Origin of the sequence: Achromobacter sp. NFACC18-2, assembly GCF_900108985.1 — a bacterium.
Classification (GTDB): domain Bacteria; phylum Pseudomonadota; class Gammaproteobacteria; order Burkholderiales; family Burkholderiaceae_B; genus Achromobacter.
The window spans coordinates 113010-228352 of sequence record NZ_FNYM01000002.1 but is presented as its reverse complement, the minus strand read 5'-3'; the positions used below and the strand labels follow the sequence as shown (position 1 = coordinate 228352).

Genomic DNA, 115343 nt, shown 5'->3' with positions numbered 1-115343 from the left:
GTGTTGGACATTTCGTGGCGCGGCACTGTATCGGCGGCGCGTACTAGCGGCAACAGAACGTCGCTTTTTCCCTTTTTATCCTGGAGATAAAACATGGATCGTAGGAATTTCTTGCTGGCTTCTTCCGCCTCGGCGGCCGCCTGGACCTTGCCGGGCCTGTCGTGGGCCGCGCCGGCGAAAACGTCGTTTCGCTGGGTTCCCCAGGCGGACCTGACCTTGCTGGATCCCATGTTCACCACCGTAGCCATGACGCAGGTGCACGCTCAACTGGTGTTCGACACGCTATATGGGCTGGATGAGCAATACCTGCCCAGCCCGCAGATGGCCGCCGGCCAAGTCAGTGAGAATGGCGGGCTGCTATGGAAGATCACGCTGCGCGACGGCCTGAAGTTTCATGACGGCGCGCCAGTGCGCGCGCAGGACGTGGTGGCCAGCATCCAGCGCTGGGCCAAGAAGGACCTGATGGGTCGGTCCCTGATGCAGGCGACCGAATCGTTGACCGCGCTGGACGACAAGACAATCCAGTTCCAGCTCAAGAAGCCTTTTCCCCTGATTCTGAACGCGCTGGGCCGCCAGTCCGGCAACATGGCCTGCATCATGCCGGAACGCCTGGCCAAGCTGCCGGAGACCGAACAGGTCAAGGAAATGGTTGGCAGCGGACCGTTCACCTTTGCCGCCGGCAAGTGGGTATCCGGCTCGCGCGTGGTGTATGAAAAGTCCGCCGGCTACGTGCCGCGCAAGGACGACAGGAAGCCGGTGTTCACGGCCGGCCCCAAGGTGGCGCACGTGGACGAAGTGCACTGGCACATCATTCCGGACCGCGCTACGGCCATCGCGGCCCTGCAGGCCAACGAGGTCGACGGCGTCGAGATGGTGGACAGCGACTTTCTGCCCATCCTGAGCCAGGATTCCAACATCCAACTGGTCAAGCGCAGCCTGCCGACAATCGGCGTAATGCGCTTTAACCATCTGCACGCGCCGTTCGACAATCCTGTGATCCGCCGCGCCGTGCTCAGCGTGGTGAACCAGACCGAATACATGACGGCGATGAATGGCGCCGATTTCCCGGAATACTGGAGCGACCGCTGCGGCGTGTTTGTGCCGGGTTCGCCCATGGACAGCGACGCGGGCATGGAGAAGCTGACCGGCAAGCGCGATATCGACGCGGCGCGCGCGGCGATCAAGGCGGCCGGCTACAAGGGCGAGACCGTGGTGTTGCTGGACCCGGTGGACTTCCCGACCTGGCATGCCGCCGCCTTGGTGACGGCGGACCTGTTCAAGCGCCTGGGCTTCAAGGTGGACTTGCAGACCATGGACTGGGGCACCGCCGTGCAGCGCCGCAACAACCAGGAAGCGCCCACGGCAGGCGGCTGGAGCGTGGCGTTCACGGGCAACACCGGCCCCAACAATCTGGACCCGGCGGGCCACCTGCCGATGCGCGGCAACGGCAAGCAGGCCTGGTTCGGCTGGCCCACGAGCGAACGCCTGGAACAGCTGCGCCTGGACTGGTTCAACGCACCCGACCTGGAAGCTCAGAAGAAGATCTGCCGCGAGATCCAATTGCAGGTGTTCGAGGATGTGCCATACATCCCGCTGGGCGCGAGCTATCCGGTCAGCGCGCTGCGCCGCGAATGGAAGGATTTCCAGCCCCAGATGTCGCTTTTCTACACATTGCACAAGGCCTGAGGGAGTTTCGTATGAGCAGCAAGGCTCCCAAGGTCGCCATTCTTGGTTTTCACCTGGAATCCAACGCATTCTGCCCGCTGTCGGTCAAGGCCGATTTCCAAGCGCAATGCTGGGAGGAGGGCGAGGCCATCTCCGAGCTCGCGCGCGGCCCCAGTCGCCTGCCCAGCGAAGTGTCCGGGTTTTATGACCGCATGAACCAGACGGGAAGCTGGACGCCGGCGCCGTTGATCGTAATCGGCGCGCCGCCGGGCGGGCCGGCCAGCGCCAGTGTCTGGGCCGCCTTCCTGGCCGAAACGGAGCAGCGCCTACGCGCCGCCATGCCGGTGGACGCGGTGTATGTGGCGAACCATGGGGCCTCGTCCGCGGAAGGCGAGGACGACACCGAGGCGGCGCTGATGCGCCTGTTGCGCGCCGTCGTCGGGCCGGACGTTCCCGTCGTGGTCACGCACGACCTGCACTGCAACGTCTCGGCGCAAACTGTGGACGCACTGGACGGCCTGATCGCCTACCGCACCAACCCCCACGTGGACCAGCGCGAGCGGGCGGCGGAAGCGGCCGACATGATCCGAGAGATCCTGGACGGCACGCGCATGGTCACGGCCTATGTGCGCCTGCCTCTGACTCCGCCTTCCGTCACGCTGTCGACCGCCAGCGGGCCTTATGCGGATCTGGTGGCGCTGGGCGCATCGCTGACGCAGAAGCGGGGCGATGGGCCCATCGCCAACGTGGCGGTGTGTTCGGGATTCGTGTTTTCGGACCTGCCCAAGTGCGGCGTGACCATCACTGTCACCGCGCGCAGCGACCTGCAGGCGGCTCGCCGCGCGGCCATGAAGGTGGCGCGCGCAGGCTGGGCCGACCGGAGCCGCTATGTCGTCAATACGGTGGACGTGGCGCGCGCCGTGGAACTGGCCCGCGGCGCCGCGCAGCCCCTCTTGTTCGCGGACGTGGCCGACAATCCCGGCGGTGGCGGGCGGGGCAATACCACCTGGCTGCTGCGGGCGTTCGACCAGGCGCGCATCCCCGGCGTGGTGCTGGGGGTGTTCGTCGATCCCGCCTTGGCCGCGCAAGCTGGGGAGCTAGGAGTTGGGGCGGAATTCGACGCGGTGTTCAACCAGGTCGAGACCGAGTACTCGCGCCGATACGCGGCACGTGCCCGTGTGCTGAAGTTGACCGACGGCGAAGGCATGGGCCGGCGCGGCATCCTGCGCGGGCGCAAGTTCTCGATGGGCGCGACCTGCGTGCTGGAGTTGGCGGATTCGGGCATGAAGGTGGTGGTGGGCAGCCTGCGCCGCCAATTGGCCGAACCCGCCATGCTGGAGATGCATGGCATCGACATCGCGAAGGCCCGGCACGTGATCGTCAAGAGCCGCGGCCACTATCGGGCGGGCTTCGACGAGTTCTTCCCCGACGAGCGCATCCACGACGTGGACAGCCCCGGGCTGACCACGCCGAACCTGAAGCAGATCGACTTCAAGCGGCTGCCCCGGCCAGTTTGGCCGCTGGACGACGTTGCCGCTTGGCGCGAGCCGGAATGGGCGGCGGATCTGGCGGACTAGGAATGGGTGCGGGCCCTCCCAGGCGGCACGCCTAGAGGGCGGTGTCCAGCCGGGCAGCCATCCAGGCAGCATCGGCGTAGGCGGCGTCAATGTGCGCACTCAGCGATTCCACGAAGCGGGTGACGCTGGACGGCAGATGCCGGCCCGCCATCGTCTGGATATGCATATTGCGCTGATGCAGCTCGGGGTTGGACATCGGGATCTTTATCAATTCCCCGCGTTCGGTTGAGGTCATGACCGTGAGGTCACCAGAAAAGCTGATTGCGCCCCAGCGCAGGCAACTGTTCTCGATTGCGCCCTGGTTGTTGCAGGTCATGGCCACGTTGAGTTCGATCTTCTCGTGCATGCAGCACAGGTCGATGATGAAGCGGATAGTGCTGCCCGGGCCCATCAGCACGACAGGGTGGTTGCCGATATCGCGCATCGACAGGGTCTTGCGGCCGGCCAGCGGATGGTCCGGCGCCATGACCGCAATGACCGGCATGCGGCGCGCGTACTGCACGTGCACGCCCTGGGGCGGCGACAGGTTGTAGCTCATGCCGATGTCGTCCTCGCCTTCGCGCACGCGCCGGTTGATCTCCGAGGACTGCAGGATATTCAGATCGAACCGCAGCGATGGTTCGATCGCGCGAAATTCTCCGATGACCCGCGGCAGCAACTCGCGGCCGAAGGCCTGGTTGGCCGAAATGCGGATCAGCTTCTGTCCGACCTGGTTCAGGTCGCGGATCTCCGCGCGGGCGCGTTCTGCCTCCAGCGAGGCCCGTCGCGCATAGGCCTTCAACAGTTGCCCCGCCTCGGTCAGGACCATGCCGCGTGCGTGACGTTCGAAGAGCAGTGTCTGGTGCTCTTCTTCCAGCTTGCGCACCATCCGGCTGACCGCCGACGGCGCCACGTGCAGATTCTGCGCGGCCGAGGTAAGCGAGCCCGAGTCCACGACTTCAAGAAAATAGCGCAGGGCAGTGTTGAGCATGTTAGCGGGCAGGGTTGCGGTGCGCTCCATACTAACGGAAAGCATGCGCCCGGATGTCTCCTAAAGAACTCTTGGCACGCCAATGATGCGTCTAACACCGACTGCGCCGGGCGCCATCAAACGCCTTAGCAAGCAAAGGCCAAGCCCACACAGGCTTGACCTTTCGCATCCCCATTCTTGCGATCTTTCAGAGCCCAAGTTCCGACAAGCCCGGATGATCGTCGGGCCGGCGGCCCAGCGGCCAATGAAATTTGCGCTCTGATTCCTTGATCGGCATGTCATTGATGCACGCGTAGCGGCGATGCATCAGTCCATCGGGCAGGAATTCCCAGTTCTCGTTGCCATAAGAGCGGAACCAGTTGCCCGCGTCGTCGTGCCACTCGTAGGCGTAACGCACGGCGATCCGGTTGCCGTCGTGCGCCCAGAGTTCCTTGATGAGCCGGTAGTCCAGTTCCTTCTTCCACTTCCGATCCAGGAAGGCCTGGGCTTCCGCACGGTTGTTGGCGAACTCGGCGCGATTGCGCCACTTGGTATCCAGCGTATAGGCCAGCGCGACTTTCGCGGCGTCGCGCGTGTTCCAACCATCTTCGGCGAGCCGTACCTTCTGGACGGCGGTTTCCTTGGTGAACGGCGGCAGCGGGGGGCGAGTTTCCATGATTGCTCCTGGGCAAAAGAGAGTAGAACGATCTGTCTACCTGCGCAGAGTAATGCAAGTGGAACGACCTGTCTACTTCAAATTGCGGGCAGTGGACCGATCTGTCTACAATGCGCCATGACACGCAACACTCCCCCCGTCGACACGCTCTCGCCCCGTGAACGCATCCTGCATGCGGCCCATGCCTTGTTTTACGGTCAGGGCATCCGCGCCACCGGGGTCGACAAGATCATCGAAGCCGCCGCTGTCACCAAGGTGACGTTCTATCGGCACTATCCCAGCAAGGAAGTGCTGGTGATGGCGTATCTCGAGTTCCGCCACGAACGATGGATGCGGTGGTTTCGAGAGAGTCTTGCGTCCAAGCTGGCCGCTGGCGCGTCGCAGATCGACTCGCTGGCGCTCACGCTGCGCGACTGGTTCGACAGCGAGGAATTCCGCGGGTGCGCGTTCTTGAATGCCGCGGCCGAGTTCGGCTCCACGCATCCCGAGATATTGAAGATCGTGCGCGACCACAAGAATGACGTCGCGCGATGCCTGGACGAGATTTTCGAGAGCACTGGCCATACCTTGGGCGGCCCTCTTACGGTCGCCATTGACGGCGCCATCGTGCACGCCCAGATGGGCGAATCCACCGATCACGCCATCGATGCGATGCGCAGTCTCTCGCGCTGTGTTCTTGAGGCGTGATGGCGGCGCCAGCGGTATGTGTTTCCCGCTATTGATCATCTTTGTGTCGTCGACACCCATCGTGAAAAGGACCGCTATGCGCGGTCTTTTTTAGTCAGCCGGATTCGCAGTCTTGGGCGAAAGGAGACTTCTTTGCTCCACGAGCCCCAATCATGAGGACTGGGTGCTGGCTTCCGCACGTCTTAACGGAGCCGTTGAGGAAGATGCGCCATGAGCCAGTCGATGAATACGCGCAGCCGATGCGTGACATGGCGGTTGTGCGGGTACACCACATGGAAGGGATAGGGCTGTGGCCGCCACGGTTTCAGGATTTCTACCAGTGCGCCGCTTCGCAGCGCGGCGCCAGCCGCATAGGTGAAGGTCTGGACGATCCCCAATCCCGCCAGGGCAGCGGCGAGGTGCGCGTTGCTTTCATTCACGCCGACGCGGTGGTCAACCTTGATCTCCACTTTCTCCCCATCGCGTTCGAATCGGAATGGAAATGCGCGCCCATTCTGCGGCGAAAGGTAGCTCACCAGCTTGTGGCCGTTCTTGAGCTCGTCCGGATAGGCCGGCGTGCCGAACTGTCTAAGGTACCCCGGAGTCGCGCACGTAATGAGGTCCGCGGTACCGATGTGCCGCGCCACCAGCGATGAATCGTCAAGCGGACCACCACGAATCACGCAGTCGACGTTGTCGCTGATCAGATTGACTGGGCGGTCAGACACGCCCAGGTCGATCCGGATGTCGGGATAGCTCGTCAGAAAGTGGGGGATGGCGGGAATCAACACGTCGCGTGCGGTAGATCCCCCGACATCGATGCGCAGATGGCCGTTGGGTTTTCCTTGTACGGCGTTGAATGAGCCGTCGATGTCATCCAGGTCGCGCACGATGCGCAGCGTCTTCTCGTAGTACTCGCGGCCCTCGGGCGTGACCGTCACGCGCCGAGTCGTTCGCTGCAACAAGCGCACGCCAAGGTGCGCCTCCAGGTCCTGGACCATCTTGCTGAGCGTGGCGTTGGGCATGTCCAGGGAATCCGCCGCCCGCGTGAAACTGCCTGCTTCCACCACGCGTGCAAAGCCGCGAATGGCCGTCAATTGGTCCATGCCTGAAATCCCTCAATTTGCGCCAATTATCCATAAGCATGGATAGTTATTTCAATTTTACAGGGTTTATTCATTATCACGGCGCGCCTACAGTACCTCCATGCCCAGTCAACACGGCGCTTTAAAGGACTTTCCCTACATAGCCGGCTGACTGACAACTTCCTAATCAAGTAAACGGAGCTCATCATGAATCAGCAACTCAACGGCAAGATCGCACTCGTCACGGGCGGCACCACCGGTATCGGTTTGGCGACCGCTCAGGAATTGGCCGCGCAGGGTGCGCGCGTCTTCATCACCGGACGCCGCCAGGCCGAACTTGACGCCGCTGTAGCCAGCATCGGCGGCACGGCGACCGGCATCCGGGCCGACGCTTCGGTGCTGAGCGATCTGGACGCCGTTTACGCCCAAATCGCCAAGACCGCCGGCAAGCTCGACATCCTGTTCGCCAACGCGGGCGGCGGCGACATGATGCCGCTGGGCGCGATTACCGAGGAGCACTTCGACCGCATCTTCGGCACCAACGTGCGTGGCGTTCTGTTTACCGTCCAAAAGGCCTTGCCGCTGCTGGTCGATGGCGCCTCGGTGATCCTGACCGCGTCGACCGTATCGATCCAGGGGACGGAAAACTTCAGCGTGTATAGCGCCAGCAAGGCGGCGGTTCGCAACTTCGCGCGCTCATGGGCACTGGATCTGAAGCCGCGCGGCATCCGCGTGAATGTCGTGAGCCCCGGCCCGATCCGCACGCCTGGCCTGGGCGGCCTGGTCCCGGATGACGCGCGCCAGGGGCTGTTTGATTATCTGGCCGCGCAGGTGCCGCTGGGTCGCCTGGGCGAGCCGCAAGAGGTGGGCAAGGCGGTGGCGTTTCTTGCTTCCGATGCCGCGAGCTTCGTCAACGGCATCGAACTGTTTGTCGACGGCGGCATGGCGCAGGTCTGAGCGATTGTCTGGATGCGTTGCGCTTCCGATACCTCGACGTCCGGCATGAAATCCTTGATTCATTGCGTACTGGCGCTGCTTGCGATGTGCAGCGCGCCTGGGACGCACGCACAGGAAACTCCACGAATGAAACACGATACCCACGACGCCGTCGATCTGGCTCAACGCCTGATCGACATGCATTTTTCGATATGGAATGACGCCAATTCCCGATCCCGAGAATTGAAGTTCGAGCAGGTGTACACGGCTGATTTCTTCGTGGCCGATCAGAGTGGCGTCTCTGCGGGTTATGCGGATGTAAACCGCCTGATCGAGCAGGTGCAGGCAGGCCATGCGGGATTTCTGTTTGCGCCCGCTCCGGTCACTTGGAATCATGGTGTCGGCCGCGTGGTCTGGAGCTATGGTCCGCGGAGTAACCCGGCTCAGGTGCATGGGGAGGATATCTTCACCATCAGGGACGGAAAGCTTGCAAGCGCCCATGTCTTTCTCGATCGCCCATAAGTGAGATACGCATCATGAAACGACTGGCTTCTTGCCTCATGGCAATTGGCGTTCTGGCAGGTGGCGCTTCGCAGGCGTCTGGCATCCGTGTCGCGGGTGTGGATCATGTGGGCATCAACGTGCCCGATCTGAAGCAAGCGGAAGCCTTCTTCGACAGTGCTTTCGGATGCGAACCCGTGACGCGGATCGGACCATTTCAGTTGGATCCGGCGGCATCGGCCGATGCCGCGGGTTTCGCGCCCCGCGCCGATAGCGTGACGATTGCCATGCTGCGTTGTGCAGAGGGTTCGAACATCGAGTTGTTCGAGTACAGGAATCCGCATGGCAACAAGGATATGCCGCGCGCCGAGGATATCGGTGCCTCGCATATCGCGTTCTACACCGACGATATCGAGGGCGCGGTGTCTTACCTCAAGGCCAACGGCATCACGGTCCTGGGGGAACCCGTCAAGATGACTTCCGGCGATACCGAAGGTGAGACATGGGTGCATTTCCGCTCACCCTGGGGTTCAGACATGGAACTGGTCAGCTACCCGAATGGAAAGGGTTATGAGCGCCGCAGCAGCCTCAGGCTGTGGAATCCCAAGCATCCCGGGCAGTGAGCAGACACACCAAGCCAGACCAAACGAAAGGAATGATATGAACCTTCCCCATCGACCCGGCGCCTATGGCGCGCAATTCCCCGACCACGGCGCGTCTCCCGCCGACCATGACAAAGACCTCCCGACAGCGTTGGTGGTGGCAGCCTATTACCGCGTGCATCCTCAGGACCGGCAGTCATTTGTCGATGCTGTCATCCCCGACGTATTGGCCGCCAGAAAGATGCCTGGCTGCATTTACTACGCCTTTGCCGCGGATTTGACGGACTCCAATCTGTTTCATCTGGTGGAGGGCTGGGCGGATGAGGATGCTTACGAGCGTCACGAACAAGCTCCTTCGTTCCTTGCCGCGCTGGCGCACGTCGTCAAGCATGTTCGAATCCTGGACCGGCAAGGCGTCCGGTACGAAATCGAGCGGCAGATCATCGACGACCCCAGGAGCAAGGTGGCTACAAGCTAAGGCGCGCAGCGGGGCATGCGGCGCGTGGGAAGCTCCGCGCGATCCGCATGCCTATGATTGCTGGCAAAACTTCTCATGAATGATCCGGATGCCTTGGTCCAGCTTTGGTCCACCGATACTGTTCCAACGACGCGAAAAAGGAATTACTGGATAGACGCGGTCGGCCAGTCGATCGCCAAGGTCGAGATCACCATCCCCGACGATGAGCGCTTTCGGGCAGAGCTTCGGTCGCGTCAGATGGGGGTTTTGCGCATCAGCAAGACCGAGGCCAGTATCGGCGTGACGGTCCGGCGTACCGAGGCCCACATCGCCGAAGATAGTCGAGAATGCTATTTCCTTATTGGCTCATACCGCTCGGTGTGGTCGTTGGGTACCCGTGGACGTGCTGAAAGCCTGCAACCCGAAGACCTTGTTTTGTTGAGTTCGCTTCGGGAGTTCACGCTGCGCCTACCGGATGAATCAGAGGTCTTTTCGCTCAGTCTTCCAAGTCGTTGGACAAACGTATGGATAGCGAATCCTGACGATCACGTAGGAATGCGGTTGGACGCCTCAATGGGTTGGTCGCGTGTGTTGTGTGCGTTTGTTCGGCAGCTATGTTCGGAGTTTACGAACGCAGCGGCGGAGCGGCAGGGCACGCTCGTCGATCAACTCGGCGCCCTCGTCGGCCTTGCCGTGGAGGATGCTCCCAAGACGACGCGAACTGCCGCCAGAAGCATGGTTGAACAAATCAGGAAGGTTCTGCTCGACCGCCATTCTGAGTTCAACCTTACGGCTGCAGATGTGGCGGTAGAGCTAGGCATCTCCGTGCGTACCCTGTACCGGCATACTGCCGGATTGAGGATGTCGATTCCGCGGGCGATCGCCGAGATGCGGCTTGAGACGGCGAAGCGAATGCTCGCAAATCGCATGTTTCGCTCCTTGAGCGTTTCGGAGATCGGTCGCAGGTGCGGCTACAGCGATGCATCACATTTTGTCAGGCAGTTTCGTCTTTTCTGCGGGCTCACGCCCGGAGAATTTCGTAGGCAGGCCTAGATTCGCCAGCGGCATGGCTTAGAGAGCGGCGCCTCTTTTTATTGTCCGTCCTGCTGGGGCCGGATATGGCGCAACCAGGCAATCGCAGTGGCGCGGAACGGCCATCGGAGCCGTAGGTCACCTACTAGAATTTTGGCGTGTTGCAGGAGGCATTCGACTTGACTGCGGCGCGGAGGAGCGCGGGAGCTTTCGCCAGGACAACCGTGTCCGCGCCAGGTCGGTGGCCGCCGATTCCGAGGCGACAACAGCATTCCAAGCCACTTCTTTAGAGACATCACAGTGACGTTAGAGATCAGCAGTGTCGGTTTGACGCCAGCCGTTTCGAGGTACGAAGCACCCTCTACCCCTTCCAATCCCCCAATAAATGAAGCCGGCGTCCCGGAATCGGAGCCGGGAACAAGTGCTGATTCGTCGGCGACCGACACGTCGGCTGCGAAGCAGAGCCAGGATTCTGAGCCCGCCAAGAATGGTGGTGAATCGCTCGAGTCCCTCAGGGAGCAAATAGCGCAACTGGAGAAGCAGCTTGCGCAAGCGTTGGAGGAGCTGCGCGATGTTCAGACCGCCACGATGGATGAAGAGCAAAAGGCAGCAATGACGGGCGCGCTTCAAGTGAAAGTGGCGGTGCTGAACGCTTCTTTGATGTCTATGATGATGAAGCTGGCAGAGGCCATTGCCAACGAAAACGGGAAGAATTTCGAGAGCGCCGTTGCCCTGGCGGCGTCTCAGGCCAGTAGCAGCCAATCTCCCTGATCTGGGAATTGCGACTGCGGGCCGTCATCACGTCGCCCTTCTGAAGAAACCGTGGCGGCACCAGGCCCGAGCCAACGCCAGAAGGCGTTCCTGTTGCGATTACGTCTTCCGACGCCCTGTCGGCAGCGCTGGAGGCGGGGACACGCCAACGCGTGCGTGGCGAGTCGGCCCAAGCCTGCGCATGAGGACTGCCGATATGCCGGCCGTGTAGCTGTTGCACAGCCGGCCACGCATTGCCTGCATCTGGCGCATCGAGATGTCTCTTACGGTCCTTCTATTTCCTTCTTTTTCTCCTTCTCTTTCTTTGCCCCATCGTAGTGGGACTTGATGGCGAGAAACATGAACGTGCCCAGGACGAGGACCTTGAACGTACCGAGGACTACAGGGATCCAAAAATTCATCATTTCCTCAAAACGCTGCTTCGGCAGCTTCGTGTACGACGCATGGGCCAGGCAAAGACAATCGAACGGTAGCCGGGAGGGCTGGAGCGGCCAGGGCGAGCGTTATACTCCATACAAGATTTCCGAATTTTACCGATAAAATCCATACAAGAAGTTGAATGGTTAGCCTTGTATGGATTTTTATCCCTCCAGAAGCGGCCCAACCCCCATACCTCTCGCTAAGACATGTCTCTCTCCCCTCGCCTGAAAAAAGCAAACATGTCTTGGGTGCGACCCCTTACCGCAGGCGCAGGCGCGCGGTACCAGCAGATCGCCACGCAGATCGTTACCGCGGTCGAGGACGGTGTGCTTCGGCCGGGCGACCGCCTGCCCCCGCAGCGTGAACTGGCTCAGACATTGGGCGTTGATCTGACGACGGTCACGCGTGCGTACACGGAAGTGCGCCAGAAAGGGATTCTGGAAGCGCAGGGGGCGGGGGGGACCTATGTTGCCTATTCGGGGTTGGAAACCGGCGGGACGATCGATCTGGGAATGAACATCCCGCCCTTGCTCGGCAGTGCGGCGTTTGCGCACATGCTTGCGCAAGGCAGCAGCGCAACGCAGGCAGCGGCTAGCTCGATGGATCTGATGAGCTATCACGTGGGCGCAGGGGCCCATCGGCATCGCGCAGCCGCGGCGAAATGGCTGCAGCCGATGACGGGCAGCCTGGACACTGAGCGGATCGTGGTGTGCCCTGGCGCGCAAACCGCTATTGCGGCACTGCTTCTGGCCAAAAGCCAGTCCGGCGATGCCATTGCTTGCGATGCGTTGACTTACCCAGGTTTTTTGGCCGCGGCCCGCTTGCTCCAGCGCTCGGCGGTGGGGGTGAAGTCGGATGCATTCGGCATGGATCCTGTCGACCTTGACCGCGTGTGCGAACAACATCGTCCCGCGCTGCTGTATTTGAATCCGACGATTCAGAACCCGACTGCGCTGACGCTCTCCACCGAGCGACGAATGGAGTTGTTGCGTGTGGCGGAGAAGTACGCGCTGCCCGTCATTGAAGACGATCCTTACTGGCTGTTGGCCGAGCGTGCGCCAAGCACGATGTTCTCTTTGGCTGCCCATACGTCGTCGACGCCGGTCTATTACGTGTCGACGCTATCCAAATGCATCGCGCCAGGCCTTCGAACCGCCTACCTGGTCGTGCCTGCCGGTGAGCCCTTAAGTCCCGTGCTCGATGCCCTGCGTTCGCTGGCGCAGATGCCCACGCCCTGGATGACCGAAATGGCGACGACGTGGATAGCGTCGGGCGCTGCCGTTCAATGGCTGGCACAGGTCAGGAGTGAGCTGCGGCATCGACAAGCCATTGCGGCGTCGATCCTCCCGGGCGATATTCAGGCCGACCCAAATGGGCTGCACCTCTGGCTGCAGTTGCCGCGTCATATCGACTTCTACCGGCTTACCCAGACGGCGCTGCAACAAGGGTTGAGCGTCACGGACTCGGCGTCATTTTCCACGGGGTCGTTCAGCCCCTTGGCGCTGCGAGTGTCATTGGGGGGCGCCATAGATCGAGATCGGCTGACGCAGGGTCTGACCCGGTTGGCGGAGTTGCTCAAGGGCGATCTTGCCAGGCGGGTTTCACACGTGGTCTGAGTTGCCCGGACGCCCTGTGTCACGATCAGTCGTCACGACGAGTCCCAGGATTGCGCGTCAGAACGCTTCCCCCTGCCGCACCGCCAGCGCCGCCGCCGCCGCGCGGGTTTCCACGCCCAGTTTGACGTAGATGTGTTCCAGGTGCTTGTTCACCGTGCGTGGCGCCATGCCCAGGATCTCGGCGATGTCCCGATTGGTTTTTCCCTTCGCCAACCAGCGCAGCACATCGGCCTCGCGCGGCGTCAGGCCGTAGGCCGGCGCCAGCGGCGCGGTCTCCTGCAACAGCAGCAAGGTCTCGCCGCTACGCCGTGATGCCGACAGGCTCAGGGTCAGGCGTCCGCGCGCGCTGACGATCGCCAAGGGGTCGGCCGCGGGGCCGGCCGCCAGATTGCGCGCGACCCAATCCGCCAAGGGCGCCGGCAGATCCGCCGCGTCCTCGGCGCAGCCAAAATACGCCGCCAGCCAGATACGGGCCTTGCCCGTCTTCCAGATCGGCAGCCCGCGCGCATCCAGCGCCACCACGGCGCGCGCCGCCGCATCGATCGCATCGAAGGCTGCCGACAGGCTGCGCGCATTGCGCAAATGCGTGCGCAGCCTGGCCACCACCACATCCGGGTCCAGCGGCTTGGTCACGTAATCCACGCCGCCCACTTGAAACCCTTTCAGCACGTGCTCGGGATCGGTCAGGCCCGTCATGAAGACCACCGGCACATCGGCCGCCGCCGGATGCGCTTTGAGGCGCGCGCAGGTCTCGAACCCGTCCATCCCCGGCATGACCGCATCGAGCAGCACGATGTCCGGCACCACGAAGTCCACCCGTTCTATCGCCGACTGGCCATCGATTGCCACCAGCACCTGATAGCCCGCCGCATCCAATGCAGTGGAGAGCATTTTCAGATTGTCTGGCGCATCATCGACCAGCATGACGAGGTTCTTATCGGGCGTGGGCATGGTGACGCTGTACATGATGTTTAAGCAGCTGATTGAATTCGCTCAGTTGAAACTCGCCAGCCAGCGCCCGCAGATGCGTCGTCAGTTCGCGCGCTTCGGCCCGGCGGCCCTGTATTTCTTCCAGCTTGGCCTGGATGCCCTTGATGTAGCCCATGGCCCCCAGTTCCAGCAGCGCCTCGGCATCTTCGCGCTCCAGCGCCACACGATGCAGGTCGCCCGCCGGCAGCGCCGGTTCCACCTGCGCCACCTGCCAGTCCAGCTTGAGCAGACGGCCGAGATGACTTAGCAAATCCTCATACAGCACCGGCTTGGCAATGAATGCGTCATGCCCGCGCTGCGCCGGGTCTTTCGGATCGAGCCCCAGGATGTTGGCCGACAGCATCACGATGGGCACGGCCACGCCTGTATCGCGCAGGCGCCGCAAGACTTCCCATCCGGTCATGTCCGGCATCGAGACGTCCATCAGTATCATGGCCGGCCGCAGCGTATGCACGCAGGCCAGGCACGCGGCGCCATGCGGCGCCTCGTGCACCTCAAAGCCCAGCGGCTCCAACAGGTCGCGGACCAGGCGCCGCTGCGAAGGCTGGTCATCCACCGTCAGGATCCGCAGCCGCTCGCCGCGATAGCCCACCACCAGCCCCGATGGCCGGGCATCGCTGCGCGGCGAGCGTACCTCCGGCAGGAACAGCTTGAGCGTGAACACGCTGCCGCGGCCGACGGCGCTGCGCACCGTCAATTCGCCGCCCATGATGCCGGTCAGCATGCGGCAGATGGTCAGGCCCAGGCCCGTGCCGGAATCGGCCTGCTCGACCGCCGCCCAGCTGCGCTCAAAGGGCAGGAAGATGCGTTCCAGGTCCTCGGCCGGTATGCCCCGGCCGCTATCCTCCACTTCGAACAACACCATGTCCGCCGCGGACTTCACGCGCATCGACACCTGACCTTCCGTGGTGAATTTCAGCGCATTGCTCAACAGGTTGATCAGAATCTGCCGCAGCCGCTTTTCGTCGATATGCACGATGGACGGCAGTTCCGCCGCTTCATAGCAAAACGTCAGCCCTTTGAGCGTGCTCTGCGGCCGGAACATCTGCACGATCTGTTCCAGGAACTCCGGCAGGCGCAGTTCGCTGTTCTCCAGCCTGAGCCTGCCCGCCTCGATGCGCGCGATGTCCAGCAAGCCATCGATCAGGCCGATCAGGTGCTTGCCGCTGCGATGAATCACGTCGATGGCCTCGCGCCGCGCCGGCGGCAGGCCCGGGTCGCGCAGCAGGATCTGCGCATAGCCCAGAATGCTGTTCAAGGGCGCGCGCAATTCGTGGCTCATGCCGCCCATGAAGCGGCTCTTGGCCAGATTGGCGCTTTCGGCGGCTTCCTTGGCCTGCTGCAGTTGCGCGTCGGTCTGTTTGTGCGCCTCGATTTCGCGCAGCAGCAAATGGGTCTGGCGATCCGATTCCTCTTGCGCCACGCGCCGGCTTTCATGGGCCAGGACCAGCCACCACGCCGCCACGCCGCCGATCAGCAACAGGGCGGCGTACAGCTTCAGGAAGGTCGGCCGCAGACCCGAGGGGTCCAGGCCGGCCCGCATGTGGCTGGCGACCTCCTGGTAGTAGATCAGGCCCAGAATGCTGGCCAGCAGCGCGCCCATGCCCGCCACGATCAGGAGGTAGTGGCCCAGGCGGCTATGCAAGAGCGGAGTGACGCGCGCCGGCAGCAGCCTGCTCAACACAGCCTGCACCTGATCCTTCAGGCGTCCCTGCTGTTTGCAGCGATCCTGGCAGCGGGCATCCAGCGTGCAGCACAAGGAACAGATGGCGCCGTTATAGGCCGGGCAATGCGCCATGTCGGGCTGTTCGAAGCGGTTGGCACAGATCACGCAGACGTGATCCGAACCCGCGACATCGACGGGCGTGCGCGCCAGGTTGTAGCGGCCCCGCGTGCGCCAAGCGATGACCGGCGCGCAGACAAAGGCCGCCAGCAAGGCCACGAAGGGCGACAAGGCCTGCGCCAGCGCGCCCGCCGTGCCCGGAAACACGCCGGCAAAAGCCAGCAGGCCCAGCGTCATGGCGATCAGCATGCTGCCCACGCCGACCGGGTTGATGTCATACAGATAGGCGCGGCGAAACTCGATGCGTTTCGGCGACAGGCCCAGCGGCTTGTTGATCACCAGATCCGCCACCAGCGCGCCGATCCAGGCCAGGGCCACGTGCGAGAACACCGCCAGCACATGCTCCAGCGCGCCAAACACGCCCATCTCCATCAGGACCACGGCGATCAGCACGTTGAACACCAGCCACACCACCCGGCCCGGATGGCTGTGCGTGATGCGGGCAAAGAAGTTGGACCAGGCCAGCGAGCCGGCATACGCATTGGTCACGTTGATTTTGACCTGCGAGACCACCACAAAGGCTGTCACCAGCACCAGTGCCAGGCCGGGATCGCTGACGACATAGGTATACGCCGCCAGATACATGTGGGTGGGGTCCCCCGCCTTGTCGGCGGGCGCGCCCAGGGACAGGGCCAGCCAGGCCAGAAAGGCGCCGCCCAGAATCTTGGCCGCGCCGGGCAGGATCCAGCCCGGACCCGCGCAGATCAGCGCGAGCCACCAGCGTCGGCGGTTGGCCGCCGTGCGTTCGGGCAGAAAGCGCAGGAAGTCGACCTGTTCGCCGATCTGCGTCACCAGCGAGGCGGCCACCGCCACCGCTGAACCGAACATCAGCAGATTGAAACTGCCGCCCCGGCCGTCATAGCCCGGAAACTGCAGGAACTCCTGCAACGCCCCGGGATCGCGAAAGGCGATGAAGGCATAGGGCAAGAGCAGCAGCACCAGCCATATCGGCTGCGTCCATGACTGCAGCCGGCTGATGAAGGTGATGCCATACGCCACCATGGGCAGGATGACCACGGCGCACAGGAGATAGCCGATGGACAGCGGCAAGCCGGTGGCCAGTTCGATGGCCAGCGCCATGATGGCCGCTTCCAGCGCAAAAAAGATGAAGGTGAAGGAGGCGTAGATCAGCGAGGTGATGGTCGAGCCGATATAGCCAAAGCCGGCGCCTCGCGTCAGCAGATCCATGTCCAGGCCATGGCGCGCCGCGTAATAGGCGATCGGCAAGCCGGTCAGGAAGGTGACCAGGGCCACGGCAACGATGGCCCAGAACGCATTGATAAAGCCATAGTTCAGCGCCAGCGCGCCGCCGATGGCTTCCAGCGCCAGGAAGGAAACGGCGCCCAGGGCGGTATTGGCGACGCGGAACTCCGACCATTTGCGAAACGACACGGGCGTGAAACGCAGCGCATAGTCTTCCAGCGTCTCATTGGCGACCCAGGTGTTGTAGTCGCGGCGGATCTTGACGATGCGTTGGGGCGCGCTGGCAGACAAGTCGGGCTCCGAGGGAGTGGGGGATACGTCATTGAACGTAGTTGCCGTTGTAACGCCCGGGAGGCAGGGCTGCCTGTACGTCAATCAACGTATGTTGCACTGCGGCATAGGCTCCTAGTATGCCCTCACCGTCCGGGCTGCGGCATGTGCCGCGCATGCTCGGTTTCCCTGGTCGTGATCCATTGAGGAGTCATCGATGTCTGGCAAAACCCCTTTTGATAATGCTCCGGAACTGCCCTCGCGCCGGCGCCTGGCCCTGGCTTTTGCCTCTCTGCCGCTGTTGGGCATCCCGGCGCTGTCGCGTGCGGCGGCCCCGGCCACCTCGGCCATCAACACCACCGGCCTGGCCATTACCGACACGGAAGTCACGGTAGGCCAGTTGCACTCGGCGACCGGCACCATGGCCATCAGCGAAACGGGGTCGATCCAATCGGAGCGCCTGGCCATCGAGCAGATCAATGCCATGGGCGGCATTCTGGGCCGCAAGATCAAGATCGTCCAGGAAGACGGCGCCTCGGACTGGCCGACCTTCGCCGAAAAGGCCCGCAAGCTGCTGGTCAGCGACAAGGTCGCCACCGTGTTCGGCTGCTGGACGTCGGCCTCGCGCAAGGCGGTCCTGCCGGTGTTCGAGAAAGAAAACGGCCTGCTGTACTACCCGACCTTCTATGAAGGCCTGGAGCAATCCAAGAACGTCTTCTATACCGGCCAGGAGGCCACGCAGCAGATCCTGTCCAGCCTGGACTGGCTGTCGCGCGAGCAGAAGGCGCGCTCGTTCTACCTGATCGGCTCCGACTACATCTGGCCGCGCACGTCGAACAAGATCGCCAGGAAGCATATCGAGAACGTGCTCAAGGGCGAAGTGGTCGGCGAGGAATACTACCCGCTGGGCCACACGCAATTCGGCTCGCTGATCAACAAGATCAAACTGAAAAAGCCCGATGTCGTGTTCGCCGTGGTGGTGGGCGGCAGCAATGTGTCCTTCTACAAGCAGCTCAAGGCGGCTGGCGTCACCAGCGGCAAGCAGAAGCTCCTGACCATCTCGGTGACCGAAGACGAATTGCTGGGCATCGGCGGTGAAAACGCCGAGGGCTTCTGGTCGTGCATGAAGTACTTCCAGAGCCTGGACAACGCCAACAACAAGAAATTCGTCGAAGCCTTCAAGGCCAAGTACGGCGCCAATGCGGTGGTCGGCGACGTGACGCAGGCGGCCTATCTGGGCCCCTGGCTGTGGAAGATGGCGGTGGAAAAGGCCGGCAGCTTCGATGTCGACAAAGTGGTCGCCGCCTCGGCCGGCCTGGAATTCAAGGAAGCGCCCGAAGGCTACGTCAAGATCGACCCCAACCACCACCTGTGGAGCAAGACGCGCATCGCGCAGATCCGCAAGGACGGCCAGTTCGACGTGATCTTCGAAACCCCGGAGCTGATCAAGCCCGATCCCTTCCCCAAGGGCTATCAGTAATCACCTCGATCCGGGCGCCGCGCGCGGCGCCCTTTCCACTGCCGGGAGCCATCCATGGAATCCTTTTCCGATCTCGGGGCCATCCTGCTGATGCAGGGCTTCAACGGTCTATCGGTCTTCAGCGTGCTTTTGCTGATGGCCCTGGGCCTGGCGATCATCTTTGGCCAGATGGGCGTCATCAACATGGCCCATGGCGAGTTCCTGGCGGTGGGCGCCTATTGCACCTATCTCTGTTCCGAACTGGTCCAGCAGTACGCGCCCGGCCTGATGCCGGCCTACTTCTTCGTCGCCATCGCGTTTGCCTTTGTCGTGACCTTCAGCCTGGGGTGGCTGGTCGAGTGGCTGATGATCCGTCATCTCTATCGCCGGCCGCTGGACACGCTGCTGGCGACCTGGGGCTTGTCGCTGGTGCTGCAGCAAACGCTGCGTACGCTGTTCGGCCCGCGTGAAGTCAGCCCCACGCTGCCCGACTGGCTGATGGGTTCCTGGCAACCGCTGGACGGCGTGGACATCCCGATCAACGGCCTGTTCGTCATGTCCATCAGCATCCTGCTGACTGGCGGGCTGCTGCTGGCGTTGTACCGGTCGACCTGGGGCCTGCACGTGCGCGCCACGGTGCAGAACCGCGCCATGAGCGGCGCGGTCGGCATCGATACGAAGCGCGTGGACCGCGTGACGTTCTCGCTGGGTTGCGGCATTGCCGGCATTGCCGGCGCGGCCTTCACGACCATCGGCTCCACCGGCCCGACCAGCGGCTCGCTCTACATCGTCGACACCTTCCTGACCGTGGTGTTTGGCGGCGCGGCCAGCCTGTTCGGCACCATCGCGTCGGCCTTCGTCATCGCGCAGACGCAATCGATCTCGGAGTTCTTCATGACGGGGTCGATGGCAAAGGTGTTGACCCTGTCGGCCATCGTGATCATTCTGATGCTGCGCCCGCAAGGCCTGTTCAGCATCAAGGTACGCAAGTAGGGGGCGCATCATGCAGAAATTCTTTCGCAATGTCGTGGGGGGGCGCGAAGGGCTGGCCGGGCTGGCGATTCTGGCGCTGCTGCTCTTTGTGGTGTTTCCGCTCAGCCTGGACGTCTTCCGGCTCAACCTCATCGGCAAGTATCTTTCCTATGCGTTTGTGGCGCTGGGCCTGGTGCTGTGCTGGGGCTATGGCGGCATTCTGAGCCTGGGCCAGGGGGTGTTCTTCGGCTTGGGCGGCTATTGCATGGCCATGTTCCTGAAGCTGGAAGCCTCGACGCCAGAGGCCACCAAGATCCAGTCCACGCCCGGCATCCCGGACTTCATGGACTGGAACCAGCTGACCTCGCTTCCCTGGTTCTGGGTGCCCTTCAAAAGCTTCTGGTTCACGTTGATGGCGGTGCCGGTGCTGCCCTGCCTGCTGGCGCTGATCCTGGGCGTGGCCATGTTCAAGCGCCGCGTGGGCGACACTTATTTCGCCATCGTGACGCAGGCCGTGGCCCTGATTCTGTCGGTGCTCATCATCGGCCAGCAAGGCTGGACCGGCGGGGTCAATGGCATCACCGACCTGAAGACGCTGCTGGGCTGGGATATCCGCACGGACAGTGCCCGGCTCACGCTGTATTTCATCTGCGGCGTGCTGCTGTTTGCCTGCATCCTGTTCGGCCGCTACCTGCTCTCGTCCAAACTGGGCAAGCTCTTGATGGCCATGCGCGACAAAGAAGAACGCGTGCGCTTCTCGGGCTATGACGTCGCCAGCTTCAAGGTGTTTGTCTTCTGCGTGGCCGCCGTGTTCTCCGCGATAGGGGGCGCCATGTTCACCTTGCAGGTCGGCTTCATGTCGCCCTCCTTCGTGGGCATCGTGCCGTCCATTGAAATGGTCATCTTCGCCGCGGTGGGCGGGCGCCTGTCGCTGCTGGGCGCGGTCTACGGCACGCTGCTGGTCAACTTCGGCAAAAGCTATTTCTCCGAGAGTTTCCCGCAGCTCTGGCTGTTCCTGATGGGCGGCCTGTTCATTGCCGTCGTCATGGCGTTCCCCAACGGGCTGGCCGGTCTGTACCACCAATACACCCACAAGCGCCTGGCGCGCAAAGCGTCGCGCCGGCAGGCGGATGGCGCCACGGAGGCAGCATGAACCCATCAGAGTTCGCGTTGTACATCGAAGGCCTGACCGTCTCGTTCAACGGCTTTGTCGCCGTCAATGACCTGAACCTGTATGTCGACCAGGGAGAGCTGCGCGTGGTCATCGGCCCCAATGGCGCCGGCAAGACCACGCTGCTGGATCTGATCTGCGGCCGCACCAAGGCCACCGCCGGCTCCATCCGCTTCAAGGACACGGAGCTGACGGGCCTGGCCGAGTACGAAATCGTGCGCGCCGGCGTGGGTCGAAAGTTCCAGACCCCTTCCATCTATGAAACCCTGTCCGTTCGCGAAAACCTGGAAGTGTCGTTCCCGGCCGGGCGCAGCGTGCTGGGCGCGCTGACTTTCCGGCGCAGTGCGGCCGTAATCGAACGGGTCGAACAGGTGGCCGAAGAGATCTTCCTTGCCGATCACCTCGACCGCTCGGCGGAGTTGCTTTCGCACGGCCAGAAGCAGTGGCTGGAGATCGGCATGCTGCTGATGCAGGAGCCCGAGCTGATGATGCTGGACGAACCGGTGGCCGGCATGAGCGTGTCCGAGCGCGAGCGCACCGCCGAACTGCTCAATCGCATCAGCCGCAATCGATCGCTCATCGTGATCGAGCATGACATGGAGTTCGTCAAGAACATCGCGCACAAGGTCACGGTGCTGCACCAGGGCCGTGTGCTGGCCGAGGGCAGCATGGACAAGGTGCAGTCCGATCCGCGCGTGGTTGAAGTCTATCTCGGCCACTGAGGCCAGGAGGCAATATGTTCAATATCGCTGGCCTGGTGTCAGGCTATGGCCAAAGCAAAGTCATCCACGGTGTCGACATGGCCGTGGCTGCCGGTGAGATCGTCGCCGTGATGGGCCGAAACGGCATGGGCAAGACCACGCTGTTCAAGACCATGATGGGCATGCTGCCCACCATGCAGGGCTCGATCTCGCTGGACGGCAAGGCGCTCGAACGCCTGGAGAGCCATCAGCGCGTGCGCAGCGGAGTGGCTTACGTGCCGCAGGGCCGCATGATCTTCCCGACGCTGACCGTCGAAGAGAACATCCGCACCGGCATGCGCGGGCGGGCACTGCGCAACACCATTCCGGAAGACATCTACGCGCTGTTTCCGGTGTTGCACGAGATGCGCGGCCGGCGCGGCGGTGATCTTTCGGGCGGGCAGCAACAGCAGCTTGCCATCGCCCGCGCTTTGGTCACCAACCCGCGCGTGCTGCTGCTGGACGAGCCCACCGAGGGCATACAGCCGTCCATCATCAAGGACATCGCCCGCAGCCTGCTGGAAATCCGCAAGCTGCGCAATCTGGCCATCGTGGTGTCCGAGCAAGTCCTGAGTTTCACCATGCAGATCGCCGACCGGCTCATCGTGATCGACAAGGGCCGCTTCGTGCACGAAGACCCGCGCGAGCGCGTTGACGAGAAGACGATCAGCAAATACCTGTCTGTCTGAAGCCGTTGTCCATCTCAAAGGAGCATGACATGCCTGAAACCCTGATCAAGGTCGACCTGGCCCAATCCCCCTACGAAAACGAAGGCGTGCACAATCGCTGGCATCCCGATATCCCCATGGCGACGTGGGTCAAGCCGGGCGATGACTTCGTGCTTGAAACCTACGACTGGACCGGCGGCGCGATCAAGAACGATGACGATGCCTCCGACGTGCGCGACGTGGACCTGTCCACGGTGCACTTCCTGTCCGGCCCGGTCGGCGTCGAAGGCGCGGAGCCCGGCGACTTGCTGGTGGTGGACTTGCTGGACATCGGCGCCAAAGACGAAAGCCTGTGGGGCTTCAATGGCTTTTTCAGCAAGAACAATGGCGGCGGCTTCCTGACCGAACACTTCCCTTCCGCGCAGAAATCGATCTGGGATTTCGAAGGCATGTTCACGACCTCGCGCCATATCCCTGGCGTGCGCTTCGCGGGCCTGATCCATCCGGGCCTGATCGGCTGCCTGCCGGACCAGGCGCTGCTGGACAAGTGGAATGAGCGTGAACAGAAGCTGATCGACAGCGATCCGGAGCGCGTTCCGCCCCTGGCCAATCCGCCGGCGCCCAAGACGGCGCATATGGGCAAGCTCAAAGGCGCCGAGCGCGATCGCGCCGCCGCCACCGGCGCACGTACCGTGCCGCCGCGCGAGCACGGCGGCAACTGCGACATCAAGGATCTGTCGCGCGGTTCGCGGGTGTTCTTTCCGGTGTACGTCCAAGGCGGCGGCCTGTCGGTCGGCGACCTGCACTTCTCGCAGGGCGATGGCGAGATCACCTTCTGCGGCGCCATCGAAATGGCGGGTTGGGTGCACATGCGGGTGTCGCTCATCAAGGGCGGCATGGCCAAGTACGGCATTCGCAATCCCATCTTCAAACCCAGCCCCATCACGCCCAACTACAAGGACTATCTGATCTTCGAAGGCATTTCGGTCGATGAAGGCGGCAAGCAGCACTATCTGGACGTGCACATCGCCTATCGCCAGGCCTGCCTGAACGCCATCGAGTACCTGAAGAAGTTTGGCTATTCGGGCGCACAGGCGTATTCGATATTGGGCACGGCGCCGGTGCAGGGCCACATCAGCGGCGTGGTGGACATTCCCAATGCCTGCGCGACGTTGTGGCTGCCGACCGAGATCTTTGAAATCGACATCCAACCCAATGCGCTGGGCGACGTGCCGCAGATAGTGCGCGGCATGGATATGCCCATCGCCAAAGACCTTTGACATTGAGGAGCCGCCATGCCGCTCTATGACTATCGTTGCCAGGACTGCGGCGAGTTCTCCGTGATGAGGCCTCTGTCGCAATGGCGCGACCCCGCGCCTTGCCCCGATTGCGGCTGCGCCTGCGAGCGCTTCGTCAGCGGCGCGCCCGCGGTCTCGGCGCTGTCCTCGGCCATGAACCGGGCGCGCGCCGTCAATGAGCGCGCCGCCCATGAACCCCGCAGCACGCGCAGCGGGCACGGCATGGGGTGCGGGTGTTGCTCGGGGGGGAAGACGACCGGAAAGACACGGCAGACTGCGGATGGGGGGAAGACCTTTGCGGGCGCGCGGCCGTGGATGATCAGTCACTGACGGCGGGAGGGTGACGGTCCGTCAAGCGTCCCGACGCTGCCTTCCACGGGCGGCGTCGACCTCCCCGCAATCGCGTGGCTTGCCCACGTTGCGCGTTCCGCTCTGAACTTCCGTAGCGCAGGAAACGACATCTGACCTGGGATAAACCCGCGTGCCCGCCCCATTTCTGGCGGGCTTTCGCTGTATCAAAGGTTTTTCCTATAGGCCCATCGCAATCCCATATTTGAGCCGACGACGCGCGCCGCCTACCATTTCTCCATATGCCCAGAACGGGCAGCAGGGCGCGTTCAGTCGCCGAATCAGGGGAAACTATGCAGTGGCAACGTCGTATTCTTGGCGCCTTATGCGGCGCCGCAATGCTCTGGGCGGCGCAAGCCGGTGCGACAGAGGGCTTTCCGAACCATCCGGTCAGATTGATCGTGCCGCAATCCGCAGGGTCGGGCGGCGATGTGGTCGCACGACTGCTGGGTGAGAAGATCGGAGCGGTGCTTGGGCAATCCGTCGTGGTCGAAAACCGTCCCGGCGCCAACGGCATCATTGCCGCGAGCTTTGTCGCGAAGGCGCCCGCCGACGGCTACACGCTGATGCTCGCCGGGGTTTCGCAGATGAGCTTTAACCCGCGCCTGTACAAGTCACTGGCGTATCAGGCAGATAAGGACTTCACGTACATCTCGCCCGTGGTGGACACGCCTTTTCTCTTGGTTGCCAGCAAGTCCAGCGGCATCAAGTCGCTGAAGGAACTGCAGACGGCCGCCAAGGCCAAACCCGGCGCGTTGAGTTTCGCCAGCGCAGGCGCGGGCAACTCCACTCATTTGTCGACGGAGATGATTGCCGAGGCTGCGGGCATCAAGCTGATGCATGTGCCGTTCAAAGGCTCGGGGCCGGCGCTGAACGCCGTGTTGGGCGGGCAGGTTGACCTGATGACCAGTGTGCTGGGCGCAGCGTTGCCTCAGGTGAAGGCGGGCAATCTGGTTCCCTTGGCGGTGTTGGCCGAAAGCCGCGCGCCCGACTTGCCCGATGTGCCGACCCTGCGCGAAGCGGGACTCCAGGCGCCGGTGATGCCGGGTTGGTTCGCGGTGGTGGGGCCGGCCGCGATGGACAAGGACGTGGTGTCGCGGCTGAATGCCGCAGTGCAGGCGTCCTTGGCTGACAACGCGATTCAGGAACGCTTGCGGGCGCTGTACCTGGTGCCCATTCCGGGCACGGCGCAGGACATCGCGCGGCGTGCAGCCACGGACGCCGAGGTCTGGGGCGCGTTCATCCAGCGCGCCGGCGTCCTGGCCGAATAGCGCGATCCGTTCAGTCTCTTGTTCAAGGAATGGCATGAAAACGTCTCTCTTCTCAGTCGTGCTGAGCGGGGTCGTGGCGGCTGGCGGACTGTCGGCCGCGCACGCGGAGCCGGCCTGGCCGAGCAAACCCATACGCCTCATCGTTCCCTTCGCGGCCGGCGGGTCAACCGACATCGTCGCACGCAAGGTGGGTCAGAAGCTGAGCGAAAAGGTGGGCCAGCCCGTCGTCGTGGAAAACAAGCCCGGCGCGGGCGGCACGATCGGCGCGGCCTATGCGCGCAGCCAGCCGGGCGATGGCTACACCTTGTTCCTGGGTACGGTCAGCACGCAGTCCGTTGCGCCGTTCCTGTACAAATCGCTGACGTACGACCCGGTGAAGGACTTCACCGCGCTGGCGATGATCGCTACCGTGCCCAACGTGGTCGTCGTCAACAAGTCGCTCGGCATCTCGACGCTGGCAGACCTTGTCGAGCAGGGCCGGTCCAGGCAGGGCGGAATCAGCTATGGCTCCAGTGGCCAGGGGTCTTCCAATCATCTGGCTACCGAAGGGTTGCGCGCGAGTCTGAACGTGCCGTTCATTCATGTGCCATACCGCGGTTCGGGCCCCGCGCTGACCGACACCATGGCCGGCCACGTCGACTTCATGCTGGACGTGGTGATGACGTCATTGCCCTATATCCAGCGCGGCGACCTGAAAGCCGTGGCGGTGACGTCGAAGGAGCGGGTGGGCGTCCTGCCTGACGTGCCCACGGTGGCCGAGCAGGGATATCCGGAATTCGAAGCCATCGGCTGGTTCGGCCTGTTTGCGCCGAAGGGCATGCCCGCGCCGCTGGTCGACCAGATCACTGATTCCATCAAGGACGTCCTGAATGAGGACGATATGAAGCAGTACTTTCTGGCGCAAGGCGCCGTGCCCGGCGGCGTGACGGGCAAGGCGTTCGAGGCGGTGGTGGCCAAGGACCGCGAGCACTGGGGCAAGGTGGCGAACGCCGCCGGCATCAATCCGGAGTAGCGGGCCTGGCGCTATTCGCCAAGCCACGTCACTCCCTGCCAGCGCTTGCTGGCCACCAGGTCGCGCGCCGTCTCGATGACCAGATCGTGTATTGCCATGCAGCCCAGGCTGGTCTGAGCCTGGGCCGACAGGCACAGCGAGGCGCGCCGATGGAAGTTCGGGTCGTTGATGGGAATGGCCGTCACGGATGCGCCGGGCGCTTCACTGCCGGCCAGCGCCGAGGTCGGCAGAATTGTCCAGCCCCGCTTCGCGCGCACGGCGGCCAGCAGGATCGATACCGCGCTGGTTTCCGCCACGAGCGTGTACTGAAGCCCGGCTTCGGCGAATGCCCGCTCGATCAGCACCCGAATGGAATTCGGAAAGCTGGGCAGCAACAGAGGCAGTCCGGCGACCTCCCGCAGCGAGATGGATTTGACGCCGCCGGGCAGGCGCGACCCGACCAGCATCAGCTCTTCGTCCAGCAAGGGCGTGACCTGCATGCGGGGCTGCTGCTGCACATCCATGGCGATCGCCACGTCCATGCGCTGGCGGGCCACGGCTTCGCCCAAGTCGGCGCTGCTGCCTTCGATAAGCTCCAGCGTCACGTCGGGCATGCGCACCGACACGGCTTCGATCAGCCGGTCTGCCAGGACGCGCGATGTGCTGGTGGGCAACCCCAGCGTGACGTGGCCCGCCGGCGTGTCGCGTCCGCGCTCCACGGCAACGCGTGCCTCTTCCACCTGCCTCAGCACCATCTTTGCGTGGCGGTACAGCACACGGCCAATGTCGGTCGTGCTGACGCCCAAGGGGCTGCGCACCAACAGCCGCGTATTGAACTCCGCTTCCAGATTGGCCACATGCTGGCTGAGCGAGGGCTGTGCGATGTGCAGCGCTTCCGCTGCGGCGGTGATGCTTTCGAGTTCGACGATGCGGGTGAAGTACCGCAATTGCCTCAGGTCCATAAGCGATACCTATTGCTTGATTGTGGCTGCTATAAGAACATGGGTTTCAGGATGGTGATTCCTGGTGGATACCCTAGGTTTTCCGGGGGATACAGAGGCATGTGCCCACACATAGGTTTTCCCTATGCTTGCATAGATAAGCCGTATTGGATTCCGGGTGCCGCGCTTTCTAAGATGCCAGCATTGCCGATGATCAGGACCGCCATGCATTCCACCAACAGCCAATCCGCCGCTTGGAAAGTCACGCCCGCCACCTATGCGCAGTCGCGTCCCGAGACGCACGCGATTCCCGAGCCCGTCTCGCGCTATCTTGCGATGCGCGACGGATGCCGCCTTGCCATCGATGTGTATGTGCCGCAGCGTATTGGCGAAGCCGGCGATGCCGGCCACCGCTATCCCACGATCACCTTGTTCACGCCGTACTACCGGCGTTTCAGGATGGATCCGCACGCCGAGGGCGAGCGCGCGCCCAACATCGCGAAGTTCCGCGACTACCTGGTCCCGCGCGGTTATGCGCTGGTGGTGATCGACGTGCGGGGCACAGGCGCAAGCTTCGGCACCCGCGACAGCTTCCGATCGCCGCGCGAGCGCGACGACAGCGTCGAGGTCGTGGACTGGATCGTCGCGCAGCCGTGGTCCGACGGTGTGGTGGGCGCGACGGGCATTTCGTATCTGGGGGCCGCGTCGGACTTCCTGGCCAGCACGGGCCATCCCGCCGTACGTGCGATCGCGCCGCTTTTCTCGGTGTGGGACACCTATGCCGACAATTACTTTCCCGGCGGCATCGCCTTGAAGGCCTTGACGCAAAGCTACGACGATCTGATGGTGGCGATGGATCACGATCAGCGCCATATGTTGTCGGGCGTGGTGTATTACTCCAACCCCGCCTATCAGGGACCACAGCCGGTGGACGAGGATCCTGCCGGGGAGCTGCTGGCGCAGGCCATCCAGGAGCATCTGGGGAATTTCCGGCAGACGGAGTTCATGCCCGAGTTCCGCTATCGCGAAGACCCCTTGCCCTACGACTCGGCGTTCAGTTCCGCATCCTTCAGTCCATACAGCGTTTCGTCGGGCGTCGGCAAGGAGGTCGCGGTGCTGTCGGTCTCGGGCTGGATGGACGGCGCAGGCTACATGAACGGCGCCATCTCGCGATTCCTTACCCTGGCGGACAACCCGCGGCATTTGCTGCTGGGGCCGTGGGACCACGGCGCCCGCATCGATGTGTCGCCGTGGCGCGGCACGCAGATGGCGGATTTTCCGTGGCTGGCGGAAGTGTTGAGGTTCTTCGACCATTACCTGCTGGGCCTGCCGACGGGCCTGGATGCGGAAGACCCGGTGCATTACTGCGCGTTGCATGCCGAGCAATGGCGCAGCGCGTCGCAATGGCCGCCGTTGCCGGCGTCGGAAGAGACCGTGCTGTTTCTGCAGGCGGGCGCGAAACTGGCGAACCGTCCGGACGCCGAGGCAAGTGCCAGCCGCTACCAGGTCGATTTCTCCATCGGCACCGGGCGGGGAACGCGCTATGAGCGCATCGCCGCCATCAACAGCACGGAATACTATCCGGATTGGCAGGGCCGCAGCGATCGCATGGCAAGCTTTACGTCCGAGCCTCTGGTGCGTGAAGCCGAGCTGGCGGGCCATGCGGTGGCGGATATCTGGCTGTCCAGCAATGAGCCCGACGGCGCCCTGTTTGTGTACCTGACCGAAGTCGAGGCGGACGGGACCGAACGCTACGTCACGGAAGGGCTGTTGCGGTTGCTGCATCGGAAGGAAGCCCCTTGCCCGGAAGCGTATCGCACGACTTGGCCGTTCCGCACGTTCAGCAAGGCCGATGCCGCGCCCATGACGCCCGGACGCCAGGAACGCATTCGGCTTGCGTTGTTGCCGACCGCATGGCGGTTTTCAAAGGGCAGCCGGATACGCGTATCGCTTGCTGGCGCCGACCGGGATCATTGCGGCCAAGTTCCCCACGGCAGGCCGCCCTTGTGGGAGATCGGCCTGGGCGCGGCGCAGGCATCGTGCATCAGCTTGCCGCTGGCATTCGACAAGGACGCCCCATGACGGTGGACGGCGCGGCACATGGGAAGGGAAGGCCGGCGGGCCTGTCGTGGGCGGAGCTTGAGGCCTTTGCAAATGCCGTGGCTGCGCCGGAGCCGCACGCCGTGCTGGCCTGCATGGACCGCTTGCTGGGCCGGCACGTCGGGCACAAGCTGTTCACGGCCTTGCAGTATCGCCACGCCGAGGGTCTGGCCGTCCGGCTGTACAGCAGCCGGCCCGATGTCTATCCCGCTTCAGGCGCCAAGCGGATCGGCGGCGCTCCGGCGTTGACGCGCATGTTCGAAACGGGCCGGGCGCAGTTGGCGCCCGATGCCGCGGCCGTGCGAGCCGACTTTCTGGATGCGTCCAGCATCTTTGCGCTGGGGTGTGAAAGCGTCCTCAATGTGCCGGTCATTCACCGCGATCAACTGCTGGGTCAGATCAATCTTTTGCATGATGCTCGCCACTTCCAGCCACACCACATCGACGTCGCCTCCGCGTTAGCGCAGATGGCCGTCGTCGCGTTTCGCTGAAATCGCGTTTTTCCTCGGCATTTGCAGCGCTCGTCGGCGCGCTTCAGTCCAGATCCGCGCTCGCTTCGCGTCTCGTGAAGCGGGCCGCTTTGAACTGCCGCCAGAACGCCGGACGCGATTCCGCGTTCGGGCGGCTATCGCTTTCGCCCCGCCCCGCTTGCCGCGAAAAGCCCCCATGCAGCACAGCATAGGCCGCCAATCCGATCAGCAAACCCCAGAACGCGCCGCCGATGCCCAATAGCTTCACGTTGGCCGCGGCGGCCAGGAACGTGATCAGGGAGGCCTCGCGCGTTTTCGCGTCCGTCATGGCCAGGGCCAGGCTGCCGCCTATCGTGCCCAGCAGGGCCAGACCCGCCAAGGTGGTGATGAAGGTCGCGGGAAAGGCCATGAACACGGCGGCCAGCGTGACGCCGAATGCGCCCACCAGGATGTAGAAAATGCCTGCGGCGATGCCGGCGATCCAGCGCTTGGATGGATCTTCGTGGGCTTCGCGGCCGGTGCAGATGGCGGCGGTGATTGCCGCCACGTTGAAGGCGTGCGATCCGAAGGGCGCCATGAGGAGCGAACCCAGGCCCGTGACGGTGATGATGGGATTGGCGCTGGTCTTGAAGCCGTCATTGCGCAGCACGAGCATGCCGGGCATGTACTGGCCGGTGAGCGTGATGAGAAAAAGCGGCAGCGCGACGCTCAGCAGTGCGTTCAACGAGAAGGCGGGCATCGTGAAGACGGGTTTGGCGAGCTGCAGTTGCAGGCCCGCGAGATCCACGCGTTCCTGAAGCAGCAGGAAGGACAGCCCCAGCAACAGGATGCCGACCACGGCATAGCGCGCCGTGAATCGCTTGAGCATCACATAGGCGATGATCAGCAGCCCGGCCAGCACCGGATCGACGCTCAGACCGCCAAAGGCGCCGATGCCGAACTGAAGCAGGATGCCCGCCAGCAGCCCGGCCGCCACGCCGGGCGGGACCAGCCGGATGACGCGCTCGAAGCAGCCGGAAAGACCCAGCACCACGAAGGCGGCAGCGGAAACCAGATACGCCCCTACCGCCTCGGCGTAGGGTGTGCTCGCCAGGGCCGTGACGAGGAAGGCCGCCGCCGGCGTGGACCAGGCCGTGATGATGGGCTCCCGGCTGGCCCAGCTGAGCACGATGCCGGTGATGCCCACGCCGATGGAGATCGACCAGACCCACGACGCCGTGAGCGCCGGACTCAAGCCCGCCACTTTCGCGGCCTGGAAGACCAGGATGAACGTGCCGCCGTAGTTGACGATGACGGAGATCAGTCCGGCGACAGCGGGGTGGGCGATGTCGCGCAATCGTATCGAACGGGAAGGGATGTTGGACGGCATGGTTTGACGGGACCTCCGGGAAGGGTTCTGGCACGGTGCTGCAGGCCCTGTTTATAGAACTAGAATGGCCTGATGCGCCCCGCCACTTTGGCGGATATAGGCAGACCAATCCCTGAAGGCGGGTCGCGGGGGCGCGGCGCGCCGGAGACGACTTTCCATGTTCAAACACGCGCAGCTCGAATCCGTGAAGGCCTGGATGGGCGACCCGGCGCATCGGGCCTTGCCCTTGCGTTCCCGCATTCAGCGCGCGGTCCGTGAGCTGATCCTCAATGGCGCGCTCGACGCCGGCAAGCCGCTGCCCGCGTCTCGGGCTTTGGCAAAGTCGCTCGAGGTCTCGCGCGACACCGTCGAAGCCGCCTATGCGCAACTGCATGCGGAAGGCTTCATCGAACGCCGCGTGGGCAGCGGTAGTTTCGTGTCCGAAAGCGCGACCTCGTCGGCACGGCGGCGTCCCGCCGTTGCGGCAGGCGACCGCCATGCCACGCCGCTGAGCCGGCGCGGAACCCTGATCTTTCAAAGTGGCGGGCTGCGGGAGTTTTCCGTGCCCCGTCCCTTTGCGCCCGGCGTGCCCGAGACGCGCCGGTTTCCCCTGCAGACCTGGGAACGCCTGCAACGGCAAGTGCTGAAGGAGTACGACAGCCAGGCTTTGGCCCACAGCGCGCCGAACGGAATGGAGCGGCTGCGCCGCGCCATCGCGGACTACGTGAATCTGGAGCGCGGCGCGCAGGCGACGGCCGAGCGCGTGCTGGTCCTGACAAGCTCGCAACAGGCGCTAACGCTCTGCGCGAATGTCCTGATGGATGCCGGTGACGCCATCTGCATCGAGGACCCGGTCTACCACGGCGCGCGCAAAGCCTTCGATGCGGCGGGGCTGTGCTGCGTGCCCGTGCCGCTGGACGATCAAGGCATGGTCGTTGAACGCCTCGACACGCTGGGGCGCGGGGCGAAGGCCGTGTTCATGACCCCGTCGCACCAATTCCCGACCGGCGCCACGCTGTCCCTGGACAGACGGCTGGCGGCGATAGAGTGGGCGCAGCGCAAGCAGGCCTGGATTCTCGAGGACGACTATGACAGCGAGTTCCACTACGCCGGCAAGCCCACCGCCTGCGTGCAGGGCCTGGATCGCCATGGCCGCACCCTCTACATAGGCACCTTCACGAAATCGCTCTTTCCCGGCCTGCGCATCGCCTACATGGTGTTGCCTGCGCAACTCGTGGAGCCCATGACAGTGGCCCGCACGCTGCTGGACGGCCAGACGGCGACGATCTCGCAGTTGACCCTGGCGCGCTTCATGGAAGGCGGGCACTTTGGCGCCCATGTCCGCGCCATGCGGGAAGTCTATGCCGACCGTCGAGACGCGCTGGTGCGCCTGGTGCGCAGGCACCTTGGCGAATACGTCGAGCCCAGGGTGCCGGCTGGCGGCATGCAGTTGCCCTGTCTCTTCGTACGGGATCTGCCGGAGAGCCAGACGGTCGAGATGGCGCGCCGCGCGGGCGTGGATCTGCTGGGGCTGTCGGCGCTACACGCGTCGAACGCGCACAGGGCCGGGTTCCTGATGGGCTTCGCGGCATACTCGCCGCGGGAGATGGAGATCGGTGTCAGGAAGCTCGCCGGCGTGCTGCGCGCCGTGTCGCGCGGAGGCCCTTCCCGCCGCGGGGATTAACGATTCATTAATCCTTGCCCTTTTATAGTCGCGCTCGTCAGCCGGCGTGTGCCTTTACGTCACGTTTCCGCGACCGCACGTGGACGGCGCCGCCGCCGGGAAGCGGGAATAGTCGGGCGCGTTTCAGACGCACGCCTTTCACGGCTGCGCTTTTCAATGGGCGGCATATTGAAACCCCTTTAAATAAACCAGGAGCACGCCGCGGCCTAAGCGTGTCTTTTTGTGTCTGTTATGCCCGCATTTGGCGTGACACTAAATAACGCCGAGTTACGCCGGGATGGTATCTGAGCCGCATATATCGGGAGTGCGGATGGTATCTGTTCCAGCACGCTGTCTAGTACTTGCGGTGGTATTTCCGGCGTAGGTACATATATGGGATGTATGCCGTAGACCTAATTGAATAATTAATGAGATATATCCCCTTTTATTATTGGGGACGCAAAAAAAATCGTTATATATTGCCTCCTTTTTTCGAGAGCTGACCCTAAATTCACGCCGGCTGCATTATTACTTGCCGATACTTTTTAAACATATCGGTAATGTGTGAAAGGAAGCTCGATTAATCCGGAGGAATGAAGTTTTGGCAAACGGCACAAAGAAGTGGCTGACGGCGACGCTCGCCTTGAGCGCGTCCTATGGGGGTAGCGTCATCGCGGCGGACCTGACGATCGGGTCGGGCACTACGCAGGTGTTTGACGGGTCAGCCAACTTTCCGGGCGGAATCGACGTCAACGGCGGCACGGTGGTGATCGGCGGGAATGGCGGCGGGTCGGGTGTGGCGATCGGCGGCAACGTCAACGCCATGTCCAATGGCACGGTCGCGGGTTTCGGTTCGATCAATGGCGATCTGAATGTGACGGGCAATGCCCGCGTCGCGCCCGGTTATTGGGTGGATACGCCGACCGGCGTGTCCAACGGCAATCTGGTCGTGAACGGCAATCTGTCGATGAATAACGCCGTGTTCGATTTCGAGACCGGTTATGCGGGCCTGCCGATCACGCAGCCGGGCACGGGCGACAACATCACCGTGGGCGGCAACGTCGCGCTGAACAACACGACGTTGAATGTGAAGGTCAGCACGCACGGCGTCAACGCCGGGTTCTACCGCATCCTGTCGTACGGCGGCACCTTGAGCGGCTCGGGCCTGACGCTGGGCACGGTGTCCGGCGATTCGGCGCCAGCGGCGACGATCCAGACGCTGACGGGCGACAAGCACATCAACCTGGTCCTGGGCCCCAGCACGACCAACCTGTGGAACGGCAATGGCGTCGCGTCCGCGGCCAATGCGGGCGGCGGCGACGGCACCTGGAGCGCGGCGAGCGGCAACTGGAGCAGCCCGACCAACGCCACCGGCGCGCTGCCCGATGGCGGCTATGCGATCTTCACGGGCGCGGCGGGAACGGTGACGGTCGATGGCGGCGCCGGTCCCGTGCGCGTGTCGGGCCTGCAGTTCGCCACGGACCGGTATCGCCTGCAAGGCGCGCCCATCACGCTGGTAGGCACCGGCGGCAACCCGCCCGTGATCGTCGTGGGCGATGGCACGTATGCGGCGGGCAAGTTCGTCGACATCATCGACAACCCGCTGCAGGGCACGGAAGGCTTTGTGAAGACCGGCGTCGGCTCCGTCATCCTGAATGGCGACAGCAGCAACCTGACCGGTCCCATCTTCATTGCCGACGGCGCGCTGGAGATCAACGGCAAGCTGAATGGGCCGATGGACATCGGCCGCGAGGTAGTGCTGGCAGGGGTGGGGCAAGTGGGCAGCACGACGCTGTATCCCACGGCCGTCATTTCGCCGGGTAACGATGGCTCGCCGATGGGGACGCTGACGGTCAACGGCAATCTCAACTTCGGCCAGGACACGATCTATCGCGTGCATGCCGATCCCACCAGCAGCACCAGCGACCGCATCCATGTGACGGGCGTTGCGTATCTCGATGGCACGGTGGCGCACGTCGGTCCGAACGGCAACTATGCGCCGCGCACGACGTACAACATCCTGACGGCGGACGGCGGCATCCAGGGCCAGTTCACCGGCGTGTCCAGCGCGTATGCGTTCCTGACGCCGACGCTCAGCTATGACGCGAAGAATGCGTTCATGACGCTGTCGCGCAATGACGTGCCGATCGGCAGCGTGGGCGACACGGACAACCAGACCAGTGTCGGCGATGCGCTGGACCAGGAAGCGCCGCCGTCGAGCGGCAATGGCTCGGCATCCACGGGCAACGGGTCGGCCCCGAGCGGCAATGGCTCGACGACCACGGGCAATGGTTCGGCCTCGAGCGGTAATGGCTCGGCGTCCACGGGCAACGGCACGACGGCCCCGAGCGGCAGCGGTTCGGCCGCCACCGGTACGGAATCCACGCCCGCGGGCACGAATCCCGTCGCGCCGGGCGCCGGCTCGTCGCTGGTCGCCAGCGGCAATGGCGCAGGCCAGGCCACGGGCGCCAGCCAGGTGACGCAGGCCGTGCTTGCCATGACGCCCGACCAGGCGCGTGCGGCCCTGAAGCAGCTTTCCGGCGAGGCGTACGCCAGCACCGGCAGCGTGCTGCAAGGCCAGGGCGACGCGGTGCAGACGCTGCCGCTGGCGCACCTGCGCGGCAACCTCGATGCCCCCATGGTCGCGGGACGTCCGACGGCCCAATTGGGCATGGCGTCGTCCGATGCCCTGCCGCAAAGCGGCGCATCGCCCATCTGGGCGCAGGCCTTCGGCAACTGGAGCACCTTCGGGGGCGACGGCAACGCGTCGAGCGTGCACCAGTCGGCGGGCGGGCTCTTTGTCGGCGGCGACGGCGCGGTGGGAGGCGGCTGGCGCCTGGGCGGCGCGGTGGGCTACACCGGCAGCCACAACTCGGTCGCCGATGTGTCGTCGCGCATGAGCGTCGACAGCTACACGGCAACGGTCTTCGGCGGCAAGAACATCGAGGCCGGACCGGGACATTTCCGGTTCATGGCGGGCGCGGCCTACACGTGGCACGAGATCGACGCCAAGCGCAATGTGGCGGTCGGCGGCCTGAACCAGCGGCTCGAATCGTCGTATGACGCCTCGTCGACGCAAGTGTTCACGGAGCTTGGCTACAAGCTGCCGCTGGGCGACGCCTACGCGATCGAGCCCTTTGCCGGCGTGGCCTGGAACCAGGTCCGCACGCGCGGTTTCCAGGAATCGGGCGGCACCGCCGCGCTGCGCGGCGAGGGCAGCACGGACGATGTGACGAGCACCACGCTGGGCCTGCGCGGCGCCATGCTGATCGGCTCCGACAGCGCGCCGGGCCGCCTGACGGCCACGGTGGGCTGGCGCCATGCGATGGGCGATGTGAAGCCGACGCAGAAGCTGGCCTTCGAGGGCGGCAGCACCTTCACGGTGTCGGGCGTGCCCATCGCGCGCGACGCCGCGGTGCTGGGGCTGGGCGCCGAAGTGGCGCTCACGCGCAACACGACGGCCGGCGTGGCATACGACGCGCAGTTCGGCGGCGGCAACCGCCAGCAGGCGGGCATGTTCAAGCTGATGACGCGCTTCTAAGCCGGCATGGGACGTGACCGGAGGAATGCCCGGGCCAGGGCACGAATCCGGGCACGATGCCGATCATGAATCCGCATCGTCGCGACGCGCTGCGGGCTGGGTCCAGGGACCTGGCCTTCAGCGCGTTTTTTTGCCCGCGTCCTCTTTGGCGATTCCTGCCGGCAAGGGCAGCCCTTCGGTCCTTGCCAGTCTTTCCATCGCGACTTCGAGGATTGCGCGCGCCTGGCCTGCGGCGCGGCCCAGTTCGTTGTGCAACTGCGCGTCTTCGTCGTTGCGCGAGGCGCACTGGGCGCTGTAGCGCTCGAAGCTTCCCACCATCAGCAGCAGGTCCGCCAGATGCCTCGGGCACTCGCATTTGAGCCCGCTGCCGGATGCCATGATGGTGAAGAGCGCATGCTCGTCGAATCGCAATTCCGGCGGCGCGCTCGGCGCCTGGACCGGGGGCAGCCGCTCGCCCGCCAGCGCCGAGCGGCACAGCAACAGCAGTTCGCCGATGTCCGCCGGCACGCGCGCGGCCAGGCAGCCGTGCGCGCGCAAGGCGCGGATCGTCGCGCTGGCGCAGAAGCGGTACAGCACGACCACGGCGGCCCCGCCGCAGGCTTGCGCGGCGGCGACGATCAGCGGCATTGCGCTGTCGTGCAGTTCGGACAGTTCGATCACCAGCACTTCGATGTCGCCATCCGGCGGCGCGAGCGCGACCTGATCCAGCGCCGGCCAGTGTTGTTGCACCACCAGATCCAATCCGTCGCGGCCGCTGCCGGCAATGCGCCGGGCCAGGTTGGCGCCGATGACGCCCAGCCTGAGCGGTCCCTGCGGCTTGGGTTGCCGGGCGGCCGCGCCGGCGAGTTCCTGCAACTGGTCCATGGACATGGGCGCCAGCACGCCGATGGCATGCCCCTGATCGACCAGCTGCTTGAGCAGACTGAGCCGGCGGACCTGTTCGGCCGAGTACAGCCGTTGTCCGCGCGCCGAGCGCTCGACCTGCGTGAGGTTGTAGCGGCGTTCCCAGACGCGCAGGGTTTCCGGTGACAACCCCGCCAGGCGGGCCGCCACGCCGCTGCGATAGGTGATGTGGCTGTCCTCTGAAGCCGGCTGCGCGGGTTCCATGGCGTTCCCCATTGCTTTCCCCTGTTTTGACCCGTTATTGAACCGATAATGTTGAATTGTAGCGGTTCAAATCATGGACGAACAGCATTTCGCCGCGTAAATTCATTTCCTAAGCGGTTCAGATTCCCGCTTTCGCCGCTTGTAAACCCCCCGCCGCTGCGGTGCGGATCAATTGGACAAAGGAGTCAACCATGAAACGTCTTCTGGCAGGTATTTCGCTCTCCCTGGCGCTGGGCAGCGCCTATGCCGCCGACATCGTCGACACCGCCAAGTCGGCGGGGTCTTTCAATACCCTGGTCACGGCCGTGCAGGCGGCCGGGCTGGTCGATACCTTGAAGGGGCCGGGCCCGTTCACCGTGTTCGCGCCGACCGACGAGGCCTTCGCCAAGGTGCCCAAGGACAAGCTCGACGCGCTGCTCAAGGACAAGGCGGCCCTGACCAAGGTCCTGACGTATCACGTCGTGCCCGGCAAGGTCATGGCCAAGGACGTGAAGGCCGGCCCCGTGAAAACGGTGGAGGGCAGCTCGCTGACGGTGACCGTCAAGGGCGGGACGGTCATGGTGGATAACGCGAAAGTGGTGAAGACGGATGTCGTGGCCGACAACGGCGTCATTCACGTCATCGATACCGTGCTCATGCCGAAGTAAACAGGCGGGAAAGATGTCCGGCCTTGATAGGCCACGGCAGGAGCGTGGCCTATCCTTTTTGCCCTGCGCCGCGCGTTGCTGCGACGCGTCGGGCGCGTCCACGGCGGCGCTGTCGCCCTGGACGTCGTGAGGTTCCCTAGGTTCGATGCACGTGCCGGCCCGCCGGCAGCGGCGCCGTCGAACGGTCGGGCGCTCCCGCAGGTTCCGGGCGCAGCCAGATCCACACCAGCACCGCCGCCATCGTCAGGCACAGCGGCCAGACGACCCAGGGATGGGGAATGGTGCGCGTCATCACGATCATGCAAAGCGTCATCGACACCGTGGCCATGTACTTGGCGCGGCGCGTGACCATGCGGCCGTTGTGCCAGTTGTGCAGCATGGGTCCGAACCAGCGATGTTCGTGCAGCCAGCGGTGCAGCCGGGGCGAACTGCGCGCCGCGGCCCAGGAGGCCAGCAGCACGAATTCGGTGCTGGGCAGGCCGGGCAGGAATACGCCGGCGACGGCGAGCGCGATGCTGATGAAGGCCAGCGCGAGGTACAGCGCGCGGACCCACGGCTTGCGTGGCGTCATGCGCCGAGTTCGAAGTGCCGTTCCAGCAATTCGCCGAAGCGGTCATAGGCCGCGTTGGCGCCGGCGATCACGGCGTCGTGCGTGGCCGGGTCGAGCGTGTCGCTGTCCAGCGAGGCGACGAAGCGGCGCCAGACGAGGGCGCGGCCTTCCGGGTAGGCGGCCAGGTTGCGCGCGCCGAAGTCGGCCGACAGGCCCAGGTCGGCCTGCGCCTGCTTGAAGAGGAAGGCGGCGCCCAGCGTCGAGCCTTCCGACACGTACAGCCAACCCAGGGCTTCGGGCATGGTCACCCCCACGCTGGCGATGCCATCCTCGGGCACCGCGGCGTCCAGGTCGCGCAGGTCGGCCAGCGAGGCGTCTTCGCGGCCGCGCGCCTGCAGGTCCGGCACGGCGCGTTTGACGGCGTCGTCCTGGAACAGATATTCCACGTCGCGCTGGAAGAGGTATTGCGCGGCGACGAAGCGGGCGTAGGCGATGCGGCTCGAAAAGGGCGCGCCGCGTTCCATGAGGCGATGCATGCGCTCGTGCTGGTCCGCGGTTTCATGCTTGAGGCGGTGCGACAGCGAGGGACGTTCGAGGGTGTCGGTGGTCATCGTCAATGAGGGATGAGGGTCATGGGAAAGACGATCCATCGGGGAGATGGATGATGATGAGTCTTATTATTTCGCAGCGTCTGCCCGATGACACGTTAAAGATGCTTAACAATGCAATGCCCCGGTTTCAGAAGCCGGCTTCGCGCACCAGCACCGCCGCGCCGCGCCGCCACGCGCGCCGCAGCAGGCTTTCAGCCTGTCCGTCGATGACCACGGTGCCGCGCAGGGCCTGCAGGCGCGGCATGGCGGCAGCGGACGCGTCGGCGGGGCGCAGCATCACGCGATAGACGGCGCTCTCGGGCACGAGCCCTTGCGATTCGGGGTCGGGACGCCCCGCGCCCTGCGGCGCCTGCACGGCGGCGACCGCGCCGCCATGGGTGGAGCTCAGTTCGGGCGCGGCGTTCAGGCGCCGGGTGGCGGTGGCGCCGATGTCGGCCACGACCAGGGCGATGGCGTCCTGTCCGGGGTCCTCGGGCAAGAACCGCGCGCGGGCCCCGACGCGCAGGCGATGCAGGTCGCCTTCGGACGCGTAGGCTTCGACGATCATGTGCGCCGGATCGGCCAGCGAGGCCAGCCATTCGCCTTCGCCGACCCATTCGCCCGGCGCGAGCGGATCGGCCAGCTCCGCGGCGACGCCGTCGAAGGGCGCGCGGATGGTGAGCTGCTGGCGTTGGCGCGACAGCACATCGAGGCGCTCGCGCGCCGCCTGCAGTTCGCCGGCGGCGACCGGCACCGAGGCCGCGGTGTCGCGGGTCATGGCCTGAAAGGATTGCTGCCATTGCAGCAGCCGGATGCGGCGCGCCAGCGAATCGATCTCGTGCGCGATGTCGGGCGCGTCCAGCACGAACAGCGTCTCGCCGGCGCGGACCGGCTGGCCCGCGCCGATGGCGATCTGCTGGATCTGCGCGCCCGCGGGCGCGACGATGCGGGCCTGCTGCGCCGCGCGCATCAGGGCGGGCGCCTCGACGCGCGTGCGCCACGGCACGATGACGGCCAGCACCGCGATCAGCGCGACGCAGGCCGTGATCCGGCTGCGGCGGTTCCAGCCGCCGCCGCGATGGCGGGTCAGGCGTTCGCGCCAGGCGCGCAGTTCGTTGTAGATGGGGCGCAGGACGAACGCCACGATCTCGATGGCGAACAGGACGATGCCCAGCAGTTTGAATGCCATGTGATAGACCAGCAGGGCAATGCCCAGGAACAGGAAGAATCGGTAGATCCACACGCAGAACGCGTAGGCGATCAGCGTGCGCTCGCGCCACGGCGCGAACACCTCGGGCCGGTCCTCGCCCAGTCCGAACAGCCATTCGCGCAGCCGCCACCGCGCCAGCGCGAACGACCGGTTCTGCAGGTTGGGGACATTGAGCGCATCGGTCAGCAGGAAGTAGCCGTCAAAGCGCATCAGCGGATTGAGATTGACGGCCAGGGTCAGCAGCCAGGTCGTCGTGGCCAGGGTGAACGCGGCGCTGCGCAGCATGCCGTCGGGCAGGAAGCTCCACGCGAGCGTGGCCCAGGCGGCCAGCGCGGTCTCGGCCAGCATGCCGGCGGCGCCGATGGACATGCGCTGGCGCCGGCTGGCCAGGCGCCAGGCCCCCGACGTGTCGGTGTACAGCACCGGCCACATGACCATGAACGCCACGCCCATGGTGGCGACGCGGCAGCCATGGTGCTTGGCCGCGTACGCGTGGCCCAGCTCGTGCAGCACCTTGGCCGCGCCCAGCGTGGCGGCGGCGGCCAGGGCGCCTTCCAGCGTGAAAAAGTGCAGGAAGGTGTGCAGGAACTGGTCCCACTGGCGCGCGGCCAGAAACAGCCCCAGTACGCCGGCCGCCAGCGTCAGGCGGAAGAAGACGCCCGACAGCAGCGCGCGCCGCACCGCGGGCAGCGTGCGTTCGAGAAACGCGTCGGGCCGCACCAGCGGGATGCGGAAGAACAGGTACTGGTGGACCAGGCTCTTGAGCCAATGGCTGCTGCGCCGCGCCTGCGCTTCCTTGGCGTAGCGCGCGATGGCGTCGGGGCCGCGCAGTTGCGCCAGGCTGTTGGCCTGCAGGAACTGGGCAAAATCCTGCACGTCTTCCTCGCTGACCGCCAGCGTGGTGTCGCGGGCCGCCGCGCTGGCCACCGCATCGGCGCTGCCCAGGCCCCAGCGCGCCAGCATTTCCGCTTCCGCCCAGCCGATCTGGAAGAACAGGCCCCGGCCCGGGTCTTCCAGCGTCCAGGCCGGCGAGCCGTCGTGGTTGGGCGGCGCGCGATGCAGCAGCAGCTCTTCGCGCAGCGCGGGCAGCGCGCCGCTCACATGCCCAGCCATACGCGCAGCGTTGCCAGCGGTTTGCGCAGCAGGTAGCCGGCCAGCGGTGTGCGCTCGCCGTACAGCTTTGCGGTGCCCTTGAGACCCACGCGCGGCTGCGCGGCCAGCGCGTCGTCGTCCAGGCGCGCACGGACGCGATAGGCCATGGTGCCGTCGGCGGTGGGGGCGGCGCGATAGCCTACGCGCAGCAGCGTGGCGGGCAAGGGATCGGCCGGCGCGGTGTTCAGAAAGAGGCGGACCGGGGCCTGGTCCGGCAGCGCGATGGCGTCGCCGACCGGCAAGTGGATGTCCAGTTCGACGTCGGCCGGGTCGGCGACCATCATGATGCGCTCGCCCAGCGCGACGGGCTTGCCGATCCAGTCGGCCGGGTCGTCGAACAGCACGATGCCGGCGCGTTCGGCGCGCAACTGGGCGCGCGCCACGGCCCGGTCGTAGAAGTCCATGTCGCTCGCGGCCTGTGCGCGCTTGCCCTGCGCCAGCGCCAGCGTGGCCTTGCTACGGTCGTCGACCAGCGCCTGCTGCTGGTTCTGCCGCAGTTCGGCGTCGGCGACGGCAAGCGCCTGGCGGGCGCTTTCCAGCCGCCCTTCGAGGTCGCGCACGTCCAGCGCGGCCAGCAACTGGCCTTTCTCCACGGCCTGGTTGGGCGTGACGGCGATCTGGTCGACCACGCCCTGCAGCGGCGCGCGCACGGCCATCGGCGCGCGCGCCACGATTTCGGCGGGCGCCAGCACCGATTGGCGGACCGGCACGAACAGGAGCGCGACGGCGGCCAGGCCCAGCGCCAGCCAGATGCGCGTGCGGCGTCTGCCATGGCGCAGGCGGGACCACCAGGCGGCCGCGCCGCGCGGCGTCCGCGCGGGCGCGAGGGCGCGCCAGGCGTGGGCATAGGCGTCGGCCAGCAGGCCCAGCATCGCGGTCTCCGCGCCCGTCCACGGGGCGTCGCGCCACAAGGCCAGCAGGGCGTCGCGGGGGCGCGCGCCGTCCGCCGCATCCAGCGGCAAGCGCAGCAGCAGGCCATGGCCCGGCAGATGCTCTGCCCACATCGCCTGTTCATCGGGACTGGCGGAAAAGGCCCCGCTGGCGTTGTCGGCCGCGCGGCGCGACAGCAGGCCGGCCAGCCACGCCGTGTAGGGCGCGTTCGCGTCCGGCACGGCCAGGCCCGACAGCGCGGCGATCCGGCCGTCCGCGCCGGCGCCCGGCAGCCACAGCGCCGCCTGCCGGTACGGCGCCAGCGCATGCGTGTCGTTGACCATCAGGAAGCCCAGCCCCTCCGTGTCCGCGCACGCACGCGCGCGCTTTTCCAGCTGGAGCAGCGCGGCCAGCCGCTGTTCTCGCGAGATGGCGTCTGTCACGGCGCGCCCGTGGCGGGAAGGTCCACGCGGACGCTGCCGCTCATGCCCGGCAGCAGTTGCGCGGCGGTGTCCTGCGCATCCGCGAGGCGTCCGATGATCTTGACCGACTGGCTGACCGGGTCCACCGCGCCGGCGATGTGCGACACAGCGGCCTCGTAGGTGCGTCCCGTCTCGTCGACCGTGATGCGCAGCGCCGAGCCGGGCTTGAGCCAGGCGAGCCAGCGCGACGGCACGATCGCTTCCAGTTCGAAGGCCGAGTCGTCGTAGATGCTGAGGAGCTTCTCGCCTTCGGCCACGCTTTCGGCGGCGCGCGCGTAGGTTTCGCCGACCCGGCCCGCGAACGGCGCGTTGACGGCGCAGCGGTCCACGAGGACGCGTTCGGCGCTGCTTTCCGCGCGAGCGACGGCCACGGCCGCGCGCGCCTGTTCGACGTCGGAACGGCTGATGGAGCGCAGCGCTTCGAGCTGTTCGGCGACGGCCTGCTTTTTGCGCGCGGCCGATTCGGCCAGCACGGCGCGTTCCAGGCGGGCGCGGTTCAAGGCGCAGTCGTAGGCGACCAGCACATCGCCCTGCTTGAAGCGGTCGCCCTCGCGAAACGGCAGCGCGTCGATCTTGCCGGACAGGCTGCTTGAGATGACGGCGCGGCGCGCGGCCACCAGTTGCGCGCGGGCGCTGTCGGGGGCGGGAGTGGCGGCCGCGGCGGGCATGGCAGGCGTTCCCGCCGCCGGCAGCGGCGCGGCCAGCGGGGTCGGTCCCGGCGCCTGGGCGAGGGCCGCGGGCGGCAGGGCTAGGCAGACGCTCAGCAGCAGGCCCGCGCGCGTGGCGGATCGGATCACGTTCCGCATATCAGCGCGCGCCCGCCGGCAGGGCCGAGGCGTCCGCCGGGCCGGCGGCGGCCACCGAGCCCAGGCTGCTCCACAGATTGCCGGTGACCGTGCGCAGCGCGGCCGGGATGGCCGGTTCGATGACGGGCGCGGCCGCGTCGGCCACGGGGGCGGCGACGGCCAGCCCTTCCGGCGCGCCAGCCTGCGGCGGCGGCGCCAGGCGCGGGATGTCGACGTGGCCGCTCTCGATCTGCCGGTTGGTGTCCGCGATGTCGCGCGCCAGGCTGGCCAGGCTCTCGTCGGCGATGCGATCGGGCAAGGGGTCGATGCCGGCCGCCTGGTAGATCGTGTTCTGCGCATTGACCAGCTCGGCATAGCTCAGGTCGCGCGCCCGCGTGGCAAGCAGCGTTTCGACCTTGGCGCGCACGACTTCCAGGTGGGTTTCCGCGCTGCTGCGCGCGGCGTTTTCGGTCTGCACCTGGATCGCATCCTGCAGGCGGCTCAGCTCGCTGGCGCGGCGAAAGGCAGTCTCGGCACGCTGGCGTTCAAGCCATGCGATGTGGACCTGGCTGAGCACCGTCATGCGCAGCGCCTGGCGCCGCAGTTCGGCCACCTTCTCGCGCGACTCGCCAGCGCGGCTGATGGACGACCACGACAGCACGTTCAGGAGGTTCCAGCTGACCTGCATGCCGGCGTCGGCCCAGTTGTTGTTGACGAGGTATTTGTTGCTGTCGTAGTTCAGCCCGCCGAAAAGCGAGGCGTTGGGCAACAGGCGCAGCAGCGACATGCGCGTTTCCAGCACGGCGTTGCGCGCGAGGTAGCTTTCTTCGCGCAGTTCCGGACGGCGGACCATGGCCAGGGCCTCCAGGTCCTGCAGTTCGTAGGCCAGGGCGGGCGGCGCGAGCGTGGCCGCGTCGGGCGCGGCCAGCTGGAAGTCGGCCGAGGGCGGCAGATTCATCAGCGTGGCGAGCCGGGCCTTGGCCTGCGCCAGTTCGTTGTCCAGCGCTTCGGTCTGGCGCACCATGTTCAGCAGGTCGCGCTGATAGCGCAGCGCCAGGATGGGCGCCACCAGCCGCTTCTGCTCGGTCTGGCGCGCGTATTCCAGCGTCTGGCGGGCTTCGGCCAGGGTCGAGGCCACGCGGTCCTTCAGGCGTTCGGCGGTGACGGCGTTCCAGTAGGCCGTGCGCGTCTGGCGGATGATGTCGGCCACCACGCGGCGGCGCCGCTCTTCCGCGGCCAGCGCCTTGTTGCCTTGCGCCTTGGCGCCGAAGTAGCTCAGGCCAAAATCCAGCACGTTCCACGTCAGTTGCAGGTCGGCCGTGTGCGTGTCGCGCTCCTGGCTGGTCGAGGGCACGAGCGACTGCTGGCCGGTGGCCAGCGATTCGCTGGACGAACCGTAATCGTTGTTGCGCGCGCGCATGCCCGCGCGGGCGGTCAGCTTGGGCAGCATGCCCTGCTTCTGCACGTCCACCAGGTCGTCTTCCAGCGCGCGCTCCATCAGGGCCAGCCGCTGCTCCAGGTTGTACTTGACGGCGCGGGCGATGGCTTCGTCCAGCGTGATGGGACCCGTCACCGGCTCCTGGCGGGCGAACATGGCGCCGCGGTCGGACTGGTCGAGCTGGAGCAGGTCCTGCGTGCTCAGTGTTTCGGGCGGCGTCACGGCGCAGCCGGCGAGAACGGCGGTGGCGAGCACCGTCAGGGCGAAGCGGCGGGCGCGGTGTGTCATGGGCGTTTCGGAATCAAAGAAAGGAGTCATGTCTGAATCAGCTTGCTGCATGGATAGGGGCGGCCTGCCGGGCGGCGGCGGCCGGATCGGAGGCGGCGGGCGCGGCGTCATCGTCCAGGGACGCGAGGAACTGCCGCGCCTGCGCCAGCACGTCCTGCGCGGCGCTGTGGCGCAGTTGCTGGGTCAGCGCGGGCTTATCGGCGGCGGGGGCGTCGTCGCGCGTGGCGAGCGCGGCGCTGTCGTCGCGTCCCAGGCCCAGGCGGTCGCCGGAGACGGTGATGGCGATGGCGCGGGACTCGCCGCTGGCGGCGCGCACCACCAGTTGCAGCGACAGCGTCTGAGCCTGCGTCAGGCCCGGCGCGACGATGAGGCCGCGCGCGGCGTCCAGCCGCACGCCCGGCGGCAGCGCGGCGCCATCGGCCATGCGCAGGGTCATCGAGGCGATGGGCGTGCTGCTGCGCACGAGGCCGGCGGGCAGCGCGTAGACGTGGCGGTTGCCCGCCGCGTCGGCGCGCCAGTGGCCGGTGAGCGCCGCGGCCGCGACGGACAGGCCGGGCGCGTCGGGGCTGGCCAGCACCACCAGCGGGGATTTGATGCCGGCAGGCGCATCCAGCGTGAACGGGCGCGCCGCGTCGGCGTCGCGCCGGTCCAGCGAGTCCGCGAGCAGCGCGTCGAGCAGCGCCGACGACGTCCATGGCGCCGGCTTGGACAAGCCGTCGTGGCCGGGAACGTCGAATGGCTCGGAGGGCGCGGGCGCCGGTTGCCCGAGACGCTGGCGCAATAGCTGCAACGCGTCTTCGCCGTCGTTCAACGGATCGCGCGCAAACACGGCAAAGCGTTGCGTGCTGAGGTCGGGCGGCGGCGGATCGGCCGGCGTGCCGGGGTTGGGATTGGCGTTGGGGTCCGGGTTGGTTCCAGGGCTTGTTCCAGGATCCGTGCCGGGGCTGGTGCCAGGATTTGTGCCAGGGGTCGTTCCAGGATCGGTGCCCGGATTCGGCGCCGTTTCGGCCGCCGTCACCGTCAGCGTGACGATGCGCGACACGCGGGCGCCCGAGGCGTCGGTTGCGCTGACCACCACGGCGACGCTGCCGGCCGACGTGGCCGTGCCGCGTATCGTCAGGGTCGCCGGGTCAAAGACCAGCCCGTCCGGTAGGCCCGTGACCTGCCAGGTGAGCGCATCGCCGTCAGCGTCGGTGAAGAGGCCGGCGGGCAAGGTGTACGCGTATGGTTCGCCGATGCGCGCGGCGTCGGGCGCCAGCGGGATGCCGCTGTCCACCGGCGCGGTGTTGGGCGGCTCGACGGCTTCCAGGACCAGCTCGCGCGACGCCGTGGCGCCCTGCGGATCCGTCACGGTGATCACGATGGTGAACCGTCCGGTGTCCGCGATCGTGCCGGAGATCGTGCGGGTGGCGGGATCGAACACCAGTCCGGCCGGCAAGCCGCTGACGCGCCACTGCAGCGCGTCGCCGTCGGGATCGTTGAACAGGGTTTCCGGCAACGTCACCGAATAGTCTCGGCCAGTCATCGCCGGGTCGGGCGTGTAGGCGCCGGTGCCCGCCTCGGGCGCCTGATTGGGCAGCGCGAGCGTCACGTCCACCGCGTAGGCGGCGCTGGCGGCCTCGCCGTCGTTCAGGACCAGCGTGATGGTGCGCGTGCCCGGCGCGCCGTCCGCGCCGGCGTAGGTCACGCGGTGCAGCAGCGCGTTGGCGTCTGCGCGGCTGATCTGCGCCGTAAAGCGCAGCGTGGCGACGCCGTCGGCCTGCGTCAGCGTGGCGATGGGCTGGCCGTTGAACAGGATGACATCGCCGTCGCGGGTGTAGCCCTCGCCCGCCAGGATGCCGTAAACGTCGCCCGGCTGGCCGGTGAAGGTGACGCTGGCGTCCTGGTAGTTGTCCGCCGCGTCCATTTCGGCATCGCTCAGCGCCAACGTGGGCGCCAGCGGGACCGGCTCGCCATCGGTCACATAGACGGGCGGGGGCGCCGGCGGCGCGTTCAGGACGTCCAGTCCGTTGCCGACCACGATCACCGCGCCATCCGCCGACAGGGCGATCCCGGTCGGGCCGTCCAGGCTGTGCGACGCGATCAGCCCGAGGCTGGCGGTGGCGTAGTAGTTGAGCGTGCCATCGGCCAGCGTCACGAAGAGCGCCTTGCCGTCGTCGGACAGCGCAATGCCTTCCACCGTCTGGTCGCCGCTCAGAGTGCCCAGGTGGGTGAGCGCGCCGGTGGCCGCGTTCAGGCGGAAGGCGTCGATGGCTTGCGGGTTTTCCTGCACGACGGTCTGCCCCGTCCAGCCGTCGTAGGAACTGGTGCGGCTGTTGGACACGAAGAGGGTGCTGCCATCGGCGCTGACGGCGATGTGCTGCAGGTTGGAGAACGACACCGTCTGGCCGGCGGCGTCCGTGCCGCCGCCCTGGATATGCGTCAGGACGGACAGGGCGCCGCTGTCGTCGCGGCGGTAGACGATCAGCGTCGATCCTGCGCTGGTGTTGGTCACGACGAACAGCAGGTCGCCGCGCACCGCCATGTCGGTGGGCTGCCACAGGAACGGCTCCGCGTACATGTCGCCGCTGACGGCGCCCACGTAGGCAAGCGCGCCGGTCTGCGCGTCGCGGTTGAAATAGACGATCCCGTAGTTGTTGAGCAGGTACAGGTTCTGGCCGTCCTCGGACAGCGCAATGCTCTTCAAGTCGTAAAGGCTGCCGCCATCCAGCTCGTAGTTGCTGGTGATGGTGGCCTGGTGCGTCAGGGTGCCGTCGGCGGCCACGCCAAAGACGCCGATGGCATTGCCGTCGGCGCGCAGGGCGTACAGGCTCTTGCCGTCGGCGGAGGTCACCAGTTCCTTGACGCCCGCAAGATTGTCCGCGGCGGCGAACGTGCGCAGATAGGTCAGCGAGCCGGTGTCGCCGTCCCGGTCGAACACGGCAATGGCGCCCTTGCCGTCGGCCACGTAGACGCGGGTGCCATCGGCGGACACGACGCTGGCGGTGGGCGTCTCCAGCCCGGGGATCGTCGTCAGATCCTGCACATGCGTCAGGTCGCCCAGCGACAGCACCGGATCGGCGTCCACCACCGGCGCATCGTTGATGGCCGTGATGTCGATGGAGAAGTCCATCGTCGTCGATGGCAGTCCGCGCTGGTCCGCCAGCGTCACGCTGATGGCCAAGCTGGCCGCGGGCGCGTGACTGCCGTTGGCGTAGGTGATCTGGCGCAGCGTGTTCTGCACGTCGGCCGTCGTGGGGATGGACCCGGCCGCGCTGCTGAAACGGATCGTCAGCACGCCGTCGGCCTGCGACACGGCGCCGATCGCCACGCCGTCCTTTTTCAGGACGCCGTTTTCCAGCGTCAGGCCGTTGTCCGGCTGAAAGCCCAATGTGTCGGCCGCGCTCTTGCCCGCGCCCAGCGTAATGGTCAGGACGCTGCCGTCGTAGTTGCCCGCGCCGCCGTTAAAGGCGTCCATCTGCGCGTCCGCCACCACGCCGCCCGGCGCGATCAGGACGGCGTCGGCGCGTTCGGTGTAGGGCACGTCTTCCCCGCCCGTGAGCGTGGGCGGGGTGTTGGGGCTGGCCGGTCCGGTCAGCGTGACGGTGGCGACCTTGTCCGCATCCGTCGAGCCATTGTCGATGTTCCCCTCTTGCACGGTCAGGCTGATCGTGCGCGTGCCGTCCAGCGGGCTGCCGGTGTTGGCGTAGGTCAGGCTGTCGATGACCTGCGCGGCGCGGTCCGAAGAGGCGTTCAGGTAGAGGGTGACCGTGGTGACGCCATCAGCGATGGTCACCATGTACTGCTGGCCCGTGGGCAGGGTCTGCGGGCCGTTGGAATCCGCGTTCAGCGGTATTCTTCCGCCGCCCACGCCCAGGACGTCCTGGGCATTGGCGGGACTGATCGTTACGATCACGCGCGCCACGTTATCGCCGGACTCGATCGTGTCGACGGTGGTGCCGTCGAACAACTTGACCGGCTCGCCCTCGGCCTGGAACGTGGGATCCAGCGGCGTGGTGTCGATCTCCGGCGGATTGTTGACGCCCTCCAGGTCGATGCGGGTCAGCAGTTCGTCGCGGTGGCCGTCGCCGTCGTGCAGCTCGGTGCGCAGCACGATGCTGGCGCCGTCGCGGGTGGGGTCGTTGCTGGCATTGCGGTAGGCGATGCGGCGCAGCACGTCCTGCGCGTCGGCCTTGCTCAGGGACGCGGTGAACGTCAGCGTCAGCACCCCGTCCGCTTGCGTGAACGTGGCCACGGCCGCGCCATTCAGCAGGATCAGGCCATTCGCGGCGTCCAGCCGCAGGTTGCCGCCGTCGATGAAGCCATAGCGGTCGTCGGCGTGCGCGCCGTCCGCGCGCGCCACCGTGATGCTGGCGCCCTGGTAGTCGCCCTGGCCGTTGTCCAGCGCGTCGAGCTGGGGGTCGGCCAGCGTGGCCGATGGCAGGATCGCCACCGGCTCGGATCCCTCCGTGTAGGGCACGGAAGCGGGCTCCAGGTCCAGCACCAGCAGGCCGTCCCAGAACGGGAACTGGCCGGCCAGATAGAGCTTGGTGCCGTCCTCGCTGAGCGTGGCGCTGCGGATGTCGCCGAACGAGATGCCGTCACCGAACGGATCGCCATAGCCCGTGACCTCGCCGACCCGCACCGGCACGCCGTCCGCGCCGCGGCGGTACACGCCGATCGCATCCGCGCCGATGACGAAGACGGCCGATCCATCCGGCGAGACCACGACCTGCCGGACGTCGCCCTGCGGCAACGTCGTGGCGAGCGCGGTGAGCTGGCCGTCCGCGGCCACGGACAGGGTGTGCAGGCGGGTGTCGTTGCCGTCAAAGTCGACGACATAGAGCGTCTTGCCGTCGGGCGACACCGTCAGGGACTGTGTGTAGTAGTACTGTTCGGCGGCGGTCGGGTCCTTGCCCGGCGCGGCCATGATGAAAGTCGGGACGCCTGTCTGCTCCACCGCGAACACGCTGGCCAGCGTGCCGCCGCCCGAGGTGCCGACGAAGAGGAAGCGGCCGTCTGCCGACAGCGCCAGCGCGTTTGCGCCGTCCAGCTGCAGGCCGGTATCGCCCGCGTCGGTGAGAGTGCTGACCAGCGTGAGGCTGCTGCCGTCCTGCCGGAAGACCAGCAGATTCTCGCCCGCGGTCGCGTACACCATGCCGTTGGCGGACAGCACATCGCGGATCATGCCGTAGTCGTTGACGAGGTCGGCGCCGAAGCTGCCTTGCGCGGTCAGTGCGCCGGTGCCCGCATCGCGCGAGAACAGCGCGACGCCCTGGCTGCCGATCACGTACAAGGACTTGCCGTCGGCCGACACCCGCAGCGTTGCCGCGCCCGCCAGGGCGCCCACGTCGCCGTTCTCGATGGTCTGGAGCACGCGCAGCGAGCCGTCCGCGTTACGCTCAAGCACGTACAGCGTGTTCAGTTCGACTTCCTGGAACGTGTTCCAGTCGGTTTGGGTGGTGGTGCGCAGCACGTAGAGCGTTCCCTCCACCTCCGACACGGCCAGTACGCCGTCCAGGGCGCCGAATGCGCCGTCCTCGCCCAACTGCGTGATCAGTTCGTCCAACCCCAGCGAGTCGGTGGGCGTGACCAGGACGGGCGCTTCGTTGCGCAGGACCAGCCGGGCGACGAGGTCCGGCTCGGCGGTGTCCTGGCCGCCATTGTCCGTGCCGCCGCTGTCGCGCACCGCGGTCAGCGCGATGCTGCGCTCGCCCATCGTCGGGGACGAGGCGCGGTTGGCGTAGGCGATGCCGTCGATCAGCGCGGCGGCCTGCGCGCCCGTCATGCCGGCCGCCGGCGTGATCGTCACGGTGGCCGTGCCGTTGTCGAGGGTGACGGTGTAGGCATGGCCCGACGCCGTGACGCCCTGCCCGGCGGCCAGCGGAATGGCGACGCCGTCGATGGTCAGCGTTTCGCTGGCGCCGTCGGCGACCGGCGACACGACCAGGGTCAGGCCGTCGATGGTCTGGCCGGCTTCCACGGTGGAGATCGTGGTGCCGTCGAAAAGGCCGATGGCCGCTTCGGCGGGGTCATAGGTGGCGTTCACCGGCGTGGCATCGACGACCGGCGCATCGTTCACCTGCGCCACGGCCAGATCGAGCACGATGCTGTCCACGCCGCTGGCGTACTGGTCGCGCACCTGCACTTGCAGGCGGATGGCCGCGCCGGGGTCCTTGCTGGCGTGCGTGTAGGTGACCTGTTGCAGCACGGCGTTCGCGGTGGCGGTGCTGACCTGGCCGGTGAAGGCGATGGTGAGCAGGCCGCCGGCGCTGGTGAAGTCGGCGATCTTGGCGCCGTTCAGGCGAATCTCGGCCCCGACGAGCGTGAGGCCATTGCCGTCGGCAAAGCCATAGACGTCGCCGGGGTTCGCGCCGCCTTCGCGCACCAGGGTGATCGACGCGCCGTTGTAGTCGCCCGCGCCCGCGGCCAGCGCGTCGTAGTCGGCATCCGAGAAGTTCAGGCCCGCGGCCGGCTGCAGGGTCTGGCCTTCGGCGTAGTTGCCCTGGATGGCGTTTTCGACGTCGATGTGTCCGAGGCCGCCGGCGTTGTAGAAGCCGCCCACGTACATCGACGTGCCGTCCGGCGAGAGGCCGAAGCGGAAAGCGCGGTAGCTGCCGGCCGAGGCGTCCTGCGCAATGGTCTTGACCAGCGTGGGCGCGCCGTCCGCCCCGATGCTGTACACGTTGATCGTGCCGACCAGGCCGCCGGCGTAGAGCGTCTTGCCGTCGGCCGACAGGGCCAGGCCCCAGAGCTGGGACCCGGTGGCGGAGACCTTGGTCACCGTGTTCGTCGCCGGATCCAGGCGCAGCGTCAGGACGCCCGTGGTGCCGGTCGACACATAGATCGTGTCGCCCGATACCGCGATGCTGCGCGCGAAGTTGCCGATGTCGCCGGTGCGCGCCACCAGTTGGGTCAGGCTGCCGTCCGGGTTGGCGGCGTAAATGGTCAGGGTGTTGGCGCCGGCCACGAAGACGCGGCCTTGCGCGTCCACCGCGAGGGTCGATGCCGTGCTGAAGGGCTGGCTCTCATACACGCCCGCCGACGCAAGCTGCCCGTCCGAGCCGATGCCGTAGGCGTACAGCGTATTGCCGGCGACGGCGTACAGGCGGCCGTCCTGCGAGACGGCGATCTGCTTGACCTGCACCTCGCCGAGCGCGACGCTCTGGCCGGTCGGGGCGAGGGTGCCGTCGGCGCCGACGTTGAACCCGGTCAGGAAGTAGCTGCCGCCGCCCTCCTTCTGGCCCACCAGATAGACGTGCTTGTCGTCGGCCGAATACACCGCCGAAGCCGCGCTGCCCAGGCCGTCGATCTCGATGCCATTGGCCTCGATGCCGTCGTTCGCGGCGCCCTGCACGAAGCGCTGCACCAGCGTCAGTTCGCCGGTGTTCGGATTGCGGGTGTAGACGCTGAGCGTGCTGTTGCCCGTCGGCGACACGGTATGGCCGCCGGTGGCGTTGCCCAGCACGATGACGGTATGGCCGTCGTCGGAGACCTCGACGCTGTAGACATAGTCGCCATAGCCGTTGATGCGGCCGTCGGCGGTGTAGGTAAGGTCGCTGCCGTCCACGTCGAATGCGGGGGGCTGGTTGGCCGCTTCCGCGGCGGTGACCACGCGCAGCGTCATCGTGTGATCGGCGGTCAGGCCGCCCGCGTCGGTGACGCGCACGGTCAGGACGTAGTCGCCCACGACGCCGGGCGTTCCGCTCAGCGTGCGCGTGGCGGCGTCGAACACCAGGCCCGCGGGCAGCGTGTCGACGATGCTCCAGGTGAGGGTGTCGCCGTAGCGGCTGTCCAGGTCCGAGAACATGTCCGCGCGCAACGACGCGCTGAAGTCGCTGGCGCCGATGGTGACCTGCCCGAAGGATGCCGGCGCGCTGGCGCTGACGACGGGCGCGCGGTTGTCCGTCTGCGCCACGACGAGGTCCAGGTTCAGCGTGACGCTGGCGCCGTAGGCGTCCGTGACGGTGATGCTGATGGGGTGCCGGCCGGCGGCGACCGTGTTGCCGGAAATGGTGCGGGTGTCGGGATCGAAGGCCAGCCCCGCGGGCAGGCCGGTGACCCGCCAGGTCAGCGCGTCGCCGTCCGCATCGCGGAACAGATCCTCGGGCAGGATGGCGCTGTACGCCGACTCGGTGGTGACGGGCGCGGGCGCATAGTCCGTCGCGACGCCGGGATCGATCTGAGGCCCCGTGTTGCTCCGGAACGTGATCGCCAGGGCGTCGCTGTCCAGCGCGCCGTCGTTGGCCTGCACGGTGAGCGTGATGAAGGTGCCTGCCGCCACGCCGGAATTGCCGTAGCTGATCTGTTGCAGCACCTGATTGGCGACGGCCGTGGCGGTGTCGCCGACGAAGCGCACCGTCAAGGTGTCGCCGTTGACGGCGTAGGTTGCGATCTGCACGCCGCCGCGGGATATGACGCCATTGGACATCGACAGCCCGTTGCCGTCCTCGAACCCGAATTCGCCGCCCGGCACGGAGGCGGTGATCGACACGCTGGCGCCGCGGTAGTTGCCGGCGCCGTTGTCCAGCAGGTCGTAGTTGGGGTCGGACAGGTTCACGCGATCGCCCAGCACGGTGTCCTGGCCCAGCGTCAGGGACTGGATCGTCGTGTAGCGGCTCAGGCCGTTGCCGGCCACGACCAGCGACGTGCCGTCGCCCGACAGCGCGAGGTCCGCGCCGCTGGTCTGGCCCTGCGCGCTGCCGATCAGCGTCAGGCCGCCATTGGCCGCGACGGCGTAGACGCTGACCGTGCCGTCCGTGGTGGCGGCATACAGCAGCGTGTCGTCGGCGTTCAGCGCCAGGCTGCCGATGTTGTCGCTGGCGACCGTGCCGGCGCGCGTCAGCAGGTTGTCGGCGCCGAGCGTGAAGACGGAAATGTTCTGCGCGCCGGGCTGGCCGACGAACAGCAGCTTGCCGTCCGCGGACATGCTGATGGCGTAGTCGACGGCGGCCTGGCCGGTCTGGTCCAGCAGCACGCTGTCGACCAGGCTCAGGGTGCCGTCGGCGCCGCGCGCATAGAGCTTCAGCGTGTGGCTTTCGCCCGACAGCGCGGCGCTGTGGATGACTGTGACATAGCCGCCCGCGGTGGCGATGCTGGCATTGCGCACGGCGTCCAGCCGCTGGATCTGCGTCAGCGCACCCGTCGCGGCGTCGCGGCTGAAGGCCAGTGCCTCGCGGCCGAAGTTGTTCGACGCGTCCACGTACACCTGGGCGCCGTCGTCCGAGATCGCCAGTCCGCCGGTGGAACCCTGGCCCACGGACAGCGTGGCCGCGTGGCGCAGCGCGCCGTCCGCCTCGACGTTCCACTGCATCAGGTTGCCATTGCTGGAAATCGTGTAGAGCGATTTTCCGTCCGCGCTTACCACCAGGTGATTGACCGTGCCCAGGTCGGCTGCGGTGATCTCCTGCGATTTGCTGAGCAGGCCCGAGGCCGCGTCCACGGAAAAGACCGACAGCGTGCTGTCGTTGCCCGCCGCGTAGACGAACTTGCCGTCTGCGGAATACGCGACCTCGGTCGCGCCCGCCAGGCTGCCCGTGCCGAAGTATTCGGCTTCCTGCATCAGGTCGCCCGTCAGCACGGGCGCCACGTTGATCCGGCTGTCGATGTCGATCGTCGCCGTGATGGCGCTCAGGTCCGCCGACTGGCCGCCGGCGTCGGTCAGGCTCTTGAGCGTCACCGACACCTTGCCGCCGTCCACCGACTTGTCCAGGATCTGGTACGACATGCCGTCGATCAGCGCCTGGACGCTGGCGGGCTCGGGCTGGAAGGCGTCGAGCTGGATCGTGACCGTGGTGGTGTCGCCGCTCACGGACACGGTGTAGAAATAGCCGTCCGCATTTCCATCCGCATCCGTGCGCGTCGTGCCGCTGCCGCCTTCCAGCGCAATGGTCTTGCCGTCGATCACCAGCGCCTGGTCGCTGCCGCTGCGATCCACCGTGACGACGAGCTGGGACAGCTCATCGGCGGCGCCCGTGTCGGTCTGCACGGTCACGCCGCTGAACAGGTCCACCGGCGCAAAGCTGTCCGAACTGTCGGTGACGACGACCGTCGCCTCCGTGGGCGTGGCCTCCACGCCCGGCGCCGCGTCGGTGGGCGGCGCGGCTTGCGCGGCCACGTCGACGGCGGTCGTGACGGCGGCGGCATCGAGCAGGAAGCGGGGTTCCAGGGCCAGGGCCTGGCGGCGGAGCGTGGGGATTCGGCGGGAAGTCATGGCAGTCCTGGGCGAATGGGGGTGCGTGGATAGGCTTATTCGACGAGCGTGGTCAGCGCGGCGAGCTGGCGCAATTCGTCGACGATGTCGTCAAGGCGGTTCTGGATGGGGCCCTCGGAGACCACGAAGTCCCTGCCGGACAGGTAGATCTGGTCCGATCCCTTCTCGGCGCAGACCGCCAGGCCCGGACCGGCGATGCGCCGGAACGCCGATGCGCTGAGGATCTGGCCGTCTTCGTCCGTGGCCTCGTCGCTGCCGGTGACGATCAGGTAGAACTTCACGTTGCGGGCGCGCAGACTGCTGCACAGGCGCGAAAAGCGTTCGGTCACGACGCTGGCTTCGCCGCCGCCTTCGTCCGAATCGCCGTCGATCTTCTGGCCGACGTAGGCGTTGTAGGAATCCGTGTCGAACCAGCGCTGTCCGGTGGAATTGGTCAGGAAGACGATGGCCTTGACGCGATCGCCCGTGCCGTCGTCGAAGTCCTTGGGCAGCTCGTCCTCCAGCGCCCAGCCGGAGCCGCCGCGAAAGGCCGGGGCCAGGGCCATGGCGGCCCAGCCCATCGCGATCGCATGGTTGGTGTTAAAGCGCGTGCTCATCTGGTCGAGCCGGTCGCCGATCTTGCCGAGGTCGTTGGTCAGGGGCAGCAGGGCCGCATGGGGGCAGCCGCGGTCCGCCACCATCCAGCGCGTGTCGTTCACGCCGGTGGCCTGGCCGAAGAAGGGGTTGGGGCCGATCCAGCGGATGGGCGGGGCGCCCGGGCTGCCGTTTTCGGGCAGGTCGTGGCGGTAGTACACGCCGAATTGCCCGGCGGGCGGGTCGGTCCAGAAATAGTTGTCGCCGCGGTTCAGGCCGCGGTACATGCACAGCAGGTTGGCGCGGCGGTCGGGGATGCGGCGGTCGGCCAGGCCGGCGTAGCCGGTGCGGAACAGGGAGGTCAGTTCCACCGGGTTGAGCGCGCCGGGCGCGCTCCAGAGGCGGATGCGGTTGGACTGCTCCGGATCGTAGACATTGACCGCCTGGCTGTAGGGCACCAGCGCGAGCCAGGCGCTTTCCGCGTCTTCCAGCAGCCGCGAGGCGAAGGACTTGCCCAGCCGGCGCAGCGCGGCGAGGTTGGCGGCGTCCTCGCCCAGCGTATTGGGCAGCGCCAGCGCCACTTCCAGCGAGCGCTGGCGCGAGACGGCGGCCGAGGCCACCGTGACGGATTCGGCCGGCGTATCGGCCAGCATGCTGGCCGCCTCGAACGTGGCGGTGACGCGCGTGCCGGGCATGTCGTCTTTAGTGATGGTCTCTGCCCTGACCGACAGCGCGCGCCGCATCTGGGCGCGGTCCATGCCGAGATTGACCGCCACGTAGCGCTCGGCGATGTCCTGGATGTCGGCATCGCGGCTCTTGGCATAGGCGGCGGCGGATGCCAGCGCCGCCGCGTCGGTCGCGCGCTTCATCTGCGCGGCGTCGGCCGTCATGCGCGTGCCGTCCGAGGCGTAGGCGGCGAGCACGGCCACCGCGGTCACGAGCAGCAGCAAAAGCACGGCGGACGCGCCACGTTGGCGAGCCAGGGAGAAGACCTTGTCGTTACGGTTGTTCATGGTTCGGCGTAGGCCAATCCGCTTGCGACGCTTTCCGCGCGCAGCGTGTCGTCCAGCGTGATGGTTCGGGCGGTGGCGCGGAAGATGGCGCCGGTTTCCAGGACCTCGGGCAGCGGCAGGCCGGCCCACAGGGAGATGTCGCCGGTGCCGCGGCAGGCCTTCACCACGATCATCGACAGGGTGCTGTTGTCCGCCGCGCCTTGGGCCGCCTCGGGCGGATCCTGGGGCAAGGCGCCGGTGTAGCGGCCGCCCGAGGCCGGCGCCTGGCAGAGATCGTCCGCGCCGCCGCGCCGCAGCGCCCATTCGATGCGGCCGGACTGCAGGACGTGCAGGATGATGAGCTGCTGCATGTCCTCGTGGCCCTGCATGGCGATGCGGGCGAGCGCGTCGACGCCGCCGGCCGTGAGCGTCCGTTGCGCGGCCAGGTTCAAGGCCATGGCGCCGGCCGCGTTCTCGACGCGGATGCGCTCGCTGTGGATGCGCTGCATGTCGGCGCCGATCATGCCGACGCCCAAGAGGATGGGCAGGACGAGGGCGGCCTCCACGGCCAGCGCGCCCCGCTGGCGGCGGCGCGCGGCGGGGGGGCGGCGCGGCGGGCGCGGGGCGGCGGTCACGGCTGCGATCCTTCCGAGCGCTGCGGCAGATAGGCCAGCACCTGTTGATAGCGGTAGCGGAAGGCGCCGCTGTCCACGCCAAGCAGGCGGGGCAAGGGCGTGATGAAGTCCTTGCGCACGTCGACCTCGATGCGCCAGGCCGGCACCTTGGTCAAGGCGGCGTTTTCGGCCTCATCCTCGGTGGCGCCGCCGCCCATCGCGTCCAGCGAGGCGAAGCGTTCGACTTCGACGGTGGCGATGTTCTCGTCGTCCAGGTAGTTGTGCGAGGCGGCCACCATGCGCGCGCGCACCAGCGATTCGATGGCGCCGCCGTCCTGCATCCCCGCCGCGCCGTCCTGGCGGAACTGCTGCACGGCGCGTTCCAGCGCGCTGGCGCCCATGTTGATGGTCAGTCCGATGTTGGCCAGTTCCATGAACATCATCGCGGCGGCGATGACGACGGGCAGCACATAGGCCGCTTCGACCGACAGGGAGCCGCGCTGGCGGCGTGGGACGCGGCGCACGCCGGGCGTCTGGTCAGCCATGGCCGTTGGCCTCCTTCTCGCGCAGCTGCAGCACGTGGCGGCTGGCGGCCATCAGCTCGCTGCCGACCGGCGCGCCGTCGCGGATGCGCTGGCGGCGCTGCGCGAAGTCGGCCAGCGCCTGTGGAACGAGCGCCGGCGCCATGATGCCTTCCAGCGTCTTGCGGGCCGCGCCCTCGTCGCCCTGCAGGACCTGGGCAAAGGCGAGGTTCAGCTTGAGCGTCGGAAGCTGGACCGCGTCGGCCTGCGACAGCAGGCGGATGGCCTCCTGCGCGTCGCCGCCGGCCAGGTGCGACAGCGCCAGATTGTTCAGCACGCGAAAGTCCGACGGATCCAGTTCCCAGGCGTGGGCGAGCAGTTTGCGCGCCTGCTCGTGGTCGCCGCTGGCGTCGAGCAGCACGCCCTTGGCATTGAGCGCCGCGACGTTGTTGGCGTCCGCGGCCAGGGTGCAGTCGAAATCCTGCATCGCCGCGTCGCGCTGTCCCAGCGCCATGCGCGCGCGGCCCAGGCCATTGCACAGGGTGACTGTGGCGGCGGGAGTGAGGGTCACGCCGGATTCGTTCAAGGCGCGGCGCGCCCGGCCGAAGAGCGCCAGGTTGTCGCGCGGCGATTGGGTGGGCGCGGCCACGCTGGCGTATTCCAGCAGTTCCAGCGGCTTCAGGCTGCCGCGCTGTTCCAGCTGGGCGTAGACGCCGGCCGCGCCTTCGTAGCGGCCCTGGTCGCGCAGCAGCCGCGCGAGTTTCAGGCCCTCGGCCGCCGGGTCGTCGCTGCTGGCAAGCGGACGGGGCGAGGCGCCGCCTGCGTTGGACTGGGTCAGCAGATTGCGGCTGCTGGGCGCGGATGCCGAGTCGGTCTTGGTGAAGGTGCTGCATGCGCTCAACATGAGGGCCAGCAGCAACACGGCGCCGGCGCGGCCAAGGCGCGCGGCGGGCAGCGGAAACAGGGGAAGGGTTGCGTTCATTGCATCAGGGTCCGGATAACGCGCATGAGCGCGGGCGTGGCGACGATGGCGACCACCGGCGGCAGGATCAGGGTCATGAGGGGCACGCTGAGCTGCGCGGGCAGCTTGCCGGCCTTCTCTTCCAGTTCCAGGATGAGACGGCTGCGGCTTTCCTCGGCGATGGTGCGCAGCGCCTGCGCCAGCGGCGTGCCGTAGCGTTCGGCCTGCACCAGCGAGCCGACCATGCTTTCGATCGTGGGCACGCGGGTGCGGTCGGCCAGGTGGCGCAGCGCGGCCGAGCGGTCGGGCAGCAGCTGAAGCTCGGCGCTGGTGAAGGCGAGTTCATCGGCCATGGCGGGCGCGCTGAAGGCCAGTTCGCGCGAGACCACCTTCAGGATGCGCGGGAATGGCAGGCCGGCCTCGGCGCAGATCACCATCAGGTCCAGCGCGTCGGGCATGCTGCGCGCCAGGGCTTCGTGGCGCCGGCCGGCCCGCAGCTTGACCAGGAGTTCCGGCAGCGTGGTGCCGACGAACAGCGAAATCAGGCCGACCGCCAGGCCGGTCAGGCCGAAGCGCGTCTGCGGGCTGGTCAGCAGCCACAGCGCCAGCGCGCACAGCACGACGCCGCTGCCGTATTTGGCCGCCATGAAGAGGCCGCAGGCCTCGGCCCGGCGCCATCCGGCCTGAGCCAGGAGGCGCTCGGTGGCGAGCCGGTCCTGTTCGGTGCCGGCGAGCTTCATGCCGAAGGCCGCGACGCCTTGCGCCAGCGGCGGCAGCGGCGAACTGGCGTCCAACGCGATGGAGGCGGTGGCCTGGGCGGCGCCGCGGCCGCGGCGGCCCAATCGGTCGTGCAGGGGGTTGCGGCGCGCTTCGGCGCGCAGCAGCCAGGCGGCCAGCGCGATGCCGGCAATGAAGGCCAGCAGCAGCAGGGGCGCCAGGGGATCGGAAAGCAGGGGCATGGCAGCTAGGTCGCGGGCGGGTCAGCGGATGCGCTTGACCATCAGGTGGGTGATGAACAGGCCCAGCCCAACGCTGGCGGCGGCGTAGATCATCACTTTGACGCCCGCCGCGTCGTTGAACATGAAGCGGAAATCTTCCGGGGAATTCAGGTACATGTAGAGCAGCACGCCCGGCACCAGCAGGGCGACGATCTTGGCCGAGGCGCGCGCCTCGGAGGTCTTGGCCTGCACCTTCATGCCCAGTTCGGCGCGCGCGCGCAGCGTGGCGGACAGGCGCTCCAGCGTGTCGCCCAGGCGGCCGCCCGATTCCTGGCTGATGATGAGGATGACGGCGAAGAAGCGGTACTCGGGCAGCGGCACGCGCTGCGCGGACGACTGCATGGCCTGCTTGAGCGGCACGCCGAGCTTGAGCCAGTTTTCGATCTCGCGCAGTTCGGGCGCGAGCGGGCCGTGCAGGTGGTCCGCGGCGATCCCGAACGCGCTGTGCAGCGGCACGCCGGACCGGCAGATGCGCGTGATGCCGTCGATGGCTTCGGGCAGGCTGCGCGCCAGCGCCGCCAGGTGCTTGGTCATGGCCTGCTGATACAGCACGCCGCACAGCGCGGTCCACAGCACGGGCGCGGCCAGCAAGGCCAGGAAGATCGGCGTCCCTGTCATGCGCACCAGCGCCAGGCCGCCGATCAGCGCGGCGGCGGCCGAGACCAGGACGCGCTGGCGCAGCGTGGGCAGCCAGCCCAGGGCGCGCAGGCCGTCGCGCAGGCGCGCCAGGCGCAGTCCCAGCCACGGCCAGCGCGGCATCAGGTCGTCCTGGCCCGGCAGCGCGATGGAGTCGGGCGATTGCAGCACGGCCGCGGCCAGGCCGCTTTCGCGCTGCATCTGCAAGCGCAGCGCCGCCAGGCGGGCCGCCATGGCGTCTTCGCGGCGCTGGCGCCGGCTGTTGGCGCGCACGGCGAAAAAGCCGACGAACACCAGCAGGAAGATGAGCAGGGTAAAGAGATCGAGCATGTCCGGGCTGCCTTGCCGCCGTCAGGCGATGTCCTGGTCGAACAGGTGCGACTTCTCGGTGTAGAAGTTCGGCCGCAGGCCGCTGCCCGTGTGTTCGCCCAGCACCTGCGTGGCCGTCGAGCCGGCGCGCGAGCGGAAGATGAACAGTTCCTGCGTCTGGATCACCTCTTCTTCCATGCCGCAGATTTCCATGATCGACACCACGCGCCGCGCGCCGTCGCGCATGCGTTCGATCTGCACGATGAGGTCGACGGCGCTGGCGATCTGGCGGCGGATGGCGGCCAGCGGGAGCTGCATGTTGGCCATCATCACCATGTTTTCCAGGCGCATCAGGGCGTCGCGCGGCGTGTTGGCGTGGACGGTGCACAGCGACCCGTCGTGGCCGGTGTTCATGGCCTGGAGCATGTCAAAGCATTCGCCGCCGCGCACTTCGCCCAGGATGATGCGGTCGGGGCGCATCCGCAGCGCGTTCTTCATGAGGTCGCGCTGGTCCACGCGGCCGCCGCCTTCGGCGCTTTCGGGCCGGGTCTCCAGGCGGATGACGTGCTCTTGCTGCAGCTGCAGTTCGGCGGCGTCCTCGATGGTGATGATGCGTTCGAGCGGACTGATGTTCTGCGACAGCGCGTTGAGCAGCGTGGTCTTGCCGGCGCCGGTGCCGCCGGACACCACGATGTTCAGGCGCGCTTCCATCGCGCGGCGTAGCAGCACGGCCATGTCCATGGACATGGCGCCGCGCTGGGCCAGCGATTCCAGCGACAGATCGCGCCGCATGAATTTGCGGATCGAGATCGTGGTGCCGTCCAGCGCCAGCGGATGGGTGATGACGTTCACGCGGCTGCCGTCGGGCAGGCGGGCGTCGACCATGGGGTTGGCTTCGTCGATGCGGCGGCCCACGCGGGCGGCGATGCGCTGCGCGGTGTTGAAGACGTGCTCTTCGTCGATGAAGGTGATGGACGACAGCTCCAGCTTGCCGAAGCGTTCGACGAAGATCTGGTTCGCGCCGTTGACCAGGATGTCGTTGACCGTGTCGTCGGCCAGCAGGGGCTCGATGGGACCCACGCCCACCATTTCATCCAGCATCTGGCGCGCGATCAGCTCTTCTTCCTGGCCTGAAAGCTGCAGGCGCTGCTCGTCGCAGATGCGGCGGATCAGCGCGTCGATCTGCGCCTGCAGCCGGTCGCGCGGCATGGCCGCGGCCTTGAGCGGGTCGATCAGTTCGAAGAGCTCGTTGCGGATCACGCGGCGTTGGGCGCTGCTCTCCGCGCTGGGCGGGGTGGCGGCGGCGACGGGACGCGGTGCGGGCGGCGGCGTGCGGGCCGCGGGCGCGGCGGCGGGTATCGGCGCGGCGTCGGGCAGCGCGGCAACCGGCGCCGGCGCGGGGGCAGCGGGCGCGTGGGGGGTGGAAGTAGCGGGCTTGCGGCGGGGCAGCATGAGGTCGTCCGGTGGGGTTCGCGGTGGAATCAGGCGCGCGCCGCGCGGCGCGCGGGCGCGGACCGGTTCAGCCAGGCACGCAGCCGCTGCACGTGGCCCGCGTGGACGGCGGGCGCGGCCAGCGGCAGGCCCAGGACGCGCGCGCCCAACTGGGCGACGGCCTGCGCATACGCGGGCGCCGCGTGCGGCGACAGCGGCCCTTTCAACAGGCTGGCCGCCAGCGCCTGGCCCGCGTAGGGCAGGTGCTGGTCGATGCGCCGTCCGACGAATTCCTCGAACTGCGTCGCGGTCAGCGCGGCGCCCTGGGCCTGGCGCGCATCGCTGGCCACCAGGACCAGCCGCTGGCCGGGACCGCCCTCGCCCAGCTCGGCCAGCAGGCGATGGGTGTTGCGCGCGCCCTGCACCGTCAGTTCGGTCAGCACGACGCGGATGTCGGCATGGGCAAGCACTTCATCGGCGCCGGCTGGCCGGTGCGACGGCAGGTCCCACAGCGACAGCGAGAACCACTGGCACAGCGCGCCGCCGATTTCCAGCGCGCGCTCGGGGTCGAAGGGGGTTTCCGGGCCGGGGCGCTGCGCCAGCAGTTGCAGGCGGGCGGACGGCTCGCCGCCCGCGGGCGGCGGCACCTGACCGGCCGCCAACAGCGTGCGTTGCAGCAGGCGCGGATCGATATCGGGCGCGGACAGCAGGCTGGCCAGGCCTGCATCGGCTTCCAGGCCCAGCAGCAGCGGCAGGTCGCCCTTGCGCCGGTCGAAGTCCACCAGCACAGTCGGGGTCTGGCGCGCGTGCGCGAGCCACAATCCCAGCGCCGCGGTCAGCGTGCTGACGCCCAGCCCGCCCGCCGCGCCCACGATGGCCGCGGAACGGCCGGCGCGCGCGCTGCCGCCCTGGCCGAGCGGCGTGTCGTCGTCGGCGCGGGCCAGCGTGTCGGCCAGCAGGTCCAGGCGCGGCGGCTTGATCAGGTAGTCGAAGATGCCGGCTTGCAGAAGCTGGCGGTACAGGTCCACGTCCTGCTTGTCGCCCAGCGCCACGATGCGGCAGGCCGGGCCCGCGAGGGCCGCCAGTTCCAGCAGGGCCGCGATCGGATGGGCTTCGCCCGTGATGTCCGCCAGCAGCACGCCGGGCAGCGGATTCGCGGCGCACCAGGCGGCGGCCGCCGCGGGGCCGCCTGCCTGCAGGGCGCAGGCGGGACGCTGCAGGCGGACGAGCTGCTCGCCGATGACGGGCAGGTCGGCCGGGGCGGCGAAGACGGCCGGGCCTTGGGTGGGCGCGCCGTTGCGGGTCGGTGTCGTGTTGCTCATGGCCGTCAGTTGTCGAAGTCGATGTCGATCAGGTCGCGGGTTTCGCCGGTCTGGTAGCGGTCCACGGCGCCGGCCGCCGCCTTGCCGTCCGCGCCTTCCAGCGTGCGCGGGCGCGCCAGGTCGCGCGGATCGCTCACCATGCGCGCCAGGTTGGCGCGGTTCGCGCAGCCCAGCGTGCCGACGCCGTAGTAGGGATGGATGGTCCAGTCGTCCGGCTTGGCGATGCTGCAGCGCGTGGCCTGCACCGTCATCGCCTCGGATTGCAGCTCCAGGTCCCAGCCGGCCTGCGCCGCCTCTTGCAGGCGCTGCGCGTCGCGGGGCAGCGATTCGACCCGGGGCGCGCGCGCGCCGCTGCGGGCCAGCGCTTGCGCCAGGCGCTGCGCCAGCGCCTCGCCGCGGGCGTTGAAGGGCGTGAGCGTCAGCACCTGCGCGTCGATGCGGCCCTGGCGCGTCAGCAGCTCGTTGGCCGCGTTCAGCGATTCGGCCGTCAGGCCGTTGCCGTCCGGCGCGGCCTGGAGCGCCAGCGCGACGGCGCGCGGCGCCACGGTGGGCGCCTTGGCGGCTTCGCCGGCGCCGAAGCGCTGGGCGCGCAGGTCGTTCAACTGCGTGCCGCAGCCGCTCAGCAGCAGGGCCAGCAACAGCGGCGCCAGCGGCAGCAGGCGGCGCGTGGTAAGGGTCTTGTCGTAGTCCATGGCGTGGTTCTCGTCCGCGTTCAGTACAGGTAGCCGATGGGGGCTTGCGGCGGCAGCAGGTCGTCGATGCCGGCCAGGCCCTGGCCCGGCACCTGCAGCTCGCCGGCCGCAACCGGATCGACCACGTTCGCGGTGACCAGGATGACCAGCTCGGTTTCGTCCTTGGCGGACACTTCGTGCTCGAAGAGCCGGCCCAGCAGCGGAATGCTGCTCAGCCCCGGCACGCCGGACACGGTCTGGGCCTGCGTCGACCGCAGCATGCCGGCCAGCGCAAAACTCTGGCCGCTGGCCAGTTCCACCGTGGTGTCGGCGCGGCGCACCTTCAGCGCGGGGATGGAGATGCCCTGCAGCGTGACCGCGCCGTCTTCCGTCAGCTCGCTCACTTCGGGCGCGATGTGCAGGCTGATGCGGTTGGCGGACAGCAGGGTCGGCGTCATGCGCAGGATCACGCCGTACGACTTGAAGTCGATCTGCACGTTGTTGTTGGTGATGATGACGATGGGCACCTCGCCGCCCGCGGCGAAGGCCGCGCTTTCGCCCGACATGGCGGTGAGGTTGGGTTCGGCCAGGACCGAGGCGAAGCCCTCCGCCGACAGCGCCGAGATCAGGCCGCCCATGGTGAAGCGGCCGCGCGTGGTCATGCCGCCCGCCGCGAAGGTGGACGTGGTGCGGCCCGGTATCAGGCTGGAGAAGTTCTTGCCCGTGACGGAATCGAACAGCGACGGATTGATGGTCTCGGTGGCGGGCGCGAAGCCGCCGGCCGCGCTGCCCGTCATGATCCCCCACGCGCCGCTGCCCGAATTGAGCGTCGCCGCCCAGTCAAAGCCCAGCTCGTGCGACAGCGTGCGAGACACCTCGACGACGCGCACCTGGATGTTGATCTGCGAGGACAGCTCCACCTTGAGCTGGTTGATCACGCCGTCGCGGGTGTTGCCGGCGCCGCGCGCGCCGCCGCCCTGCGTGCCTGCCGACACGCCGTCCAGATAGGCCTGCACCTGGTCGACGATCTGGCGCGCCTCGATGGGCGTGCGCACGTTGCCGCGCACGATGATGCGGTTGTTCAGCGAGGGCTCCAGCTCGATGTCGGCGCCGGGCACGGACCGCAGGATCTGCGTGCGCAGCGTGGACAGGTCGTGCTCGGCCACGACGCGGATCGCGGCGATGACCTTGTCCTGCGCATCCAGCGCGTACAGCGCCGTCGTGCCCACGGACTGCGCGAAGACGAAGATGTTGTTGGGCGAGGGAACCTGGAAACTGGCCACGCGGGGGTCGGCCACCAGCACTTTGGCCGCATCGGACTTCAGCTTGAGCAACTGGCCTTCGCGCACGTGCAGCGTGATTTCGCCAGTGGGCGCGATCTTCTGCAGGCTGGCGGGCAAGGCCGACGGCGTGTTCATGACGTCGACCGCCGGACGGGGGCGCGGCTCCGTGGAGGGGGCGGCCAGGGCGCTTGCGCCAGCCAGGCACAGCGGCGCGGCCAGGCACAACCGGGGCATCAGGAGGGCCGCGCCGCGGCGGGGCTGCTTGTGAATCATGGCGTGAAGGGATGAAGGGGCATGAGTAAGCGCGGACGTCGCCGCGGGCTGGCGGTGGGGGCGCATCGGTTAGGGGATGGCGGGTGACGGGGCGGGTTCGTCTGGCTCCGCCGCCTGACTGACGGACTGCGTGAAGGACTGCGTACTCTGCCGCTCGCCGTGGAACTTCTGCACGACGACCGTCTGCCGGGCCGGCTGGTTGAACATGTCCGTCGCATCGTTGATGCGCGTCACCGACCGCATGGCGTCGTGAGGCTGTTCGACGGTGTCCGCCTGCACGCTGCGCAGCGCCAGTTGCAGCGGGCCGACCTCTTGCGCGAGGGCCAGGCGCTCCGAGTCGCGAGGGGTGACTTCGAGCGTCAGGCTTTCGTAGTAATTGCGCAGGGGCACGGCCTTCTTGTCCACGGCGCCCGGGGTCGTTGGGGCATTGCTGGCGGGCGCGATGCCCGCCGGATTGCCGTTCAATGCCAGCACGCGCACGTTGCGCACGATCGTCTGCGACGCCAGCGAGGCAAAGGAGACGGCGGCCTGGCCCGGCATCGGCGGCTGGTCTTTGTCGCGCTCCAGATGCAGGATGACGTCCACCCGGTCGCCTGCGGACACCAGCCCCGAGTTGCTCGTCACCGCGTTGGTCGGAATCGACACGGCGCGCATCTCGGGCTTGAGCACCGACGCGACGAAGCCGTGGTCGCCGCTGAACACCAGCCCGTCGCGGGTCAGCGGCTGGCCGTCCTGCAGCGTGCGGCGGGGCGTGGCCCCGGCGACGGCGCGTTCGATCTTGCGGCGTTCCTCGTCGGTGTCAGCGGTGTAGTGGTCGGCCCGGATCTCGCTGGCGGGCAGTTCGCGCCATGCCAGCGTGCGTCCCGCGACGAAGTCGCCGGGGACCAGCGGCCCGGCCGCCACCAGCACCTGGCGCACGGGCGCGCGCTGCGCTTCGACCTGCTTGACGATGGTCACGGGTGGCGGCGGGCGCATGAGCGCGCGGCCCACCAGGGCCGCTCCCGCGGCCAGCGCGATCGCCGAGGCAAGCAGGATCAATGATCGGGTCTTCATAGCAAATAGGAGTGATTTGTCTTTTCAATTGCATCAGAGGCGAGTATCAGCCCCTGATGGCGCGCCATGGGCGCTGGGTCATGCCGGGTGGTGCTGGGTCGTGGCGGGTCGTGCCTGGTCGAAAGCTAGCTGGCGCTCCAGAGCACGAAGACGGCGCCGCAGGCAATCGCAAGTCCGTACGGAATGCCTTGCATGGGCTCGTCGCGCAGCGCGTGCGGCGTGGGGATGACCAGGCCGGACAGCCAGATGTTCAGGCGCATCAGGCTCAGCGCCAGGGCGCGTTCCAGCGCGCGCAGGAGCGGCAGCGCCAGGGCCATGACGCCGCCGGCCAGGGCCGTGACGATGAGAAAGACGAAGGTGTGTTCGCCCAGCCACAGGCACAGCACGGCCATCAGCTTGGCGTCACCGGCGCCCATCCAGCGCATGGCAAAGAGGCAATACCCCGCCACCAGCACGCCGGCGCCGGCCAGGATGCCGGTCGTCAGCGATGCGCGCAGCGCGGGATTGCCCTGCGCCAGCGTCCATCCGGCATAGGCGACCCATGCCAGCAGCAACGCCAGCACCAGGCGGTTGCTGATGCGGCGATACAGCAGGTCGGACACCACCACCCAGGCCAGGGCCGGCACGAGGATGATGCTGGGCAGGGAGTGCGCCACGAAACGCCTGCGGATCAGCCGCCCGAGCGGGCGTCGGTGCCGGCTTCGGTGATGTCGTTGGCGATGGCGCCGAACTTGTCGCGCAGCGCGGTGATGAAGGCGCCGTCGGAGCCGAAGATCACCCCGACCGCGGCGGCCATGGCGGCGGCGAGGATGCCGTATTCAATTGCGGTCACGCCGCTTTCGTCACGAAGGAATTGTTGGATGCGGGAGGTCACGGGAAGGTCCAAGAAAGAATCGTCGTGAAGGGAAAAAACGAAGGCTGCGAAAGCCGTCACTACACAGACGATATTAGGATTCATTTGCAGCTAGCGATCAACCTGCGAATCATTAAGAGTCGTTCAGGAACGTCCGCCGGCCGCGCTTTTACAGGGCAGGCGCAGGATGGCCAGCAGGCCGCGCGGCGCGCCGGACGCGGCGCCTTGCGGCGGGCCGGGATCGTTGTCGGCCAGCGCCAGCGACCCGCCGTGCAGCGCCGCCACGGCATGCACCAGGGCCAGGCCCAGGCCGTGGCCGGAGATCGTCCGGTCGCGCGTAAGCCGGCGAAAGCGCTGCACGGCCTGGCTGCGCTGGTCGGCGTCGATGCCGGGGCCCTGGTCGGCGGTGCCCAGCTCGATCCAGGGGCCGCGGCGCCGCGCCAGCAGCGTGATGGCCGAGCCGGGCGGCGCATACTTGATTGCGTTGTCGATCAGGTTCACCAGCGCCTGGAACAGCAGCGCGCGGTCGCCCATCAGGGGCAGGTCGTCCTCGACGCGGATCTGCAGGGCCACGCCGCGCTGATCGGCCAGGACATCGTAGTAATCGTGCAGGTCGGCCAGCAGGGCCCGCGCATCGAGGTCGACGGGTTCGTGATGGCAGCGCCCGGTCTCGATCTCGCTGATGCGCATGACGGTGCGGAACAAGTACAGGATGCGCCGCACTTCTTCTTCCGCCAGCGCCATCTCCGCTTCCGCCGCGGGGTTGTCGCGCATCGAGTCGGCCGCGTTGCTCAGGCGCTGCTGCAGGCGCGTCAGCGGTGTGCGCAGCTCGTGCGCGATGTGATTGGTGGCGTTGCGCACCTCTTCCATCAGGAAATCGATGCGTTCGAGCGCCTGGTTCACGTCGTGCCCCAACTCGTCGAACTCGTCCTGGCTGCCATGCAGCGCCACGCGCGCGTCCTGGTCCCCGCGCGCAAAGCGCGCCATGGTCTGACGGATGCGCGTGACCCGGTTGGCCGCGCCGATGCTAAAGAGCAGGCCCGCGCCCAGGCTGAGCAGCAGGGCCGTGAACACGCTCAGGCCCACGACCAGCGGCACGGGGTAGATGCGGTTGAGCATCGGCAGGATGTCGTAGGCGATGACATAGCGGCCGCCATCGGGCAGCAGGGAGGCGTGGCCCAGCCATTCGCTGGCGCCCTCGCCCGTGGTCAGCGATGCCCGGAGCCAGCCGCGGCAAGGCTGCTGGCCGCCCTGGCACATCAGCGGCGAGAGCAGCTCGGCCGCGCCGTACAGCAGGCGTCCGTCGGCGGCCTGCACGGAAATCGCGCGCTCGCGCCGCGCCACCGCGGCTTCGCGCAGCTTCAGCGCGCGCGCCAGTTCGGACGCGCTGTCGCGGCTGCTCAGCGTCTGGTGCGCCCGGATTTCGGCCGCGACCATGTCCTTCACGTGGCGCACCATGACGTGCTCGAGCAGGTTCTGCCCCCACGCAATCGAACCCAGCGTCACGAGCAGGAAGATGAACGCGAAGCAGGCCGTGTAGCGGAAATGGCTGGTCGTGCGCGTGGGCGGCGGCACGGCCGTGGCCGACGGCGCGCGCGCGTCGCGCCAGAACGACTGCCACGAGCCGAACAGGCCGGACAGCGGCCCCTGCCTGAGCGCCCGCAGGGTCTCAGGAATGTCGAACTGCACGGTGTTCATCGGGTCAGCTCAGCACGTATCCCATGGCCCGCACGGTCTTGAGCAACGGTTGCGAAAAGTCCTTGTCGATCTTCGAGCGCAGCTTCGAGACGTGGACGTCGATCAGGTTGGTCTGGGGATCGAACTGCAGGCCCCACACCTTTTCCAGCAGCATGCCGCGGGGCACGGTCTGGCCGGCGTGCTCGGCCAGCGTGCGCAGCAGCAGGAATTCCTTGTCGGTCAGGCTGATCTCGCGCCCCGACCGCGTTACCTTGCGGCGCAGCAGGTCGATCTGCAGATCCTGCACGCACAGGCGCGCCGTGTTGGGCGGGGTGGCGTCATGGCGCTGCACCAGCAGCTCCATGCGCACCATCAGTTCAAGAAAGTCGAAGGGCTTGCCGATGTGGTCCTGCGCGCCCGCGCGCAGGCCTTCGACGCGGTCCGATGCCTGGTCGACGGCGGACAGGATGATGACGGGCGGGTGCGGGCGGCCTTGCAGGCGCCGCAGCACCTCGATGCCGTCGATGCCGGGCAGCATGCGGTCGAGCACGGCGATGTCGAACACCTGCCGGTCCAGCGCAACGAGCGCCTGCTCGCCCGAATCGACCGGCACGCACTGATGGCCGCTGGCCTGGAACTTGCTGGCCAGCCAGTAGCTCACTTTGCTGTCGTCCTCGATTAGCAGTATCCGCATGCATGTCCTCGCCCGCGTGTCACTTCATTCCGCCAGCGTTTGTCGCCGAACCCCTCATGCCGCATGCATCAGAAATTCATCCCGGCAAGCCGTCTGGCTTGCGTCTTCAGGCCAGGCGCCTATGGGATCACGATTCATATCGCAACAGCAACGGGCTAAAACTTAACAAGATTTAATCTTATTGTAAATAAGAATGATTGTTATTCTTGTAGAATTCGGGCCGATATCCTGACTTCAAGGACGTGGCGGCTGCCGCGACGTCCTCTTTGCCATGTCCACTTTCATCCTTCGAAGCCGCCACTGGCTGGGCGCGGCATTGTTGCTGTCTTGCTCGGCCAGTCTTGCGGCGGACGTCTATGTGTCGTTCGACGATCAGGGCATGGCGCACTTCGCGCCCACCGCGCTGGACGACAGCTACCGGCTGCTGTTCCGCGACCTGTCCACGGGTGCGCGCGGCGCGCGCCGCGCGGCCGAGCCCAGCCCGGAAATCCGCCAGGCGCTGGAACAGGCCGCGCAACGCCACGGGCTGGACTACGCCCTCCTCCATGCGGTCGCGCAGGCCGAATCGGGCTTTGACACGCATGCGGTGTCGCCCAAGGGCGCCGTGGGCGTGATGCAGCTCATGCCGGCCACCGCCAGCCAGTACGGCGTGCCGGGCACGGACGAGGCGCTGCAGGCAAACCTGCGCAAGCTCGACCTGAACGTCAATGCCGGCAGCCGCTATCTGCGCGCGTTGCTGGACCGCTATGACGGCAACCTGGAGCTGGCGCTGGCGGCCTACAACGCCGGCGAAGGCGCGGTGCAGCGCGCCGGCAACCGCGTGCCGGACTATGCGGAGACGCGCAACTACGTGAGCCGGATCATGGCCGCCTACCAGCCGGGAGCCCCGAAAACCGGGATCGCGGTGGCGGACAACTCGGGTGCGGCGTCTGCCATGTGGACCCGCCAGGACGACGCGAAAGCGGTCCGGCAATTCGAGCAGGGGTTCATGGTGGTGCCGCCGAGAAAACGCTGACCGGCGCCCGGCGTTACGGCCGGTCGGCCTCGCGCTTGCGGTGCGCGAAATTGAGCGTCACGATCAGGCCCGCGGCCACGGAAAAAAGGTGCTTGATCGTGTGCCCGCTGAGATACGCGACGTGCTGGAAAATCTGGTGATCCAGCACTTCGGAAACCTTGGCCAGCACATAGCAGCCGATCGCGGCGGCAAAATACAGGCGTTCGCGCCGGGGCGTGCCGTTGCGCCATTGCAGCAATGGCACCAGCAGCAGCGGCATGAACTGCACGAAGAGGTAGGGCCGCAGGTCGCCCGCGCCGCGGCTGTCCGTGACCCACCACCACCCGACGCTGGCCACGGCCAGAACGGTCCACAGCACGTCGACCCAGCGCCCATCGCCCAGCGTGTCGCGCCAGACGGCCGACAGGATGCCGGCGCACAGCAGCGCAATCGGCAGGCGGTCCCAGATGAGACGGGCGTTGTCGGGCACCAGGTGATACCAGCCGGACCCGAACGCGGTGAGCATCAGCGCAAAGAAGAACAGCGCATAGCCCGGACGGATCGCGTCCAGCGAGGGGCGCTGGCGCGACTGCAGCACCAGCGCCAGGCCATACCAGCCCACCACCGCAAAACCCAGATTGTACAGCACATCGGCGGCATGGGGAATGCCGAGCCAGGCCCGCTTGTCCGCGAAGTCATGGTAGTGCTCGGGCTGCGCGATGGGCCCGGCCAACGCCAGCCCCACCGCCACCAGCACCACCACGGCCCACGGCAGCAGATGGCGCGAGCGGGTGGGGGCGGCTGCCGGCGCGGCGCCTGTCGGGCTTGATGGGATGCTCATGGAACTCCGCGCCCGGCACAGGGGATCGCCGGTCTGGATTCGATAGTAAGTCGCGCGCGGCGGCGCCTCCAGGCCCTGCCGGCGGATTTTTTATGTCCTTGTGTATCCGGTGGCGGCTTGCCTGGCGCCGGGCTAGGAAAGCCGGCGGCGGCCCGCGGCGCTGAAAGCCCGGCCGTTCAGGCGGCCGTCTTCAGCCACGCGGCTACCGTCTCCAGCACCTGCCCGGGCAGCTCGCGGTGCGGCACGTGGCCGCATTGCTTGAAGATGACCGGCTGCGCGCCCGCCAATTGCGCGATCCGCTCGGCATGCACGGTGGAACCGTATTCGTCGTTGTCCCCGTGCAGGGCCAGCGCGGGACACTTCACCTGGGCCAGTTGCGCGTCCAGCGTCCAGTCCGCGAAGTCGGGCGAGAGCCAGGTGTCGATCCATGCGCCCAGCACCCAGGCCGCTTTCTCGCCGTGGTACTTCTTCAGCCGGTCGAGCTGGCCGGGCTGCGCGAACGACTCGCGCGCCTGGCGGATGCCTTCCAGCGTGCGGTCTTCGGCAAAGACCTGTGCGGATTCGGTCACGAGCGCGCGGCAGGACTGCGGATACGCGGCGGCGCTGGCAATGGCCATGCCCCCGCCCACGCTGTGGCCGAACGCCGCGAACTGGTCCAGGTCCAGGGCCTCGCGCACGGCGCGAAAGCCTTCGATGGCTTCGCGGACCACGAAGTCCGGTCCCAAGGTGCCCGAATGCGGGTCGGAACGCCCGAAGCCCAGCCGGTCGTAGGCGATGACGGCGCGGCCGGTCGCGAGGGCAAGCTGTTGCGGAAAGTCGCGCCACAGTTCCACGCAGCCCAGCGAGTCATGCATCAGCACGAGGGGGACGTCGTTCGCGCCGGGCGCGTCGGGCGTCCAGCGCCGCACGAAAAGCTGGCCGCCAGCGGCGGGAACGAAGACATCTTGGGATTGCACGGACGACATCGCGGGTTCTCACGAAATAGATGGCTCGGGACGCCTGCGGATGCGGCGGCGCAGCGCGGCCGCCTCCCCGGGGACAGTCGGCAATAGTAGCGTAGGCGCGCGGGCGTGCGGCCGGCGCCCGTCGGGGCCGGGGCGCCTTGCTTGCTCGTATCAGACCGGTGACGTTACGAATGCAATTGCTACGGCCCCACGGCGCATGTGGACCGCGCGCACATGATTTGTCGCATTACGCGCCGGCGCTGCGCGCCGCGCTGCCGTGGCGCGCCGCTACGATGGCCGCTGTTCAATTTCGCACCAGGAGCAAGCCATGAAAATCAATGTCCGCCGCCTCGCCGGCGCCGCCGCCCTCATCGCGGCGCAGTGTTACGCGGGCGCCGCCAGCGCGCAGCTGCTGGACGCCGTGAAAGGGCAGATGGGCGGTTCGGGCCAGAGTGGCGCCATGCAGGGCCTGACCGGCAGCCTGCCCCTGTCCTCGCTGAGCCCTGCCTCGGCCGGCAATGCGGCGGGCGTGATTGAGTTCTGCATGAAGAACAACTATCTCGCCGGCGGCGACGCGCAGGCCATGAAAGACAAGCTGATGGGCAAGATCTCCGGCGGCTCGACCCAGCAGGCCAAGTCGGATTCCGGCTATCTGGCCGGCGTGCAGGGCATGCTCAATGGCAGCGACGGCAAATCGGTGGACCTGAGCGGCGGCGGGCTGAAGGAAGAGCTCACCAAGAAGGCGTGCGACCAGGTGCTCAAGCACGCCAAGTCGTTCCTGTAATCCGCCGGGCTGGGGCCGGGCCGCGCTAGGCCTTGCGCGCCGGCCCGAAAATATCCTCCCGCGCCGCCCGGCTCAGCGCCACCACGGCGGGATGCTCCAGCCGCTGTTCGGTGGTGATGGCGTAGAACTGCTCCTTGACGGCCGCCGCGTGGCCGATGGCGCGGACCCGATACTGCTTGCACAGATAGGCCGCCGTCGCGGTCGGCGCGACAAAGAGGCCCGTGCCGGTCTGGCCGAATGAGTTCATCAGCGCGCTGTCGTCGAATTCGCCCACGATGCGCGGGCGCACGTTGTGTTCGTCCAGCCATTGCAGCAGCCGCGGCCGGATGGCGGCGTCTTCGCCGGGCAACAGGAACGGCGCCTGGTCGAGCAGCGCCGGGAACTTGCCGGGCAGGCTTGCCAAGAGCGGCGGCGATCCGAAGAAGGTCACCCCGCACTCGCCGAGCAGATGGCTGAACCCCCGTACGTTCAGGTTGCTGGGCATGGGGCGATCGGCGATGACCATGTCGAAGCGGTGCACGGCCAGGTCGGCCAACAGGAAAGGCAGGCGCCCTTCGCGGCAGATGAGCCGCACGTCTTCGTCCAGATGAAGCGCGGGTTCGATCATCCGGTACACCATGGCCTTGGGCATGCCTTCGGCCACCCCCACCTTGAACTCCATGGCCCGCCGCGCCGGACGCTCGCGCAGGTCGTCGAGCAGTTCGTCGCCCATGGTGAAGATGCGGTCCGCGTACAGCAGCGCGTGGCGGCCGACATCGGTCAGTTCCAGTCCGCGGCCCGCGCGCCGGAACAGTTCGGTGCCCAGCGTGGATTCCAGCTCCTGGAGCTGGCCGCTGATGGATTGCGGCGTGCGCTGGAGCTGCTGCGCGGCGCGGGCGATGCTGCCGGCCTTGGCGACCATCCAGAAATAGCGCAGATGCTTGTAGTTGAGAGTGACCATGGCTGATCAATCCAAAAAATCTGACTATCGATTCATCATATGCGAATTGTTGGAGGAATCGCGCTGATCTAGACTGGCCCCATGCTGCTGCCGGGCAGCATTGTCCATCGCGTGGCGCACGTGGCGCGGTGGAAGGAGGCGCGTGATGAACCGGGTCGAAACCTTTGCGACGCTGCCGATGTGGATGGGCTTCGTGGGATTCGTGCTGCTTGTGCTGGCGCTGGACCTGTTTGCGTTCGGCGGGCGGCGGGCGCACCGCGTTTCGTCGCGCGAAGCCCTGTGCTGGGTGCTTGCATGGATGTCGCTGGCCACGCTGTTCGGCGGCCTGATGTGGTGGTATCTGGACGGCACGCTGGGGCGCGCCGTCGCGCACCAGAAGACGCTGGAGTTCTACACCGGCTACCTGATCGAACTGTCCCTGTCCGTGGACAACATGTTCGTGTTCTCGCTGATCTTCACCTATTTCGCCGTGCCCCTCGAATTGCAGCGCCGGGTGCTGCTGTACGGCGTGCTGGGCGCCATCGTGATGCGGATCGGCATGATCCTGGCCGGGGTCTGGCTGCTGTCCAAGTTCGTGTGGCTGTTCTATGTGCTGGGCGCGTTCCTGATCTTCACCGGCTTGAAGATGCTGTTCACCGCGGGCCGCCAGCCGGACATCGCCCGCAACCCGCTGGTGGTCTTCCTGCGGTCGACCATGCGCATCACGCGGGATTATCACGGGCAGTCGTTCTTCGTGCGCATCGATGGGCTGCGGTACGCGACGCCCATGTTCGTGGTGCTGCTGGTGATCGAGGCGACGGACGTGGTGTTCGCCGTGGACAGCATACCCGCCATCTTTGCGGTGACGACCGACCCCTTCATCGTCTTTACGTCGAATATTTTCGCCATCATGGGCCTGCGGGCGCTGTACTTCCTGCTGGCGGACATGGTGGCGCGGTTTCACTATCTCAAGTATGGCCTGGCGATGGTGCTGGTCATCATCGGCGCCAAGATGCTCGCCGAGCACTGGGTGCACGTCCCGGTGCACTGGTCGCTGGGGGTGGTGGGCGTGATCCTGCTGGCGTCGGTCGGCGCAAGTTGGGTGTTGCCCGCAAGGGCCGCGGACCCGTCCGCGCGTCCCGAGGTCAAGAAGTCACAAAACGGAGGTCTGCCATGAACACGATCATTCTTGCCACCGATGGGTCGAAATACAGCGACGCGGCGGCCCGATTCCTGGTGGAAAGCCCTTTGCTGAGCCGCGATTTCGTGGTGCATGTGGTGCATTGCGAGCCGGACGTGGGCGGAGACGTGAAGTCCTTCATCGCCAAGTCGGACATCGATGCCTGGCACCACGAAGAAAGCGGCAAGGCGATGAAATCGGCGGTGGGCATCCTGAGCGCGGCCAACGTCAGCCACGAATGCCATGAGTTCGTGGGTTTCACGCCGGAAAAGATCGTCGACTATGCAAAGCAGGTGGGCGCGGCCGCGATCGTCATCGGCTCGCATCACCACAGCCCGCTGCTCAACGCGATCCGGGGGTCGGTGAGCGGACGCATCCTGGCGCATGCGCCTTGTCCGGTGATGCTGGTCTGACCCGGCGCGCGGGCGCGGGAGTGGTATCTTCTGCGGATTCTCCGCTTACCGCTACCGCTTGCGCCCATGTCCGACGTCCCCGCTTCCGCCGATTCGCCGCTTTCCGACGAGCCGGCGGCCCTGCACAGGCCTTTCATCCAGAATGCCGGCGCCCGGCGCACCCTGCACTTCACGCAGCAGGAAATCCAGAGCAGCATGTCGCTGCTCAACCCGGACGCGCTGGAGATCGAATACACCCGGATGATGATGGGCTTCGTGCTGTTCAAGCCGGCGCCCGGGCACATCCTGATGGTGGGCCTGGGCGGCGGATCGCTGCCCAAGTTCTGCCACCGCTATCTGGCGGGGGCGCGGATTTCGGTGGTGGAGATCGATCCGGCCGTGATCGCGATGCGCGACGCCTTCCTGGTGCCGCCGGACGGCGAGCGCTTCCAGGTGATCCAGGCGGACGCGGCGCAGCATATGCGCGGCCTGTCCGATCATGCGGACGTGATCTTCCTGGACGGATTCGTGGCGGGCGGCATCCCGGACGCGCTGTGCAGCGCGGCGTTCTACGCCGACTGCCATCGCGCCCTGCGCGATGACGGCATCCTGGTGATCAACTTCCACGTCAACCACCCGATGCACCACACCTACCTGGAGCGCGTGCGCGAATCCTTCGGCTCGTCGATGTTCGAGGTGGTGGACGACGACATGACCAACAGCATCGTGTTCGCCTGCAAGGGCAACCTGCTGGATGACCCGGCGGCGGCGCAACTGACGCGGCCGCCGTCGATGCCCAAGGATGCTTGGCGCCAGTTGATGCCGACGATGCGCGTCATCGGGGCGACGCTGGAACTGCGGTAGTCAGCACTGCCCTGCCCGCTATGCCGGATCGCTGAGCATGACGGACAGCAGCTCGCGGGTGGCGCGGGACAAGGCGCCCGGCGGCGGCGCGCTGCCTTTCTCGCCCAGGGTGCGCGTCAGGTCCGACACCGTCTGGGCGACGGCGGCGTCTTCCAGCGCCGCCTGCGCCGGCCCGGCCGGTCCCGGCGGCGGCGTGATGTGCTTTTTCGCCGCCTTGAGCAGATCGGCCACCGGATCGGCCTTGCCTCGCGCGTTGACCCGGTCGGTCATGGCGGCCGCCAGGCTTTTGCCGCCGCTGCGCGTCCGCAGGCCGGAGCGCTCGCTCGCGGCTTCCCATGCGCCGCGCTGGGCGGCATAGGCCGTGAGCAGCGCAAAGCGGTCCGCGTCGATGAGCATCGGCGATTCGGCGACCGCGATCAGCAGGGATTGGTAGGCCGCGCTGGCGGCCGTGGCGTCGTTGCCGATCAGGGCCTTGGACACGTCCTTCCACAGATGATGGAACGGCAGCGCCGTCGCCGCGGCGAACATGTCCGCGCCCAGCGTCGTGCGCTGCTCGAACGCCAGGACCAGGTAGTCGACGTCATTGACCGGCTCGGGCTTGCCCCTGTCCTTCTGGCGATGCAGCACGCCGTCCACGAGCTGCAGCCCGGAAAGCCGGTCCTGCGAGTCCGCGCCCGCCAGCACGCGGTAGCCGCTGCGGCGCAGCGCGTCGCCGTCATAGACGCCGAAGCGCACGCTGACGCCGTCGGTGCCGAACAGCTTGGCCAGAGGCGTGAGCAGGCTTTCGCCCGTCTTGACGATGGCCCCGCCCACGGGGCCGCCCAGCATCGTCACGGCGGTGGAGACGAAGTCCAGGATGCCTCGGCTGAGGCTGCTGTCGGCGAACCGGCACAGGGCGGCGTACATCTCCAGTCCGTCGCTGGCGTAGGGCACGTTGCGCGCCACGTAGACGTCGCGAAAGGCCACGCGGCTGGCGCCGGCCTGGGGCGCGGCGGCGCCCAGCGCCTGCTGGATGAGGTCGTAGCCCACGATGTACGGGATCTCGCGCCGCGCGCCGTCCGCGCCATAGCGCAGAAAGAACGTGCACAGCGGCAGGAACTGGCTGAGATAGTTGCTGGCGTCGCACAGGCGCATCTCCACCAGCCGGAGACTGAAGTAGCACTGCCCGGGCACGAAGGCGGCCCCGTCCAGGCCCGCGGCCAGCGCGGGGCTGCCGCCGGGCGGTTCGATCTCCGCATAGAAGTTGCGGCCCGCGGGCACGGTGGGCAGCAGGGCGCCCGCGCCGTCGCCGCTGGCCGCCTTGCCGCCGATGCCGCGCAACATGCCGATTAGCGAATCCATGTCAGCTCCTTGTTTCCGGCCGCCCGCCGCGCAGGTTGCGCACAGGGGCCGGCAATGGCCATCGTGTGCTCAGTCGCGCACGATGGCCACCGCCGACGCCCAGGTCGGCAGATCGCCGGCATCGCCCTGCGCGGCCTTGCAGGCGTAGCGGTAGGCTTCGGCCAGCCCCTTCGGCTGGGCGGCGTCCAGGTACACGTCGTAAAAGCGCTGGATGTAGCGCGCGCAGGATTCCTCTTCGACCTGCCAGCGGAAGGCCAGCACGCCGGCCGCGCCCGCGCGCATGACTTCCAGCGCCGTGCGCACCGACGCGCCGCTGCACGACGACAGCACCAGCAGCTTGCACTTGCCCGCCTCCATCCACTGGCCGATCAGCCGGATGGACAGTTGCCAGGCTTCGCCGTCCTCGCCCGGCAGCACCAGCATCGTGGTTTCGCCCGCGGAGACGGAGTGGCCGGCGAAATGGAAGATGTCGTAGTTGCCGGTCTTGAGCCGCTCTTCGATGCGGCGCTGCAGCGCCGCGCCCACCAGGCCGGGCTCGTCCGCGCCGCGCACGTGGTCGATGATGAGATGGCCGGGCGCGCGCGCGGCCAGTTCGGCAAGATGCTCGCGCTCTTTGGCGACCGACTGCAGCGGGCCGAATTCCATGGCGGGCAGGGTCGGCCCGCCGTCTTCGCGCCGGAACGTGACGGTGCCGTACACCGCGCTGGCATCCATGAACAGCATCCGCACCGGCTGGCCGGGCGCGCGCGAGTCCGTCTCCCAGCGCGGCGCGGGGGCGGTGCCCTCCAGGTGCAGCCGCCGCGCCATCGGCAGTTCCAGGCACAGATAGCGGCCGCTGTCGGCGCCGAACTCGCGCCCCATCTCGAAAGGCAGGTTGAACAGGCGCGAGACCTCCTGGCTGGCCAGGTTGAACTCGAAGCGCAGGTCCAGTCCCGCGAACGCGCCGGCCCCCGGCGACAACTCCTCGTCGCGCGCGCGCTGGATCAGCTTGGCGATCGGCGCGCCCAGGCTGTGCGTGACCATGGCGCTGAAGACGTCTTCGCCCACTCCGCTCAGGTCCTTGAGCCATTGCGGCGCCTTCGTCTCCCCCATATAAGGGCTGAAGGTCTCGATGCGCCCCACCAGGGCCGAGATCCGGTCGCGCTCCTTGTAGGGCATGTCCTGCGACGAATACTCGTGCCGTCCCATCTGGATGCGGTACGTGATCGAGTGCTCGCCCACGCGGATGATGAGCCGCCGCCGGCGCTTGGGCGCCATCGGGGTGAGGCAGGTGAGGACGGTGGCGACCTCCGTGCCGCTGTTGCCGGCGCTCTTCGCATCGCTCGTCCACATGAAGACTTCGGGGCGTTCCAGCACGTAGCGTTGCACCAGTTCCGGCGGGTCGACCGCCAGCACCAGCAAGGGCACGGCGGATCGCTTGGAGATCCATTCCAGCAGTTCGACCGCCGCCGCGCCGGGCTTGGCGCGCTTGCTGGCGGTGGACCCGAGCCGGGCGTCGATGATGACCAGCCGCGGCTCGATGCGCGGCGTGGCCAGTTCCCAGGATTCGATCTGGGTCTTGGCGCTTTCCAGCGACGTGCGCCGGCGCAGCTCCGCGCCCACGAACGGCGCGATCGCCGGGTACTGCTGGACGTGGCGGTGCAGTTGGGCGAGGTTGTTGGCCCAGTCGTCCTCGTGCTCGTCGTTCATGCTGGCCAGCAGGATGAAATTCGGTCCGTCGGCGTCGTGTTCCATGATGGCTGTCCCATGATCCGGTTGGCCTAGCCGGCCCGCAGCGGCAGGATCAGCGTGAACGCGCGCCACGGCGGCGTGACGGACTCGTAGGCCTGCGGCGGCAGCAGCGGCGCATCCGGGAGCGGCGGGTCGGTGACGAGCGCGCCGCCGTGATCGATCATCGTGTCCTGGATCTGGGCGATGGCGATGCTGGCGCCGTCGTGCGCGGCGCGCTCGGCGCTCAGCAGGGCGTCGTCGGGCACCGCGTGGACCGGCGGGTCCATGTCCCACACCTGTTCCTCGCTCAGGCCGAAGCGCAGGGTGCAGCCGTCCGGGCCGGCGTCCAGGTCGATGGTCACGCGCGCATCGTCGGCGTTGCGGCAGCGCAGGAGGTAATCGATCATCGAGCGGAATGCCGCGCTCAGCGCCTGCGCGTCGCCGGACACCGTGGGGCCGTCGTGCGAGGCCGTATGGTTGGACAACGCGATGCGGCGCTGGTCGCGCGCGGGCAAGGCGGCGATCACGTCGCGCAGGCGCGCGCCCAGTTCGACGTCGCCATGCGTCGCGCGGGCGCGCCGCCGCGACTCGCTGGCGCCGGCCAGGCGCTCGAAGGTGATGTCGGCCTTGCCGATCTCGGCGACGATGCGCTGGCTCAGATCCTGCGCCTGGGCCGCGACGACTTCCGGGGGCGTGCCCTGGCGCGCGTCGTCATGCAGCAGCACGGTCTGCGACGTCAGGCTGCACGCCAGCGACAGCGAGGTGCGCGTCTGCCGCGCCACCTCGGCCACGGTTTCGCGCAGATAGCGCAGGTCGCGCGCCCAATCCAGGTCCGCGATGTCGGTGAAGAACCAGATCGACATGTCCAGGCTCGGGTCCAGGTCGGTGCGGGTGGCCAGCACGGACCGGGGCTGGCCGCCGGCGTCGAGCAGTTCGATGCGCTCGCGCTTGACCGTGAACGCCGACGTCAGGACGCCCAGCGTGGCCTCGTCGCCCGCGATGGCGTAGTCCGTGATCGACGGCGCCTCGGCGCCATCGCGCGTGCGCCGGACCTCGGCGCCCAGCATGTCGGTGGCCACGCGGTTCATTTCGATGACGCCGCCCTCGCGTCCCACAAACACGACGGCCTGCTCGGTTTCCGCCATCAGGCTCTGCTTGGTCTGGCTGAGCAGGTGCTGGGCCAGGCCTTCCTCCAGCGAGGCGATGATCTGGAGCAGGTCGTCGATGTCGGGGCCCTTAAAGGCGTGGGACACCGAGGATTCCACGTCCAGCAGCCAGCGTATCCGGCCGTTCAGGTGGACGGGAACGGTCATGGCCGAGCGCAGCGGCCGCTTGGGGCCCGTGTAGCCGTGCTGCGCGTAGGCGGGATTGCCGATGTCGTCCACCGCCAGCAGGCAGCCCAGCGATAGCGTGGCGCCCAGCATGCCCTGGCCCGTCGGCTGCTGGAAGCCGTCCGGCAGCGCGTAGCCGGGCGCCAGGCTGTGCTGCGTGACCACTTCGAAGCGGTTCTCCTGCCGGTTCACGCGGAACAGCGCCACGTGATCCCACCAGAAATGCTGCGCCAGCTGCGCGATGATGTCGTCGGCGGCCTGGCGCAGCGACGCGGCGGTCATCACCTTGCGCCGCAGCGAATCCGCGAACTCGGCCCGCTCGTCGTCGCGCTCCTTTTCGAAGCGCATCAGCACCGGTTCCAGGTCCAGGGCGCGCAGAATCTCCAGATGGCGGGCATCGTAGGCGCCGGGGTCGCGCGAGCACAGGCTCAGCGCCGAACTGTAGCCGCCGGGACGCGTGACTGGCAGCGTGACGGAGGACTGTATGCCCAGGTCCTGATAACAGCGCACGATCTCGTTGCCCGGTTCGGGCATGTTCGCCTTGACGAATGCGCCGACCTCCTCGACCCAGGTGCGGCCCGAGTCCAGGAAGGCGCGTATCGTCGGCGGCAGATCCATCCAGCGCGCGGGCCACAGCTCCACGCCCTCTGGCCGCACCGCGATCGCGCGGAACAGCGACACATCGTTGCCATAGATGCCGAAGATCGCGTGTTCGAACGGCACCAGGCGCCGGATCTGCTCCAGGATGCGATCCAGCTTGAGCCGCCAGCCGCCGATCGCGGGGTCCAGCGCGATGCGGCGGATCTCGTCGCGGGCCGATTCCAGCGTGCGCGACTGGATGACGGCGATCACGCCCAGGAGCTCGCCGTTGGGCGCGGGGTCGGGCGTCATGACCAGTTCGAATTGCCGGTCCGCGTCGTCCGGCACGGGAATGGCGATGGTGACCGACACCATGGCGTCGCCGTCCGTGTCCTGCACGCAGCGCAGGATGGCGCGCTGCACCGGCCCGACATCCGCGGGGCGGAAATGCGCGGCGAGCCGGCTGCCGCACAGGGCGTCGCGCGGCAGGCCCAGCGTGCGGGCCGCTTCGGGATTGGCGAAGCGGATGACGCCCTGCATGTCCAGCCGGAATACCGCGTAGGGCGTGCGCTCGAACCGGCGGGACTCGGCCTGGCGAAAGGGCGCGCCGTCGTTGACCAGCACGATGAGCTCGCCGCTGTCCAGCGTGCACAGCGGGATCAGCTGCGCGGGCACGCGGGCGCCGTCGTCGCCGCAGTACACCACGTCGACCGCGCCGTCGCCCATGCGCAAGGGCCGGGCCAGGCCGCAGATCTCGCTCAGGCGGCGGCCCACAAGGCCGGCGTGCGCCAGCGGCAGGACGGTGCTGGCCGCCACGATGTCGCCGGACCCCGCCACCAGCAGGCAGGGCACGCCGACCCGCGACAGGACCCCCGCGACCTCGTCGGCCTCGCCGTAGAGGGAGAATTCGCGCGCGGGGGGCGATGGCGGCGCGGGGGCGACGGGGGCTGCGGGGACGGCGGGCGCGGCGGCGCGCGTGCCCTCTTCGCCGGCATGGGCCGCCGGCGTCGGCACGTCGGGCCGCGGGGCCGGCTGCCTGGGCAGCTCCGGCGCCTCGCTGTAGGGTTCTGGCAGTATCTCTGGCATGACAAGACCCTCCACCCGCGGTCAGCGCTTGATGAAGGCAATGACCTGCTGCTGCGTGCCTTTGTCGTTGTCAAAGCCCCCGTGCGTGCTGGAGGCCACGGGCACGACGCGGGAGGCGCCGGAAGGACTGCCGGCCGGCGACACGTGGACCGCGTCGCAGGGGATGCCGGCGTCCCGGAAGTAGCGCTCCATGCCCAGCAGCGGCGTGGTGGTGCCGCCCTCGAACGATTCGCTGACCAGATAAAGCAGCGAGCGCCGGTACGGCCCGCAGGTGGGGTCGTCCTCTTCGGCGCGATCCGACAGGTGGAACTGCTGATAGCGCTTGACCCGGTTTCCCAGCAGCGGCACGACCAGTTCCCTGAAGGTCTTCAGGGTCACGGCCGGCGCCATGAGGCTCAGCGATTCGAGTTCTCCGCCGTCCGCGGCCAGGCGCCGCGCGAAATGGCTGGCGACGATCGCGCCGGCCGAATGCCCCACGATGTGCAGGCGCACGCGGCCGCGCGCGACGTGCGACTTGAAGTGCCGGTAGAGCAGGATCATGGCGGCTTCGTCTTCGCCGTGCGTGGCCGGCTCGCTCATGGCCTCGGCGTTCTGCTTCATTTCGCCCCAGATGACCGTGCCGGGACGCGCCAGCCAGCGTTCAAGCCGCTGGTTCCACCAGCGTTCCAGGCGTTCGCCGATGCCGCCGGTGGTGCGCGGCACGTCGTGCGCGGCGTCCTGGATGATGTTCCTGACGGTGGTGATGAAGTCCGTCTCCCACATCAGGAAGACGGGGAATATCTGGTGCTCGTAGAGCAGCGGGATCCATTCGGCGGCGGCCTCGGCGGCGTCGTTCTCGCCGACCAGGCCGCCGTGGTTGTACACGCAGACGTCCATCGGCTTGTCCTTCAGGTTCCAGCGCTCGCGCGCGGCGACCATGTGCACGTCGACGATCGCGCGCAGGTCGTCCGGCGTGGTGCGGAAGGCGCCGCTGTTGCTGAGCTTGCCGTTGTTGCCCACGTTGACGATGAAGGGCGAGAGCTCGCGGTCGCGCAGTATCTTGCCGGCGGCAAGCGTCACCTGTTTTCCCTCGGTGCGCAGGCTGATGCTGTTGGAGATGCTTTCGTGCTCGTGCGTGACCACGCCCAGCTGCACGACCCAGCAGTCCATCGCGTTGCGCATCCAGTCGTCGTAGGTCAGCACGGCCATGCCGTGCGTGCCCCATTCCTCCCCCCAGGAGTTCTGGATCAGAAAGCCGTCCTGCGTATAGCCCACGATGACGAAGGCGTGGCCCAGCACGGCGGTTTCCTGGCTGCCCGGAATGACCCAGAATGGCCGCGTGACGGGCGTGGCTTCGTCCTCGCGCGGCGTGACGCCGTGGCCTTGGTCCCAGCCCTCGTGGCAGCCCGCGCTGGCGTAGAGGATGCCCACTTCATTCAGCGCCGCATGCATCTCCACGATGCTGCGCGTGTCGATGCGGTAGTACGCGCCGAGCGGCCGCTTGACGGCGTCCAGCCACCAGTCGTCTTCCGGGCGCTGGGCCGCGGGCGGCATGTCGATGGACGGGAACAGGGCCTGGGCGCAGGCGCCGTGCCGGAACCAGCCCTTGAGCGCGCCGCGCAGGCTGGAGCCGCTGTCGTCGACCGATCCGGGGAATTCGTCGTAGCGCCTGGCCATCGAATACAGCATGTAGGGCGAGATCGCCGGGCGCGTGTCGCGTTCGGATTTGCGCAGCAGGTACTCGACCACCGTGGACAGCGCAAAGCCCGTGCAGGCCGAGGTCTCGCCCTGGTGCTTTACCGTCAGCCCCATCACGGGAATCATTTCCGCCTTGGGCGTGACAGAGATATTGGGGCGGAACAGGATGTCGCGCGCGTCGAAGGCATCGGGCTTGGCGGACCGGCCGAAGGCGATGCGGGGCGTTTCTTTCTTGGGCTTGCCGGGCTTGCTGGGCTTGGGGCGGGGCGCCGACGATGCGATCGCGGCCGCCGCAGTGGCAGTTGCAGATGCAGCCGATGCAGAGGCCGCCGACGCCGCCGGCGCATTCTTGCGCGGGGTCCGTTTGGAAGAAGCCGATGTCCTGGACGGCCGCGCCGCCGTTTTCCTGGTTGCCATATCGTTTCCCCTTTTTCCCGCCCGGGTCAGGAGGCCAGTTTCAGGCTGGCGATGGCGCGGGACGCATCGGCGGACAGCTTGGCCTTCTTATCGGAGCGGGCGCCGATATGCTTGGAAAGACGACATGACGACGGTGACGCTGCGCCCATGCTTCGATATATAGGCGGACCTCATCCGCCTTGCTAGTAGCCGAAAGTATTAATCCTTGAATCTGCAATGGTGCTTATGCACCATCCGGCCCCGCTTGTTCTCATCCTGTTGGATGAGCTCCGGCTTCAGGCCGCTTTTTGTATCCGGACGGGAATCGACTTGTAGCCGGGCGTGCCGCTTTCCGTGTCCTGGTAGTCCAGCGGGCACAGGTTGTTCGCTTCCGGGTAGTAGGCGCCGACCGACCCCGCCGCAATATCGTGCCGGATCGCCGTCAGCCGCAGCCGCCGGTGCCCCTGGCCGGGCAGGCTGGTGACGATGTCGACCTCGTCGCCGTGCGCGATGCCATGGCGCGCCAGATCGGACGCATTCATGAACAGCACGTCGCGGCGGCCGAACACGCCGCGATAGCGGTCGTCCAGGCCATAGATGGTGGTGTTGTACTGGTCGTGGCTGCGCAGCGTGGTGAGCCGCAGGATGTTGCCTTCGACGATGTCGGGATCTTCGCGCAGCCCCGCGAACGGGATGAACTCGGCCTTGCCCGAGGGCGTCTTCCAGATGCGCTCCGTGGGCGGCAGCGGCAGCCGAAAGCCGCCGGGTTTGCGGATGCGCGCGTTGTAATCGCGGAAATCCGGATAGATCTTTTCGATCAGGTCGCGGATGCGGTCGTAGTCCTCGATCAGGTGCGCCCACGGCACGCGGCTGTGCGGCAGCGTCGCCTGCGCCATGCCGGCAATGATGGCCGGTTCCGAGCGCAGCTGCGTTGAGGCGGGCAGGAGCTTGCCGCGCGAGGCATGCACCATCGACATCGAATCCTCGACCGTGATCGACTGCGCGCCGCCCGCCTGCACGTCGCTTTCCGTGCGGCCCAGCACCGGCAGGATGATCGACTGCTTGCCGACCAGCAGGTGCGAGCGGTTCAACTTGGTGTTCAGGTGGACGGCCAGGTCCAGTTGCCGCATGCCGCGCTCGCATTGCTCGGCGTCGGGCAGCGCAATCGCGAAATTGCCGCCCAGGCAGATCAGCGCCTTGGCGCGTCCGGCGGCCATCGCCTTCATGGCGTCCACCGCGTCGTGGCCGGGCCGCGCCGGCGGCCGGAAGCCGAAGGTCTGTTCGACGCGATCGAACATGGCGTCGTCGATCTTCTCGGTGATGCCGACCGTGCGGTTGCCTTGCACGTTGGAGTGCCCGCGCAAGGGGCAGATGCCGGCGCCCGGCTTGCCGATGTTGCCGCGCATCAGCAGCAGCGCGGCGATCTGCTGTACGTTGCGCGTGCCCCTTTCGTGCTGCGTAATGCCCATGCCATAGGTGACGATGGTGGCGTTGGCCCGGGCATACGCCTGGGCTACCTGCTCCAGGTCGCGTCGGCGCAGGCCGCTGGCCTGTTCGATGTCGGCCCAGGTCGTGGCGTCCAGGTCCTGCGCGAAGGCCTCGTAGCCGTGCGTGTGGCGCGCGATGAATTCGTGATCCAGCGTGGCGCGGCCGTCCCGGTCCGCCTCCATCAGCGCCTTCATGATGCCCTTGAGCGCGGCCGCGTCGCCGCCCACCTTGACCTGGAAATAGGTGGAGGCGATGCGCGTGGCGCCGAACGTGCCCATCTCGATCGGGTCCTGCGGATCGGCAAAGCGCTCCAGCGCGCGTTCGCGCAGCGGGTTGAACACGATGATGGGCACGCCGCGGCGCGCGCATTCGTGCAGCGTCCCCATCATGCGCGGGTGGTTCGTGCCGGGGTTGTGGCCCATCGAGATGATGAGATCGCAGGCGTCGAAGTCGTCCAGCGACACCGTGCCCTTGCCGATGCCGATGGCCTTGGGCAGTCCGACGCTGGTGGCCTCGTGGCACAGGTTGGAGCAGTCGGGAAAATTGTTCGTGCCGAATTCGCGGGCGTACAGGCTGAAGAGGAACGCGGCCTCGTTGGAAGCGCGGCCCGAGGTGTAGAACTCAACCATGTCCGGATCGGGCAGGCTGGCAAGCGTCTGGCCGATGCGCGCGAACGCGTCGTCCCATTCGATGGCCTGGTAGGTGTCGCTGGCGGCGTCGTAGGCCAGCGGATGCGTGAGGCGGCCTGCGTTCTCCAGGTCGTGGTCGCTCCAGGTCAGCAGTTCGGTGACCGGGTGCGCGGCGAAGAATTCCGGGGTCACGCGTTTGCGCGTCGCTTCCCAGGTGACGGCCTTGGCGCCGTTCTCGCAGAACTGGAATGTGGAGGTATGCGCCTTGTCGGGCCAGGCGCAGCCGGGACAGTCGAACCCGTCGGGCTTGTTGGTGCGCAGCAGCAGCGCGGGCGCTTCGGCGATGCGCATCTGCGTGGCCACGGCCTGCGCCGTGGCCTTCAGCGCGCCCCATCCGCCCGCGGGCGCGTCGTAGCGGTGGATGCCGGTGGGTTTGCGTTGGGTCATGAGGGTCTCCGGAATTCAGGATGCGGTACGTGGGGCGGCACCGCGGGCGGCGCAATGGCGGCTCGCCAGGACGGAGCCCGCCACCGCGAGGACCATGGGGATGAGAAAGGCAGGGTCCACCCGCGTGAACTCCAGGATCAGCACGACGGCGGTCAGCGGCATGCGCATCGACGAGGCCAGGAACGCGGCCGCGCCGACGACGGCAAATGCGCCGGGCGGCGCGTCCGGCCAGGCCATGCTCCACAGCCCGCCCAGCGCGACCGCCAGCGAGGCGCCCACGGCGATCGCGGGCGTGAGCAGGCCGCCCGCCGCGCCCGCGCGCAGGCTGCTGGCGACGACGGCCGTCTTCAGCACCGCCAGCGTCGCCGCCAGGGCGATGGTCAGTTCATTGTCGAACGCCAGTTGCGCGGGTCCCTTGCCATTGCCCAGCAAGGCGGGCAGGGTGATCGCCAGCAGGCCGAGCAGCGTGAAATTCAGCAGGCAGGACACCGCCAGGCGCCAGCCCCGGGCGGCCTGGGCGCGCGCCGCGCCGGTCAGCCGCCGGAAGCCGTGGGCGGCCCACCCGAACACCGGTCCCGCGGCGATGGCCCAGACCACCAGGCCGGGACTGATCTGCAGGGCGGGCACGGCATACTGAATCTCGTTGCCCAGTCCGGCCCAGGCCACCGCGGCGCCGAGGCAGCAGGCCACCAGCGCGGCGACGACCGCAGGCCAGGCAAACGACCCCAGCAGCCCTTCCAGGACGAAAAGCGCCGCGCCCAGCGGCACGTTGTACACGGCGGCCAGGCCCGCGCCGGCGCCGCAGGCGATGACGAGCCGGCACTGTTCCGGCGGCAGGCGCAGCCGCGCCGCCAGCCGGCCGCCCGCGAGCGCGCCGACTTCGCGCGGCGCCACCTCGCGTCCCAGCGGCGAGCCCAGCCCGACGGTCACGATCTGCAGGACCGCGTGCGCCATCGTCGTCGCGGACGGCATGCGCCGGTCGGGATCGGCCACGGCCTGATCGACGCTGACCAGGGGACGGCCATAGCGGTGGATGAGCCACCAGCCCGCGCCGGCCGCCAGCCCGCACAGCACCAGGGCGAGTACGCGGCGCGGCCCGCTGGCGGCCTCTACACCCATCAGGAAGGATTCGTGGCTGATGACGTGCCCGCCGCCATAGCCGTAGGCCAGGTGCTGGACCGTGTGCAGCAGCATGCCGAGCAGCATGCCGCCCAGGCCGGCGACCAGGCCGGTCAGGGCCACCGCGGCAAACAGCCGGGGGCGCAGCCAGGACGGATCATCGGGCGTGGGTTCGTGCATGCCAGGTCGGCTCCCGTCGGTGGGCGCGCCCGAGCATCGGCGCGCTGCGATGGGGCAGTGTAGGGCGCGTTTGCGCCCCGAGGAATGCCCGGCGGGCCGAAACCATACCTATTGGTTAGGCGCTCATCCCGAATTCCCTTGCCAGATCCGACACCCCCGGCGCGGGGGGCGGCGGATCGGAGACTGCCGGGTTCAGTCCCACTCGGCCGCCAGGCCTTGCGGGCTGACTTCACGGCCGTTGCGTTCCAGCGCGGCGATCTGCGCCATGTCGTCGTCCGTCAGGCGCAGGTCCTGGGCGAGCAGGTTGCTGGCCAGGTTGTCGCGGCGGGTGGACGACGGGATCACGGCATAGCCCAGCTGCAGCGCCCAGGCCAGCGCGACCTGCGCGGGCGTGGCCGCGCGGCGCTGTGCGATCTGGCCGATGACCGGATCCTTGAGCACCTTGCCGTAGGCCAGCGTCATGTACGAGGTGACGTGGATGCCCTGTTCCTTCAGAAACGCCGTGAGCGTGCGGTTCTGCAGGTAGGGGCTGAGCTCGATCTGGTTGGTGGCGATCTGCTCGCGGCCCACGGCGGCGATGGCGGCCCGCGTCTGCGCGATCGGAAAGTTGGAAATGCCGATCTGGCGCGTCAGGCCCTGCGCCTTGGCCTCGGCCAGCGCCGTCATGAATTCGTCGACGGAAACGCCGTTGTCCGGCGCGGGCCAGTGGATCAGCGTCAGGTCGACATAATCGGTGCGCAACCGGGCGAGGCTGTCCTTCAGGCTGGGGGCGAGCTTGTCGCGGGCGGTGTTCGGCACCCAGATCTTCGTGGTGATGAACAGGTCTTCGCGGGCCACGCCCGATTCGGCGATGGCCTGGCCGACGTCGGCCTCGTTCTCGTAGATCTGGGCGGTGTCGATGGCGCGGTAGCCGACGTCCAGCGCGTTGCGCACGGAATCGACGGCGGCCTGACCCTGCAGGCGGAAGGTGCCGACGCCAAAGGCGGGAATGCTCATGTAAAACTCCTGGGGAATGGGCTTGGCCGGACGGGCGGTGTCCGGGGATGGGCGTAGTGTCGCTGCCGCATCCTTGCGGAAAAAGATAGGTATGGGCGAAATACTTTTGATAAAAATGCAAATATGAAAACCACCCTCGACGAAATGCAGGTCTTCATCGCCATCGTGGACAGCGGCTCGATCACCGCGGCGGCCGATGTGCTGGGGCAGACCGTTTCCGCCACCAGCCGCACCATGAGCCGGCTGGAGGAAAAGCTGCAGACCACGCTGATGCGGCGCACGACGCGGCGCCTGGCGCTGACCGAAGAGGGCAAGGCCTATCTGGAGCAGGCGCGCCGCATCATCGCGTCGGTGGAAGAGGCCGAAGAACTCATGAACCTGCGCCGCAACCAGCCCGCCGGGCTGCTGCGGGTGGACGCCGCCTCGCCGTTCATGCTGCATGTGATCGCGCCGCTGGTGCCGGGCTATCGCAAGCGCTATCCGCAGGTGGAGCTGGAGCTCACCAGCAATGAAGGCAATATCGACCTGCTGGAGCGGCGCACCGACCTGGCCTTTCGCATCGGCCGGCTGAAGGACTCGTCGCTGCACGCGGTGGCGCTGGGCACCAGCCGCGTGCGCGTGCTGGCCAGCCCGGGGTATCTGGCGCAGCACGGCACGCCCCGCCGCGCCGCGGACCTGGCGTCGCACGTGCTGCTGGGCTTCAGCCAGCTTGAGTCGCTGAACGAATGGCCGCTGCGGGATGCGGACGGGCAGGCGGTGCACATCAAGCCCGCGATTCGCGCCTACAGCGGCGAGACGCTGCGCCAGCTTGCGCTCAACGATGGGGGCATTGTCTGCCTGTCGGATTTCATGACGCGCGAGGACCGCCGGCGCGGCGCGCTGCAGCCGCTGTTCGTCAAGCAGCTGCTGGAAGTCAGGCAGCCGATCAACGCGGTGTACTACCGCAACACCGCCATCTCTTCGCGCATCAAGTCCTTCATCGACTACGTGGTCGAGACGCTGGGGCCGCGCGGATTCGAGGAATAGCCGGCGGGTAAAGATGTATCCAATGGCGACCCCGCCCGCGCGTTGCCCGATACCGTCTTTATACTGTCCCCGTTTTATTTCCACTATTTCCACTATTTCCACCCCGGACACGCATGAGCATTTTTTCCCGTTTCTTCGGCCGCAAGGAAGTTTCCGCCGACACGGCCGCCCTGTCGGCCAACCCCGACATCGCGCAGCCGCTGAGCCTGCAGGTCCTCTTTGCGGGACCGCTGGCGATCACCGAGGCCGCGCTGGGCGATGCGTTGCGGGCCTATCACCCGTCCATGCAGCAGGCGCGCGCGGAGCTTGCGACGGACATGCCGGAGTTTCTGGGCCTGGCCGGTTGGGACAAGCACGTCGTGCGACTGGTGGGTTTCGATGCGCCGTATCCGAAGGATGCGCTGGAGGCCTGCGTGGCCCCGTCGCACTATCCCGCCACGGTGAAGGACGAAGTCCGCGGGCACGCCAGCCATATCCTCCTGTACTACGCGGGCTTTGAAACGGATCCGCTGGAACAGTACGTGGCGCTGGCCGCGGTGGCGGGCGCGCTGACCGGTTTTGGGGCGATGGCGGTGCTGAACGAGCATGCGCACACCTCGCTGCCCGCGGGCGTATTCGCGGCGGAGTCGCTGGGCGAGGAAAGCATGGACCTGCTGCGCACCTTGCCGCTGAACATGCTGTATTGCGGCTTCGTGAAATATGAGGTCGAGGGCGTGCAGGGCGTGTGGATGCGCACCTATGGCGCCGATGCCTTCGGGCTGCCGGACTTCGCCGCGCTGGCGACGGGGCATGACGAGGGCGAGACCTATTCGACGATGTTCAACAACATCATGGGCTACATGCTGGAAAGCGGCGCCGAACTGGCCGCCGGGCACACCATGCAGATCGGCGAGGACGCCTACATGAAGCTGCGCGAGCCGGCCGAGGCGGAGTATTACCTGGACGGTCCGGGGCGCGTGCTGGTGGCCGAGATCATCGCGGCCGACCAGATCAACACCCCCGGATAAGTCACAGCAGGCCCGCGCTGCGGGCCCGCGCCACGGCCTGCGTGCGGCTGTCGGCGCTGAGCTTGACGTTCAGGTGACGCAGGTGCGTGCGCACCGTGCTCTCCGAGACAAAGAGCTGCCGCGCGATGGCGCTGTTGGAATGGCCTTCGGCCAGCAGGCGCAGCACGCGCAACTCTTTGGGCGTGAGCCCTTCCGCGCCGGCGGCGTCGCCGGCGACCGGGGCCGCCGCTGGCGATGCGGGGCCGATGCGGGCCTGCGCCATGTAGCGCTGCCACCAGTCCTGCGCCCCGTCCGAGGCCAGCCATGCGCTGCCGGCCGCGCACGCGCCATGGCGCTGCAGCAGCCCGGCCACGGCCGCGCCCTCGTCCGCCAGCACGCGGCACAGGCCTTCGGATTGCGCCGTGCGCAGCAGCGGCGCGAGCTGCGCGCAGGCGCCGGCGTCGTCGCGGTTGCGGGCCAGCGCGACGGCGCGCAATAGCTGCAGCATGTACGCGCGCCGCACGCGCCGCGCCGCCAGCGCCTGCGCGATGTCGGCATCCAGCTCGCGCAGCGCGGCGGCGGGGTCGCCGTCATACGCCAGGCAGCGCAGGCGTCCCAGCCGCGGCGTCAGCAGATCGTTGGCGGGCAGGCGCAGTCCTTCCACGCGGCGCCAGAGATCCGCATCGTCGGCGCGGCCCAGTTCGTCGCGCGCGGCCTGCGGATGGCCCTGCATCAGCAGCACGCGCGCGCGCTCCACCCGGGCGCTGGCCGCAATGCGCGGCAGGCGGCGCTGGTGGCCCAGGTATTCCAGTTCGCCCAGCAGGTAGAAGGTCTGTTCGGGATCGCCCTCGTGGAAGGCCACGCGCGCCAGCGTCACGTAGCCCAGGATCAGGTGGTCCGGCAGCCCGACATCGCGGCCCAGCGGCACGTACACCTGGAGCAGGCGCGAGGCCAGCGCGAGGTCGCCGGTCTCGTAGACCCACGCGGCGTACAGCACGCCCGCCCAGGCATTGCCGTTGGCCTGCCCGTAGGCCCCCTTGCGTGTGGAACGCACCGCCATGCGAAAACGCGCGCCCGCCTGGCGCATGCGCCCTTCCTGCAGGTCGATGATGCCCTCGACCGCTTCGGAGTACATCAGGTTGAAGCTGCTGGCGCTGCGGCTCTGCGCGCGCCGGGCGGTGTCCAGCAGCGCGCGCGCCTCGTGGTAGCGGCCCAGCACGGCGGTGATGTTGGCCATGGCGTTGGCGAGCGCGGTGTCGGTGAACGACAGCGCATCGCCCAGCGCCGCGATGCTGGGCATGCCGGCGGCGTAGGCCTCTTCCTGCCGGTCCATCATCGACAGCAGCAACGGCTGCAGCGCGCGCACGTGGGCGCGCACGGCGGGATCGGCGCTGCCCGCCAGCTTCAGCTCCGCCATCAGCAGGGACGCCTCGCTGGGGCCGCGCGTGAAACACGTCGCCCACACCTGCATGGCCTGCAGCAGCGGCCGGGTGGCGAGCACCGCCGCGGGAAGCTGGCCCAGCCAGCGCGCCAGCAGTCGCATGCGGCCTTCGGCCAGCAGCGTTTCCGCGTGCGCCTGCAGCAGCGCCAGCGCGCGCCCGAAGTCGCCGCCGTCGATGGCGTGGTCGATGGCGGGCACCGGCCTGCCTTCGTCTTCGTACCAGCGCGAGGCGGCCAGGTGCAGGCGGGCGACGTCGCCGGGCGCCTGGGCACGCAGCTGCGACTGCAGGTAGCTGGCGAACAGGCTGTGGTAGCGGTAGTGGCGCTCGTCGGCCGCGGTGCGCGTGAGCAGGACGTGGCCGTTCTCCAGCTGTTGCAGCAGGCCGGCGCAATCCATGTCGGGCAGCAGGGCCTGGCAGAGCGGCGCGCTGAGCTGCTTGAGGATGCTGGTGCGCAACAGGAACTGGCGCAGCGCCGGCGTCTGGCTGGCCAGCACGTCCTGCGCCAGGTAGTCGGCGACGGACTGGTCGCTGCCGGAGAAGCGTTCGATGAAGGCCGCGGCGCTGGGTTGCCGCGCGAGCGATGCGGACGCGAGGCACAGCGCCGCGACCCAGCCTTCGGTCTTGCGATGCAGCAGTTCGACCTCGGCGGGCGTCAGCGCGGGTTGGCGCCGCGCGAAAAACCGGGTCGCCTCGTCCACGGAAAAGCACAGCTGCGAGGCGTCGATCTCCAGCAGCTGGCCGGCCGCGCGCAGCCGCCCCAATGCCAGCCCCGGCGTATGCCGCGAGCCGATCAGCAGCCGGCCGTGCGCGGGCAGGCTGCCGATGAGGTCCTGCACCAGGTCCAGCACGGCGGGGGCCGTGATGGCTTCGAATTCGTCGAGCACCAGCGCAAAGGGCGCGCCGTGCGAGGCCACGGCCTGCACCAGCGCCAGCGCCAGCGTGTCCTCGGAATCATGGGCGTCCAGGCGCAGGCTGGCGCTGCCGGACAGCGCGCCCAGCGCGGCCGTCAGGCAGCGCAGGAAACGGGAGAGGTCATTGTCGGCGCGGTCCAGCGTCAGCCACGCGGTTCGCATGGGCAGCGCCTGCAACCTTGCCTGGCACTGCGCCAGCAGCGTGGTCTTGCCGTAGCCGGCCGGCCCGCGCGCCACCACCACCTTGGGTCCGTCCGGGCGGCAGATCTGCTCGCACAGTTCCCGCCGGGCGATCTGGTCGCCATGCGCGGTGGGCGCATTGAGCTTGCCGCTGGCCAGCGCGTGTTCCATCGAGAACGAATGACGCATGAGCTGCCTGTCTGAAGAGTGCGGTCTTGCGTGGATCGGCGCGGGAAAACCCGCGGCGCGCTGGAAAATCGTCGCTTTGGACGACGGCGAAAACGCGTGCCTACGATACAAAAGGACGCTCCCCGGAGCAATACGCTCACCGCCGCAAAGACGGCGTAAACCGATAACGGAGACGAGTCCATGGCAATCCCGAAACTGACGCTCGCGCTGGCGGGCGCGATCCTCGCCGCGGGCGGCGCGCACGCCCAGAACGCGGCGGGCCCCGTGAAGATAGGCATCATGGCCGACATGAGTTCGGCGTATTCCGACATCGGCGGCAAGGGACTGGTCGAGGCCGCCCGGATGGCGGTGCAGGACTTCGGCGGCTCGGTGCTGGGCAAGCCGATCGAGCTGGTCTTCGCGGACGGCCAGAACAAGGTCGACGTGGCCAGCGCCGCCGCGCGCCGCTGGTTCGACCAGGACGGCGTGGACATGGTGACCGACCTGCCCACGTCGGCGATCGCGCTGGCCCTGAGCGAACTGGGACGCGAAAAGAAGCGGGTCATCATGGTGACCAGCGCCTCCACGTCAGAACTGACGGGCAAGGCGTGTTCGCCCTACACGGTGCACTGGACCTATGACACCTACGCGCTCGCCAACGGCACCGGCGCGGCGGTCACGGAACAGGGCGGCAAGAACTGGTTCTTCATGACCGCGGATTATTCCTTCGGCTACGCGCTGCAGGGCGATGCGTCGGCGGTGATCGAACGCAATGGCGGCAAGGTGCTGGGCGCGGTGCGCTCGCCGCTGAACACGCCCGACTTCAGCTCTTACCTGTTGCAGGCGCAAAGCTCCAAGGCCGCCATCATCGGCCTGGCGCTGGGCGGCAACGACGTCATCAGCGCCATCAAGCAGGCGGCCGACTTCGGCATCGGCCGTCCCGGCGGCCCGCAGCGGCTGGTGGCGCTGCTGGCCTTCCTGTCGGACGTGAAGTCCATCGGCCTGCAACTGGGCCAGGGACTGCTGCTGACCGAGGCCTTTTATTGGGACCAGAACGACGCCACGCGCGCGTGGTCGCAGCGCTTCCAGGACAAGGTCGGCCGCAAGCCCACCATGACGCAGGCCGGCACCTACGGCGCCGTCACGCATTACCTGAACGCGGTGAAGGCCGCCGGCACCAAGGACGCCGATGCCGTCATGGCCAAGATGCGCGCCATGCCGATCAACGACTTCATGACCCGGGACGGCAAGCTGCGCGTGGACGGGCGCGTGGTGCGCGACATGTACCTCTTTGAAGTGAAGAAGCCCGCGGACTCCAAGGGCGAATGGGACCTGTACCGGCAGGTGGCGGTAATCCCGGGCAACGTGGCGTTCCGGCCGCTCGACCAGGGCGGCTGCCCGCTCGCCAAGACCGGGGGCGCGGGATGATCAGCTATCAGGTCAGGGCCTTCGGCGAACCGCTGGCGCGCGCGCAGACCCCCACCCCGGCGCCCGAGGGCGGGCAGGTGCTGCTGCGGGTGCTGGCCGCGGGCGTGTGCCACACCGACATCCACACCTGGGAAGGGTCGTACGACCTGGGCGGGGACAAGCGGCTCCGCATGCAGCAGCGCGGCGTCACGCTGCCGCTCACGCTGGGCCACGAGATCGTGGGCGAGGTCGTGGCCACTGGGCCGGACGTCCCCGAGCACGTGCGCTCCGGCCAGCGTTATCTGGTGTATCCGTGGATCGGCTGCGGCGAATGCAAGGTGTGCCGCCGCGGCCGCGAAAACCTGTGCGCGGCGCCGCGCTTCCTGGGCATTTTCCGGCCCGGCGGCTACAGCGATCACGTGGTGGCGCCGCATGCGCGCTATCTCGTGGACATCGGCGACCTGCGGCCCGAACAGGCCGCCCCGTATGCGTGTTCGGGGCTCACGACCTACAGCGCCATCCGCAAGATCCCGCAGGACGTGCTGGCCGAGGAATCGGTGGTGGTGATCGGCGCGGGCGGGCTGGGCCTGATGTGCGTGACGCTGCTGCGCGCGCTGGGCTGCGGCAATGTCGTCATGGTGGAACCGGATGGCGCGCGCCGCGGCGCGGCGCTGGCCGCGGGCGCGCACGCGGCGGTCGATGCCGGCGCGCCCGACGCCGCCGCGCAGGTGCGGCAGGCGGCCGGCGCGGTGTGGGCGGTGATCGATTGCGTGGGCGCGGCCAGCACGGTGCAGCGGGGCATGGACCTGCTGACCAAGGGCGGCCAGCTCATCCTGGTGGGTCTTTTTGGCGGCGAGCTGTCGCTGTCGCCGGCCCTCGTGCCGATGCGCGCCATCAGCATCGAAGGCGCGTACATCGGCAACCTGGACGAACTGAAGGCGTTGATGGCGCTGGTGCGCGATCGCAAGCCCCGCGCCATTCCCACCACGTGCCGCTGCCTGGACGGCGCGCAGTCCGCGCTGGCGGACCTGGCGGCGGGCCGCGTGGTGGGGCGACTGATCCTCGGCCCCGATGCCGACCCTTCTTCCCGCGCCGTCCCGGCCACCCTTGAACAGGCATCCCCACCATGCAATTGAATCCGGACTCCGATTACACGATGACGCTGAATGGCCGGGCGGAGGTCTCGCCGCAGACCTTCGACGTGCTCAATCCCGCCACCGAGGAACGCATCGCGGCCGCGCCCGACGCGTCGCTCGACCAGTTGAATGCCGCCATCGCGGCGGCCCGGGCCGCCTTCGGCCCGTGGCGCAGCCGGCCCATCGGCGAGCGCCAGGCGGCGCTGCGCGCCATGGCCGAGCGGCTGGAGCAGCATGCCGACGGCTTCATGCGCCTCTTGACGCGCGAGCAGGGCAAGCCGCATGCGGACGCGCGGGCCGAGGTTGGCCGCTGCGTGACGTGGCTGCGCGCCTTCGCCGCCCGCGACCTGCCCGTGGAGCGCCATGATGACGGCGCGGGCCATCTGTTCGAGACCCGGCGGGTGCCGATCGGCGTGGTGGCGGCGATCGCGCCGTGGAATTTCCCGATGACGCTCGCCATCTGGAAGGTCGCGCCGGCGCTGCTGGCCGGCAACACGGTGGTGCTCAAACCCTCGCCCTACACGCCGCTCACCTCCCTGAAAATGGGCGAGCTGTTTCGCGACCTGCTGCCGCCCGGCGTGCTGAACGTGATCAGCGGCGGCGACCGGCTGGGGCCCTGGCTGACCGAGCATCCGGGCATCGACAAGATCGCCTTCACCGGCTCCACCGCGACCGGCCGGCGCGTCATGCAGAGCGCCTCGGGCCGGCTCAAGCGGGTGACGCTGGAGCTGGGCGGCAATGACGCGGCCATCGTGCTGCCCGACGTCGACGTGAAGGAAACGGCCGCCCGGCTGTTCTGGGGCGCGTTCCGCAATTCGTCGCAGTATTGCCTGGCGACCAAGCGGCTGTATGTGCACGAGTCCATCTACGATGCCTTCGCGGACGCGCTGGCGGGCGTGGCGGCGGGCGTGGTGGTGGGCGACGGGTCGCAGCCCGGCACGGGGCTCGGCCCGATCCAGAACCGCGCGCAGTTCGAACGCGTCAAGGACCTGATCGCCGATGCGCACCGCACCGGCGTGCGCTTTCTGACGGGCGGCGAGGTGCCCGAAGGCAAGGGCTACTTCGTGCCCGTCACCATTCTGGACAACCCGCCCGACGACGCGCGCAGCGTGGTGGAAGAGGCATTTGGCCCGGTGCTGCCGCTGCTGAAGTACCGCGACATCGACGAGGTGGTCCGACGGGCCAACGACACGGAATACGGCCTGGGCGGATCGGTGTGGTCGCGGGACGTGGCGCTGGCGCAGTCGATTGCGCGGCGGCTGGAGACCGGCACGGTGTGGATCAACCACATCCACGTCATGTCGCCGGACGTGCCCTTTGGCGGCCACAAGCAGTCCGGCGTGGGCGTGGAGAACGCCCTGGATGGACTGCTGGAATACACCAACACGCAAACGGTTTCCGTGCCGGTGCCGGTGTCCCGGTAGACAGGACTGGCCGGCGGCGCGGGGCGCCGCCGGCCCCAGGCGTCACGCCGCGTAGCGGCCGGCCTCGCCGTTGCGGCTGGCCGTCGGCCACAGGCGCAGGGCCAGGGCCGCGGCCGCGGCGCCGGCCGCCGTCACCGTCACGCCGGTCCAGCCCCAGTGCGCCAGCGCCAGGCTGCCCAGCGCGCCACCGGCGGCCATGCCGACGAACACGCCCGTCATCAGGATGGCATTCAGGCGGCTGCGGGCGGCCGGATCGATGCCGTAGACGATGCTCTGGTGCGCGATCAGCGAGGTCTGGATGCCCAGGTCGAAGCCGATCGCGGCGCCGCCGATCAGCCACAGCGCGGCATGCGCGGGCAGCAGCGGCAGGAAGAACATGGCCGCGAACGACACCATGGTCAGGCCCGCGCCCAGGCTGGCGACGGCCAGGGGCCCCCGCGTATCGGCCACCCGGCCGGCCAGCGGCGCGGCCAGGGCGCCCGCGGCGCCGGCCAGTCCGAATGCGCCGGCCGCGCCCGCGCCCAGATGAAACGGGGCCTCGTGCAGCATCACCGCCAGCGTGGACCAGAAGGCGCTGAAGCCTAGCGACAGCAGGCCCTGCGCGGTAGCGGCGCGGCGCAGGCCCGGATGCTGGCGCCACAGGGTCAGCAGCGAGCCCAGCAGCGCGCGGTACGCCAGCCGCGTGGTCGGCTCGAAACGCGGCAGGCCGCGCCACAGCGCCGCGCCCAGCCCCAGGATGCTCACGGCGGCGGCCGCGAACATCATGCGCCAGCCGAACTGCTCGGCCACGAAGCCGCTGACCACCCGCGACAGCAGGATGCCCAGCAACAGGCCCGTCATGACGGTGCCGACGATCTTGCCGCGCTGGTCGGCCGGCGCCAGGTGGGCGGCGGCCGGCACGATGTCCTGCGCCAGGGTGGCCGACAGGCCGATCGCAAAGCTGGCGGCCAGCAGCAGGCCGATGGTCGGGGACGCGCCGGCCAGCAGCAGCGCCAGGCTCAATACGGCGGCCTTGACCAGGATGATGCGCTTGCGGTCGTAGCGGTCGCCCAGCGGCGCCAGCAGCAGGATGCCGAAGGCGTAGCCCAGTTGGGTCAGCGTGGGTATCCAGCCCAGCGTTTCGGCGCTGGCATGGATGTCCGCGCCCAGCACGCCGAGCATCGGCTGGCTGTAGTAAAGCGAGGCGACGCCCAGGCCGGCGCCCACGGCCAGCAGGAAGACCAGGCCGCGCGAGAGGGAGGGGTGGGAAGTGGGGGATGACATGGTGGTGTCCGGTGGCTTGAGGTACGGGGCAGATTCTGGGCTTGCCGCCGCGGTTTTGGTAGCCGACCTTCGGGTACATCGGTTATACGATGGTCGTATGACCACACGCGCCATCCCCGCCATCCCCGCCCTTCCCGCCCCGGCCGGCACCGACCGAATGCTGCTGATCGAGACCTTCGTGCGCATCGTCGAAGCCGGCAGCCTGTCCGCCGCGGCCGCCCAGATGGGCGGCACCCAGCCCACCGTCAGCCGCCGCCTGCAATTGCTGGAACGCACGATGGGCGTGCGGCTCCTGAAGCGGTCCACCCATGCCATCCGCCTGACTGAAGACGGCCAGCGCTGCTACGAACGGGGCAGGGAATTGCTGGCCACCTGGCAGTCATTCGAGAGCGAGGTGCGGGGCGCGGGCGATGAGCCGGCCGGGATGCTGCGCGTGGTGGCGCCGCACGTGTTCGGCCAGGACCAGTTCGTCGAGCCGCTGGCCCGGTACCTGAAGCGGTATCCGAACATGCGGGTGGAATGGCTGTTGCATGACCGCATGCCGGACCTGATCGCCGAGAACGTCGACTGCGCCATCCGTGTGGGCGCCGTGACGGACCCGTCGGTGATCGCCGTGAAGCTGGGCGAGGTGCCGCGCATCGTCGTCGCCTCGCCGGACCTGCTGCAGGGCGGGCCGGTGCCGCAGGATCCCTCGGAACTGGCGCGCCTGCCGTGGCTGGCGCTGCGCACCTTCTACCGCACCGAAGTGAGCCTGACGCATTGCGACAGCGGCGACGTGCAGGGCTTCGACATCCATCCCCGCCTGTCCACCGACGGCCTGCACGCGCTGCGCAACGCGGCGATCCAGGGCCTGGGGGCGGCGCTGGGATCGGCCTGGGCCATGCAGGCGGACCTGGCCGCCGGACGGCTCGTGCACCTGGCGCCGCAGTGGCGGGCGGACGCCCTGCCCGTCTATCTGGTGTATGCGCCGTCGCGTTTTCAGCCTGCCCGCTTGCGCCGCTTCATCGAGATCATGCGCGAACACCTGCCGGCCGAGCTGGAGGCCGGCTTGGTGGGGGGCGGCCAGCCGGTCAGGGGATGATCACGATGGCGCCCGTGACGGTCCGGTCCTGCGCGGCGCGATGCGCGTCCTGGACCTGTTCAAGGCGGTAGCGCGCGCCGATGGCCGCGCGCACCGCGCCGCTGCGCATGGCCTCGAAGACGTCGGCCGCATTGGCGCGGAACGTCGCGGGATCCGCATTGTGCGGAAACACGGACGGACGCGTGAGGAACAGGCAGCCCTTCTTGTTGAGCAATTCGGGGTCGATGGCGGGCGCCGGGCCCGACGCGGCGCCAAACAGCACCACCAGCCCGAACGGCGCCGCGCAATCGAGGGAGCCCATGAACGTGTGGCGGGCGACCGAGTCGTAGACCACGCGCGCCTTCTTGCCGCCGGTGGCCGCGACGACCTGCTCCACCCAGTCTTCTTGCGTGTAGTCGATGGCGGCCGCGCAGCCGGCCGCCCGGGCGACGTCGCATTTCGCGGCGGAGCCGGCCGTGCCGATGACGGTGGCGCCCAGCGCCTTGGCCCAGCCGCAGAGAATCTGCCCGACGCCGCCCGCGGCGGCGTGCACCAGCACGATGTCGCCGGGCTGGACCGCGTGGGTTTTCTTGACGAGGTATTGCGCCGTCATTGCCTTGAAGAAGACCGCGGCGGCCTCCTCGTCGGAGATGCCCGGCGGGATCCGCACCACCTTGGCGGCCGGGACATTGCGCCGGTCGGCGTAGGCGCCGACCCCGGCGTTCATATACACCACGCGGTCGCCGACGCGCAGGTCCGTCACGCCCGCGCCCACCGCCTCCACCACGCCCGCCGCCTCGTGGCCCAGGCCGGTGGGCGTGGGCAGCGGATACTTGCCGGCGCGCTGGTAGATATCGATGTAGTTAAAGCCGATGGCCGTCTGGCGCAGCTGCACGTCGCCCGGCCCCGGGGGCGCAAGATCGGTACTGGCCAGCCGCATGACTTCCGGGCCGCCGAATTCAGTCAGGACGATGGAACGCGCTTGCGTCATGCGGTGTCTCCAGGTGATTGCGGGTGATCCGTGGGGGGCAGGCACCGCCGGTCAGCCAGGCTGCCGGTCCGCGTCCCTGACCGATTCGTAAACCAGGGTGGCCAGCGTCAGGTCTTCCAGCGCGCTGCCCACGGCCTTGAACACCGTGATCTCGCGCTCGTCGCGGCGGCCGGGGCGCTCGCCCGCGGCGAGCTGGTGCAGGTTGCCCTGGATGCCCTCGCGGGTCAGCACACCGGCCTCGAACGCCGACAACAGGTCGCCCGCCTTGGTGGGCGCCTCGTCGGTGTCCACGTAGACGGTGGTGCCGTCAAAGCACGCGGGGTCGGTCTCGCGCATCTCGGGCTTGAAGCTGCCGATCAGGTCCAGGTGCGTGCCCGGCCGCAGCCATGCGCCGTGGATCAACGGTTCGGTCGACAAGGTGGCGCAACTGACGATGTCGGCCTGCCCGGCGGCGGCCTGCAGGTCCGTCACGGCCCGGGCGTCGAAGCCCTGTTCGCGCAGACTGGCCGCCAGCGCCTCGGCGCCCGCCGGCCGCACATTCCACACCAGCACGCGCTCGATGGGCCGCACCGTGCGCATGGCCTGCGCGACCAGTCCGGCGATGCGGCCGGACCCGACGATCAGCAGCGTGCGGGCATCGGCGCGCGCCAGGTAGTCCGCGCCCAGCGCCGCCGCGCCGGCCGTTCGGTAGACGGTCACGATGTCGCCGTCCACCTGCGCGATCGGCACGCCGGTGGCGGCGCTGTACAGGTTGTAGGTGGCGTGCAGGCCGGGCAGGCCCTGGTGCGTGTTGTCCGGGAAGATGTTGATGATCTTGACGCCGAAGTACCCGCGCTCGCTCCACGCGGGCATGATCAGCGAGGTGCCGTGGGCGTTGCCGCACTGGATGGCGTGGACGTGGCGGGCGGGCACCGTGGCGCCCTCGCGGAAGGCGTCCCGCAATGCGGGGATGACGGCGTCGAAGGACAGGGCGTTGCGGGTCTGGTCGGTGTCGATTAAGCGCATCGGATCGTTGCCTGCGGAGTGGTCAACTGCGGGGTGGTCAATCAGGGAGCCACGGGCAGTCTAGCAGCGCGCAGGGGGCGGCACCCAAAAAAAAGCCCGCGACGACGCGGGCAACTGGGCGGATTCAGGCGGCGTGCGGCATCAGTCGGCGTCCGGCCGGGGCAGCGGTTCGCCCGCGCCGGTGCGCTCGACGATCAGCCGGTAGTGCTGCGGGCTGCGGTGCTTGGCGAAATTGAAGACGTGGTCGCGGAAGGTCTGGCCCATGCCCAGGTCGATGCGCGCCGTGATCACCTCGTCTTCCTCGCCGCTGGCGCGGGCCACGATCTCGCCCGAAGGCGCCACGATCATCGAGCTGCCGATCATGTGATGGCCGTCCTCGTGGCCGCATTTGGCGGCCGCGCCGATCCACACGGCGTTCTGGTAGGCGCTGGCCTGCAGCACGATTTCGTGCGTGGTGGTGCGCAGGTGCGCGGGCTCGTTCCAGTGGATGTTCAACGACGGCGTGTTGTAGCCCAGCACGATCAGCTCGGCGCTTTGCAGCGACATGACGCGGTAGGTCTCGGGCCAGCGGCGGTCATTGCACAGGCACATGCCGATCTTGACGTCGTCGGTCTCCCAGACGCCGAAGCCCAGGTCGCCCACTTCGAAGAACTTCTTTTCCAGATGCTGGAACGGGGCATCCACCTTGTGGTCCGAATGGCCCGGCAGGTGGATCTTGCGGTATTTGCCGATGATCCTGGCGCTGCGGTCCACCAGGATGGCCGTGTTGAACTGGCGGCCTTCCGGCGTCAGTTCGGCATAGCCCAGGTAAAAGCCGATGCCCAGTTCGCGCGCCGTGTCGAACAGGGGCTGCACGTCGGCGTTGGGCATGGTCTTTTCGAAATAGCGCTCCACCGCCTCGGCATTGTCCATCCAGTAGCGGGGAAAAAAGGTCGTCAGCGCCAGCTCGGGAAACACGACGAACTCGGCCTTGCGGGCGGCGGCTTCGCGCATCATCTCGACCAGGCGGCGCACGACCGCGGCGCGGGAGTCGGCCAGATTGACGGCGCCCATCTGGGCGACGGCCAGGCCCATTTTGCGGGAGGGGGAAGAAGGGGTCACAGGGGTCTCCAGGAGTGCGAATCGCCGGAACCGGGCGAGCGGCGCGCCAGCGCCGCCGCCCGGTCGCGTGCGGAACAATGTTGCGTGGCCGGGCGCGCGGTGCGCAGGCCAGGCCGAAGGCGCAAGCATGCCCGGGCGGGGGCAAATCCGATATGGCGGCACGGACGGGGCGCACCGCGGCGCGCCGGCGCGTCCCGCGACGCTAAGGCGCTGATCTGCATGGACAATCCCCGCGCGGGCGACGCTGGCGGCGGCGCCTGTGCATAACGCGGGATCATGGGCGTGGTGCAAAGTTTTATATCGGGTTTCCCCGTAGATCGCGCCAGGGGGCGCGCCCCGCGGCGCTTTCCGCGCCCGTGGCCGGGGCTGGGGCGGGCGGGCCGGGAAAGCAACAATTGGCACGATTCAGCAGGCGACTTTGCGCTTTTGGGATGTTTCAGTTCCGGTTACATTGCCTTACGCGCAGAATTTCCTCGCAACGCGCCGCTCAAGTGTCACCGGTCCCCATGTCACGTTCCAGAATTGCGGCTTTCGTGTTGTTGATGTCGGCGTTTGGATTCCTGGCGGGGGTAATGGCTGGACGCCATATCGAACTGGGACAGGTCGACGACGAACTGGCCGGGCACAACGCCCGGCTGCTGGCGCACGCGCTGCGCGTGGCCCAGGAGGGCAACCGGCTGATCGCCGCGGCCGCGGACCGGGGCGTGCCGTGTTCGGAAGCGGACGTTGCGACCCTGCGCGTCCTGCTTTTCAATGCCACCTACATCCGCGACATCGGCCGCACGCTGGGCGGCATGCTGCGCTGCTCGGCGGCCTGGGGCAGACTGCCGCAGCCCCTGCTGCTGCCGCCGCCCGCGTTCACGCTGGCGAACGGGCGCCAGCTCTGGGTAGGCGCCACCAACATTGTCGACAGCCGCATCGTCGGCGACATGGTGGCGTACCGCGACCTCATCGTGTTCACCGCGCCCGACGCGTTCGACGGCTTTCCGGAGCCGGGCTCGGGCATCGATGCCAAGCTCCTGACGCGCGACGGCGCGCACGTCTACCGACTCTTTGGCCGCGCCAACGACCTGGACCTGGACCTGGCGCGGGAGGCCAGCGCAGACCAGGGCTTTGCGCCGGAGCGTCGGGCCTGGGCATGCGCGCCCGAGGGCGGCCCGGATGTCTGCGTCGTGTCGCGGCTGCGTTCCGACGCCTGGTTCCAGTTTCCGGCGAGGGTCCTGTCGGTGGCCGGCGCGCTGGCCCTGGCTTTCCTGGCGGGCCTGTGCGTCCTGTGGCGCCTGCATGCGGGCAGCGCCAAGACCGAGCTGCGCAAGGCGATCCTGGGCGGCGACATCCAGGTCCACTACCAGCCGCTGCGCCAGCTCGCCACGCGGCGCCTGGCCGGTTTCGAGGCCCTGGCCCGCTGGCGAGCGCGTGGCCAGGACGTGTCGCCCAGCCTGTTCGTGCCGCTGGCCGAGGCCATGGGCCTGGGCCGCGCGCTGTCGCGGCGGGTGACCTCGCAGGCCTTGCGCGACCTGCACCAGCGCCTGCGCGACAACCCCGAGCTCTACATCAGCATCAACGTGTCGGCGGCGGACCTCAAGGACGCGGGCTACCGCAACTTCCTGATGGACGCCGTGAACGAGCACGGCCTGACGCCCGCCAACGTGGCGCTGGAGATCACCGAGGGCACGCCCTTGTCCGACGGCCACGTCCTGTCGATGGTCAAGACGCTGCGCGGCAAAGGCTTCAAGGTGTTCATCGACGATTTCGGCACCGGCCATTCCAACCTGAATTACCTGGCCGAACTGCAGGCGGACGCGATCAAGCTGGACCGCAGCTTCACGGGCGCCATCGGCGCCGAAGACGCGGGCACGCTGATCGTCGACCACGTCATCAACATATCGCGGGAACTGGGCATCAGCCTGATCATCGAAGGCATCGAAACCGAGGAGCAGGCCAGCTACCTGCTGGCCCGCCAACCCGCCGCCGTGGGCCAGGGCTGGTTGTTCGGCCGTCCCGTTCCGCTGAGCGAGATCGTGGCCGATTGACGGCGCCGGCTGCATATTGTCGTGTGTCCAATGTGCCCAATTTATTTATGGAAAATCCTTTCCGCGGCCGCCGGCTGATTATCTTTCCCGCGGAAAATTATTATTGGCGCATTTTGCAGATAGAATTCGTGCGTTGTTTAACGAGTTAATTTGCTGTATCTGCCATGGGACCTAACCAGACGCTGGTCGACAATCTTCTGCGTATCCTTCCGTATGTCGAGGACGAAGAAGCCGACGCGATGGTAATGGGCATGGGCATGGCGGAAATACGCGAAAAGCTGGCCGCCCTGCAGAATCCGGTGCCCGGCGACAAACAGATCCGGCGCACGCTGCTCAAGCTGGACAGCGTGGGCAGTTTCGGCGCCACGCGCGGCAAGCTGTGGTATCGCACCCTACAGCGCACCGATTTCCGCATCCGCAACATGAACGCGAACATGGCGATGGCCATGTGCGCGCTCAAGCAGGTGGCGGACCGCCATCTGCCGGCCGTCGTGCTGGACGACCTGGCGGCCACGTTCGACGGCGCATTGCGCTATCTCGAAACCCACCAGGCGCAGCCCGGGATCGCGCCGGCGCACGACTGGTCGCGCAAGATCCTGCGCATCGACGGCACCCATCCCGCCGTCTTGCCCGAAGTGCCGTCCGAGGTCTACCGCCAGGTCAGCGGCGCCCTCTACTACAACCGCAAGCTGACGTTCCGCAACACGCCCTTTGGCGAAAAGACGCCCAGCGAGCGGGTCTACGTGATGACGCCGCTGGCGATGGTGGACCGCGCCGGCGTGCTGTACATGGTGGCCTGGGGCGCGCGCCAGCCGGGCAGGCGCTTTCTCTTTCGCATGGACCGCCTGTCCGAAGTCCGGTTGCTGGACGAGGCGGCGGACCCGGATCCCACGTTCGACCTGCACGACTACGTGCGCCGCGAGGAAGCCCTGAACTTCGATCCGGGCGGGGAAACCCGCATCCGGCTCCACGCCGCGGAACCCATGATGGAGGACGGCCGGCGCCGCCGCCATCCGCTGCGCGAGTTCTGGCTGTCGCCCGACCAGACGATCGACGAGGACGATGCGGGCTTCACCCTGACCGCCACCGTGCGCCCGTCCGTGATGTTGTGGCAATTGCTGCATGGGCACGCGTCCTCCATCGAAGTGCTGGAGCCCGAGGACATCCGCGAACGCTTCGTTCACGAGGCCCGCGAACTGGCGCGCCGCTACCTCTAGCGCCGGGGGCGCGCGGTCAGTGGCCCGGCCACGCGCGCGCCAGGAGCAGCGGCAGCACTTTTTCGGCCGGACCCCGGACGCCGTGGCTGGCCACGCGATCCAGCAGCGTCGGGTTCGGATTGATCTGCACGAGCTGCGCCCCGCGCGCCAGGGCCTCGTAGCAGAGCTCGGCGGCCGCGGGCGTCTGGCACGACGTGCCCACCGTCATCAGCAGGTCGGCGCTGGCGGCCAGCCCCTTGGCGATGCGCCAGACCTCGGGCGCGGGCGCCTCGCCGTGCCACAACCGGCCGGGGCGCACCGCGCCGCCGCAGATGCGGCAGGCCGGCGGCTGGGGATAGGGGCCATGCCGGGCGTGCCGCGCCGGAGGCGTCGTCAGCGTGTGGGTCATGGCGCAGGCGGTGCACCGCGGCTGGTCGAACCGGCCCTGCAGATGCAGGATGCGCGGACTGCCCGCGCGCTCGTGCAGCGTATCGCCGTTCTGCGTCACCACGAATGTGCCGGGTGCGCGCTCGGCAAGCGCGGCGATGGCCCGATGCGCCGCATTGGGCGCCGCCAGCAACGCCCGGCGCCGCCTTTCCTCGTGCCAGGCCCATACCAGCGCGGGGTCATTCCTGTAGCCCGCTTCGGTGGCCAGCGCCGCCGCGTCGTAGCGCGCCCACAGGCCGCGCAGGCCGTCCCGGCACTGCGGCAGGCCGCTGGCGGGGTTCAGGCCCGACCCGGTCAGCACGATGATATTGCGCGCCGCGCGCAGGGTCTGCACCAGGGAATCGGGTAAATCGAGTTTGCGCAGTTTCATGCGAGCCGCCCCGCTTGCGAGAGCGCCGCGGTCCGGCTCGGCCCGGCCTGCGCCGGCGTGCCGGGACAGGCGGCCAGCCGCCGGTCATCGCGGGTAAGGCCGGAATATCCGGCGCGATCAAGGCTGAGAATAATCTTTTCGAACAAACCAGGCATGTCGCTTTCCGTTGCTGAATCAATGAATCAGGGAACCAGGGAATCTGCCGGGATTCTGAAAGCGTATTCGGACAAAATCGGGTTGAATCAGTCATTACAGTATTGCGCTGATTCGAGAATGTGTATCCCGTGGAACTTCATCGAGCCGACCGGCTGACGGTGGCCAGGCGTCAGCTGGCACTGTCCAGGCCCTGTTCAGGAACCGTAGCAGCGGAACGGGCCGGGAGGCGGCTTGGCCTGTGGAGGAACAGCGGAGTTCACGCCAGGGGTGTTGCGCGGCGCGACGACCAGCTTGGCAATCTGCGACCGCCGCTCGGGCGGTGGTTCAGGCGGATGTGTTAGACGTCGGCGTTAGGAAGCGTCGAAGCACACCTGCTATGTTCTGAAGGGAGTGATCGTATCTATCTATTAGATATCTAAAGATCTGCTCCTGCGAGGCTATCTTCTTTTCCTGTAGGTAGTTGTGAAAGTCCTTCGGGCCAGTGAAACTTTGCTTGCTTGTTTTAAACGGGAAATCAGCGTTATGCATGTCTGCGTACAAGGCTTTTTCAACGCTATCGAGAGGGATTGTGTAAACCCCGGGGTCGCCAGCAAACTTTTCGTTCTTCTGATCCCCGTCGAGAACGGCGATCACCCTGTCCGGTGAGGTAAAAAACTCTTCGCGTTTATTGTGATTCATTAAGCCTACCACTTGCGTACTCCCACCGATAAAAATCACCTTGTAGCGGAAGAAGGTGTTGGTGCAGTACGTTTTGATTATGGCTTCAATGAATCCAAGTAGCACTTCGTCCTCCGTCAGGATGTATCGGTCCCAACCCGAAAACCCGAACAGGCGCGCTTTGGCATAGCTGAACGACGTCGGGACTATGGAAGTGACGCCTTCGTTTTCTTCGACGTAAAAAAGCTCGTTCGCCTCAAGTTTTCGCATCAATGCGAGTGAGTGCGTCGTAAACAGGATTTTGCATTCGTACCGGTGGCAAAAAGCTCTTAGCCAGTCAGCCAAATTCGCTTGAGCCGCTGAGTCGAGCGAAATATCTATCTCGTCGATTGCAATCAAACGAGCGCGTCCTTTGATCGTTCGATAAAGGTTTATCAGAAAGTACTCGCCAGAACTAAGGTAGTCCTCACGGATATATGTGCCGTCGTCCCTGACAATAGCGTAGTACGTCTTGCCTTTGACGTCGACAGCTACCATTCCTGAGTATCGGGTTGAGCCATACACCGCTTCGAGGAACGAGATTAGCTCTTTTGGGTAATCGTGATTGCCGAGAGCGATTGCTTTACGAATGTCTAAATCCGCTTCGCTGGCGCTTTTGAAATAATTGAAGCGCATGCCATGCGGCATTGGAAGCTCTGCTGCGATCAGGTTTCGCATTTCAACCGAGATTGGTTCTTTGCAGTTCAAAGAACGTATCTTGTCGTCATACGTGAATTCCACCCTGGTCGTGTTTAGTGTGTAGCTGATCCGGCTGTTTCGAGAAAACGCGTATGGCGTTGCAGTTCGGACAAAGGTATCTGCGCTGGCTAAATTGCGAAGTGCCCGGATCAAAGTCGTTTTGCCCGTGCCATTTCTACCGACCAAGCAAACTAACCCGGGGGTCGACAGGTCCAGGTCCAGGGTAAGGCTGGTGACGTGCTGAATTGATTCAAGGTCTACCAATAGGCGCGTCATTGGGCCGACCTGCGCAGAAAGCTATCAATCACCGTATTTCCGAACTTCGCTCTAAGCTTTTCCAGATAGAGCGGGTCCGCCGCGTGTGCATAGCCTATTAGCCCACTGAGTCTCTGTAGTCCCTCTTCCAATCCCTCCTTGCGCTCCTCCTGGAATATCTTCGCTAACCGTGGTCGATCGCTTACGTAGAAATGCAGCCACGCTTCGATCCGGTGTCTGACTTCCCGATCAATGACAATCGCTCCAGTGGGCAAAATCACAAGGCCAAGAAGTTTGATTTTTCGACCTATAGTAGTTAACTTGCTTTTACTCGAATTTAGCTTGAACCCATCCCCCAGTTCAGTTCCGAGGCAGTCTTCTATTACTTGAGGAGCGTCTTCTATGGCTAGACGGTCAGCAGCCGAGACGATTATGTCGTCAGCGTATCGAGTGTAGATCCAACCGCGCTCATGGCTGATCGCCGCTAAACGTTTATCGAAGCCATACAAGCACGCATTGCTCAGAATGGGAGATGTCGAGTAGCCGATCGGTAGCCGACCGTCGATCGTTAGAAGGCTCAGAATGTGATCAAGATGATCGGAAAGATCGGAAACAGGGGTGGCAGCTTGTTCAAGGACTGATCGGATCAAATTGTTGGTGATGCTGTCGAAGAATCGCTCCAAATCGGTCTGATAAAACGCGCGACTACGCGAATGCGGTTGGACCGCTTGCAAAAGTGTTGCGCCTTTGCGATACGCAAACGAAACCGATTGATCGACGGGGAGGTGTTCCAGCAGAAATCCACCGATGAAATGATGGAAATCTTTCAATTTTGCCGAGGGTTTGTAGATGGTGCGATTTTTCCAGAGTACCTGGCTGTAATGATCGCCCGCGTACAGTGTCAAAAACTCTTCGAACCTGTACTTGTCGTGGTACATGGCGTCGAATAGTTGCTCTAAGGGCCTGGATATCATCAATCAACTGTCCTGGAATCTCTGCAGATTTGAGAGAGTGTCGCTAATCGATAGGAACGCGGAAAGTACATACGAAAAACCCGGCCGGGTGTGAGCCTCGACCGGGTATTCGTAAATGTGATAAATCGCCCTAGGGACCAGACATTAGACTGGAGCTACTCCTAGTCGCTGGTATGAAAAGAGGTTAGCACGGTCATCATCATCGGACAACGGTGCCCATGAGAGGTAGCCCGCATCTCGGACTGATTAACGCGAGTAAACGTTGCGCTGAGGTTACGGTCGGAAAGCTATGAGCACGGTATCGCACTTTAAGCCGATCACTGAATCGTCGAAGGAGCAGAAGGTGAGGAGCGTTGTCAGTGTGACTTTCCCGAGCACACGGTGCGACGAGGGCGGGCGTGCGGGGCCGGCGATCCGCCGGCCCCGCACGCCCGCAGGCGGCGCCGTCAGGCCCGGGGGGGCGTTTCGGCGGGCGGCGTGCCGTTATGGAACAGGGACTTGAGCTGCGAGCGCAGTTCGGGCGAGTCAGCGTGCTTGTGGACCGTGGTCGCATGTTGAACCGCGGCTTCCAGCAATTCCTCGTCCGAGTCCGCGGACAAGGCCACCGAGCAATTCATCTCGCTCGGATACTCGCGGCAATCGATGTACTTGCGTGTCATGGGGCTCTCCCTGCGCAGGCCAGCAAAGGCTGCGTGCATGGACATCAGACGCGCCGGACGGACTGCACCGGCGCGATGGCGCGTCGCATCGCGGCCGGTGTGTTTCCAGTATAGGACTGGCGCGCGCCGGGCAGTCGGCTTATTTCGAGGGGGCCGGGGGGCGGGCGCGCGCCGCGTCGCTTGCCGCGCCCGCGTGCGACACGGGGCGTCCCAGCAGGTAGCCCTGGAAGTGCGAGCAACCCTCGGCCGTCAGGCGTTCCAGTTGCTCCGGTGTTTCCACACCCTCCGCCGTGGTCGGAATGTCCAGGCTGCGGCCGATGCCGTTGATCGCGCGGACGATGGCCAAGGCCTCGCGGCTGGATCCGACGTCCTGCGTGAACGATTTGTCGATCTTGATCTTGTCGAACTCGAAGGTGCGCAGGTAGCCCAGCGACGAATAACCGGTTCCGAAGTCGTCCAGCGCCACCTTGACGCCCAGTTCCTTCAGACGGTGCAGGGTGGCCAGGTTGCCGGCGGAATTGGTGAGCAGCACCGACTCGGTGATCTCCAGTTCCAGCCGCCGCGCGGGCAGGCCGGACTTGGCGAGCGCCGATTCCACCAGCGACACCAGCGCGCCGTTGGTGAACTGGCTGGCCGACAGGTTGACCGCCACCGTCTCGTGGTCGTCCCAGCGCATGGCTTCGGCGCAGGCCTCGTGCAGCGTGAAGGCGCCCAGTTCGTGGATCAGGCCGGTTTCCTCGGCGATGGGGATGAAGTCCTGCGGCATGATCAGGCCCTTGCGGGGATGCTGCCAGCGCATCAGCGCCTCGCGGCCCACGATGCGCACGTGGCTCACGTCCATGATGGGCTGGTAATGCAACTGCAACTGGTGCGAGATGATGGCCTGGCGCAGGTCCATTTCCACCTCATGGCGCCGCAGCGCGGCCGCTTCCATTTCCGGCTCGAAGAAAGTGAGGCAATTGCGCCCGTTGCGCTTGGCCTCGTACAGCGCCATGTCGGCGTAGCGCAGCAGATGGTCGGCCGACAGCGACTGCGCTTCCGACATCGCGATGCCGATGCTCACGCTGACCGGCACGGTATGGCCCGCGATCTCGAAAGGCTGTCGCACGGCCTCGATCAGGCGCTCGGCCAGCTTGCGCACGTCGTCCTGTTCGGCGATGTTGGGCAGCACCACGGCGAACTCGTCGCCGCCCAGCCGCGCCAGTGTGTCCTGTTCGCGCAGGTGCTTGGGCAGGCGTTTGGCCAGCAGGCGCAGCAGTTCGTCGCCGGACTGGTGGCCCAGCGTGTCGTTGACGCTCTTGAAGTTGTCCAGGTCCAGGTACAGCACGGCGGTCGAGCGATCGCGGCTGGCGGCCAGCGCGCTGAGCAGGCGGTCGCGGAACAGGCGGCGGTTGGGCATGCCCGTCAGCGTGTCGTGGTGGGCCATGTAGCGCACCTGCGCATGGGCCGCGTTTTCGTCGGTGACGTCGTCCGCGATCAGCAGCACATAGCGCGAACGCGGATCGTTGCTGTGGAACGCGAGGGTCTTGGTGCGCAGCGTGCGCGGGCCGCGCGCCGTGGCCAGTTCCTCTTCCTCTTCGCGGATGGCGCCGTCCGAGCGCAGCGCGTCGTTCGTCAGGCGGTCGAAGAACGCGCACACCAGTTCGGGCAGGCATTGCTGCGCGGTCTTGCCCTGCAGGCCGCCCGGGCTGCCGCCGAAGGTTTCCTCGGCCTGCCGGTTCGCCAGCAGGAACTCGCGCGACACGGCGTCCAGCACCAGCACGCACGAAGGGATGTGCGAGACCACCGCCTGCAGGAAGCTGGACATGGAGGTCAGTTCGCCGTTGTAGTGCTCGGCCAACTGCTTGGCCTTCAGGAGCTGCTGCTCGCGCTCGCGGCGCTCGGTGTTGTCGCGCGTGACCTTGGCAAAGCCGATCAGCTCGCCGGCGTCGTCGTGGATGGCGTCGATGACGACGTGGGCCCAGAACAGCGTGCCGTCCTTGCGCACGCGCCAGCCTTCGGCTTCGAACTTGCCGGTTTCTCGCGCGGTGGCCAGGCCGCGCTGCGGCACGCCGCGCGCCCGGTCTTCCTCGGTGTAGAAGCACGAGAAGTGCCGGCCGACGATTTCCTGGGCCGTGTAGCCCTTGGCGCGCTGCGCGCCGGCGTTCCAGTTGGCGACGATGCCATCCGGATTGAGCATGTAGATGGCGTAGTCGACGACGCCTTGCACCAGGTGGCGGTACATGACGTCGGAATTGGCGATGATCATGGGATGCGGCGGGCTTGCGCGCCGGCCGCGTTGCGGCAACGCGCCTGCGCGGATCTGCCCTGAAGGACGAGGGGTTGTACGGATTTACGGCGTGAAGCGGGCAATATTTACCGTACTGTCACGAAAAAGACCAATCTATCGAATCATGTCGCACGAAGTCATTTCATTGCATCGGCAGGGCGCTTCAGAACACTTCAGAACCTGACGCGCGCCTTGAGCGCCTGCGCGATCGTGGGAATGTCGATGTCCTTGCCCGGATGCTTCAGGCAGAAGTCGTACAGCACGGCGATGTAGGCGTTGCCCAGCAGCTTGGTGATGGCGCCCGCCGTGGTGGCGGCGATCGTGCCGCCAATGGCGCTGCCTGCGCCCGGAATGAACTTCAGCATGCCCGAGACGACCGAGCGGCCGATCAGGGTGGCGGCCGACGCGCCCAGCGTGGACGTGACCAGCGTGGTGATCGCGGTCGTGTCCAGTTCCATGCCGAAAGTGATGCCGATCTTGGCGATCATGCCGACCTGGATCGGCACCAGCGCAAAGGCATCCGAGAAGGGGATGGGCGCGGCGGCGGCCGAGGCGGCCAGGCCCGCGGCGACGTTCACCTCGATCTCAGCCCGCTTTTTTTTTACTTCCAGGGCCTTCTTGTTGCGGGTGGACAGCGCGTTCGCATACGCGCGCTGCTGCGCTTCGGGCACATGCTGCGCCGTTACTTCGATCAGCCCGTCCAGCCCCATGGGCGGCAGTTCGGCGTCCAGTTCGTCGATCCATTCGGGCAGCGCCCGCACGGCCACGACCTGGCGGGCGCGCGGCAACAGCTTGCGGGCCTCGTCAAGAAAAGGACTGTTCTTGCGCGCCTTGGTCAGCACCGCGACGACCGGAATGCCGGCCTTGTCCAGCATGTCGCACAGTTCGATCTCGGCGTCTTCGACGCGGTGGCTGCTGTCCTGGATGCAGAGCCAGGCGACGTGCAGATGCCGGTCCTGGTCGTCCGAGGCCGAGCGTTCCTGGATCAGGTCGGCAAGCTGGGCGCGCGAGCGCTCGTAGTCGCCGACTTCCAGGCCCCGCGTGTCGATGATGGTGAGCGGATGGCCCGGGCGGGTGAATTCCTGGGTGGTCTGGGTGACGGGCTTGCCCGCGCCCGTGCGGGCCAGCTCGCCGCGGAACACGGCGTTGATGAGCGTGCTCTTGCCCACGCCCGTCTTGC

90 protein-coding genes (2 of these 90 cut by a window edge) are annotated in these 115343 nt (G+C 67.3%); 38 read left to right on the top strand and 52 right to left on the bottom strand.

Annotated features, from left to right (window positions below):
* The 3 genes in view from BMW75_RS03440 to BMW75_RS03430 are tightly spaced (at most 46 nt apart) and all read left to right on the top strand, a layout consistent with a single transcriptional unit that may run on beyond the window.
* Positions 1-47: the 3' portion of a dipeptide ABC transporter ATP-binding protein gene (locus BMW75_RS03440; RefSeq protein ID WP_092576785.1), read on the top strand. Its footprint begins 1804 nt before the window's first position; 47 of the gene's 1851 nt are visible here — the last part of the coding sequence; its start codon lies off the left edge, out of view; it ends in the stop codon at positions 45-47.
* Positions 48-93: 46 nt separating this feature from the next.
* Positions 94-1686, top strand: coding sequence for an ABC transporter substrate-binding protein (locus tag BMW75_RS03435; RefSeq protein WP_092576782.1), 1593 nt, complete (start codon positions 94-96; stop codon positions 1684-1686).
* 11 nt (positions 1687-1697) lie between these two features.
* Positions 1698-3242, top strand: coding sequence for a M81 family metallopeptidase (locus tag BMW75_RS03430; RefSeq protein ID WP_092576779.1), 1545 nt, complete (start codon positions 1698-1700; stop codon positions 3240-3242).
* 31 nt (positions 3243-3273) lie between these two features.
* Here BMW75_RS03430 and BMW75_RS03425 read toward each other — a convergent pair whose 3' ends face one another.
* Both BMW75_RS03425 and BMW75_RS03420 read right to left on the bottom strand, forming a co-directional pair.
* Entirely contained in the window at positions 3274-4212 is a 939-nt protein-coding gene (locus BMW75_RS03425) for a LysR family transcriptional regulator (protein WP_092577312.1), read from the bottom strand.
* A 187-nt stretch (positions 4213-4399) separates the two neighbouring features.
* On the bottom strand, positions 4400-4867 hold the full coding sequence (locus BMW75_RS03420; RefSeq protein WP_092576776.1) for a nuclear transport factor 2 family protein: 468 nt from the start codon (positions 4865-4867) through the stop codon (positions 4400-4402).
* A gap of 117 nt (positions 4868-4984) precedes the next feature.
* Here BMW75_RS03420 and BMW75_RS03415 point away from each other — a divergent pair, with 117 nt between their 5' ends.
* Positions 4985-5554: a TetR/AcrR family transcriptional regulator gene (locus BMW75_RS03415; RefSeq protein WP_139208486.1), complete on the top strand. Its 570-nt coding sequence runs from the start codon at positions 4985-4987 to the stop codon at positions 5552-5554.
* Positions 5555-5736: 182 nt separating this feature from the next.
* Here the strand turns inward: BMW75_RS03415 and BMW75_RS03410 are convergent, their stop codons facing one another.
* A complete protein-coding gene (locus BMW75_RS03410; protein WP_092576773.1) occupies positions 5737-6639 on the bottom strand; it encodes a LysR family transcriptional regulator in 903 nt (300 codons plus the stop codon).
* Between the two features lie 186 nt (positions 6640-6825).
* Between BMW75_RS03410 and BMW75_RS03405 the strand changes: the two genes are divergently transcribed.
* The 7 genes from BMW75_RS03405 to BMW75_RS03375 all read left to right on the top strand — a co-directional run bounded on the left by BMW75_RS03405 (position 6826) and on the right by BMW75_RS03375 (position 12953).
* On the top strand, positions 6826-7575 hold the full coding sequence (locus tag BMW75_RS03405; protein WP_092576770.1) for an SDR family NAD(P)-dependent oxidoreductase: 750 nt from the start codon (positions 6826-6828) through the stop codon (positions 7573-7575).
* A 126-nt stretch (positions 7576-7701) separates the two neighbouring features.
* Complete coding sequence (locus BMW75_RS03400) at positions 7702-8076, top strand: 4-hydroxythreonine-4-phosphate dehydrogenase (protein WP_092576768.1); 375 nt, start codon at positions 7702-7704, stop codon at positions 8074-8076.
* Positions 8077-8090: 14 nt separating this feature from the next.
* On the top strand, positions 8091-8678 hold the full coding sequence (locus BMW75_RS03395) for a VOC family protein (protein WP_092576765.1): 588 nt from the start codon (positions 8091-8093) through the stop codon (positions 8676-8678).
* A gap of 37 nt (positions 8679-8715) precedes the next feature.
* Positions 8716-9135, top strand: a complete 420-nt coding sequence (locus tag BMW75_RS03390; protein WP_092576762.1) for a putative quinol monooxygenase — start codon at positions 8716-8718, stop codon at positions 9133-9135.
* Between the two features lie 75 nt (positions 9136-9210).
* Positions 9211-10167: a helix-turn-helix domain-containing protein gene (locus BMW75_RS03385; RefSeq protein WP_092576759.1), complete on the top strand. Its 957-nt coding sequence runs from the start codon at positions 9211-9213 to the stop codon at positions 10165-10167.
* Positions 10168-10446: 279 nt separating this feature from the next.
* The gene (locus BMW75_RS29405; RefSeq protein ID WP_175493086.1) at positions 10447-10917 is read left to right on the top strand and encodes a hypothetical protein; all 471 of its coding nucleotides are present in this window, start codon (positions 10447-10449) and stop codon (positions 10915-10917) included.
* A 626-nt stretch (positions 10918-11543) separates the two neighbouring features.
* Positions 11544-12953 carry an aminotransferase-like domain-containing protein gene (locus BMW75_RS03375; RefSeq protein WP_254791929.1) on the top strand — a complete coding sequence of 470 codons (1410 nt, stop codon included), beginning with the start codon at positions 11544-11546 and terminating at the stop codon, positions 12951-12953.
* Positions 12954-13010: 57 nt separating this feature from the next.
* Here BMW75_RS03375 and BMW75_RS03370 read toward each other — a convergent pair whose 3' ends face one another.
* Together BMW75_RS03370 and BMW75_RS03365 are read right to left on the bottom strand one after the other, a co-directional pair.
* Positions 13011-13904, bottom strand: coding sequence for a response regulator (locus BMW75_RS03370; protein WP_254791928.1), 894 nt, complete (start codon positions 13902-13904; stop codon positions 13011-13013).
* Positions 13888-17280, bottom strand: coding sequence for a hybrid sensor histidine kinase/response regulator (locus BMW75_RS03365; RefSeq protein ID WP_092576748.1), 3393 nt, complete (start codon positions 17278-17280; stop codon positions 13888-13890). Before BMW75_RS03365 ends, BMW75_RS03370 begins: the two co-directional genes overlap by 17 nt.
* Positions 17281-17476: 196 nt before the next feature.
* Here BMW75_RS03365 and urtA point away from each other — a divergent pair, with 196 nt between their 5' ends.
* The 9 genes from urtA to BMW75_RS03320 all read left to right on the top strand — a co-directional run bounded on the left by urtA (position 17477) and on the right by BMW75_RS03320 (position 26198).
* On the top strand, positions 17477-18739 hold the full coding sequence (gene urtA / locus BMW75_RS03360; RefSeq protein WP_092576746.1) for an urea ABC transporter substrate-binding protein: 1263 nt from the start codon (positions 17477-17479) through the stop codon (positions 18737-18739).
* Between the two features lie 54 nt (positions 18740-18793).
* Complete coding sequence (gene urtB / locus BMW75_RS03355) at positions 18794-19711, top strand: urea ABC transporter permease subunit UrtB (RefSeq protein WP_092576742.1); 918 nt, start codon at positions 18794-18796, stop codon at positions 19709-19711.
* Between the two features lie 10 nt (positions 19712-19721).
* A complete protein-coding gene (gene urtC, locus BMW75_RS03350) occupies positions 19722-20843 on the top strand; it encodes an urea ABC transporter permease subunit UrtC (RefSeq protein WP_092576739.1) in 1122 nt (373 codons plus the stop codon).
* Positions 20840-21583: an urea ABC transporter ATP-binding protein UrtD gene (urtD, locus tag BMW75_RS03345; RefSeq protein ID WP_076517791.1), complete on the top strand. Its 744-nt coding sequence runs from the start codon at positions 20840-20842 to the stop codon at positions 21581-21583. Before urtC ends, urtD begins: the two co-directional genes overlap by 4 nt.
* Before the next feature lie 14 nt (positions 21584-21597).
* Positions 21598-22290, top strand: a complete 693-nt coding sequence (gene urtE, locus BMW75_RS03340) for an urea ABC transporter ATP-binding subunit UrtE (RefSeq protein WP_076517789.1) — start codon at positions 21598-21600, stop codon at positions 22288-22290.
* Between the two features lie 29 nt (positions 22291-22319).
* A complete protein-coding gene (gene fmdA, locus BMW75_RS03335) occupies positions 22320-23549 on the top strand; it encodes a formamidase (RefSeq protein ID WP_092576736.1) in 1230 nt (409 codons plus the stop codon).
* Positions 23550-23564: 15 nt separating this feature from the next.
* The gene (locus BMW75_RS03330; RefSeq protein ID WP_092576733.1) at positions 23565-23897 is read left to right on the top strand and encodes a zinc ribbon domain-containing protein; all 333 of its coding nucleotides are present in this window, start codon (positions 23565-23567) and stop codon (positions 23895-23897) included.
* A gap of 311 nt (positions 23898-24208) precedes the next feature.
* The gene (locus BMW75_RS03325) at positions 24209-25186 is read left to right on the top strand and encodes a Bug family tripartite tricarboxylate transporter substrate binding protein (RefSeq protein WP_092576730.1); all 978 of its coding nucleotides are present in this window, start codon (positions 24209-24211) and stop codon (positions 25184-25186) included.
* Between the two features lie 34 nt (positions 25187-25220).
* Complete coding sequence (locus tag BMW75_RS03320; RefSeq protein WP_092576728.1) at positions 25221-26198, top strand: Bug family tripartite tricarboxylate transporter substrate binding protein; 978 nt, start codon at positions 25221-25223, stop codon at positions 26196-26198.
* An 11-nt stretch (positions 26199-26209) separates the two neighbouring features.
* Here BMW75_RS03320 and BMW75_RS03315 read toward each other — a convergent pair whose 3' ends face one another.
* Positions 26210-27139, bottom strand: a complete 930-nt coding sequence (locus BMW75_RS03315; RefSeq protein ID WP_092576725.1) for a LysR substrate-binding domain-containing protein — start codon at positions 27137-27139, stop codon at positions 26210-26212.
* Between the two features lie 204 nt (positions 27140-27343).
* On the opposite strand from BMW75_RS03315, the gene BMW75_RS03310 reads away from it, so the two are divergent.
* Both BMW75_RS03310 and BMW75_RS03305 read left to right on the top strand, forming a co-directional pair.
* On the top strand, positions 27344-29200 hold the full coding sequence (locus BMW75_RS03310; RefSeq protein WP_092577309.1) for a CocE/NonD family hydrolase: 1857 nt from the start codon (positions 27344-27346) through the stop codon (positions 29198-29200).
* Positions 29197-29709 (top strand): GAF domain-containing protein, encoded by a 513-nt coding sequence (locus tag BMW75_RS03305; protein WP_092576722.1) that lies wholly within the window; start codon positions 29197-29199, stop codon positions 29707-29709. The genes BMW75_RS03310 and BMW75_RS03305 overlap by 4 nt, the downstream gene beginning before the upstream one ends.
* 43 nt (positions 29710-29752) lie before the next feature.
* Here BMW75_RS03305 and BMW75_RS03300 read toward each other — a convergent pair whose 3' ends face one another.
* The gene (locus BMW75_RS03300) at positions 29753-31057 is read right to left on the bottom strand and encodes a benzoate/H(+) symporter BenE family transporter (RefSeq protein ID WP_092576719.1); all 1305 of its coding nucleotides are present in this window, start codon (positions 31055-31057) and stop codon (positions 29753-29755) included.
* Positions 31058-31214: 157 nt separating this feature from the next.
* Here BMW75_RS03300 and BMW75_RS03295 point away from each other — a divergent pair, with 157 nt between their 5' ends.
* Positions 31215-32720: a MocR-like pyridoxine biosynthesis transcription factor PdxR gene (locus tag BMW75_RS03295; RefSeq protein WP_092576716.1), complete on the top strand. Its 1506-nt coding sequence runs from the start codon at positions 31215-31217 to the stop codon at positions 32718-32720.
* A 580-nt stretch (positions 32721-33300) separates the two neighbouring features.
* On the top strand, positions 33301-36240 hold the full coding sequence (locus tag BMW75_RS03290; protein WP_092576714.1) for an autotransporter family protein: 2940 nt from the start codon (positions 33301-33303) through the stop codon (positions 36238-36240).
* 117 nt (positions 36241-36357) lie between these two features.
* Here the strand turns inward: BMW75_RS03290 and BMW75_RS03285 are convergent, their stop codons facing one another.
* Positions 36358-37347 carry a MerR family transcriptional regulator gene (locus tag BMW75_RS03285; RefSeq protein ID WP_092577306.1) on the bottom strand — a complete coding sequence of 330 codons (990 nt, stop codon included), beginning with the start codon at positions 37345-37347 and terminating at the stop codon, positions 36358-36360.
* Between the two features lie 191 nt (positions 37348-37538).
* Between BMW75_RS03285 and BMW75_RS03280 the strand changes: the two genes are divergently transcribed.
* A complete protein-coding gene (locus BMW75_RS03280) occupies positions 37539-37994 on the top strand; it encodes a fasciclin domain-containing protein (protein WP_076517738.1) in 456 nt (151 codons plus the stop codon).
* A 136-nt stretch (positions 37995-38130) separates the two neighbouring features.
* Here BMW75_RS03280 and BMW75_RS03275 read toward each other — a convergent pair whose 3' ends face one another.
* From BMW75_RS03275 to BMW75_RS03170, 22 genes are all read right to left on the bottom strand, one after another.
* A complete protein-coding gene (locus BMW75_RS03275) occupies positions 38131-38565 on the bottom strand; it encodes a YbaN family protein (RefSeq protein ID WP_092576712.1) in 435 nt (144 codons plus the stop codon).
* The gene (locus BMW75_RS03270) at positions 38562-39155 is read right to left on the bottom strand and encodes a biliverdin-producing heme oxygenase (protein ID WP_076517734.1); all 594 of its coding nucleotides are present in this window, start codon (positions 39153-39155) and stop codon (positions 38562-38564) included. Before BMW75_RS03270 ends, BMW75_RS03275 begins: the two co-directional genes overlap by 4 nt.
* 127 nt (positions 39156-39282) lie before the next feature.
* Positions 39283-41457, bottom strand: a complete 2175-nt coding sequence (locus tag BMW75_RS03265) for an efflux RND transporter periplasmic adaptor subunit (protein ID WP_092576709.1) — start codon at positions 41455-41457, stop codon at positions 39283-39285.
* A complete protein-coding gene (locus BMW75_RS03260; RefSeq protein ID WP_217646927.1) occupies positions 41442-42809 on the bottom strand; it encodes an efflux RND transporter periplasmic adaptor subunit in 1368 nt (455 codons plus the stop codon). The genes BMW75_RS03265 and BMW75_RS03260 overlap by 16 nt, the downstream gene beginning before the upstream one ends.
* Positions 42806-43645 carry an efflux RND transporter periplasmic adaptor subunit gene (locus tag BMW75_RS03255; protein ID WP_175493085.1) on the bottom strand — a complete coding sequence of 280 codons (840 nt, stop codon included), beginning with the start codon at positions 43643-43645 and terminating at the stop codon, positions 42806-42808. The genes BMW75_RS03260 and BMW75_RS03255 overlap by 4 nt, the downstream gene beginning before the upstream one ends.
* Positions 43646-43655: 10 nt before the next feature.
* Positions 43656-45359, bottom strand: a complete 1704-nt coding sequence (locus BMW75_RS03250) for a TolC family protein (RefSeq protein ID WP_092577298.1) — start codon at positions 45357-45359, stop codon at positions 43656-43658.
* Between the two features lie 37 nt (positions 45360-45396).
* A complete protein-coding gene (locus BMW75_RS03245) occupies positions 45397-55551 on the bottom strand; it encodes a putative Ig domain-containing protein (protein ID WP_092576704.1) in 10155 nt (3384 codons plus the stop codon).
* 35 nt (positions 55552-55586) lie between these two features.
* Entirely contained in the window at positions 55587-57137 is a 1551-nt protein-coding gene (locus tag BMW75_RS03240) for a hypothetical protein (RefSeq protein WP_092576702.1), read from the bottom strand.
* Positions 57134-57751: a TadE/TadG family type IV pilus assembly protein gene (locus tag BMW75_RS03235; RefSeq protein ID WP_076517722.1), complete on the bottom strand. Its 618-nt coding sequence runs from the start codon at positions 57749-57751 to the stop codon at positions 57134-57136. The genes BMW75_RS03240 and BMW75_RS03235 overlap by 4 nt, the downstream gene beginning before the upstream one ends.
* Positions 57748-58275 carry a hypothetical protein gene (locus BMW75_RS03230; RefSeq protein WP_092576699.1) on the bottom strand — a complete coding sequence of 176 codons (528 nt, stop codon included), beginning with the start codon at positions 58273-58275 and terminating at the stop codon, positions 57748-57750. Before BMW75_RS03230 ends, BMW75_RS03235 begins: the two co-directional genes overlap by 4 nt.
* Positions 58268-59233 carry a tetratricopeptide repeat protein gene (locus BMW75_RS03225; protein ID WP_092576696.1) on the bottom strand — a complete coding sequence of 322 codons (966 nt, stop codon included), beginning with the start codon at positions 59231-59233 and terminating at the stop codon, positions 58268-58270. The genes BMW75_RS03230 and BMW75_RS03225 overlap by 8 nt, the downstream gene beginning before the upstream one ends.
* A complete protein-coding gene (locus BMW75_RS03220) occupies positions 59230-60171 on the bottom strand; it encodes a type II secretion system F family protein (protein ID WP_092576694.1) in 942 nt (313 codons plus the stop codon). Before BMW75_RS03220 ends, BMW75_RS03225 begins: the two co-directional genes overlap by 4 nt.
* Before the next feature lie 21 nt (positions 60172-60192).
* The gene (locus tag BMW75_RS03215; RefSeq protein WP_092576691.1) at positions 60193-61176 is read right to left on the bottom strand and encodes a type II secretion system F family protein; all 984 of its coding nucleotides are present in this window, start codon (positions 61174-61176) and stop codon (positions 60193-60195) included.
* Between the two features lie 21 nt (positions 61177-61197).
* The gene (locus BMW75_RS03210; RefSeq protein ID WP_092576689.1) at positions 61198-62607 is read right to left on the bottom strand and encodes a CpaF family protein; all 1410 of its coding nucleotides are present in this window, start codon (positions 62605-62607) and stop codon (positions 61198-61200) included.
* A gap of 29 nt (positions 62608-62636) precedes the next feature.
* On the bottom strand, positions 62637-63908 hold the full coding sequence (locus BMW75_RS03205; protein ID WP_092576686.1) for an AAA family ATPase: 1272 nt from the start codon (positions 63906-63908) through the stop codon (positions 62637-62639).
* Between the two features lie 5 nt (positions 63909-63913).
* The gene (locus tag BMW75_RS03200; RefSeq protein WP_092576683.1) at positions 63914-64600 is read right to left on the bottom strand and encodes a CpaD family pilus assembly lipoprotein; all 687 of its coding nucleotides are present in this window, start codon (positions 64598-64600) and stop codon (positions 63914-63916) included.
* Positions 64601-64620: 20 nt separating this feature from the next.
* Positions 64621-66135, bottom strand: coding sequence for a type II and III secretion system protein family protein (locus BMW75_RS03195; RefSeq protein WP_217646926.1), 1515 nt, complete (start codon positions 66133-66135; stop codon positions 64621-64623).
* A gap of 69 nt (positions 66136-66204) precedes the next feature.
* Positions 66205-67188: a Flp pilus assembly protein CpaB gene (gene cpaB, locus BMW75_RS03190; protein ID WP_092576680.1), complete on the bottom strand. Its 984-nt coding sequence runs from the start codon at positions 67186-67188 to the stop codon at positions 66205-66207.
* 125 nt (positions 67189-67313) lie between these two features.
* On the bottom strand, positions 67314-67844 hold the full coding sequence (locus BMW75_RS03185) for an A24 family peptidase (protein ID WP_076517705.1): 531 nt from the start codon (positions 67842-67844) through the stop codon (positions 67314-67316).
* 14 nt (positions 67845-67858) lie between these two features.
* On the bottom strand, positions 67859-68062 hold the full coding sequence (locus BMW75_RS29835) for a Flp family type IVb pilin (protein WP_076521843.1): 204 nt from the start codon (positions 68060-68062) through the stop codon (positions 67859-67861).
* A gap of 123 nt (positions 68063-68185) precedes the next feature.
* Positions 68186-69739 (bottom strand): sensor histidine kinase, encoded by a 1554-nt coding sequence (locus BMW75_RS03175; RefSeq protein WP_092576677.1) that lies wholly within the window; start codon positions 69737-69739, stop codon positions 68186-68188.
* Positions 69740-69743: 4 nt separating this feature from the next.
* Positions 69744-70412: a response regulator transcription factor gene (locus tag BMW75_RS03170; RefSeq protein WP_076517701.1), complete on the bottom strand. Its 669-nt coding sequence runs from the start codon at positions 70410-70412 to the stop codon at positions 69744-69746.
* A 271-nt stretch (positions 70413-70683) separates the two neighbouring features.
* Between BMW75_RS03170 and BMW75_RS03165 the strand changes: the two genes are divergently transcribed.
* Positions 70684-71427, top strand: coding sequence for a lytic transglycosylase domain-containing protein (locus BMW75_RS03165; protein ID WP_092576674.1), 744 nt, complete (start codon positions 70684-70686; stop codon positions 71425-71427).
* Between the two features lie 13 nt (positions 71428-71440).
* Here BMW75_RS03165 and BMW75_RS03160 read toward each other — a convergent pair whose 3' ends face one another.
* The gene (locus BMW75_RS03160; RefSeq protein WP_092576671.1) at positions 71441-72247 is read right to left on the bottom strand and encodes a hypothetical protein; all 807 of its coding nucleotides are present in this window, start codon (positions 72245-72247) and stop codon (positions 71441-71443) included.
* Positions 72248-72423: 176 nt separating this feature from the next.
* The gene (locus tag BMW75_RS03155) at positions 72424-73212 is read right to left on the bottom strand and encodes an alpha/beta fold hydrolase (RefSeq protein ID WP_092576668.1); all 789 of its coding nucleotides are present in this window, start codon (positions 73210-73212) and stop codon (positions 72424-72426) included.
* 307 nt (positions 73213-73519) lie between these two features.
* Here BMW75_RS03155 and BMW75_RS03150 point away from each other — a divergent pair, with 307 nt between their 5' ends.
* On the top strand, positions 73520-73975 hold the full coding sequence (locus tag BMW75_RS03150) for a YjjA family protein (protein ID WP_076517694.1): 456 nt from the start codon (positions 73520-73522) through the stop codon (positions 73973-73975).
* Between the two features lie 25 nt (positions 73976-74000).
* On the opposite strand, the gene nhaR is transcribed toward BMW75_RS03150, so the two are convergent.
* Complete coding sequence (nhaR, locus tag BMW75_RS03145; protein ID WP_076517692.1) at positions 74001-74915, bottom strand: transcriptional activator NhaR; 915 nt, start codon at positions 74913-74915, stop codon at positions 74001-74003.
* 145 nt (positions 74916-75060) lie between these two features.
* On the opposite strand from nhaR, the gene BMW75_RS03140 reads away from it, so the two are divergent.
* The 3 genes from BMW75_RS03140 (at position 75061) to BMW75_RS03130 (ending at position 77330) form a co-directional block, all read left to right on the top strand.
* Complete coding sequence (locus BMW75_RS03140) at positions 75061-76071, top strand: TerC family protein (protein ID WP_092576665.1); 1011 nt, start codon at positions 75061-75063, stop codon at positions 76069-76071.
* Positions 76068-76487 carry a universal stress protein gene (locus BMW75_RS03135; RefSeq protein ID WP_092576662.1) on the top strand — a complete coding sequence of 140 codons (420 nt, stop codon included), beginning with the start codon at positions 76068-76070 and terminating at the stop codon, positions 76485-76487. Before BMW75_RS03140 ends, BMW75_RS03135 begins: the two co-directional genes overlap by 4 nt.
* Positions 76488-76553: 66 nt before the next feature.
* Positions 76554-77330, top strand: a complete 777-nt coding sequence (locus BMW75_RS03130; RefSeq protein ID WP_092576659.1) for a fused MFS/spermidine synthase — start codon at positions 76554-76556, stop codon at positions 77328-77330.
* 18 nt (positions 77331-77348) lie between these two features.
* On the opposite strand, the gene BMW75_RS03125 is transcribed toward BMW75_RS03130, so the two are convergent.
* From BMW75_RS03125 to dkgB, 7 genes are all read right to left on the bottom strand, one after another.
* Positions 77349-78671, bottom strand: a complete 1323-nt coding sequence (locus BMW75_RS03125) for a hypothetical protein (RefSeq protein ID WP_092576657.1) — start codon at positions 78669-78671, stop codon at positions 77349-77351.
* A 69-nt stretch (positions 78672-78740) separates the two neighbouring features.
* Positions 78741-80405 (bottom strand): CHAT domain-containing protein, encoded by a 1665-nt coding sequence (locus BMW75_RS03120; protein ID WP_092576654.1) that lies wholly within the window; start codon positions 80403-80405, stop codon positions 78741-78743.
* 26 nt (positions 80406-80431) lie between these two features.
* A complete protein-coding gene (locus BMW75_RS03115; protein WP_092576652.1) occupies positions 80432-83377 on the bottom strand; it encodes a PAS domain-containing protein in 2946 nt (981 codons plus the stop codon).
* A gap of 21 nt (positions 83378-83398) precedes the next feature.
* Positions 83399-85471, bottom strand: coding sequence for a C1 family peptidase (locus BMW75_RS03110; RefSeq protein ID WP_092576649.1), 2073 nt, complete (start codon positions 85469-85471; stop codon positions 83399-83401).
* A gap of 275 nt (positions 85472-85746) precedes the next feature.
* Entirely contained in the window at positions 85747-88014 is a 2268-nt protein-coding gene (locus BMW75_RS03105; protein WP_092576603.1) for an FdhF/YdeP family oxidoreductase, read from the bottom strand.
* A 15-nt stretch (positions 88015-88029) separates the two neighbouring features.
* Positions 88030-89313: a chloride channel protein gene (locus BMW75_RS03100; protein WP_092576599.1), complete on the bottom strand. Its 1284-nt coding sequence runs from the start codon at positions 89311-89313 to the stop codon at positions 88030-88032.
* Positions 89314-89505: 192 nt separating this feature from the next.
* Positions 89506-90309, bottom strand: a complete 804-nt coding sequence (gene dkgB, locus BMW75_RS03095) for a 2,5-didehydrogluconate reductase DkgB (protein WP_092576597.1) — start codon at positions 90307-90309, stop codon at positions 89506-89508.
* Positions 90310-90432: 123 nt separating this feature from the next.
* Between dkgB and BMW75_RS03090 the strand changes: the two genes are divergently transcribed.
* Positions 90433-91335 (top strand): LysR substrate-binding domain-containing protein, encoded by a 903-nt coding sequence (locus tag BMW75_RS03090; RefSeq protein WP_092576594.1) that lies wholly within the window; start codon positions 90433-90435, stop codon positions 91333-91335.
* 113 nt (positions 91336-91448) lie between these two features.
* Positions 91449-92342: a DUF4261 domain-containing protein gene (locus BMW75_RS03085; protein ID WP_092576592.1), complete on the top strand. Its 894-nt coding sequence runs from the start codon at positions 91449-91451 to the stop codon at positions 92340-92342.
* 1 nt (position 92343) lies between these two features.
* On the opposite strand, the gene BMW75_RS03080 is transcribed toward BMW75_RS03085, so the two are convergent.
* Positions 92344-95043, bottom strand: a complete 2700-nt coding sequence (locus BMW75_RS03080; RefSeq protein WP_254791927.1) for a winged helix-turn-helix domain-containing protein — start codon at positions 95041-95043, stop codon at positions 92344-92346.
* 180 nt (positions 95044-95223) lie between these two features.
* On the opposite strand from BMW75_RS03080, the gene BMW75_RS03075 reads away from it, so the two are divergent.
* The 3 genes from BMW75_RS03075 to BMW75_RS03065 are packed head-to-tail and all read left to right on the top strand — an operon-like array spanning position 95224 to position 98989.
* The gene (locus BMW75_RS03075; RefSeq protein ID WP_092576589.1) at positions 95224-96450 is read left to right on the top strand and encodes an ABC transporter substrate-binding protein; all 1227 of its coding nucleotides are present in this window, start codon (positions 95224-95226) and stop codon (positions 96448-96450) included.
* Positions 96447-97565, top strand: a complete 1119-nt coding sequence (locus BMW75_RS03070; protein WP_092576587.1) for an alcohol dehydrogenase — start codon at positions 96447-96449, stop codon at positions 97563-97565. Before BMW75_RS03075 ends, BMW75_RS03070 begins: the two co-directional genes overlap by 4 nt.
* Positions 97556-98989, top strand: coding sequence for an aldehyde dehydrogenase family protein (locus BMW75_RS03065; protein WP_175493083.1), 1434 nt, complete (start codon positions 97556-97558; stop codon positions 98987-98989). Before BMW75_RS03070 ends, BMW75_RS03065 begins: the two co-directional genes overlap by 10 nt.
* A gap of 42 nt (positions 98990-99031) precedes the next feature.
* Here the strand turns inward: BMW75_RS03065 and BMW75_RS03060 are convergent, their stop codons facing one another.
* On the bottom strand, positions 99032-100252 hold the full coding sequence (locus tag BMW75_RS03060) for an MFS transporter (protein WP_092576584.1): 1221 nt from the start codon (positions 100250-100252) through the stop codon (positions 99032-99034).
* A 97-nt stretch (positions 100253-100349) separates the two neighbouring features.
* On the opposite strand from BMW75_RS03060, the gene BMW75_RS03055 reads away from it, so the two are divergent.
* Positions 100350-101333, top strand: coding sequence for a LysR family transcriptional regulator (locus BMW75_RS03055; RefSeq protein WP_092576582.1), 984 nt, complete (start codon positions 100350-100352; stop codon positions 101331-101333).
* Here the strand turns inward: BMW75_RS03055 and BMW75_RS03050 are convergent.
* The 3 genes from BMW75_RS03050 to BMW75_RS03040 form a co-directional block, all read right to left on the bottom strand.
* Entirely contained in the window at positions 101323-102303 is a 981-nt protein-coding gene (locus BMW75_RS03050) for a quinone oxidoreductase family protein (RefSeq protein WP_092576578.1), read from the bottom strand. The genes BMW75_RS03055 and BMW75_RS03050 overlap by 11 nt on opposite strands.
* 51 nt (positions 102304-102354) lie before the next feature.
* Positions 102355-103308 (bottom strand): bifunctional Delta(1)-pyrroline-2-carboxylate/Delta(1)-piperideine-2-carboxylate reductase, encoded by a 954-nt coding sequence (locus tag BMW75_RS03045; protein WP_092576576.1) that lies wholly within the window; start codon positions 103306-103308, stop codon positions 102355-102357.
* Between the two features lie 141 nt (positions 103309-103449).
* A complete protein-coding gene (locus tag BMW75_RS03040) occupies positions 103450-104382 on the bottom strand; it encodes an N-carbamoyl-D-amino-acid hydrolase (protein ID WP_092576573.1) in 933 nt (310 codons plus the stop codon).
* Between the two features lie 599 nt (positions 104383-104981).
* Here BMW75_RS03040 and BMW75_RS03035 point away from each other — a divergent pair.
* Positions 104982-106442 (top strand): EAL domain-containing protein, encoded by a 1461-nt coding sequence (locus BMW75_RS03035; RefSeq protein WP_254791926.1) that lies wholly within the window; start codon positions 104982-104984, stop codon positions 106440-106442.
* A 164-nt stretch (positions 106443-106606) separates the two neighbouring features.
* The gene (locus BMW75_RS03030) at positions 106607-107659 is read left to right on the top strand and encodes a helix-turn-helix transcriptional regulator (protein WP_092576570.1); all 1053 of its coding nucleotides are present in this window, start codon (positions 106607-106609) and stop codon (positions 107657-107659) included.
* A gap of 16 nt (positions 107660-107675) precedes the next feature.
* Here the strand turns inward: BMW75_RS03030 and BMW75_RS03025 are convergent, their stop codons facing one another.
* From BMW75_RS03025 to BMW75_RS03000, 7 genes are all read right to left on the bottom strand, one after another.
* Entirely contained in the window at positions 107676-108455 is a 780-nt protein-coding gene (locus BMW75_RS03025) for an SIR2 family NAD-dependent protein deacylase (RefSeq protein WP_092576567.1), read from the bottom strand.
* A complete protein-coding gene (locus BMW75_RS29400; protein WP_175493081.1) occupies positions 108452-108610 on the bottom strand; it encodes a hypothetical protein in 159 nt (52 codons plus the stop codon). Before BMW75_RS29400 ends, BMW75_RS03025 begins: the two co-directional genes overlap by 4 nt.
* 325 nt (positions 108611-108935) lie before the next feature.
* Positions 108936-110282 carry an ATP-dependent nuclease gene (locus BMW75_RS03020; protein WP_092576565.1) on the bottom strand — a complete coding sequence of 449 codons (1347 nt, stop codon included), beginning with the start codon at positions 110280-110282 and terminating at the stop codon, positions 108936-108938.
* Complete coding sequence (locus BMW75_RS03015) at positions 110279-111199, bottom strand: reverse transcriptase family protein (protein WP_217646925.1); 921 nt, start codon at positions 111197-111199, stop codon at positions 110279-110281. Before BMW75_RS03015 ends, BMW75_RS03020 begins: the two co-directional genes overlap by 4 nt.
* Positions 111200-111681: 482 nt before the next feature.
* Positions 111682-111894 carry a DUF1059 domain-containing protein gene (locus tag BMW75_RS03010; protein WP_092576559.1) on the bottom strand — a complete coding sequence of 71 codons (213 nt, stop codon included), beginning with the start codon at positions 111892-111894 and terminating at the stop codon, positions 111682-111684.
* A 139-nt stretch (positions 111895-112033) separates the two neighbouring features.
* Complete coding sequence (locus BMW75_RS03005; protein WP_092576556.1) at positions 112034-114142, bottom strand: putative bifunctional diguanylate cyclase/phosphodiesterase; 2109 nt, start codon at positions 114140-114142, stop codon at positions 112034-112036.
* A 194-nt stretch (positions 114143-114336) separates the two neighbouring features.
* Positions 114337-115343, bottom strand: partial view of a YcjF family protein gene (locus tag BMW75_RS03000; RefSeq protein ID WP_092576553.1) — the 3' portion only. The gene runs 103 nt beyond the window's last position; 1007 of the gene's 1110 nt are visible here — the last part of the coding sequence; its start codon lies off the right edge, out of view; it ends in the stop codon at positions 114337-114339.

Bases quoted from the DNA above. Each gene is read 5' to 3' on its own strand.
- BMW75_RS03370 (WP_254791928.1), bottom strand. From the start codon at position 13,904: ATGCCCACGCCCGATAAGAACCTCGTCATGCTGGTCGATGATGCGCCA.
- BMW75_RS03330 (WP_092576733.1), top strand. From the start codon at position 23,565: ATGCCGCTCTATGACTATCGTTGCCAGGACTGCGGCGAGTTCTCCGTG.
- BMW75_RS03265 (WP_092576709.1), bottom strand. From the start codon at position 41,457: ATGGCTGGGCATGTGAGCGGCGCGCTGCCCGCGCTGCGCGAAGAGCTG.
- BMW75_RS03040 (WP_092576573.1), bottom strand. From the start codon at position 104,382: ATGGGCCTGGCCGTCGCCCAGATGGGCGCCGTCAATCTGGCCGACTCC.
- BMW75_RS03025 (WP_092576567.1), bottom strand. From the start codon at position 108,455: ATGAAACTGCGCAAACTCGATTTACCCGATTCCCTGGTGCAGACCCTG.
- BMW75_RS03210 (WP_092576689.1), bottom strand. From the start codon at position 62,607: ATGCTGCCCCGCCGCAAGCCCGCTACTTCCACCCCCCACGCGCCCGCT.
- BMW75_RS03215 (WP_092576691.1), bottom strand. From the start codon at position 61,176: ATGCTCGATCTCTTTACCCTGCTCATCTTCCTGCTGGTGTTCGTCGGC.
- BMW75_RS03045 (WP_092576576.1), bottom strand. From the start codon at position 103,308: ATGCGCTTAATCGACACCGACCAGACCCGCAACGCCCTGTCCTTCGAC.
- BMW75_RS03015 (WP_217646925.1), bottom strand. From the start codon at position 111,199: ATGTACCACGACAAGTACAGGTTCGAAGAGTTTTTGACACTGTACGCG.
- BMW75_RS03295 (WP_092576716.1), top strand. From the start codon at position 31,215: ATGTTCAAACACGCGCAGCTCGAATCCGTGAAGGCCTGGATGGGCGAC.
- urtE (WP_076517789.1), top strand. From the start codon at position 21,598: ATGTTCAATATCGCTGGCCTGGTGTCAGGCTATGGCCAAAGCAAAGTC.
- BMW75_RS03410 (WP_092576773.1), bottom strand. From the start codon at position 6,639: ATGGACCAATTGACGGCCATTCGCGGCTTTGCACGCGTGGTGGAAGCA.
- BMW75_RS03110 (WP_092576649.1), bottom strand. From the start codon at position 85,471: ATGGCAACCAGGAAAACGGCGGCGCGGCCGTCCAGGACATCGGCTTCT.
- BMW75_RS03310 (WP_092577309.1), top strand. From the start codon at position 27,344: ATGCATTCCACCAACAGCCAATCCGCCGCTTGGAAAGTCACGCCCGCC.
- BMW75_RS03305 (WP_092576722.1), top strand. From the start codon at position 29,197: ATGACGGTGGACGGCGCGGCACATGGGAAGGGAAGGCCGGCGGGCCTG.
- BMW75_RS03070 (WP_092576587.1), top strand. From the start codon at position 96,447: ATGATCAGCTATCAGGTCAGGGCCTTCGGCGAACCGCTGGCGCGCGCG.
- BMW75_RS03010 (WP_092576559.1), bottom strand. From the start codon at position 111,894: ATGACACGCAAGTACATCGATTGCCGCGAGTATCCGAGCGAGATGAAT.
- nhaR (WP_076517692.1), bottom strand. From the start codon at position 74,915: ATGGTCACTCTCAACTACAAGCATCTGCGCTATTTCTGGATGGTCGCC.
- BMW75_RS03250 (WP_092577298.1), bottom strand. From the start codon at position 45,359: ATGACACACCGCGCCCGCCGCTTCGCCCTGACGGTGCTCGCCACCGCC.
- BMW75_RS03050 (WP_092576578.1), bottom strand. From the start codon at position 102,303: ATGACGCAAGCGCGTTCCATCGTCCTGACTGAATTCGGCGGCCCGGAA.
- BMW75_RS03205 (WP_092576686.1), bottom strand. From the start codon at position 63,908: ATGAGCAACACGACACCGACCCGCAACGGCGCGCCCACCCAAGGCCCG.
- BMW75_RS03035 (WP_254791926.1), top strand. From the start codon at position 104,982: ATGGCTGGACGCCATATCGAACTGGGACAGGTCGACGACGAACTGGCC.
- BMW75_RS03195 (WP_217646926.1), bottom strand. From the start codon at position 66,135: ATGATTCACAAGCAGCCCCGCCGCGGCGCGGCCCTCCTGATGCCCCGG.
- BMW75_RS03390 (WP_092576762.1), top strand. From the start codon at position 8,716: ATGAACCTTCCCCATCGACCCGGCGCCTATGGCGCGCAATTCCCCGAC.
- BMW75_RS03400 (WP_092576768.1), top strand. From the start codon at position 7,702: ATGAAACACGATACCCACGACGCCGTCGATCTGGCTCAACGCCTGATC.
- BMW75_RS03435 (WP_092576782.1), top strand. From the start codon at position 94: ATGGATCGTAGGAATTTCTTGCTGGCTTCTTCCGCCTCGGCGGCCGCC.
- fmdA (WP_092576736.1), top strand. From the start codon at position 22,320: ATGCCTGAAACCCTGATCAAGGTCGACCTGGCCCAATCCCCCTACGAA.
- BMW75_RS29400 (WP_175493081.1), bottom strand. From the start codon at position 108,610: ATGCCTGGTTTGTTCGAAAAGATTATTCTCAGCCTTGATCGCGCCGGA.
- BMW75_RS03080 (WP_254791927.1), bottom strand. From the start codon at position 95,043: ATGCGTCATTCGTTCTCGATGGAACACGCGCTGGCCAGCGGCAAGCTC.
- BMW75_RS03220 (WP_092576694.1), bottom strand. From the start codon at position 60,171: ATGCCCCTGCTTTCCGATCCCCTGGCGCCCCTGCTGCTGCTGGCCTTC.
- BMW75_RS03165 (WP_092576674.1), top strand. From the start codon at position 70,684: ATGTCCACTTTCATCCTTCGAAGCCGCCACTGGCTGGGCGCGGCATTG.
- BMW75_RS03225 (WP_092576696.1), bottom strand. From the start codon at position 59,233: ATGAACGCAACCCTTCCCCTGTTTCCGCTGCCCGCCGCGCGCCTTGGC.
- BMW75_RS03160 (WP_092576671.1), bottom strand. From the start codon at position 72,247: ATGAGCATCCCATCAAGCCCGACAGGCGCCGCGCCGGCAGCCGCCCCC.
- BMW75_RS03125 (WP_092576657.1), bottom strand. From the start codon at position 78,671: ATGGATTCGCTAATCGGCATGTTGCGCGGCATCGGCGGCAAGGCGGCC.
- BMW75_RS03150 (WP_076517694.1), top strand. From the start codon at position 73,520: ATGAAAATCAATGTCCGCCGCCTCGCCGGCGCCGCCGCCCTCATCGCG.
- BMW75_RS03285 (WP_092577306.1), bottom strand. From the start codon at position 37,347: ATGGAACCCGCGCAGCCGGCTTCAGAGGACAGCCACATCACCTATCGC.
- BMW75_RS03275 (WP_092576712.1), bottom strand. From the start codon at position 38,565: ATGACGCCACGCAAGCCGTGGGTCCGCGCGCTGTACCTCGCGCTGGCC.
- BMW75_RS03270 (WP_076517734.1), bottom strand. From the start codon at position 39,155: ATGACCACCGACACCCTCGAACGTCCCTCGCTGTCGCACCGCCTCAAG.
- BMW75_RS03245 (WP_092576704.1), bottom strand. From the start codon at position 55,551: ATGACTTCCCGCCGAATCCCCACGCTCCGCCGCCAGGCCCTGGCCCTG.
- BMW75_RS03385 (WP_092576759.1), top strand. From the start codon at position 9,211: ATGAATGATCCGGATGCCTTGGTCCAGCTTTGGTCCACCGATACTGTT.
- BMW75_RS03065 (WP_175493083.1), top strand. From the start codon at position 97,556: ATGCAATTGAATCCGGACTCCGATTACACGATGACGCTGAATGGCCGG.
- BMW75_RS03120 (WP_092576654.1), bottom strand. From the start codon at position 80,405: ATGGAACACGACGCCGACGGACCGAATTTCATCCTGCTGGCCAGCATG.
- urtB (WP_092576742.1), top strand. From the start codon at position 18,794: ATGGAATCCTTTTCCGATCTCGGGGCCATCCTGCTGATGCAGGGCTTC.
- BMW75_RS03090 (WP_092576594.1), top strand. From the start codon at position 90,433: ATGAAAACCACCCTCGACGAAATGCAGGTCTTCATCGCCATCGTGGAC.
- BMW75_RS03415 (WP_139208486.1), top strand. From the start codon at position 4,985: ATGACACGCAACACTCCCCCCGTCGACACGCTCTCGCCCCGTGAACGC.
- BMW75_RS03375 (WP_254791929.1), top strand. From the start codon at position 11,544: ATGTCTCTCTCCCCTCGCCTGAAAAAAGCAAACATGTCTTGGGTGCGA.
- BMW75_RS03430 (WP_092576779.1), top strand. From the start codon at position 1,698: ATGAGCAGCAAGGCTCCCAAGGTCGCCATTCTTGGTTTTCACCTGGAA.
- BMW75_RS03200 (WP_092576683.1), bottom strand. From the start codon at position 64,600: ATGGACTACGACAAGACCCTTACCACGCGCCGCCTGCTGCCGCTGGCG.
- BMW75_RS03060 (WP_092576584.1), bottom strand. From the start codon at position 100,252: ATGTCATCCCCCACTTCCCACCCCTCCCTCTCGCGCGGCCTGGTCTTC.
- BMW75_RS03405 (WP_092576770.1), top strand. From the start codon at position 6,826: ATGAATCAGCAACTCAACGGCAAGATCGCACTCGTCACGGGCGGCACC.
- BMW75_RS03075 (WP_092576589.1), top strand. From the start codon at position 95,224: ATGGCAATCCCGAAACTGACGCTCGCGCTGGCGGGCGCGATCCTCGCC.
- dkgB (WP_092576597.1), bottom strand. From the start codon at position 90,309: ATGAGCATTCCCGCCTTTGGCGTCGGCACCTTCCGCCTGCAGGGTCAG.
- BMW75_RS03115 (WP_092576652.1), bottom strand. From the start codon at position 83,377: ATGCCAGAGATACTGCCAGAACCCTACAGCGAGGCGCCGGAGCTGCCC.
- BMW75_RS03020 (WP_092576565.1), bottom strand. From the start codon at position 110,282: ATGACGCGCCTATTGGTAGACCTTGAATCAATTCAGCACGTCACCAGC.
- urtC (WP_092576739.1), top strand. From the start codon at position 19,722: ATGCAGAAATTCTTTCGCAATGTCGTGGGGGGGCGCGAAGGGCTGGCC.
- BMW75_RS03135 (WP_092576662.1), top strand. From the start codon at position 76,068: ATGAACACGATCATTCTTGCCACCGATGGGTCGAAATACAGCGACGCG.
- BMW75_RS03300 (WP_092576719.1), bottom strand. From the start codon at position 31,057: ATGCCGTCCAACATCCCTTCCCGTTCGATACGATTGCGCGACATCGCC.
- BMW75_RS03085 (WP_092576592.1), top strand. From the start codon at position 91,449: ATGAGCATTTTTTCCCGTTTCTTCGGCCGCAAGGAAGTTTCCGCCGAC.
- BMW75_RS03170 (WP_076517701.1), bottom strand. From the start codon at position 70,412: ATGCGGATACTGCTAATCGAGGACGACAGCAAAGTGAGCTACTGGCTG.
- BMW75_RS03155 (WP_092576668.1), bottom strand. From the start codon at position 73,212: ATGTCGTCCGTGCAATCCCAAGATGTCTTCGTTCCCGCCGCTGGCGGC.
- BMW75_RS03030 (WP_092576570.1), top strand. From the start codon at position 106,607: ATGGGACCTAACCAGACGCTGGTCGACAATCTTCTGCGTATCCTTCCG.
- BMW75_RS03315 (WP_092576725.1), bottom strand. From the start codon at position 27,139: ATGGACCTGAGGCAATTGCGGTACTTCACCCGCATCGTCGAACTCGAA.
- BMW75_RS03175 (WP_092576677.1), bottom strand. From the start codon at position 69,739: ATGAACACCGTGCAGTTCGACATTCCTGAGACCCTGCGGGCGCTCAGG.
- BMW75_RS03280 (WP_076517738.1), top strand. From the start codon at position 37,539: ATGAAACGTCTTCTGGCAGGTATTTCGCTCTCCCTGGCGCTGGGCAGC.
- BMW75_RS03130 (WP_092576659.1), top strand. From the start codon at position 76,554: ATGTCCGACGTCCCCGCTTCCGCCGATTCGCCGCTTTCCGACGAGCCG.
- urtA (WP_092576746.1), top strand. From the start codon at position 17,477: ATGTCTGGCAAAACCCCTTTTGATAATGCTCCGGAACTGCCCTCGCGC.
- BMW75_RS03055 (WP_092576582.1), top strand. From the start codon at position 100,350: ATGACCACACGCGCCATCCCCGCCATCCCCGCCCTTCCCGCCCCGGCC.
- BMW75_RS03325 (WP_092576730.1), top strand. From the start codon at position 24,209: ATGCAGTGGCAACGTCGTATTCTTGGCGCCTTATGCGGCGCCGCAATG.
- BMW75_RS03230 (WP_092576699.1), bottom strand. From the start codon at position 58,275: ATGGCTGACCAGACGCCCGGCGTGCGCCGCGTCCCACGCCGCCAGCGC.
- cpaB (WP_092576680.1), bottom strand. From the start codon at position 67,188: ATGAAGACCCGATCATTGATCCTGCTTGCCTCGGCGATCGCGCTGGCC.
- BMW75_RS03420 (WP_092576776.1), bottom strand. From the start codon at position 4,867: ATGGAAACTCGCCCCCCGCTGCCGCCGTTCACCAAGGAAACCGCCGTC.
- BMW75_RS03140 (WP_092576665.1), top strand. From the start codon at position 75,061: ATGAACCGGGTCGAAACCTTTGCGACGCTGCCGATGTGGATGGGCTTC.
- BMW75_RS03425 (WP_092577312.1), bottom strand. From the start codon at position 4,212: ATGCTCAACACTGCCCTGCGCTATTTTCTTGAAGTCGTGGACTCGGGC.
- BMW75_RS03100 (WP_092576599.1), bottom strand. From the start codon at position 89,313: ATGCACGAACCCACGCCCGATGATCCGTCCTGGCTGCGCCCCCGGCTG.
- BMW75_RS03240 (WP_092576702.1), bottom strand. From the start codon at position 57,137: ATGAACAACCGTAACGACAAGGTCTTCTCCCTGGCTCGCCAACGTGGC.
- BMW75_RS03005 (WP_092576556.1), bottom strand. From the start codon at position 114,142: ATGATCATCGCCAATTCCGACGTCATGTACCGCCACCTGGTGCAAGGC.
- BMW75_RS03105 (WP_092576603.1), bottom strand. From the start codon at position 88,014: ATGACCCAACGCAAACCCACCGGCATCCACCGCTACGACGCGCCCGCG.
- BMW75_RS03395 (WP_092576765.1), top strand. From the start codon at position 8,091: ATGAAACGACTGGCTTCTTGCCTCATGGCAATTGGCGTTCTGGCAGGT.
- urtD (WP_076517791.1), top strand. From the start codon at position 20,840: ATGAACCCATCAGAGTTCGCGTTGTACATCGAAGGCCTGACCGTCTCG.
- BMW75_RS03320 (WP_092576728.1), top strand. From the start codon at position 25,221: ATGAAAACGTCTCTCTTCTCAGTCGTGCTGAGCGGGGTCGTGGCGGCT.